The organism is Devosia faecipullorum, from assembly GCF_015158295.1.
Lineage (GTDB): Bacteria > Pseudomonadota > Alphaproteobacteria > Rhizobiales > Devosiaceae > Devosia > Devosia faecipullorum.
The window spans coordinates 112,435-225,674 of record NZ_JACDXV010000003.1; the positions used below are offsets into that span (position 1 = coordinate 112,435).

Genomic DNA, 113,240 nt, shown 5'->3' on the forward strand with positions numbered 1-113,240 from the left:
GCAGGTCGAGGCGGGCGGTGTGATCCATGATCGGGCTCCAAAATGATGGGGAGCTCAGTCTGGGACCGCGGCAAAGGGCGGGGATAAGCGGAAGAAATCAGGAGCTTTCCGGCAGTTTTGCTGCTTTCGGGCGTGGAGAAAGCCCGTGCATGAACAATTGCTCGAGATAGAGCGCAGCGTCGTCGAACCGCCCCTCGCCGTTGCGATTGCCACCGAGGACGGCGCGGACCTGCACGTCGAAATCGGCGTAATGCTGGGTGGTGGCCCAGATGGAAAAGATCAGGTGATAGGGATCGGCGCGGGCCAGCTTGCCCTGGTCCATCCAGAGCAGCAGGATCTTGGCCTTTTCATCGACGAGGTTTTTCAGATCGACCTCGATCATGTCGATGACATGCTCGGCCCCGCGCAGCATTTCATTGGCAAAGAGCCGGCTTTCGCGCGGGAAGTCGCGCGCCATTTCCAGTTTGCGGCGGATATAGGAGCGGATTTCGGAAAAGGGGTCGCCTCTTTCGTCCATCTCGCGCAGGGGGGCGAGCCAGGTATCGAGCAGCGTGCCGATGAGGCGGCGGTGAATCTCTTCCTTTTTGGGAAAATAATAGAGCAGGTTGGGTTTGCTCATCCCCGCCACTTCGGCGATCTGGTCGATGGTTGAGCCGCGAAAGCCGTGCACCGAAAACACCTCCAGCGCCGCTTCGAGAATGATGTCCTGCTTTTCCTTCTGGATACGGGTCAAGGGACGCTGGCGCGCCGCCGCTTTTGCGGGGGTGACGGATTTCACTTTTCTCGGTGCCATTTTCGCCTTGCGGGAATGTGTAGGGATGCTAACATTTTTCCAACTGGTCAAAATTTCTTGGGTTCGCGTTCCAACGTCAAGACCCAAAACAGAATCCAGTCCTTTTCATCGGGAGCGAGAGTTTCGTGTCCACTTCATCCAACGTTGCGCCGAACGACCTCAGCGCGTTCTGGATGCCCTTTACGGCAAACCGGCAATTCAAGAAATCCCCGCGCATGTTCGTGGCGGCCAAGGACATGCATTACACGACCAGCGATGGGCGGCAGGTGCTGGACGGCACGGCGGGCCTGTGGTGCGTCAATGCCGGCCATGCGCGGCCCAAAATCGTCGAGGCCATTGCCAGCCAGGCGGCTGAACTCGACTATGCCCCCGCTTTCCAGATGGGCCATCCCAAGGCGTTCGAGCTGGCCAACCGGCTGGTGGACCTCGCCCCCGAAGGGCTCGACCACGTGCTGTTCACCAATTCGGGCTCCGAATCGGTGGATACGGCGCTCAAGGTGGCGCTGGCCTATCACCGCGCCAAGGGCGACGGCAGCCGTTTCCGCCTGATCGGGCGCGAGCGCGGCTATCACGGGGTCAATTTCGGCGGCATTTCGGTCGGCGGCATCGTGCCCAACCGCAAGATGTTCGGCACGCTGCTCACCGGCGTCGATCACCTGCCCCATACCCATAACCTCGCCAAGAACGCCTTTTCGCGCGGCGAGCCGGAACATGGCGCCGATCTGGCCGATGAACTCGAACGCATTGTGGGCCTGCACGACGCCTCGACCATCGCGGCGGTCATCGTCGAGCCGGTCGCCGGTTCGACCGGCGTGCTGATCCCGCCCCCGGGCTATCTGCAGCGCCTGCGCGATATCACCAAGAAGCACGGCATCCTGCTGATCTTCGACGAAGTGATCACCGGTTATGGGCGTCTGGGCACCCCGTTCGGCGCCGATTATTTCGGGGTCGTGCCGGACATCATGATCACCGCCAAGGGCCTGACCAATGGCGTCATTCCCATGGGCGCGGTCTTCGTCTCCAAGGACATTCACGACGCCTTCATGACCGGGCCGGAACATCTGATCGAGTTCTTCCACGGCTATACCTATTCGGGCAATCCGATAGCCTCGGCGGCGGGCCTCGCCACGCTGGAGACCTATAAGGAAGAAGGACTGCTCACCCGCGGCGCGGAACTGGCCAAGGTGTGGGAAGACGGGCTGCATTCCCTCAAGGGGCTGCCCCATGTCATCGATATCCGCAATATCGGGCTGGTCGGGGCCATCGAGCTCAAGCCCATCGATGGCGCGCCGACCAAGCGCGCTTTCGCCGCCTTCCTCAAGGCCTATGACCAGGGCCTGTTGATCCGCACCACCGGCGACATCATCGCCCTGTCGCCGCCGCTGATCGTGACGGAAAGCCAGATCGATCAGATCATTACGACACTTTCGGGCATCCTCAAGACGCTTGAGTAAAATGGAACGAACATTCTATAGATTGGAATATGGAATTTTCGTTCCCGAAAAGGAGGGGATCATCTGATGCAGATCATCGAGAATGCCGTCGCCGGCAAGCGTTACGTTTCATCATCGACGCGGCGCGTGCCCGTGTTCAATCCGGCCACCGGCGAGCAGAGCGCCGAATTGCCGCTCTCGACCCTTTCCGAACTCGACGCGGCGGTGGCGTCGGCGGTCAAGGCGCAGGTGGCCTGGGGCAGCACCCCGCCCATGAAGCGGGCGCGCATCATGTTCAAGTTCAAGGCCCTGCTCGACCAATATGCCGACGACCTGGCGCGCGAGATTTCCAAGGAACATGGCAAGGTCCATGACGATGCACTGGGCGAAGTGGCGCGGGGCATCGATTGCGTGGATTTCGCCTGCGGCATTCCCCAGCTGCTGAAGGGCGAATTCTCCCGCAATGTGGGGCCCAATATCGACACCTATTCGGACCGCCAGCCCCTGGGCGTGGTGGCCGGGATCACCCCGTTCAACTTCCCGGCCATGGTGCCGATGTGGATGTATCCGGCGGCCATTGCCTGCGGCAATGCCTTCATCCTCAAGCCTTCCGAGCGCGATCCCTCCGCCCCGATGCTGGCCTGGAACCTGTTCATGGAAGCAGGGCTCCCCGAAGGCATCCTCAATATCGTGCATGGTGACAAGGAAATGGTTGATGCCATTCTCGACCATGACGACATCAAGGCGGTCTCCTTTGTCGGCTCCACCCCGATCGCCGAATATGTCTATCAGCGCGGCACCAAGGCCGGTAAGCGCGTCCAGGCGCTGGGCGGCGCCAAGAACCACATGATCATCATGCCGGACGCCGATCTCGATCAGGCGGCAGACGCGCTGATGGGGGCCGGCTATGGCTCGGCGGGCGAACGCTGCATGGCCATTTCCGTGGCCGTTCCCGTCGGCAAGGAAACCGCCGACGCGCTTGTTGCAAAGCTCAAGCCGCGCGTCGAGAGCCTCAAGATCGGCCCCTCGACCGACAAGGACGCCGAAATGGGTCCGGTGGTCACCAAGATGCACCGCGACAAGATCGTCTCCTATATCGACAAGGGCGAGGAACAGGGCGCCAAGCTGGTGGTCGATGGCCGCGGCTTTTCGCTCCAGGGCTATGAAAACGGCTATTATGTCGGCGGCACCCTGTTCGACGATGTCGAGCCGCATATGGACATCTATAAGGACGAAATCTTCGGGCCGGTGCTTGCCGTGGTGCGCCGCGACAGCTTCAAGGACGCGGTCGATCTGATTCATGGCCACGAATATGCCAATGGTACGGCGATCTTCACCCGCGACGGCGACGCCGCCCGCGAATTTGCCGACAAGATCGAAGTGGGCATGGTGGGCATCAACGTGCCGATCCCGGTGCCGGTGGCCTATCACTCCTTCGGCGGCTGGAAGCGGAGCCTTTTCGGCGACCATTCCATCTATGGGCCCGAAGGCATCCACTTCTATACCCGCCTCAAGACCGTCACCACCCGCTGGCCCGCAGGCATCAAGGGCGGGGCGGAATTTTCCTTCCCCAGCGTGAAGTAGGGACGAGATGGTGAGCGCTCGCACCAGCACCGCCCCCCTCACCCCAGCCCTCTCCCCGGAGGGGCGAGGGGGCGCTGGGGGCAGTGCTGGTGACGAAGCCGATGCAAATGTTTCGGCTCTCAACTCGCCTCGCTCCGTCAAGACAAGAGGCCGCAAGGCACAGCCCGGGCAGGTCACGCGGGCGCGGATCCTGCGGACCAACATGACGGACGCGGAAAGCCGGCTCTGGCATTGCCTGCGCGACCGCCGACTGCTCGGCTTCAAATTCGTGCGCCAATATCCGATCGCTCCCTATTATGCCGACTTCGCCTGTCGCGAGGCCATGCTGGTCGTCGAAGCCGATGGCGGACAGCATGACCTGGCGTGGGATGCGGTTCGGGACAGGATCATCGGCTCGGCGGGCTACAAAATCCTGCGTTTCTGGAACAATGGCATCCTGAGCAATACCCAAGCGGTGCTGCAGGTCATCCACAATACCCTCGCTTCCTGCGTCCCCTCGCCCCTCCGGGGAGAGGGCCAGGGTGAGGGGTCTATCCAAACCACCCAAACCAACGAGTATGTTCCATGACCTCTCCCGGCGAAAACCTTCGGATCAATGGTGACAGGCTCTGGGAGAGCCTGATGGACATGGCCAAGGTCGGGCCGGGCATTGCCGGGGGCAATAATCGCCAGACGCTGACCGATGCGGACAAGGAAGGGCGCGCGCTGTTCCAATCCTGGTGCGAAGACGCGGGGCTCTCCATGGGCGTCGACAAGATGGGCACCATGTTCATGACGCGCCCGGGCACCGATCCCGAGGCGCTGCCGGTCTATATCGGCTCCCATCTCGACACCCAGCCGACCGGCGGCAAATATGACGGGGTGCTCGGGGTGTTGGCGGGGCTCGAAGTGGTGCGCTCGATGAACGATCTGGGCATCAGGACCAAGCATCCCATCGTCGTCACCAATTGGACCAATGAAGAGGGCGCGCGCTTTGCCCCGGCCATGCTGGCCTCGGGCGTTTTCGCCGGCGCCATCCCCATGGACCATGCCTATGCGCGCCAGGATCCAGACGGCAAGAGCTTCGGGGAAGAACTCGAACGCATCGGCTGGGTGGGCGAGGAAGAGGTGGGCGCGCGCAAAATGCATGCCTATTTCGAATATCACATCGAGCAGGGCCCGATCCTCGAAGCCGAGGACAGGCAGATCGGCGTCGTCACCCATTGCCAGGGATTGTGGTGGCTCGAATTCACCCTCACCGGCAAGGAGGCCCATACCGGCTCGACGCCGATGAATATGCGCGTCAATGCCGGGCTCGCCATGGCGCGGATCATCGAGATGGTGCAGGAGGTGGCCATGGCGGCCCAGCCCGGCGCCGTGGGCGGGGTGGGGCAGGTAAAATTCGCGCCCAATTCGCGCAATGTGCTGCCCGCCAAGGCGGTGTTCACCGTCGATATCCGCTCCCCCGATCAGCAGAAGCTCGATGGCATGCGCGCCGAGATCGAAAAGCGCGCCGCCGCGATCTGCGCCGAAATCGGGGTCGGCTGCGCGGTGGAGGCTATCGGCCATTTCGATCCGGTGACCTTCGATCCGGTGCTGGTGGGGCGGGTGCGGAGCGCAGCGGAAAAGCTGGGCTATTCTCACATGAACATCATTTCGGGCGCCGGGCACGATGCCTGCTGGGCGGCCAAGGTGGCCCCGGCGACGATGATCATGTGCCCGTGCGTGGATGGACTATCGCATAACGAGGCCGAGGATATTTCGCTCGAATGGGCGGCTTCCGGGTGCGATGTGCTGTTCCATGCGGTGCTGGAGACGGCTGGGATCGTGGATTAAGGCAAAACGACCCCGTCCGGCGCTCAGGAGAAAGGCGCGGGACGGGCAGACTGAAAGACAGGGAACGAAAATGAGCAAAGTCATCAAGGGCGGCACCGTGGTCACCGCCGATCTCAGCTACGAAGCCGATGTGAAGATCGAAGGCGACGTAATCGTCGAGATCGGGCAGAACCTGGACGGCGACGAGGTGCTGGACGCCAAGGGCTGCTATGTCATGCCGGGCGGGATCGATCCTCATACCCATCTCGAAATGCCGTTCATGGGCACCTATTCGGCCGACGATTTCGAGAGCGGCACACGGGCGGGCCTTGCCGGCGGCACGACCATGGTGGTGGATTTCTGCCTGCCCAACCCCGAGCAGAGCCTGCTCGAAGCGCTCAAGATGTGGGACAACAAGACCGGAAAGGCCTCGGCCGATTATTCCTTCCACATGGCCATTACCTGGTGGGGCGAGCAGGTCTTCAACGAAATGGCCGAAGTGGTGGATCGCGGCATTACCAGCTTCAAGCATTTCATGGCCTATAAGGGCTCGCTGATGGTCAATGACGACGAGATGTTCGCGTCATTCCAGCGCTGCGCGGCGCTGGGCGCCCTGCCCCTGGTCCATGCCGAAAACGGCGACGTGGTGGCGGCGATGACGGCCAAACTGCTGGCCGAAGGCAATAATGGCCCGGAAGGCCATGCCTATTCCCGGCCACCGGAAGTGGAGGGAGAGGCCACCAACCGCGCCATCATGATCGCCGACATGGCGGGCGTGCCGCTCTATGTGGTGCACACAAGCTGCGAGCAGGCGCATGAGGCCATCCGCCGGGCGCGGCAGAAGGGTATGCGGGTCTATGGCGAGCCGCTGATCCAGCATCTGACACTGGACGAGGGTGAATATTTCAACGCTGACTGGGACCATGCAGCGCGGCGGGTGATGTCGCCGCCCTTCCGCAACAAGAGCCATCAGGATTCGCTCTGGGCCGGGCTGCAATCGGGCTCGCTCTCCTGCGTCGCCACTGACCATTGCGCCTTTACCTCCGCGCAGAAGCGCACCGGGATCGGCAATTTCGCCAAGATCCCCAATGGCACGGGCGGGCTTGAAGATCGGCTGCCGGTGCTGTGGACCGCCGGGGTCAATACCGGTCGCCTCACGCCCAATGAATTTGTCGCCGTGACCTCGACCAATATCGCCAAGATCCTCAACATGTATCCCAAAAAAGGTGCGGTCATGGTGGGGGCGGATGCCGACCTCGTGGTCTGGGATCCCAAGCGCAAGAAGACGATTTCGGCCAAGAACCAGCAATCGGTGATCGATTACAACGTCTTTGAAGGCTTCGAGGTGACCGGTCTGCCGCGCTTCGTGTTGAGCCGAGGCAAGGTCTCCATCGTCGAAAACGAGGTCAAGGCCGAGCCGGGCCATGGCAAGTTCGTGGCGCGCGAAGCGAAGAATCCTGTGAACCGGGCGCTGAGCCAGTGGAAGGAAATCGTCGCGCCGCGCAAGGTCGAACGCAGCGGCATTCCGGCAAGCGGGGTCTAGTCTGGCGGCACGCTGCTGAAAAAGAAGGCACAGGCCGAAGGGAGCGGAATGGCAGGGAGCAAAAAATCCCGCTTTTCCGGGATCGGCATGGGTCTTGCAATCACTCTTGCCGCAGGCAAGCGCAACCGGCAGGGCCGTCCATGTGACGGCCTGAGCCGGCCGAAGAAGAACACCTAGAGGGGCTGAACTTTTGTCCGAAACGTCGTCCAATCATGCAGCGGGAGGCTCGGCCGGGCCGGGCATTGCCGTTGTCCGCGCCGAACATCTTGGCCTCACCTTCCCCTCGGGCGACGGCGACATCGTCGCGCTGAGCGATGTGAACCTCACCATCGAAAAGGGCGACTTCGTCTCCTTTATCGGCCCTTCCGGCTGCGGCAAGACCACGTTCCTGCGCACTATTGCCGATCTTGAAAAGCCGACATCAGGAACGCTGAGCGTCAATGGCATGAGCGCCGAAGCGGCCCGCAAGGCCCGGGCCTATGGCTATGTGTTCCAGGCCGCCGCGCTCTATCCCTGGCGGACGATCGAGAAGAACGTCGCTCTGCCGCTCGAAATCATGGGCTATGGCGCGAGCGAACAGGCCGAACGGGTGAAGCGGACGCTGGAACTGGTCAATCTGTCGGGCTTTGAGAAGAAATATCCCTGGCAGCTTTCCGGGGGCATGCAGCAGCGCGCCTCCATCGCCCGCGCCCTCTCCTTCGACGCCGACCTGCTGCTGATGGACGAGCCGTTCGGCGCGCTGGACGAGATCGTGCGCGACCATCTCAATTCCGAATTGCTCAAGCTCTGGGAACGCACGCAGAAAACCATCTGCTTCGTCACCCATTCGATCCCCGAAGCGGTCTATCTCTCGACCAAGATCGTGGTGATGTCGCCGCGCCCCGGCCGGGTGACGGACATCATCGAAAGCACCCTGCCGCGCGAAAGACCGCTCGACATCCGCGAAAGTCCCGAATTCCTCGCCATCGCGGCGCGGGTGCGCGACGGCCTCAGGGCCGGGCATTCCTATGACGAGGAGCATGTGTGATGGGGAGGGGCTTTAGGCCAATGCCTCTGGTGGAGGTGGTGATTTCATGACCCGCATCATCCCCGTCCTCACCATTCTTCTGGCCATTATCCTGTTCTGGTATGCCATGGCCATTCACATGAACGCGCCCTGGCAGAACACGCTGAACAATCGCGCCGGGCTCACCGACGTGCCCTTCGTCACCTTTGCGCAACAGACCTGGGCGCAGGACAAGCCGGTGCTGCCGGCTCCCCATCAGGTGGTCACCGAAATCTGGAACGCCACCATCGCGCTGGAGATCACCTCGCGCCGCTCGCTGGCCTATCACGGCTGGATCACGCTCTCGACGACCCTGCTCGGCTTCGTGTTCGGCACGGCGCTGGGGGTGCTGCTGGCCGTGGCCATCATCCATAACGATGCCTCGGACCGCTCGCTCATGCCCTGGATCATCGCCAGCCAGACCATTCCGATCCTCGCCGTGGCACCCATGGTGGTGGTGGGGCTGGGCGCGGTGGGGCTGACCGGACTGGTCCCCAAATCGCTGATCTCGATGTATCTGTCGTTTTTTCCGGTCGTGGTCGGCATGGTCAAGGGCCTGCGCTCGCCCGAATCCATCCAGCTCGACCTGATGCGCACCTATGACGCCAGTGGCTGGCAGGTGTTCTGGAAGCTGCGCTGGCCCGCCGCCATGCCGTTCCTGTTCGCCTCGATGAAGGTGGGCATCGCCATTTCACTGATCGGGGCGGTGGTGGCCGAACTCTCCAACGCTTCGGGCGGCGGGCTGGGCGTGCGCCTGCTCACCGGCTCCTATAATGGCCAGACCATCCAGATCTGGGCAGCCTTGTTCATCGCCGCCGGGCTCGCCGCCCTGCTCGTCGCCATTGTGGGGAGCGCCGAAAAATGGGTGAATGGCCGGATGGGAGCACGCGCATGAAAACGCTCACCCTGTTGCAGCAGACCCTCGCCTGGATCGGCGGCCTTGCTGCCCTCGCTGGGCTGGCCTTCAGCCTCCCCAATCTCGGCGCAGCGCCGCTATTGGCGCTGTTCTTCGCCCTGGCCGGGGCGACGCTTTTGCGGCACTTTTTCCCCGTCAGCCTCTGGGTCGATGGGGCGCTGACCCTGTTCGGCGCGGCGGCGCTGATCGTGGCGCTGCCCGAAGGCGGCATGCCGGGCCATTACTGGCTGGCGCTGGTGTCGGCCTGGGCCTTTGCCTGGCTCTTCGTCGAGCGGCTCTCGGCGGCGATCCGCGCCGGCACCCTGCCCGAAAGCGGCATCGGCCTCGTCATTCCCATCATGTTCGGGTTGGCGCTCTTGGCGGTATGGGAAGTGGTGACGCGCGGGGCCAATGTGCCGCCGGTGCTGTTGCCGCCGCCCTCGTCCATCGCCGCGCGCTTCATGGCGGAAACCGGCATTCTCTGGGCCGATTTCGTCCAGACCTTCATCAAGTCGGTGCTGCCCGGCTATGCCATCGGGTGCCTCGCAGGTCTCCTCGTCGCCATCGCGGTGGACCGCTCGCCCTTCCTCAAGGCGGGCTTGTTGCCGATCGGCAATTTCATGTCGGCGCTGCCCATTATCGGCATCGCCCCGATCATGGTGATGTGGTTCGGCTTCGACTGGCAGAGCAAGGCGGCCGTCGTCGTCGCCATGACCTTCTTTCCCATGCTGGTCAACACCGTCGCCGGGCTCAATGCCGCTTCCGCCATGGAACGCGACCTGATGAGCACCTATGCCGCCTCCTATTGGCAGACGCTAATGAAGCTCAGGCTGCCCGCCGCTGGCCCCTTCATCTTCAACGCCCTCAAGATCAACTCGACTCTGGCCTTGATCGGCGCAATCGTAGCAGAATTCTTCGGGACGCCCGTTGTGGGAATGGGCTTCCGGATATCGACCGGGGTGGGGCGTCTCGCCATCGACCTGGTCTGGGCGGAGATCGCTGTTGCGGCGGTCGCGGGGTCCGCCTTCTACGGAGTGATCGCCCTCATAGAAAGGGGCGTCACTTTCTGGCATCCGTCTGTCCGTGGTGGACGGGCGTAAAAGGGAAAAGGGAAACACAATGAAAAAACTGATCACGGGATTGATGGCGGGCACGCTGCTGCTGAGCGGCGCCGCGGGGGCGCTGGCGGCCGATGCCCTGACCTTGCAGCTCAAATGGGTGACGCAGGCCCAGTTCGCCGGCTACCTCGTCGCCGAGGCCAAGGGTTTTTATGACGAGGAAAACCTCGATCTCACCATCCTGCCCGGCGGCCCCAATATCGCCCCCGAACAGGTGATCGCCGGCGGCGGCGCCGACATCATCGTCACCTGGATGGCAGCCGGCATGGCGGCGCGCGAAAGCGGGGTGCCGCTGGTCAATATCGCCCAGCCCTACAAGCGTTCGGGCCTGATGATGATCTGCCCCACCGAAACCGGCATCACCTCGGAAGCCGATTTCCCCGGCCATACGCTGGGCGTGTGGTTCTTCGGCAATGAATATCCGTTCTTTGCCTGGATGAACAAGCTGGGCCTGGCCACCGACGGCTCGGAAGGCGGGGTGACGGTCCTGCAGCAGAGCTTCGACATTCAGCCGATGATCCAGGGCCAGGCCGACTGCATCTCGGTCATGACCTATAACGAGTTCGGTCAGGCGCTCCAGGCCGGTTATGGCCCCGACAATCTCACCATCTTCAACTATACCGAAATGGGCAATGACCTGCTCGAAGACGGCCTCTATGTCATGGAAGACAGCCTCGACGATCCGGCCAAGGTGGACGCCTATACCCGCTTCGTGAAGGCCTCGATGAAGGGCTGGCAATATGCCATGGACCATCCCGATGAGGCTGCCCAGATCGTGGTGGATGCCGACGAGACTGGCGGCGCCGAATATGACCTGCAATTCTATATGGTCGGCGAAGTCTCCAAGCTGGTCGATGCGTTCGACCCGGCGCTGGACATGACCACCTATGAGCGCACGGTCAAGGCGCTGCTCGACCAGGGCATCATCAAGGCCGAGCCGACCGGCGCCTATACGAGCGTGGTCACCGACGGCCTCAAGTAAGCGGCGCGATATGCAGTAAAAGCGGGCGGGGAGCGATCCCCGCCCGTTTGCTTTGGCGCCGCGTGCGCCCGGGGGCGGGGCGTCAGAAGCTGCCGATGAGAATGCCGGCGGCAAAGACCAGCCCGCCGCCCAGCACCACCTGCAGGACCGCGCGCCAGAACGGGGTCTGCATATAGCGCTTCTGGATCCAGGCAATGGCCCAGAGTTCGATCACCACGACGATGGCCGCGACGCTGGTGGCCAGCCAGAAATCGGGGATGAGATATGGCAGAGCGTGGCCCAGCCCGCCAATGGCGGTCATGATGCCGGCGGCAAGGCCGCGCTTCAGCGGCGAGCCGCGCCCGGTGAGCTTGCCATCGTCGGAAGCCGCCTCGGTAAAGCCCATGGAAATGCCGGCGCCCACGGCCGCAGCCAGCCCGACCAGAAAGGTCTGGTGGGTGTCGCCGGTGGCGAAGGCGGCAGCAAAGACCGGGGCCAGAGTGGAGACCGAGCCGTCCATCAGCCCGGCAAGACCGGGCTGCACATAGGTGAGGACGAATTGGCGATGAGACTGCGCCGCCTCCTCCTCCCGGCCTTCGGGGCCCAGAACCTCGGCATCGATCTGATCGGCGCGTCGTGCATGGCCCTTTTCGGCGGCGGCCAGATCGCCCAGGAGCTTGCGGATGCCGGCATCGCTCACCTGGTCGGCGGCGGCGAGGTAGAAGCGATAGGCCCCCTCCTCCATTTCCCAGACCTGCTGGCGCGCCTGATCCAGTGTCAGGCTCTTTTGCAGCCAGAGCGGCTTGTGCTCGAGAAAGCCGCGCACATGCTCACGGCGAATGGGCACCAGGCGCTGGCCGAAGCGGGCGACATACAGATCGAGCAGGCGGCGGCGATGCTCGTCCTCCTCGGCGGCCATGCCCTCGAACAGGGCGGCGCTGCCCGGATAAAGCTCGCCCAGACGCGTCGCATATTCGGAATAGATGCGCCCATCCTCCTCCTCGGCGGCAATGGCCAGGGAGAGGATTTCGCGCTCGGACAGGGTGGAGAAATCGCGGCGATTATCAGGCCAGAAACGGAACATGACGCCCTCATAGATTAGAACCATTCCAAATTATCGCTAAAACCATTTCTGGCTTGAAGCAATGGCTTTCTTGCGCTGCGACAATATGGGGACCGCGCGAGACGGGCATGATGGCTTGAGAACAGGCCAGTGGCAGGCTATGCCAGCAAGGCGAGGACGATGATGGCTCAGAACCAGCAGAGATTAATGCGCGAAACCGGCGCGGCTTTGGCCGTGCTCGCGCTTTACCTGCTGACGCTGCTCCTGCCGCTGCATCAGGCGTCCGGCCTGCAACGCGACCTCAATGCCATCGGCTATTCGACGCTCAGCGCCTGGTCCCTGTGCGGCGACATGAGTGAAAATGGCGAGGACGAGCCGCTTCCGGCAGCGCTGACATGCCCGGCCATGTCCATCGCCAAGCAATCGCTGATCCCGGCCTTGCCGCCGGCCCTGCGCATCGCGCCGCCGATCCGGTCCGGCGTGTTCCGTCCGGCGTTCGATTTCCACACAGCCGGTCCCGGCCTGCCGCCGCATATCGGACAATCGCGCGCACCACCCGTCACGGCCTGAACTCATCAATGGCGGCCTGCCGCCCGATCAGACCTTTTGACTGGAGATCATCACATGATCCGTTCTGTTACCGGTGCGGCGCTGACCGCGACCCTGCTTGCCGCCTTGTCGGCCCCCGCAATGGCCCATTCGAGCTTTTTGGTGCAGGAGGCCGAAATCGGCGCGTCCTTCCGGGCGGCACTGCGCGTGCCCCATGGCTGCGGCGCGGAGGCCACCCACACGATCCGCATCCAGATTCCCGAAGGGTTCTATGCGGTCAAGCCGATGCCCAAGGCCGGCTGGACGCTCGAGACCCTGACCGGCCCCTATCAGCATATTTATCGCAATCATGGCGAAGAGGTGAGCCAGGGCGTCACCGAAATCATCTGGTCGGGCGGCGATCTGGCCAGCGATTTCTACGATGAATTCGTCTTTGTCGGCACCTTTGCCGATCGGCTGGAGCCGGGCGACATGTATTTCCCGGCCATCCAGGAATGCGCCAATGGCCAGGAGGCCTGGACCGATATCGGCGGCAATGGCGAGATGCCGGCGCCGAAAGTGCGGCTGGTCGCGGGCGCACAACACGCTCATGATGACCATCACCAAGACGCGCCCACGAACGCCGTCACCGTCGGCGACATCGCCATTTCCGGGGCCTTCACCCGCGCCACCCTGCCCAATGCGCCGGTGGCCGGCGGCTTCCTGACACTGACCAATAATGGCAGCGCGGACGACGTGCTGGTCTCGGCCAGTTCGGACGTGGCCAAGGAGACCCAGATCCATGAAATGGCCATGGACGGCAATGTGATGAAGATGCGCCAGCTGACGGACGGGGTAGTATTGCCAGCGGGCGAAAGCGTCACGCTCAAGCCGGGCGGCTTCCACATCATGTTCATGGGCCTCAAGGCGCCGCTGGTGGAGGGCGAGAGCGTCGAGGTGACGCTCAACTTCGCCAAGGCCGGGCCCGTCGCGGTCAGCCTGGCCGTGGGCAGCGCAGCCGCCGCCGCGCCGGCCGAGGATCATTCCGGCCATATGATGAAGTGAGCCCAACGCTCCCTGTATGAACCGACCTTTCCCGGCCTGATCCGGGAAAGGCCCTTCTCCCGTGCCGGGGATCGGCATGGAGGATTGCCGGGACAAGCCCGGCAATGGCGCAGGCGGGAGCCGAGTTTGGGCCTCAGGCGCCCATGAACCGGCCCATGCGGAAGGGTTTCACATCGATGGCGGTGGCTTCGCCCGTCATCATCTGCGCCAGCAATTCGCCGGTTGCAGGGCCCAGGGTAAAGCCGTGATGGGCGTGGCCGATGCCGACATAAAGACCCTCATGCCGGGGTGCGGCAGAAATGATCGGCATCATGTCGGGCGTGCAGGGCCGCGCGCCCTTCCAGGGCTGCGGATCGAGCCGCTCGCCCAGCGGGAACAATTCGCGCGCCGCCTTTTCGGCCTTGCCGAGCTGGATCGGCGTCGGTTTGGCGTCGCGCATGGCAAATTCCGCGCCGGTGGTGATGCGGATGCCGGCCGCCATCGGCGCCATGGCGTAGCCCACTTCGGGATCGAGCAGGAGGTGATTGAGCACCACGCCCTCTGGCGCGCGATAATGCATGTGATAGCCGCGCTTGACGAAGAGCGGCAGGCGATAGCCCAGGGGCTCCAGCATGTCGGGGGCCCAGGGGCCGAGCGCGATCACCGCCTGATGGGCCCGCAGCATCTGGCCATCGACCGTGACGCTCCAGCCCTTGTCCTGCTGGCCGAGGGCGCTGGCGGCGCCGCGCACGAATGATCCGCCCAGTTTCTCGAACAGGTCGAAATAGGCGCTGACCAGCGCGCCGGGATCGCGCACCGTCCAGGGATCGGTCCAGTGAATGGCGCCGGCCAGGCCACCGATGAGATTCGGTTCGACCGCCTTGAGGCTATCCCAATCCAGCAGTTTGAAGCCGATGCCGAACTGGACATGGTCGGCCTCGGCCTTGACCACTTCCTGGTCCAGCTTGGCCGCGCTGCGGAAAGCGAGATGCCAGCCATAGCGGGAAATCAGCTTTTCAGCCTCGGGGCCGGAAGCCTTGATCAAATCGTCATGGGTAAGGATCGAACGCCCGATCAGGGGCGCGTAGGATTGGACCACTTTGCGGTAGTGGTCGGGGGAGGATTCCCACCAATAGCGCAAGAGCGGCGGCGCCAGCTTGGGCAGGGCCAGCGGCTCATAGCGCGCCGCGGTGGAGAGATGCAGCCCGACCTGCAGCAGTGTCTGCAGATCGCGCGGGAAGGCATGGGGCCGCACCCCTTCGCGCTGGATGATGCCGGCATTGCCAAAGGAGGTTTCGCGGCCCGGCGCATTCTTGTCCACCAGCGTCACGCTGCGGCCGCGCCGCAACAGGTGAATGCCGGTGGCAATGCCGACAATGCCCGCGCCCAGAATAATCACGTCGTCCATGAACACCCCCCGAAAACGCAATGATGCTAGCAGAGCATAGACAGAAAGTTGCGTCTATCGCGCAGAACATGCCCCGATAGGCGCAATGATTGAAGCGCCGTTTACGCAAATTGCGCAATTTCCTCCCGCTGTCACGTCACCCCCTATTCGCAGATCCGCGCTGTGCAGGCCTGGCCATGGCAAGCCAGATCGAGATGGAAATGATCGGAATGGTCCGCATTGGCGTCTGGGCCCAGCACGGTGGTAAAGCGCGCGCAGGCCGCACCATGGGCCTGGCGCAGCAAAAGAGCTTCCGGCGTCGCGGCGGGCAACCAATCGTTTTCGACGGCAATGGTCTGTCCATTGTCGAGCGTGAAGCCGCTGAGGTCCAGTGCATTGGCGAAACCGTGTTCGGACATGAAGCCGTTGCCCTCGCCAACGCGGTTGCGGCACATCGTCGAGGTGCCGGCTTCGAGCCGGAGAAGGGCATGGTCGAGCCGAGCCCCGGCATAGGCATCGACCTCACCCACCCAATCGGCGAGCGCCCCGGCCATGGCGCAATTGGTGGTGATGGGCGAAGAGAGGGCAATTTCCCGGCCATTCGCCCTGATGGCGGTGAGCAGCAAAGGCGAGCGTTCGCCGCAGCGCCCCTCGACCAGAGGCGGCAGCATCTCGCCGATCACCGCCCCGCTCAACAGCGCCGGACAGGCGGTTTGGTAGAGGCGGTCGGGCGGGGCGGCAGCGGCGGCCTGATCGGGGCCGGCTTTTTCCGGCAGCGGCGCGCTGACGGGCGCAGCGGGTTCCCGCTCGGTGCTCTCGTTACTTGCCTCGGGGCGGGGGCGGGGCAAAGGCGGCATTGCGACGCCCGTCCGGGGTGCGGCCTGCTCTCCGTCCCGCACCATCGGCCTTTGGTCGGGTGGCGTGGGATCGGAGGGGCGGATGGGTGGCGGCGCTGGCTGGGGCGCGCTGCGCCCCGGCGCCAGATCTTCGACCAATTGCTGTAGCGGGCCCAAAATATCCTGGGCGGCCAGCGGCGCGGCGGCAAGCAAGGGGACAGCAAAAGCGAGGCGGAGGAGGCGCATGAGGGAGGCAACGCGCGATCATGCGACCGCGTTGCAAAGGCAGTATCAGGCTCGGGCGCTCGCTGACCGGCTGCGATCAGGTCCGGCCGACAAGAGGCGCCAAGGGTTGACAAATGTCCGCTCCTGCTATGGGTCACATTCCATCCCGACCTGCCGCGATCTTTTCATGCATAATGTTTTCAGCGCCCTGCTCCTCCTTGCCCTGATCGCCGGCATCGTGCCGCCGGGCGCCGCCGCCTATTCAGGCGCCTATGTTTCCATGGGCATTGCGGCGATCGGTCTGGTCGCACTGGGCAGGCCGGACCGTGCGGTGCTGCACCATCCCATGGCCCTCGCCATTCTCGGCGCCATTGTCCTGCTCGGCGCGACCATTCCCTTCGTCTATCGGGGCGAAGCCGACCTCATGGCCCCGGTCTTCGTGCTGCCCATGCTGACGGCAATCGGGCTCGGCATGATCGGAAAACGCGCCGGGTATGTTCCGGGGCCGGTCCTATTCGCCCTTATCTGCCTCATCGCCGTGTCCATCGCATTGGCCGGCGGCGCCTATGAAGCCTTCGTGCTGCAAATGGGCCGGGTGGGGCTGGGCAATAATCCCATCCATTATGGGTCGCTGGCGGCGATGGTGGGAGGCCTGTCGGTAATCGGTGTCGTCGCCACGACCTCGCCCTGGCGCTATATTTTCGTCATCGGTCCGATCCTCGGCGTCGCTGCAACGGCGCTATCGGGATCGAGGGGGCCCCTGGCCGGCGCGCTCGCCATGGCCGGGATCGCAATGCTTTATCTCTTGATCGGAGGCTGGCGGGATCGGGTGCTGCGCTTTTCGATCCTCGGTGCCTTGCTCGCCGGCGCCGTTGTCTTGCTCGTCGTCATGTCGGAAGGCAGCGACCGGGTCAGCGGCTTGCTGAACGCCATGGATATTTTCCGCTTCACCGGCGGCTCGGACGACATTCGCGCCGCACTGTTCGCCTCCGCGCTCCATGCATTGAAAAGCTCCCCGGTTTTCGGGCTCGGCTTTGGGCAATTGATGGATACGGCCCGGGCCTTGTATCCGGATTTTGCCCAAGTGCATCAATTGGAAAACCTCCACGCCGACTGGGCCAATTTTGCCGCCATGGCCGGGGGCATCGGCCTCTTCGCCTGGCTGTTATTGCTGCTGGCGCCGCTCACCCTGCTGCTCGACGAAACAGCGCGCGCCGACCAGCCTATCGCCCTGGGGGCACTGATCCTCGTCACCGGGCAGGCGACGCTCGGGGTCAGCAATGCAATGTTCGGGGTCGTGCCGCAGACTATGCTCTATGCGGTGGCGCTGGGCTATCTGTTCGCGCGGGCGCGGCGGCTCAGCGACAGGGCGGCGACCCGCTAGACCATCCCCGCGCGGGCCCGCCAGACTATCTGACATTCTTTTGTTGCAAATGATTGTCAATAGCACTAACACTCCAATCTTCCCATTGGAGCTTTTCATGCGCCGCCGCTTCGTTTCCGCCCTGCTTCTCTCCGTCGCCTTGTGCGCCACCCTACCCGTCATGGCAGCGGAGCGGATCAAGGCGGTGACCTCCTTCACCATTCTGGCGGATATGGCGCGCAATGTGGCGGGCGACGCCGCCGAGGTGGTCTCCATCACCAAGCCCGATGCCGAAATTCACAATTACCAGCCGACGCCGGGCGATCTGCTGGCGGCGCAGGACGCTGATCTCATCTTGTGGAACGGACTCAATCTCGAACAATGGTTCGGCCAATTCCTCGACAGCCTGCCCGATGTGCCCGACGCTGTGCTCACAACGGGCATCACGCCCATCGGCATCGGTGAGGGGCCCTATGAGGGCAAACCCAATCCCCATGCCTGGATGTCGCCCAGCGACGCCCTCACCTATGTCGACAATATCCGCGCCGCCTTTGCCGCTATCGATCCAGCCAATGCCGAAATCTACGCCGCCAATGCCGCCGCCTATTCGGCCGAGATCGCCGCGACCGTCGCTCCGATCCACGCGGCGCTGGCCGCCATTCCCGAAGATCGGCGCTGGCTGGTGACCTCGGAGGGGGCCTTTTCCTACCTGGCCCGCGATTTCGGGCTCAAGGAACTTTATCTCTGGCCGATCAATGCCGACCAGCAGGGCACGCCGCGCCAGGTGCGACAGGTGATCGACGCGGTGCGCGAGCACAGGATCGGGGTGATCTTTTCCGAATCCACCATTTCCCCCAAGCCGGCCGAACAGGTGGCCCGCGAAACCGGCATCAATTATGGCGGCGTTCTCTATGTGGATTCGCTGTCCGGCCCCGAAGGGCCGGTGCCGAGCTATCTCGACCTGCTCCGGGTTACCACCAGCACCATTGTCGCAGGATTGACCGAGTGAACCAGCTCCGCCCCGGCATCGAGGTCAACGACATTACCGTGGCCTATCGCAATGGCACCACGGCGCTCAAAAAGGCCAGCTTTTCTTCCCCACGCGGCTCGATCACCGCGCTGGTCGGCGTCAATGGCGCCGGCAAATCCACCCTTTTCAAAGCCATTATGGGCTTCGTGCCGCTGGTCTCGGGCGCGATTTCCATTCTCGGGCAGGAGGGCAAAAAGGCGCAAAGGCGGAACCTCGTCGCCTATGTGCCGCAAGCGGAGGAAGTGGATTGGAATTTCCCCGTCCTCGTCGAGGACGTGGTGATGATGGGCCGGTTCGGGCATATGAACATGCTGCGCATGCCCCGCCCCATCGACCGGGAAAAGGTCGCGGCGGCGCTGGCGCGGGTCAGCATGAGCGAATTTGCCCGCCGCCAGATCGGGGAATTGTCCGGTGGCCAGCGCAAGCGCGTCTTCCTGGCCCGGGCGCTGGCGCAGGAGGGCGAAGTGATCCTCCTCGACGAGCCCTTTACCGGCGTCGACGTCAAGACCGAGGAGGCCATCATCGCCCTGCTGCGCGCGCTGCGCGACGAGGGCAAGGTCATTTTGGTCTCCACCCACAATCTGGGCTCGGTGCCCGAATTCTGCGACCGCACCGTTCTGGTCAAGGGCACGGTGCTGGCCCAGGGCCCGACCGATCAGGTGTTTACCCGCGACCGGCTGGAAGAGGCCTTTGGCGGGACATTGCGCCATTTCGTGCTCTCCGGCTCCGGCCTGCACGACGATGACGATCCTCGTCGCCTGTCGGTCTTGAGCGACGACGAGCGCCCGCTGGTGCTCTATGGCGAAAAAGGCCGACAGATTCACCAGCAATCGGGCGAAGACACATGATCGCGCTGCTGCTCGAGCCCTTTTCCTATACCTATATGATCAATGCCATCTGGGTGTCGGCGCTGGTGGGCGGGGTCTGCGCTTTTCTCTCGGCCTATCTCATGCTCAAGGGCTGGTCGCTGATCGGGGACGCGCTTTCCCATGCCATCGTGCCCGGCGTGGCCGGCGCCTATATGCTGGGCCTGCCCTTTTCGCTCGGCGCCTTTCTCTCGGGCGGACTGGCGGCCGGGGCCATGCTGTTCCTCTCCCAGCGCACCAGATTGCGCGAAGATGCGGTGATCGGGCTGATTTTCACCAGCTTTTTCGGGCTGGGCCTGTTCATGGTGTCGCTGTCGCCCGTGCCGATCAATGTCCAGACCATCGTTCTGGGCAATATCCTGGCCATCGCCCCCGAGGACATCGTGCAATTGGTGCTGATCTCGGTGGTGACGCTGGGCATCATGCTGGTGATCTGGAAAGATCTGATGGTCACCTTCTTCGATGAGAGCCATGCCCGCTCCATCGGCATTCGCACCACAGCCCTCAGGATCGTGTTTTTCACCCTGCTCGCCGCCGCCACCGTCGCCGCCATGCAGACCGTAGGCGCTTTTCTCGTCATCGCCATGGTGGTGACGCCGGGCGCTACGGCCTATCTTTTGACCGACCGCTTCCCGCGCCTCATCCTCATCGCCATCGCGCTGGGCGTTCTTTGCTCGGCCATTGGCGCCTATCTCAGCTTTTTCCTCGACGGGGCCACCGGCGGCGTCATCGTCGTGCTGCAAACGCTGGTATTTCTCGCCGCCTTCTGCTTTGCCCCGCGCCATGGCTGGCTCGCCGCCCGCCGCCGCATCGCCGAGGAGACGCGCTGATGGCCTGGTATGACATGGCGCTCTGGCCCTTCCAATTGCCCTTCATGGTGCAGGCGATGTGGATCGCGATATTGGTGGCGGTGCCGACGGCCCTATTGTCCTGCTTTCTCGTCCTCAAGGGCTGGTCGCTGATGGGTGACGCCATTTCCCATGCCATCCTGCCCGGCGTGGTACTGGCCTATATCGTCGGCCTGCCGCTCGGGATCGGGGCCTTCGGCGCCGGCATGGCCTGCGCGCTCTCGGTGGGCTTTCTCAAGGAAAACAGCCGGGTCAAGGAAGACACGATCATGGGCGTGGTCTTTTCCGGCCTCTTTGGCCTGGGCATCGTGCTCTATACCGCGATCCGCACGGACGTGCATCTCGACCATATCCTGTTTGGCAATATGCTGGGAACCGGGCGGGACGATCTTTTGACATCCTCCATCATTGCCCTGATCGTCGCCCTGATCATCGCCGCCAAATGGCGCGACTTCATGCTCTTCATCTTCGATCCGCAACAGGCGCGGGTCATGGGCCTGCCGGTGCGGCTCCTGCATTACGGGCTCCTGGCGCTGATTTCGCTCACCATTGTCGGGGCCTTGCAGGCGGTGGGGATCGTCCTGGTCATTGCCCTGCTGATCGCTCCGGGCGCCATCGCCTTCCTGCTCAGCCGCCGCTTCGGCGTCATGCTGGTTCTGGCCATGGCCATTTCGGTGAGTTGTGGCCTGCTCGGCGTCTATCTGAGCTTCTTCCTCGACAGCGCCCCCGCGCCCACCATCGTGCTGTTGCTGAGCGCCGCGTTCATTGCCGCCTTCCTCCGGGCGCAGCGCCGGAACGTGGCGGCCGCCTAGCCAGCGAGAATCGCCGCGCCGAGGCGGCGGAACAAAAACGCCCTTTCTGCCGTTGCCTTGCCACCAGCGTCACAAACAAGAGGGCTTTTCATGAACAGCATCATCTACCTCGTCGGTCTGGTCGTCATCGTCATGGCCATTCTGTCCTTTATCGGCCTCGCCTGAGCGCCCGGACAGAAAGGACAAAGCCATGACCATAGAGACAAGTTCGGGCATTGCCGTGGTGGAAAAAGTCGCCACGGGTCGCGACGAAACCAGCTATGTCGACTGGCCGGCCATTTTCGCCGGCATCGTCTTTGCATCGGCCGTTTCGCTGGTGCTGATCAGCTTCGGCTCGGCCATCGGGCTCAATTTCGTCGGCTTCGAGGCCCGCGAAGGCGCACCGGCCTTTCTGGTCGCCATCGGCGCGGCAAGCTGGTTCCTCTGGGTGCAGATTTCCAGCTTCATGGCCGGCGGCTACCTCACCGGACGCCTGCGCCGGCGCCATTTCGACGCCAGTGAAGATGAAAGCGACATGCGCGACGGCGCCCATGGCCTGCTGGTCTGGGGCGGCGCGCTGGTCATCGGCGCAATCTTGGCGCTCAGCGGCGTCGGCGCGCTCGCCAATGCCACGGGCCAGGCCATATCCACCGCCACGATTGCCGCATCCAACATGGCTGAGGACAGCGTGTCGGCAACCGATCCAAACGCCTATTTCATCGACACCCTGTTCCGCGCCAATACACCCGTCGATCCGGGTATTGCCCGCGACGAAGCGGGCCGGATTTTCGCACAGGCCGCCTTTACCGACGGCACGATTTCGAGCGAAGACCGGACCTATCTCGCCAATGTCGTCGCCGCCAATACCGGCCTCACGCCAGAGGAGGCGCAGGCCCGGGTCAATATGGTGGAAGCCAATGTCGAGGCGGCCCGTCAGGACGCCATCGAGGCGGCGCGCATTGCCCGCAACACGGCCATCATCGCGGCCTTCCTGATCGCCGCGTCCTCGCTGGTTTCGGCCATCGGCGCCTATTGGGCCGCGCAGAAGGGCGGCAATCACCGCGATCGCAACACGGCGTTTGCCGACGTGTTCCGCCGTTTCTAAACCAGCAGAAAGAGGAGAAAACCCATGTTCAAAGGTCTGGCACTCTGGCTGCTCGGCGTTCCGATCTGGCTGATCATCATCTTCTTCCTGGTCACCTGAGCGGAACAAGGGCGGGGCGCAAGTCCCGCCTTTTTCGTTGCGCTGCCGGCCGAGACCGGCCATTTTCCTCCATCGCCCCTTCCCATAAATGCCCTTCCGCCCCGGCTGGCCTCGCGCTAGGCTGACGCACGTACATCCGGAGGGGAGCACATGACTGGCAAGCGGCTCAATATCGGCGTCATCGGCACCGGCAATATTTCGTCGGCCTATCTCAAGGCCATACTGGGCAAGGACGGCCTGCCGGGCTTCCCCATGCTCGACATCAAGGCACTCTCGGATATGCGCCCCGACGCGGCGGCGGCACGGGCCGAAGAATTCGGACTCAAGGCGCAGAGCATCGAGGCGATGCTGGCCGATCCCGGGATCGATCTCGTGATCAATCTCACCATTCCGCGCGCCCATGTCGAGGTCGGGCTCAAATGCCTGGCGGCGGGCAAGCATGTCTATTCGGAAAAACCACTGGGCATCACTGTCGCCGAGGGCCGGCAATTGCTCGGTGCCGCCAAGGCGGCCGGACGGCGCGTGGGCTCGGCCCCCGATACTTTCCTGGGCGGCGCGCACCAGCAGGCGCGGGCCATAATCGATAGCGGCGTGCTCGGCCCCATCGTCGGCGGCACCGCCTTCTTCCAGTGCCCCGGCCATGAAAGCTGGCACCCCGACCCCGCCTTCTATTACGATCGCGGTGGCGGGCCGATGCTCGATATGGGGCCCTATTACATCACCGACCTCGTCAACCTGCTGGGGCCGGTGACCCGGGTGTCGGCCATGTCGTCGCGGCTCCGCCAGGAGCGGGTGATCACCTCCGAGCCGAAAAAAGGCGAGACCATGAAAGTGAGCATCGACACCCACGTCACCGGCTCGATCGGTTTTGCCAATGGCGCCATCGTCCAGATCGGCATGAGTTTCGACGTGGCTGCCCACAAGCATGTGCCGCTCGAAATCTATGGCACCGAGCAGAGCCTGATCGTTCCCGATCCCAATTTCTTTGGTGGCGAGATCGAGATGCGGCGGCGCGGCCGCGACGAGCAATGGGTCGGCGTCGAGGTCGAAGCGCCCTATGCTTCGGGCAATTACCGCTCGCTGGGCGTCGCCGACATGGCGCTGGCCATTCTCGAAAACCGGCCGCATCGGGCCAGCGGCGCGCTGGCCCTGCATGTGCTCGAAGTCATGGAAGCGTTTGAACAGGCCGCCCGCGAGGGCCGGACCATCGCCATCACATCCATGGTGGAGCGCCCGGCGCCGCTGGCCGAGAGCCTCAGGAACGGTGTTCTGGCGTAGGCCGCGTGCCCGGCGCGTCCCTCGGAACCGCGAGGGACGCCTGGCCGCTTCCTACCAATACCAGCCGAGATTTTCGGCCGTCTCCGCGTCGAAATGCAGCGTCACTTCCGCATCCTGTTCCGGGGCATGGACGCCGTCGCGGAACTGGCGCTGCAACAGCGTGATCGTCTGGGCGGCCTCGTCGTGGCCGCGATAAAGATAATCGAAGCAAGCGCCGCCTTTTTCCGCCGGGAGCAGTTCGGCGATGGCCTTGCGCATGCTGGCCAGTTCGCGCCCCTCGAGCGCCACGCCATCGTCGCGGGAATAGGCGCGGATCGAGCGAACCCAATCATTATCGGTTTCGCAGAAATAGCGGTCCTCGCGGAATTCGCCGCGATCGACCAGGGCAATGTCCACCTTTTCGTTCCAGGCATGGGACATCTCATATTCGGCGCCTTCGGCATCGGCGGAGAGATAGATGTCCGACCAGCCGCATTCATCGTCCCGCTGATTGTAGCACCAGCGCTCCGCTCCCATCATCAGCCCGGCAAGCTCGGTGGCCGTCACCAGCTTGCCGGCCTTGAGGCGATCGATGACGGCCTGACCGGCGGCGTCATAGCCGAGTGCCGGCGCAAGGCTCAGCATAAGCACGAGGATTGCGGAGACGAAGTGGCGCATGCGGAAATCCTCCCATTGTCCGGCCTCGTCCTGGCCGAGCCGAACCCTATTCGAAACAGGCCGGGCCATGGCCGGCTGTTCTCGGCTTTCTTCTAGCGCAGCCAGCCCTGGGGGCGGGGATGCAATTCCATCTGCCCATCCCGGGTCGCTGCGTCGATGGCGGCGATTTCCGCCTCGGAGAGCGCGAGATTGTTGAGCACGCCGAGATTGTCCCTGAGCTGTTCGAGATTGCGCACCCCGATCAGCGCCGAGGTCATTTCCTCGCGCCGCAACACCCAGGCCAGCGCCAGTTGCACCATGGTCTGGCCGCGGCTGCGGGCGATTTCGCCCACCTTGGCCACCGCATCGAGCACACGCGGCTCGATATGGCTGGCGCGCAGCGAACCATTGGGGTTTTCCCCGCGCGTGCCGATGGTCGGGCCGGCATTGTACTTGCCTGACAGCACGCCCTGCGCCAATGGCGAAAAGGCGATGACGCCGATCCCCAATTCGCCACAGGCATCGATGGTGCGGTCATTCTCGATCCAGCGATTGATCATCGAATAGGAGGGCTGGTGAATGGTCGTCGCGACGCCCATCTCCTGCAAGATCCGATGCGCCTCGCGGGTCTGCTGTTCGGGATAGGAGGAAATCCCCACATAGAGCGCCTTGCCCGATTTTACCGCATGGGCCAGCGCGCCCATGGTTTCCTCGAGCGGGGTATCGGGGTCGTAGCGATGCGAATAGAAAATATCCACATAATCGAGGCCGAGACGGCGGAGCGATTGATCAAGGCTGGCGAGGAGATATTTCCGGCTGCCCCATTCGCCATAGGGGCCCGGCCACATATTGTAGCCCGCCTTGGTGGAAATGATCATCTCGTCGCGATAGGGGCGAAAATCGCGGGCCATCACCGTGCCGAACAATTCTTCCGAGGAGCCCGCAGGCGGCCCGTAATTATTGGCGAGGTCGAAATGGGTAATGCCCTGGTCAAAGGCATAGCCGAGGATTTCCATGGCCGAGGGATAATCGCGGGTGCCGCCGAAATTCTGCCACAGGCCAAGGCTGATCGCCGGCAGTTTCAGCCCGGAGGCGCCCGAGCGGCGATATTGCATGCTGTCATAGCGCGCCGTGTCGGCCCGATAGGTCATGGACATCCTCCCGATATTCTGCTTGCGACCGCCCGTGACGCGGGAACCGGTCTTTGCTATGAGCGAGCCACATGAACGCGCAAAGCTCATTATCCATGTCCAATTTGCCCCAGGACCAGCACCCATACAAGGTGATGGCGCTGTATAAATTCGCCAGCCTGCCCGATGTTGAGGCGCTCAAGGGCCCGCTGGCCGAATTCTGCTGCGCCAGGGGGATCAAGGGCACGCTGATCCTGGCGCCCGAGGGCATCAATGGCACGGTGGCCGGCGCGCCCGACGCCATCGCCGCGCTGACTGAATATCTGTTTGCCAGCGGCCCGTTCGGCACCCGGCTCGCCGGCGCCGAGGTCAAATATTCCTTTGCCGAAAGCGCGCCCTTCCTGCGCATGAAGGTGCGGCTCAAGCCTGAAATCGTCACCCTGCGCGCGCCGCAGGCCGATCCGAACCGGCAGGTGGGCACCTATGTCGAGCCGGAGGACTGGAACGGGCTGATCGAGCGCAATGACGTGGTGCTGCTCGATACCCGCAATGATTACGAAGTGGGGCTCGGCACGTTCCAGCGGGCGCTCGACCCCAACACCCAGAGCTTCGTCGCCTTCAAGGATTATGTGGCGAAAAATCTCGATCCCAGCCGCGACAAGAAAATCGCCATGTTCTGCACCGGCGGCATTCGCTGCGAGAAGGCGTCGAGCTACATGCTGAGCCAGGGTTTTGAGGAAGTGTTCCACCTCAAGGGCGGCATTCTCAAATATCTCGAAGTGATGCCGGAAGCGGAAAGCCGCTTTCAGGGCGAATGCTTCGTCTTTGACGAGCGTGTCTCGGTGGGCCATGGGCTGGTGCAGGGCAAGGCCAGCCTGTGCCGCGCCTGCCGCCATCCGCTGACCGAAGCGGACAGGCTCCACCCCGATTATGCCGAAAATGTCTCCTGCCCCCATTGCGTCGGCGAGGCCGAAAAGCATCGCGCCGCCGCCGAGCGGCAAAGGCAGATGGAGCTGGCGAAAGGGCGGGGCGCGGCGCATCTGGGCGATGGCGCGGCGGCGGCCGCAGCGCGGCGCAAGGCGGCCAAGCAGGCCCGGGCCGAGCAATCGAGACTGGCCAATAAAGGTTGACCTGAGCCGGTCCGCATATAGATCATGGCTATGATCGACGCTAGGAATTGGCGTCCACTGCCCGTTCAGATAAGATTTCCCTATGGATCTCGACCAGCTCCGCACGTTTGACCGCATCGTTCGCGACCAGTCCTTCACCAAGGCCGCCGCCTATCTCCATATCACCCAGGCCACCGCCTCCATGCGCATCCGGGCGCTTGAGCAATTGCTGGGCGTCAGCCTCTTCGCGCGGGGCCGCACGGTGACGCTGACCGATCAGGGCATGACCTTCCTGCCCTATGCGCGCCGCATGATCGGCGCAGCGCAGGAGGGGCGCGAGGCGCTGCGGCGGGTGGAAAGGGGGCGGGTCTCCATCGCCTCGCTGCGCACGCTGGTTTCTCCCCTGATCACCGAGAGCCTGTTGCGGTTTCAGGCAAAATACCCGTCCGTCGATGTGGTGGTACGCGAGGGACGGCAGGCGCAGATCGCCGCCATGCTGCATGAGCGCGAAGTGGAAATGGGCATATTGTGCTGGCCCAATATTGACCCGCTGGTGGTCGATCTCGAGCCGCTCGTGGTGATGCGCGAACGGGTGCCGCTGGTGGTGTCGCCGGAAATTGCGGCGCAATTGTCCAATACGCCGAGCATCGAGGAGGTGCTGGCGCTGGTGCCGCGGGTCATTTCCCTGCGCTGGTGGCAGGCCGATCCGGAAATTGCCGCCGCCCTGGTGCGGCTGGCGCGCACCAGTGTCGAATTGCCCACCGGCCCGGCGCGGCGGCTCGCGATCAAGGGCGAGGGGCTGGGCTTTTTCGTCAATTCCGCCATTGCCGAGGATGTGAGGGCCGGGCGGCTGGTGGAAATTTCTCCGCTCGATTTCGCGCCGCTCTATCGAGACACCGCCCTCGTGGTGCGTAATCTGGCGGCGCTGGAGCGGCCGATGCTGGCCGATTTCGTGCGCGAGATCGCCCGCGAATGTACTTTATTGGGCGACATCATCGACAATCGGCTGGAGCCGGCGCCGGGCGCCGTCTAGCGATCGGGTCCTGTGCCGTCCCTGGCGTTGTTCAGCCACACAAACCAGTGCGTTGCGCAGAACCGGCTTTGTGGACCGCATCGGAGACCATAATTAGGTTCTATCCGCATTCTGCGGCCGGAACCTGCGAGGCATAGAACATGAAAAAGATCGGCTTTCTCTCCTTCGGGCACTGGAACCCCTCGCCGCAATCGGGAACCCGGTCGGCGGGCGATGCGCTGTTGCAATCGATCGATCTGGCGGTGGCCGCCGAGGAATTGGGCGCCGATGGCGCCTATTTCCGCGTGCATCATTTTGCCCGCCAGCTGGCTTCGCCCTTCCCGCTTCTGGCCGCCGTGGGCGCGAGGACCAAAAATATCGAGATCGGCACCGCCGTCATCGATATGCGCTACGAGAACCCGCTCTATATGGCCGAGGATGCCGGCGCCGCCGATCTCATCGCCGGCGGACGGCTGCAATTGGGCATCAGCCGGGGCTCGCCCGAACAGGTGATCGATGGCTGGCGCTATTTCGGCTTCGCCCCCGAAGAGGGCCAGAATGATGCCGACATGGCCCGCAAGCATGCCGAAGTCTTCCTCGAAATCCTCAAGGGCAAGGGTTTTGCCCAGCCCAATCCGCGCCCCATGTTCCCAAATCCGCCGGGCCTGTTGCGGCTCGAGCCGCATTCTGAAGGGTTGCGCGAGCGCATCTGGTGGGGCGCGGCGACGATTGCGACGGCGGAATGGGCGGCGCGGCTGGGCATGAACCTGCAATCGTCCACGCTGGTGTTCGATGAAAGCGGCAAGCCGTTCCATGTGCAGCAGGCCGAGCAGATCCGCGCTTACAAGGCCGCCTGGAAGGCGGCGGGACATGAAGGCGCGCCGCGTGTTTCGGTCAGCCGCTCGATCTTCGCCCTGGTCAATGACCAGGACCGGATGTTCTTCGGGCAGGGCCGGCCGGAACAGGACCAGTTCGGCTATATCGAGCCGGAAGTGCGCGCCGTGTTTGGCCGCGGCTATACCGGAGCGCCGGAGCAATTGATCAAGGATCTGGCCGCCGACGAAGCCATTGCCGAAGCCGATACGCTGCTCCTGACCGTGCCCAATCAATTGGGCGTCGACTACAATGCCCATGTGATCGAAACCATCCTCACCCAGGTGGCGCCGGGCCTGGGCTGGCGCTGATCAGGGCAGGGAAAAGCCCGAACCGGCGCAATCATTGGCCCGCCAATAGCGCTCAACCGGGGTGAAGGCGCCGAAAGCAAGCTGCTCGACGCGCGCCGCGAAGGCCATGGCCCGGCATTCGTCCGGGCCGGCCACGACATGGACCATTTCATGCAGCACGGTCAGACGCCGCAAGGCCTCGGTGCCGGGCGTGGAAAAGACCGGGCAGATGGCGAGAGCGATCCTGCCGTCGCGCGGCGGCAGGCCGACAAAGGCCGCGTAGCTCTTGCAGCCCTGGTCCGCACTTTGTCCCGTCACCCAGTCCAGAACGATGCCGCCGCCCCAATAGGGGGAATGGAACCGGCCCAGAACCAAGCCGTCCCGATAGGCCCCGAGGTCGACTCCGAACGGGGAATTTCCAAGACGCGGTGCGGCCTTTTCGAAGGCGGCGATGGCGTCGCCCAGCGCCTGATCGACCACATTGCTGGCGCGGGCCTCGGCCAGCGGCAACAGCGTGAACAAGATGACGAGCAGGCGGATCATGCCCGATTCTATCGGATATCGCGGCAGGCCCCGTCAATGCACCAGCCTGTGTCGGCCCCGCAACAGCGGCGGAAAAAGCCGCAAAAGCCCACATAAACCGGCCACAATTGCCCAGCACAAGCACGGGGACGCCGCTGCTGGACGCTGTGGCCCGGGTGTGAGCACCCGCTTGACGCCGCATGTTCCGTTAACTGCTCGCTTACCATTGGTTTCCCTCAGGCGACGAACAGGATAGAAGCGGCAGGAAACACATCTTTTTCAGGTTTGCCCGATGGATTTTCGCATTTCGGCCGATGACCGCGTTGGCGCCCCCGCTGGGCGGCAGAACAAGCCGCAGGCGCGGCCCGCCGCCAAGGGCCAGCGCGTCGAGCCGACCCTGGGCAAAGCCGGCGCGGCTCCCGCATTGGGGCAATCGATGGGCTTTTCGGTCGATGGCGAGCGGCCCGGCGGCGCTGGCGGCGGCGGCGGCAAGCCGCCAAAATCCAAAGCCAAGCCACCGCGCAAAGGCAGGGCGGAACCGGCAAAACCGAAAAAGAAGCGCCGCTCCGGCGGCTTTCTCATGGGCCTGTTGTGGTGGAGCTTCGTCGCGTGCCTCTGGGGCGGTCTCGCGGTGATCGGCGTCATCGTCTATTACGGCGCGCAATTGCCCGCTTCCAATACCTGGGCCATTCCCGAGCGTCCGCCCAATATCCGTATTCTCGCCGCCGACGGCACGCTGATCTCCAATCGCGGCCAGACGGGGGGCGAAGCCGTCACCTTCCGCGAATTGCCCCAATATGTTCCCGCCGCCTTCATCGCTTCGGAAGACCGGCGCTTCATGACCCATTTCGGCGTCGATCCGGTCGGCCTTCTGGCCGTGGCGGTGGAATCGGTGCAGGCGCGCGGCATTACCCGTGGCGCGTCCACCCTCACCCAGCAGGTGGCCAAGAACCTTTTCCTCACCCCCGACCAGACGCTGGGCCGCAAGGTGCAGGAAGCCATCCTCGCCGTCTGGCTGGAGCAGAATTACACCAAGGAAGAAATCCTCGAACTCTATATGAACCGGGTGTTCTTCGGTCAGGGCGCCACGGGGATCGAAGCGGCGGCACAGACCTATTTCGGCGTTTCGGCGCGCAATCTGTCGCTGGGACAGGCCGCCATGCTGGTGGGCATCCTGCCCGCGCCTTCGGTCTATAATCCCAAGACCAATCCCGACCGCGCCCGCGAGCGGCAGCGACTCGTGCTCAATCTGATGGCGCAGGAAGGCTATATCACCCGCGAGGAGGCCGATGCGGCGCGCATCGACCCCGACCAGCAGGTGCGTACCGTGGTGGCGGGCTCCGAATCCTATGTCGCCGACTGGGTGGAAAGCCTGATGACCGCCTATATCGGGGAAATTTCCAGTGACGTGATCGTGCAGACCACCATCGACTACAAGATGCAGCGCGACGCCGAATTCATCGTCAAGGAGGCCGTTGCCAATGAGGGGCCGAAGCGCGGCTTCACCCAGGGCGCGCTGGTCTCGATGGATGTCGATGGCAAGGTGCGCGCCATGGTCGGCGGGGTGGACTACCAGGCCAGCCAGTATAATCGCGCGGTCACCGCCAAGCGCCAGCCGGGCTCGGCCTTCAAGCCCTTCGTCTATCTCGCCGCCATGGAGAAGGGCTATACGCCCGACACTTTGGCCGAGGACGCCCAATTCGACTATAATGGCTGGAGCCCGCGCAATGCGACCGGCAATTATGCCGGCACGGTGACGCTGCGGCAGGGCCTGGCCTATTCGCTCAACACCATTGCCGGGCGGCTGGCCATCGACGTCACCCCCGAAAAGGTGATCGAAGTGGCGATGCGCATGGGTATCTCCTCCAATCTCACCGCCGTGCCCTCCATTGCGCTGGGCACGCAGGAAGTGAACCTGCTCGAACTCACCAGCGCCTATGCGCCCTTCGCCAATGGCGGCTATGGCGTCATTCCCAATGTCATCACCAAGATCGCCGATGTCGAAGGCAATGTGCTCTACGAAGCCTCCGATGCCGGGCCGGGCCGGGTCATCGACCCCAATGTGCTGGCGGAGATGAACGACATGCTGGAAACGGCGGTGGAAGTGGGCACCGGCCGCGGCGCCAATCTGGGGGGCTGGCAATATGGCGGCAAGACCGGCACGTCCCAGGAATCGCGCGACGCGCTGTTTGTCGGCTATACTTCGGCCATGGTCACCGGCGTCTGGCTGGGCAATGACGACAACAAGGGCACCAAGCTGTCCGGCGGCAATGTGCCAGCCTCGATCTGGTCGCAATTCATGACCAAGTCGCATGCCGGCCGCTCGCCCCAGCCCATTCCCGGCGGCTCCTATGCCGGCCAGCTCATCGCCCAGCAGGTGATCGATCCCAATACCGGCATGCCGATGATCGATCCGGCGACCGGCCAGCCGCAGGTGCAATATGTCGATGGCGGCTCCGGCCAGCCGATGCAGACCATGACCGATCCGGCTACGGGACAGGTCTATGCCATCGACCCGGCGACGGGCCAGCCCATGCAGGGCCTTGAGCCGATCCTGGGCCAGTCGGCCAATCCGCCGATCCAGACCGGCATCGTCACCGACCCGGCGACCGGCGTGCAATATGACGCCAATACCGGCCAGATGGTCAGCAACGGCGACGCGAACTGGGGTCAGTTCGACCAGAACCAGAGCGTCACCTATGACGGTTTCGGCCAGGCCATCGACCCGGTCACCGGCTATCCCCTGCAGGGCCAGGGCAATGGTTTCGACAACAGCGCCCCCATCGATCCCGATACGGGCCTGCCGATGATGCTGATCGTCGATCCGGCCACCGGCCAGCAGGTCTGGGTGCCCAGCGCTCCGGCAACGCAGAACCAGCAGGTGATCCAGCCCGGCCAGTTCGCGCCCCCCGCCGATATGGGCCAGCAGCCGAGCTATCAGCAGCAGGGCTCGCAGCGCACCCTGATGGACCTGATCTTCGGCAACTAGCCCGGCAGAGGCCGGCCGGCCCGCGCGGCTTTACCGCAAAAAAGAGCCCCGGACTGGCCGGGGCTCCTGGGATGGTCAGATCACCACGATAGGGGCGCCGTTCGGCACCCTGTCATGCAGGTCGATAATGTCCTGGAACAAGAGCCGCACGCAGCCGCTGGACACCGCCTTGCCGATGGTGACGACATCCATAGTGCCGTGCACCCGGTATAGCGTGTCGCGATTGCCCTGGTGGATATAGAGCGCGCGCGCACCCAGGGCATTGAGCAGGCCGGGCGGCTGGCCATGGCGATAGATTTCCAGTTCCGGCTGGCGCACGATCATCTCGGCGGGCGGCGTCCAGACTGGCCATTTGCGCTTATAGGCGATGTGACCCTTGCCGCTCCATTCAAAGCCGGCGCGACCAAGCCCGACGCCGTAGCGCATGGCGCGGCCATTGGGCATGGTGAAATAGAGGAAGTAATTGGCCGTATCCACCACGACCGAGCCTTCGCGCTCGCCGGTAATATTGTCCACTTCCTGGCGCCAATAAACCGGATTGAGCATGGAAATATCGGCAGCGGGAACCGGATAGTCCTCCTCGGGCCGGGCCGCATACATGGCCAGCACATCGGGGGGTATCGTGGGGCGGAGGGGCTCTGCGGGCGCTGCGAGGCGGGTGGCGCCGGTGGTGGAGCAACCGGCAAGAGCAAGAGCACCGAAACCGGCAAGGCCGGCCAGAACGGCGCGGCGCGACGCGGTCGCGTCGAGAACAGAAGACATCAAACAATCCTTGGCCCAGAGGGCCGCAAGTCAACGAAAACGGGGGGCGAAATTTCGTTTCAGGCGGTCTTGGGCGGCCGTTGCGGCACCGGCGCGGGCCAGTCGGTCGCGGCGGCATTGCATGATGGCTTGGGCAGGATGCGTCGGGGGGCCGGCGGGATTGTGGGCAGGGTCACCGCAATGGCCTGATAGGATCCGCAGGGCATGATGATGCCCGCGCCCAGATCAATGTCGCCCCGCTGCACCTGCACGATCACCGGGATGGAGACATTGTTGCCATCCACATGGTTGAGCACCACGATGGGCATGCTGACATAGCGATGCGCATGCGCCGTCGTCGTCCCGGCAAGGGCGGCAAAGGCGAAGATCAAAGCTATGATGGCCACAAAGCGCTGCATGGCCTTCTGATAGAGGAGCGATTGCGGCAGGAACAGGGCACAGCCCGCCCCTAGCCCCCGCTGCCGGGGGCCTGCCAGGCCATTAGTGCCCGACCGTGTGCTTTTAGCCACGATCTGCCCCGCTCCATATCCGGCAGGGTACGGGTAACGGTCGCCCAGAAGGCGGGCGAATGGTTCATTTCAACCAGATGGGCCACCTCATGGGCGGCGACATAATCGAGCACGAAGGGCGGCGCCAGCACCAGCCGCCAATTATAGCTGATATTGCCGGCCGACGAGCATGAACCCCATCGGCTCGCCTGGCTGCGCAGCCGCACCTGACGGACCTCGACCGCGAGCCGCTCAGCGTGGATGGCGGTGCGAGTTTCGAGGTCGGACAGCGCTTCGGCCCGCAGCCAGTCATAGAGCCGACGCGGCTGGTGTTCGGCAGCGCCCGGGACGCGCAGGATGGCCGCGTCGGCCTCCTTCCCGATCTCGACCCGCCCCCGCACTGTCCCCGCCGCCACGATCAGGTGCGGGGCGCCCCGCAGCGGCATGGTGGCGCCGACGCGCAGCATCTGGGCCTGGGCGTTGCGCGGCAGGCGCGCCGCCAGCCAATGGCGATGCCGCTCGAGAAAGGCCTGGGCGTCGGCCCAGCGCGCCCCCTCGGGCACGGTCAGCAAGGGTCCGTTCACCGGCAGCGACAGCCGGAACGAGCGGGCTCTCTTGCTGGTCTTGACCGCCACTGAAGTCCGCACCCCGTCGAGATCGATATGGGTGACGGATGGTGGCTGGGGGCTCTGGCGCAGAAAGGAGAACATGGCGGCAGGACAATAGGAATCACTGGGGCCAGTCTATCGCCACGCCATCCTTCATGCCCATAATAATGGCGCCCCTTGCGGGGCGCCAAAATGGTCGTCGGGAATAACGACGTCAGGAAGCCGGCTCGTCCGGGCCGATGAGGCTCAGGCCTGGCCCGGATTGCCCCAATTGTCGGACGTGTTGCGGTCAGTGTCGCCATAGCCCTGGCGCGAGCCGCGACGCTCATTCATGAAGCGGTCGAATTCCTCGCGATCCTTGGCCTTGTTCAGATTGGCCATATATTCGTGGAAGGCTTCAATCTCGGCATCGAGCCGGGCGCGTTCTTCCTCGAGGCGACGAAGCTGTTCGGTGCGATATTCGTCAAAGGCGGCATTGCCCGAGGAGCCCTGGGCAGTGCGGCCGAAGCCGGCATTCCTGGTATTGTTGCGCATATAGCTGCATCCCTTGTTCCAATAGGCCTGTGCCTTCTCGGCGGAGCCGCCGAATTTCTCGCCCCACAGGATATAGCCGAGCATGGCCAGGCCCAGCGGCCAGAACAGGATAAAGCCGATAACCATGAGGGCGATGGTCAGCGGGGACCATTGTGGTTTGATGATTGCGGTGTTCATGTCATTCGATCTCCCAGTCACGATTTTTCTTAAGTGGTCCCGGCACGGACAGGATCAAGAATGTGCCTGTCGTTTTTTTGCCCTTGAAATGGACCTCGCCCTTACTATGCGGGGAAAAATCAGCTTTCCCGGCGCTGCCGATGCGCTAAAACTGCACCATGAGCGATCCAAATCCCATGCCCGCCTTGCCAGAGGCCAGCTGGCGGCCGCTGCGCCTGCAAACCCTGCTGTTGCTGCGCTGGCTGGCCGTGGCCGGCCAGATCGTGGGGGTGCTCTTTGTCTATCTCGGCCTCGGCTTTCCGTTGCCACTTTGGGAATGCCTGGGCCTGATCGCGCTCTCCGCCGCGCTCAATATCGGGCTGGTCTGGCGCTTCGGCACCAATCAGCGGCTCTCGCCCCGGATCGCGGCGCTGCAATTGACCTTCGATCTGTGCCAATTGGCCGGGCTTCTGGCGCTGACGGGCGGGTTGCAGAACCCCTTCGCGCTGCTGCTGCTGGCCCCGGTCGCGGTTTCGGCCACGACCCTGCCGCAGCGCCAGACCCTGGTCGTGGCGCTGATCGCGTGCCTGCTGGCCTCGCTGATCTCGCTGGTGCACCTGCCCCTGCCCTGGGACCCGGCGGCGCCCATCGCCTTTCATCGCGTCTATATCATCGGCACCTGGGTCTCGATCATCTGCGGCGTGGTGTTCACCGCCGCCTATACCAATCGGGTCGCCCACGATGCCCGCCAGATCGCCGATGCGCTGTCGGCCACCGAACTGGCCCTGTCGCGCCGCGAGCAATTGTCGGCGCTCGATGGCCTCGCTGCGGCGGCGGCGCATGAATTGGGCACCCCCTTGTCCACCATTGCCCTGGCCGCCAAGGAAATGCGCGCCGAAGTCGAGGCCGGCAGCCCATTGGCCGAAGATGTCGAACTTATCATCGAGCAATCCGCGCGCTGCCGGGCCATTCTCGCCAAGCTGCGCAATCTGGGCAGCGAGCCGGCCGATCTGTTCGCCGCCGCGCCGCTCACCGATATTCTCGACGAAGTGGCCGGACCCCATGAGGGGCGGGGCAAGGTCATCCTGTTCGACGCCGAGAACGCCATCGGGCCCGCGCCCATTTTTCCGCGCTCGGTGGGCCTGCTCTACGGGCTCGGCAACCTGATCGAAAACGCCACCGATTTCGCCCGGCAGAGCGTGCGGATCGAAAGCGCCTGGGACCGGAATGCCATCATCGTCTCGATCACCGATGACGGGGCGGGTTTTGCGCCCGAACTGATCGCGCGGCTGGGCGAGCCCTATCTCACCAGCCGGCCCCGCGATCCCGCCGGCGGCGATGCACACCAGCCGGGCGGGCTGGGGCTGGGCATCTTCATCGCCAAGACCCTTCTGGAGCGAACCGGGGCGAAACTGCGTTTCGACAATGCCGATCCCGCCGGGCATGCGCGGGTGACAATCAGCTGGGAACGCCGCGATCTCGACCGGCGCGGCGCCGGATGAGCTTTTGACGGATGGACCTCAAGAGATTATGGAAAAGGCCATGAACACGATCGAAGATCTCCTCGCCGCCGATCCGAGCCTGCTCCTGGTGGATGACGACGCTGCCTTTCTCGGACGCCTCGAGCGCGCCATGGCGCGGCGCGGTTTTGAGGTGCGCATTGCCGGCAGCGTCGCCGAAGGCCTCGCCGCCGTCGCCGAACGCCCTCCCGCCTATGCCGTGGTCGATCTGCGCCTCGAGGACGGCAACGGGCTCGACGTGGTCTCGGCCCTGCACCAGAAGCGCGCCGAGGCCCGTGCCATCGTGCTGACCGGCTATGGCAATATCGCCACCGCCGTGACCGCAGTCAAACTGGGGGCCATGGATTATCTCTCCAAGCCCGCCGATGCCGACGACGTGATCAATGCCCTGCTCGCCACCGGCGAGGACCGGCCCGAACCGCCGGAAAATCCGATGTCGGCCGATCGAGTGCGCTGGGAGCATATTCAGCGCGTCTATGAATTGTGCGATCGCAACGTCTCGGAAACCGCCCGGCGGCTCAATATGCACAGGCGCACCCTGCAGCGCATCCTGGCCAAGCGCGCCCCAAAATAGGCCGTTCTGCAATGCGGTTGCCCCGATGACGGCAGCCGGTTTGTCCTTATGGGAGCCAGGCGCGGCGCTTCGGGGCCCAAACGACCCCCTGGCGGATCAAAAAAGGCCGGAACCACACGCTTAAGCTTACGGAAACCATCTTTCTTGGTTCGGCCGCTTCTGCTATCAGCGCGCCATGACAACGCCGCTCAAGAATATCCGCAACTTTTCCATTGTCGCCCATATCGACCATGGCAAATCCACGCTCGCCGACCGCCTGATCCAGCTGACCGGCGGGCTCGACCTGCGCGAGATGAAGGAACAGGTTCTCGACTCGATGGATATCGAGCGCGAGCGGGGCATTACCATCAAGGCCCAGACCGTGCGCCTCACCTATCGCGCGGCGGATGGCGAGGATTATGTCCTCAATCTCATCGACACGCCCGGCCACGTCGACTTCGCCTATGAAGTCAGCCGCTCGATGGCCGCCGTGGAAGGCTCGCTGCTGGTGGTCGATGCCAGCCAGGGCGTCGAGGCGCAGACCCTGGCCAATGTCTATCACGCGCTCGACGCCAATCACGAAATCGTGCCGGTGCTCAACAAGGTCGATCTGCCCGCCGCCGATGTCGAGCGGGTCAAGACCCAGATCGAGGACGTGATCGGCATCGACGCTTCCGAAGCGGTGGAGATCTCGGCCAAGACCGGCATGGGCATCGACAAGGTGCTCGAAGCCATCGTCACCCGCCTACCGGCGCCCAAGGGCGATGTCAGCGCCCCGCTCAAGGCGCTGCTGGTCGATTCCTGGTACGATACCTATCTGGGCGTCGTGGTTCTGGTGCGCATCATTGACGGAGTGATGAAGAAGAACCAGCGCATCCGCATGATGGCCTCAGGCGCCGTTTACGAGCTGGACCGGGTCGGCGTGTTCACGCCCAAGCTCATCGAAGTGCCCGAACTGGGTCCAGGCGAATTGGGCATGTTCACCGCCTCGATCAAGGAAGTGGCCGATACCAATGTCGGCGACACCATTACCGACGACAAGAAGCCCACCGCCGAGCCCCTGCCCGACTTCCGCCCGGCCCAGCCGGTGGTGTTCTGCGGCCTGTTCCCGGTCGATGCGTCCGATTTCGACGAATTGCGCGCCGCCATGGGCAAGCTCCGGCTCAACGATGCCAGCTTTTCGTTCGAGATGGAGACCTCGGCGGCGCTCGGCTTCGGCTTCCGCTGCGGCTTTCTGGGTCTGCTGCACCTCGAAATCATTCAGGAACGGCTGAGCCGGGAATTCAATCTCGATCTCATCGCTACCGCGCCCAGCGTGGTCTATGAGGTCGAGATGACCAATGGCGAGACCATGAATCTGCACAATCCGGCCGATTTGCCGGATGTGATGAAGATCGAGGAAATCCGCGAGCCCTGGATCAAGGCCACCATCCTGACGCCCGACGAATATCTCGGCGCCATCCTCAAGCTGTGCCAGGACCGGCGCGGCATCCAGAACAACCTCTCCTATGTCGGCTCGCGCGCCATGGTCGAATATGACCTGCCGCTCAACGAAGTGGTGTTCGATTTCTACGACCGGCTGAAGTCGATTTCCAAGGGCTATGCCAGCTTCGACTACAAGCTCGACACTCACCGCACCGGCGATCTGGTCAAGCTCACCGTGCTGGTCAATGCCGAGCCCGTCGATGCCCTGGCCATGCTGGTGCATAGAAGCGTCGCAGAATCGCGCGGCCGCCAGATGTGCGAAAAGCTCAAGGAGCTGATCCCGCCGCACCTGTTCGTGATCCCGATCCAGGCCGCCATTGGCGGCAAGGTCATTGCCCGCGAAACCGTGCGCGCCATGCGCAAGGACGTGACCGCCAAATGCTATGGCGGCGACGCGACGCGCAAGCGCAAGCTGCTCGACAAGCAGAAGAAGGGCAAGGCCAAGATGCGCCAATACGGCAATGTCAACATCCCGCAGGAAGCCTTCATCAAGGCGCTGAAGATGGGCGACGACTGACCGGCATCATAGGTCGGCCTCACGCATGCGAACCGTCGCAATATCGAACCGCAAAAGTGTCACCCACTTTTGCGGTTCTTGCTTTTAGATCATTTCAGCGTTTTGTAGAAACGTTGAAATGATCTAAGTGTTTGTTTTATCGCGTTTCCGAACCGGAAAACCGGTATCCACTTTTCCTGGAAACGCTCTAGTTGATCACCGTGACCCGGGCACCGACGGGGACGCGGGCATAAAGATCGATGATGTCCTGGTTCATCAGGCGGATACAGCCCGACGACACATTGGTGCCGATCGTATAGGGCTCGGTGGTGCCATGAATACGGAACAGGGTGTCGGCGCCGTTCTTGTAGAGATAGAGCGCGCGGGGCCCCAGCGGGTTTTCTGGGCCGGGCTGCATGCCGCCGGCATAGGGGCCGTAGCGGTCCGGTTCGCGCTGGATCATCGAGCGGGTCGGGGTCCAGCGCGGCCATTGCGCCTTGCGGCCGATCGTGGCTTCGCCACGGAAGACCAACGCCTCGTCCTTGCCGACACCGATGCCGTAGCGCAGCGCGCGGTTATTCTCGAGCACCAGATAGAGATAATGGGCCGGGGTATCGACCACGATGGTGCCGGGGCGCTCGGAGGTGAAATAGGGCACTTCCTGGCGCCACCATTTGGGATCGACGCGGCGCAGATCCATGGCAGCGACCATATGGGGTTCGCCGGCCACGGGGCCATACATGCGCAGGTAATAGGGATCGATGACCGGCTCCTGCACCACGGGTTGCCGCGTGGTGGAACAGGCCGATAGGGCGGTGGCGGAAATGCCGAGCAGGAACAGGCGGCGGGAAATCAACGGAGGAACCTCGGGGGCAGGCAGGACGGAATTGCGGAGCCGAAACGGCGTGCATATGCGCAGAGCAATACGCTTGTTATCCTTAACGTGGCGCGAATGGGGCAGTTCCCTCGCCACAATGTGATGACCCGCTCCCCTGTTGCCGGAACGCCACAAATACCGCTCCGCCCAGCAAAAAAGGGCCGGTCGAGGACCGGCCCTTTTTCATGAATGTGTCGGAAATCGCGCCTTATTCGGCCGATTCTTCCTTGACGATTTCCTTGCCGCTCTCCTGGTCGACGACCTTCATGGAGAGGCGGACCTTGCCGCGCTCGTCGAAGCCGAGAAGCTTGACCCAGACCTTGTCGCCTTCCTTGACCACGTCGGTGGTCTTGGCAACGCGCTGGTCGGCCAGCTGGGAGATGTGCACGAGGCCATCCTTGGCGCCGAAGAAGTTCACGAAGGCGCCGAAATCGGCGGTCTTGACGACGGTGCCCTGATAGACGGCGCCCACTTCGGCTTCGTCGGTGATCGACTTGATCCACTTGATGGCGGCATCGATCTGGCTGCCGTCCGAAGAGGAAACCTTCACCGTGCCGTCGTCTTCGATATTGATCTTGGCGCCGGTCTTTTCGACGATCTCGCGGATCACCTTGCCGCCGGTGCCGATCACTTCGCGGATCTTGTCGGTCGGGATCTTGAGCGTTTCGATGCGGGGAGCGAATTCGCCCACTTCGCCACGCGAGGCCGAAAGGGCCTTGGCCATTTCGCCCAGAATGTGGACGCGGCCGTCCTTGGCCTGGGCCAGGGCGATCTTCATGATCTCTTCGGTGATACCAGCGATCTTGATGTCCATCTGCAGCGAGGTGACGCCGTCTTCGGTGCCCGCGACCTTGAAGTCCATGTCGCCCAGGTGATCTTCGTCGCCGAGAATGTCGGAGAGAACGGCGAATTTCTGGCCTTCCAGGATCAGGCCCATGGCAATGCCGGCCACCGGCTTCTTCATCGGCACGCCGGCATCCATCAATGCCAGCGAGGTGCCGCAGACGGTCGCCATCGAGGACGAACCGTTGGATTCGGTGATCTCGGAGACGATGCGGATCGTATAGGGGAATTCCTCGATCGAGGGGCGGATCGGGTTGATGGCGCGCCAGGCGAGCTTGCCATGACCGATTTCGCGGCGGCCGGGCGAACCCATGCGGCCAGCTTCACCCACCGAATAGGGGGGGAAGTTATAATGCAGGAGGAAGTTCTCCTTGCGGGTGCCTTCGAGCGAGTCGATATATTGCTCGTCTTCGCCGGTGCCCAGGGTGGCCACGACCAAAGCCTGGGTTTCGCCACGGGTGAAGACGGCCGAACCATGGGTGCGCGGCAGGACGCCGACTTCGGCCAGGATCGGCCGCACGGTCTTCAGATCACGACCATCGATACGGCTGCCGGTGTCCAGAATGTTCCAGCGCACGATCTTGGCCTGGAGATTGTGGACGACTTCGCCCAGTGCTTCCTTGGTGATCTCGCCGGCTTCGATCTTGGCGGCGAATGCCTCCTTGACCTTGGCATTGGCGGCGTCAACGGCGGCGTAGCGCGAGGCCTTTTCGGTGATCTGGTAGGCGGCGCGCAGATCGGCTTCGGCAATCGCCAGAACTTCGGCTTCGAGGGCCGAGAAATCGGGCGGGGTGAAGTCGCGCGGTTCCTTGGCGGCCAGTTCGGCCAGCTGGATGATCGCCTCAATCACCTGGGCAGAAGCCTTGTGGCCGAACATGACGGCGCCGAGCATGACGTCCTCGGAAAGCTCCTGGGCTTCCGATTCCACCATCAGCACGGCGTCCTGAGTGCCGGCCATGACCAGGTCGAGCTTGCTGTCGGAACGGCGGTCAACCGGCAGGTTGAGCACATATTCGCCGTCCACATAGCCGACGCGGGCGGCGCCGATCGGGCCCATGAAGGGCACGCCGGAAATGGTCAGCGCGGCAGAGGCGGCGACCATGGCCAAAACGTCGGGATTGTTTTCCATATCGTGCTGGAGAACGGTGATGACCACCTGGGTCTCGTTCTTGTAGCCATCGGGGAAAAGCGGGCGGATCGGGCGGTCGATGAGGCGCGAAACCAGGGTTTCGTTCTCGCTGGGACGGCCTTCGCGCTTGAAATAGCCGCCCGGAATCTTGCCGGCAGCGAAGTATTTTTCCTGGTAATTGACGGTCAGCGGGAAGAAGTCCTGGCCCGGCTTGGCCGACTTGGCGCTGACGACGGTGGCCAGCAGCACGGTCTCGCCCAGGGTGGCGAGCACGGCGCCATCGGCCTGGCGGGCGATCTTGCCGGTTTCGAGCGTCAGCGGCTGGCCGCCCCAATTGAGCTCGACCTTATGGTGATCAAACTTGATCGACATGAATTTCGTCTTTCCATTCTGCCGGATGCGCGGGAACGCGAGGCTTAGGCGAATGCCCCACGAACGTCTCCGGTGTGCCCGCACTGGCCCGCGCACCCCATGTGCGCACCAGCTCAAAATCAGGCACGTGTTGCTGTCTGGCAGGGACAGAACATGGGCAAGACAATGAGACTCTCCAGCACGAGGAGAGCCCGATAATCCTGCCATGCTCCGGCACTGCCGGCCTAAAGCGTTCCTGCCATGAGGAACGGCCGGCGCGGAAGCCAGGCTCCCGCGCCGGAAACGTCTTCGCCTAGCGGCGCAGGCCGAGCTTTTCGATCAGCGTCTTGTAGCGGGCATCGTCCACCTTCTTGAGGTAGTCGAGCAGGCTGCGACGGGTCGAAACCAGCTTGAGCAGACCACGACGGGAATGGTTATCCTTGCCGTGACCCTTGAAGTGCTCGGTGAGATTGGCAATACGCTCGGAGAGGATGGCAACCTGGACTTCCGGCGAGCCGGTATCGTTGGCCGAAGTTGCATATTCCTTGATGAGGGCAGTCTTGCGCTCTGCAGTAATCGACATCGGGCATATCCTTTCGAAAATGAGGATGTTGGCCGCCCCAGCCGGGATGTCGTCCAGGTGGGGCCGTTCTCGCCGGCGGCATAAGGAAAGTCCCGCTGCGCCGGCTGGCGCTCTATAGGGCAAAGTGGACGGAAAAGCCAGACCTATCGGTTTTCGGCCTCCTCGTCGGGCCGGGGGGCGGCAAAGGCCGGATCGAGCGCCGAAAGCGGCACCTCGAAGATCCATTCCACACCGTCTTCATGGGCGATGCGCTCGACCTGCGCGCCCAGCGCGCCGCCCACCATGGTGCGCAGCACGATGGTGCCGAAGCCGGAATGGTCGCTGTCCACCAGCTTGCCGCTCAGGATTTCGCGCCAGCAGATGCGCAGATTGTCCTGGTCGAGCGTCCAGGTCAGCGCCAGCCGCCCTTCGGGATCGGCAAAGGCGCCGAAGCGGGTGGCATTGGTGGCCAGCTCATGCAGGGCCATGCCGAGGATCTGCGCGCCCTGCGGATTGATGCGCAGGGGTGGACCCGCAATGGTGTCCCGCGCGTCGCAGGGGCGGAAGGGCACCAATTGCTCGGCAATCAGATCGCTGAGCATGACGCCGGCGCGGCCATGGGCCAAGAGCAGGTCGGTCGAGCGCGCCAATCCCATGATGCGGCGCTCCAGCGCCTGCACATAGGTGGGCAGGTCATTGGCGCCGCGCGCCGTCTGCTTGGCCATGGCGGCGATCACCGCCATCTGGTTCTTGGAGCGATGCGCCAGCTCGCGCATAAGGAAGCGGATATCGCGTTCGGCGATCTGCCTTTGCTCGGAGGCGTCGGCCAGGGCCTTGGAGACCTCGGCGATCTCGGTGACGGGGTAGGAGCGGGGATAGACCGCCTCGCCGCGTCCCATGCGCGCAGCGTCGAGGCGCAGCCCCTTGACCGACTGGCCGATGCGCCGGGCGATGAGAAAGGCGACCGCCGCGGCCGCAACGGCGATGGTCAGGCCCCAGGCCGCCAATTGCAGCAGCGTTTCCTCCAGCGGGCGCCGCACCTGGTCTGTCGGCGCCCAGGCGACGATGCGCCAGCCGGTCAGGCTCGACCGCCATTCGGCGGTGACCACGTCCTCCCCGTCCAGACGCTCTTCCACCCATTCGCCGCCCGCATCGACAGCCCCGCGACGCAGCGGCAGCAGGGAGGCGATTTCAAGCCCGGCATCGGCAGTGGCAGCAATGATGGTATTGTCGGCGTCGATCAGGGCGGCATTCCAGCCAGCGGGCAATTGGCGCGATTGCAGGGCGGGCACCAGATTGCGGGCATTTTGGGTCAAGGCTATGGCCACGACCGGTTCGGCGCCTGATATTGGCAGCCATACATTGAAGGCGGGACTCTGCGCCGTCTGCCCGAAAAACAGGCCGGAAATGGTGACGAGGCCACGCTCCTTGGCTAGCCTGGCCGTTTCGGGGTCGGACGTGAGGCCCAGGCTCGTGCCGTAATCGACCCTGGTATTGAGCAATTGGTCCATCTCACCATCCACGGCCAACAGATAGGCGCCACTTCCGGCCAGTGCCTGGACGGCGCGACCGTGAAATTCAGCCAGGTTGCCGCTGCGCAGGAAACCCGAAGTGGACAGGACGCGCAATGTCGTCGCCATGCCGGCGATCTCGCGGTCGATCGAATGGCCCATGGCCTGCACCGTGGCATTGGTGAGGGCGTGCAACACCTCCTGCTGGGCGTCGTCAGTCCGGTTGAGGAGCACCAGCGTCACCGCGAAGGCGGGCACCAGGATCGCCAGCACCAGCGCAATGAGATAAAATGCCACCGGTCGCGAGCGCGGGCTCGCGTGGCTCACGCCCAGCTGCCGCATCGTGTCCTCCGCCATGCCCTGAATCCCTTCACATTCCGGCCTTGCGACCAATCAGAACCTGGCACTGGCGCTGGTCGCGGGAAACTTTCGTTCACCGGCTCGTCAATGTCACCCCATTTTTTGTCGAAATCGGCCATTCTGGCCCGCCATGGCCGGCCTCGGTGCTCCTGCGCGGCGGCCCGGCGCTGAATCAGCCTGGCCTGTCTCGTCCGTCAATCAAATTCGTCAGTCGTGTTCAGCAGTCGGGCAAATCCGGCCCATATTCTTAAACCCCCAAGAAGGAGTGTGGTTGCAGCCCATGGCATCACGGCTTTTCGTCTGGTAGAGAACGCGCCATGACCGAGATGGACAAAGCCCCCCAGACCGCGCCAAGGCGCGTCTTCATCAAGACCTATGGCTGTCAGATGAACGTCTATGACAGCGATCGCATGGTCGATGCCCTGGCCCCGCACGGCTATGTGCCGACCCAGGAGCCGGGTGACGCCGATCTGGTGCTGCTCAATACCTGCCATATCCGCGAAAAGGCCTCCGAGAAGGTGTTTTCCGAACTCGGGCGGCTCAAGGAATTGCAGGGCGAGAGACGGGCCGCGGGCGGGGACATGATGATCGGGGTCGCCGGTTGCGTGGCGCAGGCCGAGGGCGAGGAAATTGCCCGCCGCGCGCCCATGGTCGATCTGGTCTTCGGCCCGCAGGCCTATCACCGCCTGCCCGACATGCTGGCGCAGGCCGAGGGGCAACGCCACCTGCATCCGAGCCTCAAGAAGGCGGTGATCGATACCGATTTTCCCGAAGAGGACAAGTTCGCCCACCTGCCGGCCGCCAAGAAGGAAGTCACCATCAAGCGCGGCCTCACCGCCTTTCTGACCGTGCAGGAAGGGTGCGATAAATTCTGCTCCTTCTGCGTGGTGCCCTATACGCGCGGCGCCGAAGTCAGCCGCCCGGTGGCGCAGGTTCTGGCCGAGGCGAGGGGCCTGATCGAGGCCGGGGTCAAGGAGATCACCCTGCTCGGCCAGAACGTCAATGCCTATCACGGCCTCGATGCCGGGGGGCGCGATGTCGGTCTGGGCGAACTGGCCTATCTTCTCGCCGAAATTCCCGGCCTCGAGCGGTTGCGCTATACGACCAGCCATCCGCGCGACATGGATGAGGCGCTGATTGCGGCGCATCGCGACCTGCCGCTGCTGATGCCCTATCTGCACCTGCCGGTGCAGTCGGGTTCCGACCGCATCCTCAAGGCCATGAACCGCAGGCATACCAGCGCCGAATATCTGGCGCTGATCGAGCGCATCAAGCAGGCGCGCCCCGACATGGCGCTTTCCGGCGATTTCATCGTCGGCTTTCCCGGCGAGACCGACCAGGATTTCGAGGATACGCTCACCATCATCCGCCAGACCGGCTATGCCTCGGCCTATTCGTTCAAATATTCGACCCGCCCCGGCACGCCCGGCGCTACGCTCACCGAGCAGGTGGATGAAGCAGTCAAGACCGAGCGCCTCCATCGCCTGCAGGAGCTGGTCAATCAGCAGACCACCGACTTCCACGCTTCCTGCGTCGGCAAGACCATGCCGGTGCTGATCGAGCGGGTCGGGCGCATGCCCGGCCAGGTCGGCGGCCGTTCGCCCTATCTGCAAGCCGTGCATCTTGAAGGCAGCACCGATCTCATCGGCGCCATCCATGAGGTGGAGATCATCGGGACGAGCACGAACTCGCTGGTCGGACGGCTCAAGCAGGCAGCGGCGGCTTAGGTCCGCCCGCCATTCGGGCATCGCCCTCTCGACCTCCGAACCAAAAAACGCCCCGACGGGGCGTTTTTGCCCTTCGGGCCGGTGCGGAGTGTCACAAAATATCTACAGACATTGAACGCAAATCGTCCTAGCCTCGTTCTGCATTGGGCGACGCAGTCCCGCGGCGCCCCCCTTGGAGCCGAGAAAGCTTGAGCAGGCACTTGCCACCGACCGCCGATAACGCCCTCGCATCGCAACTCGAACTCGCCTTTGAAGACAATCGCCTGGCCGCCCAGCTCTATGGCGATTTCGACCAGAATCTCGCCCTTATCGAACAGCGCCTGGCCGTCACCGCCACGCCGCGCGGGAATCACGTCCTGCTCAAGGGCGCGTCCAGCCGCGTGGATCAGGCGCGAAGGGTGCTGGAATCGCTCTATGGTGGGCTTGAGGAAGGCCGCGCCGCCGACATCGCCGATGTCGATGCGATGATCCGCATGATCGAGACCGAGGACAGCCAGCTGACCCTGCCGACGCTGGAGCGCAAGGGCAAGGTGCGCATGGCTCAGATCGCCACCCGCAAGTCCACCATTCTCGCCCGCACCCCGGCGCAGGACGCCTATATGCGCGCCATGGAGCGGAGCGAACTGGTCTTCGGCATCGGCCCGGCGGGCACCGGCAAGACCTATCTGGCCGTCGCCCATGCCGCCTCGCTGCTCGAGCGTGGCGACATCAATCGCATCATCCTGTCGCGTCCGGCGGTGGAAGCGGGCGAGCGCCTGGGCTTTCTGCCCGGCGACATGAAGGAAAAGGTCGATCCCTATCTGCGCCCGCTCTATGACGCGCTCTATGACATGATGAAGCCGGAAAATGTCGAGCGTTGCATCACGTCGGGCATTATCGAGGTCGCCCCGCTCGCCTTCATGCGCGGCCGGACCCTTTCCAATGCCGTGGTGATCTTGGACGAAGCGCAGAACACCACCTCCATGCAGATGAAGATGTTCCTGACGCGGCTGGGAGAAAATTCCAAGATGATCGTCACCGGCGACCCCACCCAGGTCGATCTGCCGCGCGGCGAACGTTCGGGCCTCGTGGAAGCGGTCAATCTGCTCGATGGCGTCGAGGGCGTGCATATTTCGCGCTTCAATGACAAGGACGTGGTGCGCCACGCGCTTGTCGGGCGCATCGTTCGGGCCTATGAGCAGGACACCGCGCGCCGCCTCGCCGAAAAAGAAGGCGACAGGGAAGGCCTGGCGCGCACATTGGGCACTTTGCCCCGGAGCTGATCGCAATAACAGCAGCGATGGCATTCCGGCGCAGGCCGGAATCCATGCGCTGGACCAGTCCCGCTCTGGATAAAGCGGCAAGTCACGGATATGGGTCCCGGCCTGCGCCGGGATGACACCGTGGAAATTGAAGAGCCGATGCAAAAATCTGCACCACCCATCGAAATCGCCGTCATCCGCAACGCGGATGGCTGGCCCGACCATTTCGACGCGCTGGCCGAAAAGGCGGTGCGGGCTGCCCTGGCGAGCGCCAAGGTCAGGGTCAAGGGCGCAGCCGAGATTTCCATCCTGCTCACCGACGACGCCGAACAGCGCGAACTCAATGCCCAATGGCGGGGCAAGGATGCCCCCACCAATGTGCTGAGCTTTCCCCAGATCGAGCCTTTTGGGCCGGTTCGGGGCATTCTCGGCGACATTACCCTCGCCCGCGAAACGCTCGAACGCGAGGCGACCGAGCTGGGCAAGAGCCTCGAAGAGCATTTCACCCATCTGATTGTGCATGGATTTCTGCATATTCTGGGTTATGATCACCTCGAGGAAGACGAGGCCCTTCAAATGGAGGGACTCGAAACCCAGATATTGGCGGGGCTGGGGATCGCCGATCCCTATGCCGATTGATACCACAGCCACGGCCCCCTGACGATCGGGGGGCAATCCGTCCCCAGGACACCAAGAGCCGCCTTTGGCGGCACCAGATGATGACCGACAGCGACAGTAACATGGCCTCGCGGGTGGCCGAAAACCCAGAACCTCCTTCTAGTCCCGCCCCCGCGCAATTGCGGGGGCCGAACCTGTGGAACCGGATCAAGGGCTTGATGCCCCTGAAGACGGTGTCGCTGCGCGACGACCTTCAGGTTGCGCTGGAGGAAAAGGGCAGCGCCGACACTGCGGATTTCTCCGAGAGCGAGCGCGTCATCCTGCAAAATGTGCTGAAACTCTCCAAGGTGTCGGTGGACGACGTCATGGTGGAGCGTTCCGACATTCATGCCGTGGCCGCCGACATCAATCTGGGCACGCTTCTCGCCAAGTTCCGCCAGGTGGGCCATTCGCGCCTGCCTGTCTATGAGGAAGGGCTCGACGACATCAAGGGCTTCATCCATATCAAGGATGCGCTGGCCCGGATCACCGAGCCGGTCAACGACCCGGAAAAAGACGTTCCGGTCAAGCTGCTCTCGGCCACACTGCGCCAGAAGATCGGCAGGCTGGGCATTGCCCGGCCGGCTATGTTCGTTCCTACCTTCATGCCGGCAGCGGACCTGCTGCAATCCATGCGCGCCAGCCGCACCCATATGGCCATCGTGGTCGACGAATATGGCGGCACTGACGGCCTCGTCACCATCGAAGACCTGCTCGAAGCGGTGGTTGGCGAGATCGAGGACGAGCACGACGTCGCCGAGGCCGCGCTGATCCGCAAGGTCGGCGACGACCTGTTCATCGCCAATGCCCGCGCCGAACTCGACGATGTCCGCGCCCTGATCGGGCCGGATTTCGATCCCGGCGAATATGGCGAGGATGTCGATACAATCGGCGGACTGGTCTTCGACCTTGCTGGGCACGTGCCCAAGCGCGGCGAAAGGGTCAATGGTCTGGATGGCTTCGAATTCGAAGTCCTTGCCGCCGACAGCCGCCGCATCAAGCGGCTGCGCATCCGCCGCAAACGCGGCGACGACGCGCCCGCCCCGCTGGCCATCACCGACCAGCGCAGCGAACAGGAAAAACACGCAGCCGAATAGCGGATTGGCCCCTCTCCCGCGCGGGCGAGGGGCTCGCCTAGTCCTCGCGCATTTCCATTTCGGCAATGGCGCTGGCGCGCTGCCGGGCGAGCCGGACGTCTTTCTTCTGGCGTGGGCAGCAATCGCAATAGGTGCCGGGCATGGCGAGGTAATCGAGGCAACAGCCCTTGCATGCCATGATCGCAAAAGCCCTTCCATCGGGCAGGTCGATCACTTCAAGCCCGCCAGCATTCTCCAGGCCCATCGCCGCCTGCCAGAGCACGCAGCAGCGCTGCTGTTCCTCGACGCAGATATCGGGCTGATAATGGCGCAGGCGCTTCATCAGGCCGAGCAGATGATCGCCCAGCATGCGCAGGGCCGGCACGCGCTTGAGCTTGGTGACGGCATTGATGTCCTTGAGCACCGCGTCGGCGTAATGGCGCAGATCGGCCCCGGCCCTTGCGATCATCGCGTCCAGAGCGCCGCGAAATTGCGGCGCCGCGGGCAGGCGATAGCCATCGACATGGATATTGCGCATGGCCTGGGACAGGGTGCCAAGCTCCGGTACCCCGCCATGCAGATGTGCGCCGATCACCGCCAGATAACAGGGTTGCCAGATGAGATTGGTCCAGAGCCGCATGGCGTAAAAAGGCTGACCGGCCTCGGGATAGGTGGCTTCGATCTTTTGGTAGAGGCTGGTGAGGAAGGCGCCATTATTCTCGCCCGGGCGATACCAGCCCGGCAGCGCCGCGCCCGGCGCACCCTTCATGAAGCCGGTCGCCGTCGCGGCCGTGGCGATCAGCCGGGTAAGGGCGGCGTCATTGTCGGTCTGGGCAAAGAGATAATTGTGGCTGGTCACACGAAACCCCGGGAATTGCCCTTCCCTAACAAGACGCGCGCCGCTGGGGAAGCGGGCCGGATAACCCCAACGGGAAAAACCCGCTTCGCGCCCCGCATTATTACCGAGCCGGGCCTTCACCCCGCCGGCAGGAGGGCGGGGGCAGGATCGGCTGGAGCAAACCGGCTAGGAGGCTGGCATGGTTCCGCGCCCCAGGGATTGGGCCGGCGATACACGCGGCGCCGCCCTTATCGAATTTGCCATTCTCACCCCGGTCTTTCTGCTCATGGTGATGGGCATGCTGGCCTATGGCATCTATTTCGGCGCCGCCCATGCGCTGCAGCAATTGGCGGCCGATGCTGCGCGCACCGCCATTGCCGGCATCAGTGCCAGCGAGGGCCGCGGGCTGGTCGAAAGCTATCTGGCCCGCAATGCCGGCGCCTATATGCTGATCGATCCGCAAAGGCTGAGCTTTCGGGTCGAAGTGGCGGCAAGCAATCCCGACCAATATCTGGTCGAATTGCGCTATGACGCCAGCGACCTGCCGATCTGGAACCTCTATCCGCCGCTGCCGCTGCCGGAAAAGCAGATCGCGCGCGGGGCGACGATCCGCCGGGGCGGGATATGAAAAGGCCCAGCTTCTGGGGCGATGAGCGGGGCAATATGGCCATGCTCTTCGCCTTCAGCCTCACCCTCTCGGCCATCGTCTCCGCCCTGGCGGTGGATGCCGCCGCGCTTTACCACGAGCGGCGGCAGATGCAGGCCGGGGTCGACCTGGCAGCGATTACGGCGGCGTCGGACCCCGCCCGTGCTGCCGAGATCGCCCAGTCCGTGCTGGCCGAGGCCCGGCTCCTCGCCCCGGCCAGCACGGAGGGGCTGATCGTGCGGACCGGCCACTACGATCCCACCATCGCCGATATCGATCAGCGCTTCCGCCCCGGCGCCACGCCGCATAATGCCGTCGAGGTGCAGCTGGAACGGCGGGGCGATCTGCATTTCGCCACAATCTTTTCCGCCCCGCCCCTGATCGCCGCCAGAGGCGTGGCGGCGGTGACCCCGCAGGTTTCCTTTTCCATCGGCTCGCGCCTCGCCAGCCTCAATGGCGGGCTGGTCAATACGCTGCTCTCCTCGCTTCTGGGCACGACGGTCACGCTCAACGCCCTCGACTATCGGGCGCTGGCCGAGGCGCAGGTCGATGCCTTTTCCTTCCTCGATGCGCTGGCGACGCGCTTCGGAATAACAGCGGGGCATTATGACGACCTGCTGGCCATGCGCGCAGGAACCGGCGCCATTGCCGGCGCTCTGGCCGGTCTCACCAATGGCACCGCCCGAGCGGTGCTGAGCCGGCTGGCCGGGTCCGGCCAGGGCCATATGGTCGCAATTGGGGAATTGCTGTCCCTGGGCGCGGCGGGCCGCCACCAGATCGGCGCGGCCGGCTCGGGCGGGCTGGGCATCGGGTTTTCGGCTCTGGACCTGCTGACCGGAGCCGCCGCCCTCGCCGATGGCCCCAGCCAGATCTCCCTGACGCTCACGGCCAATGTACCGAGCCTGGCCAAGCTCGATCTGTCGCTGGGGGTCGGCGAGCCGCCCCAGGGCGGGGGCTGGTTCGCCATCGGACCCAAGGGCACGATCCTGCGCACCGCCCAAACGCGTCTGCGCCTGCGGGCCGAATTGCTGGGCGGCGCGCTGCTGGGCGGCGTCAAGCTGCCGCTCTGGCTCGACCTCGCCCATGCCGAAGCAATGGTGGCGGCGGCGACCTGTCCCAGTCCCGCCGCGCCGCGCGGAACCGCCAGCATCGCCGTGCGGCCCGGCGCACTACGGCTGGCCGTGGGAGAGATGAGCGATCCGGCCCTGTCCGATTTCGGCATTGCACCGTCGCTCGCTCCGGTGCGCGCCGTCGATGTGATCGGGGTCTTGCGCGTCCATCTGTCGGGGCTGGTAGAGGTCGCGCAGTCCAAGCCGATACGGCTCGATTTCAGCTCCGCCGACATTGCCGGCAAGGTGATGCGCACCGCCAGAACCCAGACCATCCCGTCCTCGCTGGTCGGCTCGCTGTTCAAATCGCTGACGGCGACACCGGAAATTTTGGGCAATCTGCTCGGCCTCAACCTGATTTCGCCCGCCGGGGTGACCGCCGAATTGCTCAGCCTGCTTTCGCCGCTGGCCGCGACGCTCGATCTCACCATTGATGGGGCTCTTGCCAGTCTGGGCCTGGGTCTGGGCGAGGTCGATATCAAGGTCCATGCGGTGCGTTGCACCAATGCGGTCCTTGTCGGCTGATCCGCGCGCTGCAGGCGCTTGACAGACCGTAATGGTGTGATAGAGATATAGCACACTATATAGGCATCACACATGGATGATTTTCACGCCAGCCAGCCGATCTTCGTGCAGATCCGGCAAAGGCTGATCGAGATGATCCTGCGCAAACGGGTGGGGGAGGGCGAGGCCCTGCCATCGGTCCGCCAGATTGCCGGGGAACTCTCGGTCAATCCTTTGACGATCACCAAGGCTTTCGAAGCCCTGGTCGAGATCGGCGTGGTCGAAAAACGAAGGGGCCTGGGCATGTTCGTCACCGAGGGCGCGCGCGAAAAACTGCTTGCGCATGAACGCGAAAAATTCCTCACGGACGATTGGCCCCGTATCGCGGCCCAGATCCGGGCGCTGGAGCTGGACCTGCCCAGCCTGCTGACGCCAGAACCGAGACACCAGGACACGCAAAAATGACCGAGCTTTCCGTTACCGACCCCATTGTCTCCGCCCGCAGCCTCAAGAAAAGCTTCGGCCGCAAGCAGATCCTGCATGGGCTCGATTTCGACATTCCGGCCGGCCGCATCTATGGGCTGATCGGCCATAACGGCGCCGGCAAGACCACGACGCTCAACGCCATGCTGGGCCTGACCAGCTATGAGGGCACGATAAGGGTTCTGGGCGAAGACCCCTTTGCCCAGCGCGCCCGGCTGATGGAGAATGTCGCCTTCATCTCCGACGTCGCCAGCCTGCCCCGCTTTCTCAGGGTGCGCGAGCTCTTCGCGCTGCTGACCAATATCCATCCCAATTTCAGCCGCGACAAGGCGCAGACCTTCCTCGAAGGCACCGACATCAGGCCGGAGATGAAAATCCGCACCCTTTCCAAGGGCATGATGGCGCAATTGCACTTGGCCGTGGTCATGGCCATCGACGCCAAGCTTCTGGTGCTGGACGAGCCGACGCTGGGACTCGACATCACCTATCGCAAGCGCTTCTACCGGCGGCTGCTCGAAGATTATATGACCGAGGAACGCACATTGATCATCACCACTCATCAGGTGGACGAGATCGAGTTCATGCTCTCCGACATCATGTTCATCCGCGACGGCGATCTGATCCTGCATATGCAGATGGAAACGGTGAGCGAGAAATTCTCCCAGCTCGTCACCAATGAGGCCCATGAGCAGGACCAGGCAAGGGCGCTCAATCCGGTTTACGAAGAAACCCGTTTCGGCCAGACCGTCTTCATTTTCGAGGGTGTGGACCGCACCCGGCTCGAGCCTTTGGGCCGGGTCTCGACCCCCAATATGTCCGACCTCTTCGTCGCGCTCATGCAGCGACCCACCGCCAATCCGGAGAAGACCCGATGAAGGCGTTCTTCGCTCTCATGCACCGCGAATATATCGAGCATCGCGGCGCCTTCTTCCTGGCCCCGCTGGTTCTGGTGGCGCTGGTCTTCGCGCTGACCCTGCTGGCCTTCAGCGTCGATCGGCTCGACACCCGCATGACCGGCCAATTGTCCTTCGTCACCTATCGCTGGGTGTTCGAAGCCGGCTTTGCCGGCCTCGCTGCCGCCTGGCTGGCCTATCTCGGTTTCGTGCTGTTCTTTTATTGCGCCGATGGCTTTGCCGCCGACAAGCGCAACAATGCCATGCTGTTCTGGAAATCCATGCCGGTCTCCGATCTCAAGGTGCTGCTGAGCAAACTGACCGCTGCTTTGACCATCCTGCCCGGTTCGGTCTTCGTCATCGGCCTGCTCTCCATCCTTTTGATGTTCGGGGTTGCCTATGTCACCATCATGATCGCCGGGCTGGGCAGCGCCAATCTCCTGGGCAATATCACAATTATCTATCTGCAGATGGCCATGGTGTTTCTGGTGCTCATGGTGTGTGGCCTGCTCTGGTATCTGCCCTATATGGCGCTGGTCGGAGCCATGGGCAGCGCCGTGGGCCGCTGGGCCATCCCCCTGGCGCTGCTCCTGCCCACGCTGGTCTCGGCGCTGGAATGGGTGACGTTGGGTGGGGCCCATCCCTTTGCCACCCATACCTATGCCTATCTCGAATATCGCAGCCAGATGCCGGTGGCCGTGGACCATCTCGACCGCGTCTTCGAGGGACAGGAGCCGTTCGACGCCATGCTCTTTGTCACCGGCCTATTGCAGAAATTCGATTGGCTGCAGGTCGGCATCGGCGCGCTCTTTGCCGTGGTCGTGATCTATCTGGCCTCCGAATATCGGCGCCGGTCGGCGGCGAACTGAGCCTGCCAGTCTCAGGGATTGTCAGATCCTGCAGGGGCGGCTTCGGTCGCCCCTGAAACGCTCTAAGGCAGCGCCACGAGAACCGCGCCGGCGGCGATCAACGCCACCCCCATCCAATTGTGGCCCGCCAGACGCTCCCCCAGAAAGATCGCGCCGAACAGCGCCACCATGACCACGCTGAGCTTGTCGACCGGGGCAACCTGGGAGGCCGGCCCCAGCTTGAGGGCGCGGAAATAGCACAGCCATGACGCGCCGGTGGCCAGGCCCGAAAGAATGAGGAACAACCAGGTTTTTTGCGGGATGGAATCGAGGCTCTGCCATTGACCGAAGCCGAGCACGATGCCCAGCGCCATGACCAGGATGATGGCGGTGCGGATCAAGGTCGCCATGTCGGAATTGGTGCTCTGGATGCCGACTTTGGCGAAGATCGCCGTCAGGGCGGCGAAGCCGGCGGCCAGAAGAGCCCAGAATTGCCAGGATTGCGTCAAAGCCGACCGCTCTACAATGTTGAGTTGTTTTGCCAGATATAATGCCGGCATCCGCAGGGGAGCAAGACGGTGCCGTCCTTCCGGAGCGACATTGCGCAAAAAGGGGACGCGGCTGGTGCCGCGTCCCCTTGAAAATTGACCTGAAACAGAAGCTTAGAGCGTGCGCTGCACTGTCTCGACACGGAAGCATTCGATGACGTCATTGGCGCGGATATCTTCGTAATTCTCGAAGGCCATGCCGCATTCCTGACCCATCTGCACTTCCTTGACCTCGTCCTTGAAGCGCTTGAGCGTCTTGAGCTTGCCTTCGTGGATGACGACGTTGTCGCGCAGCAGGCGCACCCCGGCGCCGCGTTCCACGATGCCTTCGGTGACCCGGCAGCCAGCGACCTTGCCGACCTTGGTGATCTGGAAGACTTCGAGGATTTCGGCGTAACCGATGAAGGTTTCGCGCCGCTCGGGGGCCAGAAGCCCGCTCATGGCATTCTTCACGTCCTCGATGAGGTCGTAAATGATGTTGTAGTAGCGGATTTCGATGCCGTCGCGGCCGGCCAGTTCATTGGCCTGCTTGTTGGCGCGCACGTTGAAGCCGATGACGATGGCATTGGAGGCCGCTGCCAGGGTGACGTCGGATTCGGTGATGCCGCCCACGCCCGAGAACAGGATCTGGGCCGAGACTTCGTCGGTCGAGAGCTTGTTGAGGCTGGCCACGATGGCTTCCACCGAGCCCTGGACGTCGCCCTTGATCACCAGCGGGAACTTGGAAATCCCGGCGATCTTGAGCTGATTCATCATCTGCTCGAGGCTGGTCGCGCCGCCACCGGCGGTCTTTTCGCGGATGGCGCGGGTGCGGTATTCGGTGACTTCGCGAGCCCTTGCATCGGATTCGACCACCGAGAAGCGGTCGCCGGCGCTGGGCACGCCATTGAAACCGAGCACTTCCACCGGCACGGACGGGCCGGCTTCCTTGACCTGCTCGCCCTTGTCGTTGATCAGGGCGCGGACGCGGGCAAACTCGGTGCCGGCGACAACGATGTCGCCGATCTTGAGCGTGCCGCGCTGCACCAGCACCGTCGCCACCGCACCGCGGCCGCGATCGAGCTTGGCTTCGATGACCAGACCCTCGGCGCGCCCGTCGCGGGCCACCTTGAGTTCGAGCACTTCGGCCTGCAGCAGGATGGTTTCGAGCAGCTTGTCGAGCCCGGCGCCGGTCTTGGCCGACACTTCGACATCGAGCACTTCACCGCCCATGGATTCCACGAACACTTCGTGCTGGAGCAGTTCGGTGCGCACCTTGAGCGGGTCGGCGGCCGGCTTGTCCATCTTGGTGATGGCGACAATGATCGGAACGCCCGCCGCCTTGGCGTGCTTGATGGATTCGATGGTCTGGGGCATGACGCTGTCGTCGGAGGCCACCACCAGAACCGCGATATCGGTCGCCTGGGCGCCGCGGGCACGCATGGCGGTGAACGCCTCGTGGCCCGGAGTATCGAGGAAGGTGATCTTCTGGCCGTTCTTGTCGACCTGATAGGCACCGATATGCTGGGTGATGCCGCCGGCTTCCCCGCTCACCACATTGGCTTCGCGGATGGCGTCGAGCAGGCTGGTCTTGCCGTGGTCGACGTGACCCATAATGGTCACCACCGGGGCGCGATCGGTCAGATCCTCGGCCTTGTCGTCGGCGGGGATGTCGAACAGGCCCTCTTCCACGTCCGCTTCGCTGACGCGCTTGACCGTGTGGCCCAGCTCGGTGGCGATGAGTTCGGCAGTGTCGGCGTCGATCACATCGGTGATCTTGGCCATCTGGCCCTGCTGCATCAGCATCTTGATGACAGTGACCGAACGCTCGGCCATGCGGTTGGCCAATTCGCCCACCGTAATGACTTCGGGAATGATCACTTCACGGCTGAGCTTGGGCGCATCCTGCTGGTTGCGGCCCATCTTCTTGTCGCGGCGACGGCGCATGGCGGCGAGCGAGGGACCGCGATCGCGATCATTCTCGGTCGTGGCGCTGGACACTGTCAGACGGCCGCGCGAGGCGCCGTCATCGCCACGGCGCGAGGGGCGCTCAGGCTGGGCACGGGCGGCGCGGCGGGCATTTTCCAGTTCCGCTTCGCTGGTCGGGCGCTGCTGGGGCGCACCGGTGCGGGTACGACGGCCATCGGCCTCGCTGGGCGGGGCGGGCGGCATATTGCCGATCGGCGCCATGCCGCCACCAGCCGGACGGCGATCACCGGCCGGACGGCCCGCGCTACCCGCGGGGCGGCGCTCGCCGGCGGGACGGGCCCCGGCAGCGGGACGCTCGCCCTCGCCGGGACGACCGGCAGGACGTTCATTGGGAGAGCGCTGCGGACGCTGGCTCTGGCCGGGACGGCCGGAAACGGTGCGCACGCTGGAGGGGCCGGGATTGCGCTGGCTGGCCGGCACGATTTCCTCGCGCGGCGCTTCCGGCGCGGGCTGGGGCGCGGCTTCTTCCTCGGCGCGACGTGCCTCCTCGGCCCGGCGGCGGTCTTCTTCCTGGCGCGCAGCTTCCTCGCGCACCTGGCGGCGGCGATTATCGTCTTCGATGCGCCGCGCTTCCTCGGCGGCGAAACGCTGGCTGTCCTCGGCCTGGCGAGCGCCGGCAAGGGCCAGCGCCTGACGCCGGGCCTCGGCCTCGGCGGCGCTCAGGCCCAGAGGGGCGCGGTTCTGCTGCTGCATGGGCCGACCCTGCGGGCGGCCCTGGCCGGCGCCCTGCTGGGGCCGTCCGCCACCCGCGCCGGAGCCCGCATTGGGCTTGGGCACGATGCGGGTGCGCTTTTCCACGACCACCGTCGAGCGCGACGGCCCGCGCGACATCCCGCCGGGGCGATTGCCCAGGCCGGCGCCGCCCTTGAGGGTCAGCGTCTTCTTGGCGCCGGTGTCGTCGGTGCGCTTGTCGTCGTTATCAGCCATACTTCCTATCGTCTTTCGTCCTGATCCACGGGCAAAAGCGCACCTGACGCCGCGTTGCGGTCGGTGTTCTCTTCCAGCGGTTGGGCTGTGTATCGGGCCAGTCGCCTGGCCTTGTCCACTGCCGATTGGGCTGCCGCCCCGGTCATGAGGGCAGCATGTATCACATTTTCCAGTCCAAGTGCCAAATCCATTTCAGCACTTTGAAGCAATTCGAAATGCGGCACGTCGGGGCCGTTGAGACCGGCCTCGCGCCGCGCATGATTGAGGGCCCTGAGTGTGCCCCGCATCTTGTTGCGCCCGTCCTCGGCCGCGTCGGTCGCGGTCAAAAGAGCGATGGCGTCGCCGCTTTCCAGCGCGCTTTTCACCTTCATGGCGCCGGTGGTGAGCTGACCGGCCTTGCGGGCCATGCCCAGCGCCGAGAGCAGGCGCTGCTTGAGCCGCAATTCGGTAAGCGCGGCCAGATCACCGGCCACCTCTACCTGGCTCTTGAGCGAGCGGGCAAAGGCCTTCTTCTTCACCGCCTCTTCCACGCAGGCGCGGCTGAGCGTGATCCAGACGCCCCGTCCCTCGGCCCGCGCCTCGACATCGGGCACCAGCACCTCGTCGGGGCCGACCACGAAACGCACCAGCGCCTCGACCGGCAATTCCGTCCGGGTCAAGGCACAGGTTCTAACCATGTCCGCGCGCCGGGCCAATGCCGGGTGCTCCCAGAAGGCGGTCCTTAGACCGCCTCCTCCTCGGCATAGCCCTCTTCGCCGTCATCGGCGCCGGGCAGGTCGGCTTCGGCGATCCAGCCGGCCTTGATACGGGCCTGCATGATCATGTCTTCGGCTTCCTCGCGGCTGACGGGGAAATCCTTGAACGTGCCGTCATAGCGTTTGGTTTCGCCATCCTTGCGTTCGGTCCAGCCCACCAGATCGTCGGCGGCGCAGCCGGCGAAATCTTCCACGGACTTGATGTCTTCCTTGCCCAGGGCCGCCAGCATGGCGGCGTTGAGCCCGGCAATTTCATAAAGATCGTCGGAGACGCCGAGCGCCAGGCGCTCCTCGTCGAACTTGCGATCGATCTCGGCCAGATATTCGGCGGCACGGTTCTGGATTTCGCCGGCCGTCTCTTCATCGAAGCCTTCGATGGAGGCGATTTCGCCCGGTTCGATATAGGCCAGTTCCTCGACCGAGGAGAAGCCTTCCGAAGCCAATAGCTGGGCAACCATCTCGTCCACGTCAAGGGCGTGCATGAACAGGCTGGAGCGTTCGGTGAATTCCTTCTGGCGGCGCTCGCTCTCTTCCTGCTCGGTGAGGATGTCGATATCCCAGCCGATGAGCTGGCTGGCGAGGCGCACATTCTGGCCCCTGCGGCCGATGGCGAGCGAGAGCTGCTCGTCGGGCACCACAACCTCGATGCGCTCGGCCTGCTCGTCCAGCACCACCTTGGCGACATCGGCCGGCTGCAGCGCGGACACCACGAGGTCGGCGATAGTGTCGGTCCAGGGAATGATGTCGATCTTTTCGCCCTGCAATTCGGCGACCACCGCCTGAACGCGGGAGCCGCGCATGCCGACGCAGGCGCCGACCGGATCGATGGAGGAATCGTTGCTGGTCACCGCGATCTTGGCGCGGCTGCCCGGATCGCGGGCAATCGAGCGGATGGTGATGACGCCATCGTAGATTTCCGGCACTTCCTGCATGAACAGCTTGGCCATGAATTGCGGATGGGTGCGCGACAGGAAGATCTGCGGACCGCGCTGCTCGCGGCGCACATCATAGATATAGGCGCGCACGCGGTCGCCATAGCGGAACATTTCGCGCGGGATCAATTCGTCGCGACGGATAATGGCTTCGCCCCGGCCCAGATCGACGATGACATTGCCATATTCGACGCGCTTGACCGAGCCGTTGACGATCTCGCCGATGCGGCCCTGATATTCCTCATACATGCGGTCGCGCTCGGCATCGCGCACTTTCTGCACGATGACCTGCTTGGCGGACTGGGCGGCGATGCGGCCGAATTCCATGGGCGGCAGCGGCTCGGTGAGGAAATCGCCGACCTTGGCGGTCGGGTTCTTGACCTGGGCGAGCTTGAGATTGACCTGGCGGGAAGGCTCCTCAACCTGGTCGACGATCTCGAGCAGGCGCCACATGCGGGTTTCGCCGGAGCGCGGATTGATCTCGACCTTGATTTCGGTCTCGGCGCCATAGCGGCCCTTGGCCGCTTTTTCCATGGCATCCTGCATCGCCTCGATCACCACCATGCGGTCGATGGACTTTTCACGGGCGACAGCGTCGGCGATCTGCAGCAGCTCAAGGCGGTTCGCGCTAACGGCCATTTCAGTTCTTCTCCTCGGAGACGTCTTCGTTATCGGCGTACTCGACCGTTTCGGTCTCGTCGTCATCGATGGGGTGCAGCTCCTGGTCGGCGCGGGCCATGTCCATGAGCTTGTCGGTCATCACCAGTTTGGCTTCGGCAATATTGACGAAGGCCAGCTTGTGGTCGGGATCGGTGCCGCCCGGCGCATCGGGGAGGCGGATGGTAACGCCGTCGCCATCGACGGCCTGGATATCGCCGCGGAAGCGCTTACGGCCATTGATCATGTCGGCCAGTTCCACCTTGGCCTCATGGCCAAGGAAGCGCTCGAAGTCGCGTTGGCGCACCAGCGGGCGGTCGATGCCGGGCGAGGACACTTCCAGGTGATATTCGCGGTCGATCGGGTCTTCCACGTCGAGCACCGGCGAGAGGTCTTTGCTCAGCGTCTCGCAATCGGTGATGGTGAAGCGCCCATGGGCGTCCTCGGCCATGATCTGGAGCGTGCAGCCGTTTTCAGGGGTGACTTTCACCCGCACCAGCGCAAAGCCGAGATCATTGGCCACCGGCTCGACAATGCGGGCGATCCGGGCTTCGAGGCCCGTTTCCTTGATGTAGCGCTTTTCGGCGAGATCGAAAGCCAATTGAGGTTCCAGATAACAAAAAGAGCGGGGGCCGGTCAGGGCACCCACTCTCGATTGAGAGCAATGATGTTGGCTTCCTATAGACCGGAGTGAGGGCAAAAGCAAGCGCACCAGCGCCCGCCGCCCCTTGAGAACCTTGCCGGGAGGCGCGTCCCGGCCGGCCCGCCCATGGCGCAAAAGCGCCGGCGCAAGGTTTCCTCAAAGAAACCGGGTTTCCTCCAAAGCGCTTGATGTCGTTCAGAAAACTTTCGGCATCGCGCGCGAGATTTCAAGCCGGATAAAACTTTTTTGGCGACTTGCCGGCGCTGATGGCCATGCGCATTTCCCAATCGTTGAAAGCAGAAAGGATGCTCGAAATGATCAAGAACAGCGTCATCGCCCTCGTTTCCGCCGCCGCTCTCGCCGGCATCGCCATGCCGGCAATGGCCGTGCCGCCCCCTGCCCCGGTGCCGGGCAGCGCCGATAGCGGGCCGGCTTCCAGCTTCGACGCCGATTATGTGCAATACCAGCTTCAGGCCAAGGGCGTGAACGCCATATCGGTTGAGCCATGGGGCTCTTATGTCCGCGCCTATGTCAGCGGCGCCGATGGACGGGTGACCATGCAATTCTTCCACGAGGACACGCTGGCTCCCGCCAATCTCTAGGCCGCTCCGGCCCGATATCCCGGCGCCGCCCCCAGGCGGCGCCCGAATCAGTTCCTGCCGGTGGCGGCATCGGCGCCGGCCCGGTCGAACCTTTCCCTGGCGCTGCGCACGGCATGCCGGTTGCGCAAAGCGAATTGATGCAGCGCGTCGGCAACGTCGAGCAATTCCCGCCCCAATTCGGTCAGATCATATTCGACCCGCGGCGGGATCGTGGCATAGGCCCGGCGGGTGATGAAGCCATCCCGCTCCAATTCCCGCAGAGCGGCACTCAGCGATTTCTGCGGCACATCGCCCATATCGCGGCGCAATTCATTGAACCGCATCGTGCCCTCGCGCAGATGCACGATCACCACCAGCGTCCATTTACCCGGCCGGACCACCAGCAGATCGTCGAGGGAATGGGGGGTGAGGCTGGGCATGGCGATCTCCGGCGTGAGCCCCCGATATGGGGTGCGCTGGCGCAAGGTCCAGAGATGGAGCGGCAAAAGCGGCGCGTTTGCGGCAGGCCGCCGCTCAGCGCCGGGTAAAATCGAAATAGAAACTGATCATGCGGCCTTCGCGCCGGGCCTTCTGTTCATAGCGGGTCGGCTGCCAGCCCGGATAGGGTTCGTGCCAGCTGCCCGGCGCCGCAGGCGCGAAGGCAAATTGGGGCGCCCGCAGGATATGGGCCAAGGTCCAGTTGGCATAATCCTCGATATCGGTGGCAAAGTAGAAATGCCCGCCCGGGCAGATCACCCGCGCCAATTCCCTGAGCGTCACCGGGGAGACGAAGCGGCGCTTGTGATGACGCGTCTTGGGCCAGGGATCGGGATAGAGCAGATAGACCGCGTCGATCGAGGCGTCGGGCAGCGCCATCAGCAGCTTGAGCGCATCGTCGGTGAAAAGGCGGACATTGGCGATATCGCGCGCGGCAATGGCCTGCACCATCTTGCCGATGCCGCCGGTAAAGACTTCGCAGCCGAAAAAACCGGTTTGCGGCTCTTCCTCCGCCTTGCGGGCCAGATGCTCGCCCCCGCCATAGCCGATTTCGATGACGCGGCGCTGCGCCTCGGGGAAAAGGCTTTTCGGATCGAGCGCATTATCGAGCCGGATTTCGAGAAGCGGCAGGATATCGGCCACCTGCGCCTTTTGGCCCCCATGCAGCGTCTTTCCGGAGCGGCGGCCGAAAAAGGCGCGCGGTTCACCAGAACGGGTCTTGGGAAGGTCGTGATCGTTCATCGGATCAAATGCTCTTGAAGGGCCATGCCTGGCGCCGCCCACCGCTCGCCACTCCCGGGCCTGTCCCGGGCATGTTTTGAAGAGGCCCATAAAAACCAGGAACCCTCGGGTCAAGCCCGAGGGTGACAATCATGGAAGGGCGCATTGGTGCCTCACGACGCGATCGAGGCGGCCCTGACTATTGCACGGCCTGCCGGAGCGCCTTGACCAGATCGGTTTTCTCCCAGGAGAACGAGCCGTCGCGGCCCGCCTTGCGGCCGAAATGGCCATAGGCGGCGGTCTTGGCATAGATGGGCTTGTTGAGGTCGAGATGGGTGCGGATGCCGCGCGGCGTCAGGTCCATCACTTCGCTCAGCGCCGTTTCAAGCCTGGCCTCGTCCACATTGCCGGTGCCATGCAGATCGACATAGATCGAGAGCGGCTTGGCGACGCCGATGGCGTAGGACAGCTGGATCGTAGCCCGGTCGGCGAGGCCGGCGGCCACCACATTCTTGGCCAGATAGCGCGCCGCATAGGCAGCCGAGCGGTCCACCTTGGTGGGATCCTTGCCCGAAAAGGCACCGCCGCCATGGGGGGCCGCGCCACCATAGGTATCGACGATGATCTTGCGGCCGGTAAGGCCCGCATCACCGTCGGGACCGCCAACGACGAATTTCCCGGTCGGATTGACATGCCAGACCGTGTCGTCGCCGATCCAGCCTTCGGGCAGGGCGGCGCGAATATAGGGCTCGACGATCCCGCGCACATCCTCGGAGGTCAGCGTCTCGTCCAGATGCTGGGTGGAGAGCACGATCTGGGTGACGCCCACCGGCTTGCCGTTCTCGTATTTCACCGTCACCTGGCTCTTGGCGTCGGGGCCGAGCACGGCGGCGGGACCGGTGCCGGCCTTGCGCGCTTCGGTCAAGGTTTCGAGGATCTTGTGGGCGTAATAGATCGGCGCGGGCAGCAATTCGGGGGTTTCGCGGCTGGCATAGCCGAACATGATGCCCTGGTCGCCAGCGCCCACATCCTTGTTGCCGGTCTCATCGACGCCCTGGGCAATGTCGGCCGATTGACCATGCAGCAGCACATCGATCCGCGCATTCTTCCAGTGGAAGCCGGATTGCTCATAGCCGATGGCGCGGATGGCCTTGCGCGCGGCGGACCTGAACTTGGAGGGATTGATCACCGGAGCGCCGGACGCATCCAGCACGACCTGACCGTCCTTGCCCTTCTTGAGCAGCGATTGAGGCACGCGCACTTCGCCGGCAATGATGACGCGATTGGTGGTGGCCAGGGTTTCGCAGGCAATGCGCACCTGGGCGGGGTCCATGCCCGCCTTTTTGGCTTCCTTGAACACCAGATCGACGATTTCGTCGGAAATCCGGTCGCAGACCTTGTCGGGATGGCCCTCGGAAACGGATTCCGAGGTGAAAAGATAAGTAGAACGGGCCACGTTAAACCTCTTTGCGAGTGGCGAGGGCGCACGCGGGAGTGCGCGTATGAGGACACATTCCCCATACTTTCAACTCTGCTTTTCGCAATTTCACCGGGAGAAGGCAATAGGCACATAAAGAAAGCTTTATATTAACCCTGTCGCACGCCGCCTTTCCTTGGCCCAAGCTCTGTGCCAAGGAAGAACCAAACCACAAACCGGACCTTCATCATGGCCATCAGAGTGCATCGCGGCGATCTGCCCAATCTTTCCAATTATGGCCGCGAAGTCGCCATCGATACCGAGACCATGGGCCTCAATCCCCATCGTGACCGGCTGTGCGTGGTGCAATTGTCGCCCGGCGATGGTAGCGCCGACGTGGTGCAGATTCCCCAGGACGCGAGTGAGGCGCCCAATCTGGTCAAACTGCTCTCCGATCCGGCCGTCACCAAGATCTTCCATTATGCCAGGTTCGATGTCGCCGTGCTTCAGCACCGATTCGGCGTCGTGACCGGCCCGGTCTATTGCACCAAGATCGCATCCAAGCTGGTCCGCACCTATACCGACCGGCACGGGCTCAAGGAATTGGTGCGTGAACTGCTCAATGTCGATCTGTCCAAGCAGCAGCAGAGTTCGGACTGGGGCGGGGACAAGCTCAGCGAGGCCCAGCTCGACTATGCCGCCTCGGACGTGCTCTACCTGCACGATCTCAAGCGCCATCTCGACCGCATGCTGGCCCGCGAAGGCCGGACCGAGCTGGCGCGTTCCTGCTTCGATTTCCTCAAGACCCGTTGCGCACTCGACCTGATGGGCTGGGAGGAAACCGACATCTTCGCCCATAGCTGACCGATCATGGCGGGCGCGACGGCGGATTTACGCGTCTATCGGCGGCTGGAGCGCCGCAATCGCCTGATCGGCGTGCTGCGCCTGCTCGTCCCCGCCATGGGGGCGCTGGTGCTGGCCGGGCTGGTATTGCAGCTCTATCTCTCCAGCCTGACCGGCCGGTTCGCGGTGGGACGCATCGAGGTGACGCCCGACGCAATCATCGTCGACGCGCCCGAATATGCCGGCATGCTGGAAGACGGCTCCTCCTATCGGGTCTGGGCCGAAGCGGCGCGGGCCGCGCTCGAGCGCACCGAAAGCATCGATCTCGGCGGCGCGCATCTTTTGGTGCAGCGGCCGGACGGCGTCCAGATCGAAGTGGACGCGGCCGAAGCGCAACTGGATACGGCAGGGCAATTGACCCTCGTGCCCGGCCTTGCCGACTTTGCCGATACGACCGGCACCACCGGCACGATCCACGATTCGGTGTTCGACTGGCAGGCGCAGCGATTGACCAGCCGGGGCGCGGTGGCCATCGACTATGCCGATGGCTCCAGCGTGCGGGCCGAGGGCCTCGATTATGACGCGGCCAGCAAAGTCTGGACATTTTCGCGGGCCATCGTCACCCTGCCCTCAACTCCGGGCGAGATACCCGGCTCGGGAGACTAGAATGATGCGCCAGCCCCGATTGCTTTTCGCGCTTGCCGCGCTGCTGCTGGCCTTGCCGCCGGCGCTGGCCCAGAGCCGGGTGGAAATCACCTCCGACCTCTTCGTCATGAACGAGGCCGAACAAAAGGCCGTGTTCAGCGGCAATGTCGTGGTCACCCATCCCAATGTCACCGTCTGGGCCCCCGAAGTGGTGGCCACCTATGGGGCGGGCGGCACCAGCGATATCCGCACCTTCGAAGCCTCGGGCGGCAATGTCCGGCTCAAGACCAGGGATCAGGATGCCACGGGAAACCGCGCCGTCTTCACCCCCGGCGATCAATTGCTGCGCCTCACCGGCAATGTGAAAGTCAAAAATGCCAGCGGCGTTGTCGATGCCAGCGAATTGGTGGTGAACCTTGAGACCAATGTCTCCACCTTCACCTCCGCCGGCGGCGGGCGGGTCACCGGGATTTTCACCTCCCAATGAGCGCCGAACCTGCCCGTCCCCGCATCGATCAGAGCGGCTGGCTGGTCGCCCATGGCCTGGCCAAGAGCTTCGGCAAGCGCGTCGTGGTGCGCGACGTATCGCTGGCGGTGCGGCGGGGCGAGGCGGTCGGCCTGCTCGGGCCCAATGGCGCCGGCAAGACCACGGTCTTCACCATGATCATGGGCCTGGTCAAACCCGATGCCGGCAAGATCCTGCTCGACGGACAGGCCATCACCCATCTGCCACTGTTCCAGCGCGGGCAATTGGGCATTGGCTATCTGCCGCAGGAGCCGTCGATTTTTCGCGGCCTCACCGTTACCGGCAATATCATGGCGGTGCTGGAAAACACCCTTGCCGGGCGAGCCGAGCGCAAGGCGCGGCTCAAAGCGCTCTTGGAAGAATTTTCCATCCAACACCTGGCCAAATCCAATGCGCTGGCGCTTTCGGGCGGAGAGCGGAGGCGGGTCGAGATCGCACGGGCCCTGGCGGCCGATCCGGGCTTCATGCTGCTCGACGAACCCTTTGCCGGGGTCGATCCCATCGCCGTGGCCGAGGTCAAGGGCCTCGTCCACCAATTGACCCGGCGCGGCATCGGCGTGCTGATCACCGACCATGCGGTGCGCGAAACGCTGGGGCTGGTGGATCGCGCCTATCTGATCCATGGCGGCAAGGTGATGATCCAGGGCCGGCCCGAGACCATCTCCGCCGATCCGGAGGCCCGCAGGGTCTATCTGGGCGAGGGTTTTTCCATCTGAGCTGAGCGCGCGGCGCCAATGCAACGGCATTTGGCACGGAACTTGCTGCGCTTGCCTTGCTGCACGCGGCGAACTGGGTCATGGTGCCCGCGGAAGCCGGCCGCAAAGGCCGGCACTGGCACGACGAGATCGAGAACGATGGCGCTTTCGCCAAGGCTGGAATTCCGCCAGTCGCAAAGCCTGACATTGACGCCGCAGCTGATGCAGTCGATCCGGCTGCTGGCGCTCAGCCATCTCGAACTCAATACCTTTGTCGAGGCCGAATTGCTGCGCAACCCGCTGCTCGAGCGCGAGGAAGGCGGCGGCGACGAGGGCGAACAGGCCGAGGCGCCCGAGCGTCCGAGCGAAATGAGCGCCTATGAGGACACGGTGACCTCGGGCGAGCGGGTCAAGGATGCCGGCGAGATTGCCGAGGGTTATGACACGGCGGTCGAAAACGTCTTTCCCGACGCCGTGCCGCAGGACATCGGTTACACATCGGGGCCCGACCGCAATGGCTCCTTCGAGGGCGGGGATGCGCCCGATCTCGATCAATATGTCGCCGCAAGGCCGCGCCTCTCCGATCATCTCGAAGCGCAGGCGCAGATGCTGCTGCGCACGCAGGCCGACCGGCTGATCGCCCGCCACCTGATCGACGGGCTCAACGAGGCCGGCTATCTCACTATCGAATTATCCGCCGTGGCCGAACTGCTCGGCGCCGAGATCGAGGATGTCGAGGCGGTATTGGCGGCGCTCCAGACCTGCGACCCGCTCGGCATCTTCGCCCGCTCGGTGGGGGAATGCCTCGCCATCCAATTGCGCGAGCGTGATCGGCTCGATCCGATCATGGCCAGGCTGATCGACAATCTCGAGCTGTTGGCCGAGCACAATATTGCGGCCCTGCTCAAGGCTTTGGGCTGCGACCGCGAGGATCTGGCCGACATGCTGGCCGAATTGCGCCAGCTCGACCCCCGGCCGGGTTTCGCCTTCGACAGCGCCCCGGTGGAGACAGTGGTGCCCGATGTCTTCGTGCGGCCCGGCCCCGCCGGCACCTGGCAGGTGGAGCTCAATTCCGAGGTGCTGCCACGCGTCCTCGTCAACCGCCTCTATTATACCAGCGTCAGCAGGAAGGCGCGCGATCCGGCAGAAAAGGCGTTTCTCTCCGAGAGTCTGGCCAATGCCAATTGGCTGACCAGAAGTCTTGACCAGCGCGCCCAGACCATGACCAGGGTCGCCGCCGAAATCGTGCGCCAGCAGGACGGTTTCCTCACCCATGGCGTGGCCCATTTGCGGCCCATGACCCTCAAAATGGTGGCCGAGGCCATCGACATGCACGAATCGACCGTCTCCCGCGTCACCTCGAACAAATACATGGCGACGCCGCGCGGGCTCTATGAGATGAAATATTTCTTCACCACCGCCATCGCCTCTTCCGATGGCGGCGGCGATCATTCGGCCGAAGCGGTGCGCCATCGCATCCGGCAATTGATCGAGGCCGAGCCGGCCAGTGCCATTCTTTCCGACGACGTTATTGCCGAGCTTTTGCGCAAGGAGCAGGGGATCGATCTGGCCCGGCGCACCGTCGCCAAATATCGCGAGGGCATGAACATTCCCTCCTCGGTGATCAGGCGGCGGCAGAAAAAAGACCTGGCGCGCATCGGGTGATCATGGCCGGCAGCTCGACCAGGCAAGATGAAAGCCCCTTGCTTTTCGTCGCCAAAAGTCTATTTTAGAAGCATTCTAATCGTAAAGACGTTAGCGACACCCCATGTTCATCCAGACTGAAGCCACGCCCAATCCGGCCACGCTGAAATTCCTGCCGGGCCGCGACGTTCTCGACGGCGAGCCGCGCGATTTCCGCTCTCCCGAAGCCGCCGATATTTCGCCGCTGGCCACGGGCCTGTTCGGCATTTCGGGGGTGACCGGGGTGTTTCTCGGTTCCGATTTCATCTCGGTGACCAAGGACGAGACCAATTGGGCCCATATCAAGCCGGCCATTCTCGGCGTGATCATGGACCATTTCCTCTCCGGCAAGCCGGTCATCATCGAGGGCGCGCCGGACGCGACCAATCTCGATGAGGTCGAGGAATTCTTCGAAGAAGAAGACAAGGAAATGGTGGAAGTCATCAAGGAATTGCTGGCCACCCGCGTCCGCCCGGCCGTCGCCATGGATGGCGGCGACATCATCTTCAAGGGCTTCAAGGAAGGCACGGTCTTCCTCCATATGCAGGGCGCCTGCTCGGGTTGCCCCTCCTCCACCGCCACGCTCAAGAGCGGCATCGAGAACCTGCTCCGCCATTTCGTGCCGGGCGTGGAATCGGTGCAGCAGGTTTGAGCGCCTGGCGCGCCCGATAAAGTTACGCAGCAAGCCAGAGGCCCGATGAGCAATCATCGGGCTTCGGTCTTTTGAGCCATTGGCGCGGGCCTCCAAACCCGCTATCTGCCTTTTTCCGCCAGCCCCCGGACCCAATATGCCCGTCACCACCACGATCGAAAGCCTCGGCCACAAGGGCGAGGGCATTGCCCTTGTCGAGGGAAAGCGGGTCTTCGTGCCCTTCGCCCTGCCTGGCGAACAGGTGAGGATCGAGATCGAGGGGGATCGCGGCACGCTGGTGGAAGTGCTGTCTGCCGCGCCCGAGCGCGTCGCGCCGTTCTGCCCCCATTTCAGCCGTTGTGGCGGGTGCCAGGTGCAGCATCTGGACGAAGCCAGCTATGTCGCCTTCAAGACCGGCCTCGTCGAGACGCCGCTGCGCCAGGCCGGGATCGAGGCGAAAGTCTCCCGCTTCATCCGCGCCCATGGCGCCGGCCGCCGTCGCGCCACCCTGCATGCCCGCCGCGATGGCGCCGGCTATATGCGCAGCAGAAGCCATGAGCTTCTCGATCTCGATGCCTGTCCGATCCTTGTGCCAGCTCTGGCCCGCGCCCCCGAGATCGCCCGGGCGCTGGGCGCCGCCATCGGGGAATGCGACCTGGCCTTTACCGCCAGCAATGGCGGGATCGACGTCGCCATCCGCAAGGCGCCCAAGCATGTGCGCGTCGAAAAACTGGTGCCACTGGCCAATGATCTGGGTCTTGCCCGGCTGGCGCTGGACCGGGAAATGGTCCTGTTGCGTCAGCAGCCGACCATTTCCATGGGCCGCTCGGAAGTGGACCTGCCCATCGGCTCGTTCCTGCAAGCCACCGCCGAGGCCGAACAGGTCCTGGCCGAATATGTCATCGCCGCCATGAACAAGCCCAAGACCATTGCCGACCTGTTTTGCGGCATCGGGCCTTTCGCCCTGCGGCTGGCGGAACTGTCGCCCGTCTATGCCGCCGACAGCGACAAGCCGGCGGTACAGGCGCTGGACAAGGCAGCGCGCCACACCCGGGGGCTCAAGGCGATCACCACCAGGGCGCGCGATCTGTTCCGCGATCCGCTCACCCGGTTCGAACTGGCCTTCGACAGCGTCGTGCTCGACCCGCCCCGCGCCGGGGCCGAGGCGCAGGTGAAAGAGATCGCCGCCTCAAAGCTGGCCCATGTGGTCATGGTGGCCTGCGACCCGCGCAGCTTTGCCCGCGACGCGGCGCTGCTGGTTCAGGCTGGGTTCATCTTGAGCGACCTAATAGCGGTGGATCAGTTCGCATTTTCGACCCATGTCGAATTGGCCGCGACGTTCCGGCGCTGACCCGCGCCGGATCACAAATACCAAAAGGGCCGCAAAGGCCCCGCAACCCTGCCGCATTCACTGCGTTATATGCGGCATCAAGCAAAGTTCGAACAGATGTGGTGGCGAGCGGGAGGGCGCGATCACCAGACGGAGATCTATTGTGACCAAGACAAAAACCTTTCTCATCGCCGGCGCGTTGCTCAGCGCCATGGCGCTTCCCACCTTCGCCCAGGAGGCCAATATCAACGGCACTTGGATCGATGCCGAAGGCACCAGCTTCACCTTCAAGCTCTGTGGCGACGGCACCGATCTCTGCGGCGTACTCAACGACATCCAGGGCGCTTCGCGCACGGCGGAAAATCTGACTTTCGTCGATCAGGAAGTGGTGAAGGCCGAGCAGACCGCGCCGGGCCGCTGGGAAGGCACGATCAATTATGGCGGCCGTCAGGCCGGCGCCAAGGTGACCCTGGTCGCCCAGGACGCCATCAAGATCACCGGCTGCCAATTGGGAATCCTGTGCCAGTCGATCACCTTCTACAAGGCGAGCTGAACGCCCAAGAAAGGCAAAAGCCCCGGTTGGGCCGGGGCTTTTTCATTGCAGCCTGTCGGCCTGTCGACCGGCTCCTCCCCTCCATCGTTATGGCCCGGCTCGTCCGGGCAATCCATCTTGCCGGGACATGGGCCAATCCGACAAGCGGATGGTGACGACATGGGGAAATCCTGCGGGCGACGTTTTCAGCAGACGCTGGCCACGCGCTCCTTGATCACCGCCAGCACCTCGTCGCCGTCGCGCTGCCACCAATTGTCCCGGGAGAAGATTTCCACCTCCTGGGGGCCAAAAAAGCCGGCATCCTCGATCATCTTGCGAATGCCTTTGAGATCGATCACCCCGTCGCCCATCATGCCGCGATCGAGCAGCATGTCCTTGGTCGGCACCAGCCAGTCGCAGATGTGATGGGCGAAGATGCGCTTCATCCGCCCGGCGCGGGCAATGGCGCCAGCGAGATTGGGATCCCACCAGACATGATAGACGTCGATGGCGACGCCCACCGTCTCGCCCAGCATTTCGCAGATATCGAGCGCCTGATCTATAGTGTTCACGCAGGCGCGGTCGGCGGCATACATGGGATGGAGCGGCTCGATGGCGATCTTGACGCCCGAGGCCCTTGCATGGGGCAGCATGGCGGCGATGCCGTCGGCCACCATCTGGCGCGCGCCGCCAATGTCGCGGCTGTCCTCGGGCAGGCCGCCGACCACGAGCACGAGACAATCGGCATTGAGCGCGGCGGCTTCGTCGATGGCGCGCAGATTGTCGTCGATATTGGCCTGCCGCCCCTGCGCTGTCGCGGCCGGGAACATGCCGCCCCGGCAGACGCCGGTGACCTGCAAGCGGTTCTCGCGCACGATGCGCGCCGCCTCATCGAGGCCGATGGCGGCGATCTGGTCGCGCCAGGGCGAGATGGCAGTAATGCCGGCGCGCAGGCACCCATCCACCGCCTCGGCAAACCCCCATTGCTGGCGGGTGGTGGCCAGGTTAAGCGATATCTTGCGTTCGGTCATGCCGACACTCCATGCACGGCCAGAACTGCCTTCATCCTCTGGATCGCCAGATCGGGGTCGGCCAGCACCCGCGCCTTGTCGGCGAGCCGGAACAATTCGGCCAGATGCTGGAGCGAGCGGGTCGATTCCTGGCCGCCGACCATGGTGAAATGGTCCTGCAATCCGTTGAGATAGGCGAGAAAGACCACGCCGGTCTTGTAGAAGCGTGTCGGGGCCGCAAAGATATGGCGCGAGAGCGGCACGGTGGGCTCGAGAATATCGAAGAATTCCTTGTTGTCGCCCCGCCCCAAAGCCGCCAGCCCCGCCGAGGCCGCCGGAGCGATGGCGTCGAAAATGCCCAACAGGGCGTGCGAATAGCCCTTTTCGTCCCCTGCGATCAGTTCGGCATAATTGAAATCGTCGCCGGTATACATTTTCACGCCCGCCGGCAGACGGCGGCGCATGGCGATTTCCTTTTCCGCCGAGAGCAGGGAAATCTTGATGCCATCCACCTTGTCGGCATGGGCGGCGATGACATCGAGACAGGTATCCATGGCCCGGTCATGGTCGATATTGCCCCAATAGCCCTGGAGGGCCGGGTCGAACATTTCCCCCAGCCAATGCAGGATCACCGGCTGCGCCACATTGGCGAGCACGTGGCCATAGACGCGGGCATAATCGTCGGGCGATCTGGCGGCGGCGGCCAGGGCGCGGCTGGCCATGAGGATGACACGACCGCCTTCGCCTTCCACGAATCCCACCTGTTCGTCATAGGCGCGCAAGATGTCGTCGATGGTGACATCGGGCCCGGGCGCGAGATGATCGGTGCCGGCGCCATAGGCGATCAACGCGTCCTCGCGTCCCCGCGCTTCGGCCTGGGAGCGGCGGATCAATTCCCTGGCTTCGGCCCAGCCCAGACCCATGCCGCGCTGCGCCGTATCCATGGCTTCGGCCACGCCCAGCCCCAGATCCCAGAGCCGGTGCCGGAATGCCAGGGTCCGGTCCCAGTCGATGGCGGGCGTCAGCCAGGGATCGTTGCCGGCCAGCGGATCGGCCACCACATGGGCGGCGGCAAAGGCGATGCGCGGGAAATCGCTGGCCTTGAACTTGACGAAAGGTATGGGGTCGCCGCTCACCCGATAGGGGCTGATGGAGCGGTCGGGATTGGGCAGGTTGATCGTCGGCATGGGGGCGTGTCCTTGAAATCTCAACATCTGCGGTGTCATCCCGGCGCCGGCCGGGATCCATGTCCTTGCTCCGCCGCGCCATCAGGCTTGGGGGATGATCGTCCGCATGGATTCCGGCCTGTGCCAGAATGACACCCGTGAAGGGAGGGGCTCCGCGCCCTCAGAATTCCAGCTTGGGAACATCGAGCCAGCGCCGTTCCTGCCAGCTTTTCAGGCCCAGTTCGGCCAATTGCACGCCCTTGGCGCCGGCTTCCAGCCCATAGGGCCAGGGCGCGTCCTCGGCGACATGGCGCAGGAACATTTCCCATTGCGCCTTGAAGCCGTTATCGGCCGGCCAATTGTCGGGAACTTCCTCCCAGTCGTTGAAGAAGTTCATCGTCTGCGGCTGGTCGGGATTCCACACCGGCTTGGGGGTGTTGACGCGATGCTGGGTCCAGCATTTGTGCAGGCCCGCCACCGCTGATCCATGCGTGCCATCGACATGGAAGGTCACCAGATCGTCGCGGCGCACGCGGGTGGTCCAGCTCGAATTGATCTGGGCGATGATGCCACCTTCAAGCTCGAACGTGGCATAGGCGGCATCGTCCGTGTCGCAATCGAAAACCTTGCCGTTTTCATCGACGCGCTGCGGGATATGGGTGGCGCCCAGGCAGGACACGGCCTGCACTTCGCCGAAGAGATTATCCATCACATAGCGCCAGTGACACAGCATATCGAGGATGATGCCGCCGCCGTCATTCTTGCGGTAATTCCAGCTCGGGCGCTGCGCCTTCTGCCAATCGCCCTCAAAGACCCAATAGCCGAACTCGCCGCGCACCGACAGGATCTTGCCGAAAAAGCCGCTGTCGCGCAGCATTTTGAGCTTTTGCAGGCCCGGCAGGAACAGCTTGTCCTGCACGACGCCATGCTTGAGACCGGAGGCGCGGGCGGTCTTGGCCAGGTTCACCGCAATGTCGAGATCATCGGATGTCGGCTTTTCGCAATAGACATGCTTGCCGGCGGCAAGGGCGCGTTCCAGCAGCCCGGCGCGCATCAGCGTCGTGCCCGCGTCGAAAAAGATCGTGTCGTCGGGATTGGCCAGGGCCGCATCGAGATCGGTGCCCCAGCGGACGATATTGTGCTTCTTGGCCAGGGCTTCGATCTTGTCGCGGTCGCGGCCCACAATGATGGGGTCGACGACCAGCCGGTCGCCATTGCTCAACCCGATGCCGCCCTGGTCGCGGATCGCCAGGATCGAGCGCACCAAGTGCTGGTTGTAACCCATGCGTCCGGTGACGCCATGCATGATGATGCCAATGCGCTGTTCTGCCATTCCGTTCTCCCGCGTCCCCGCTCGGTGTAACTGATTGGTTACTTACCTATAGCGGGCGCGGGACGTCGTCAAGCGGGCAGAGCTGCGACCTTGGTCGGTGGTCATCGGTGCTCAGAGACCGAGCACCATTTTGAGGCCCATGAGACCAAGAAAAATGAGGATCATCAGATCGAAGGTGCGGCGGTCGAGCCGGCCGGCCAGCGCCTGGCCCAGCGGCATGAAGACCAGTACCGGGATCATGGCGAGCAGCGCCTCAAAGACCCATGCCCCCTGCATGATTCCGCTCAGCACCAGCGATGGCAATTGCACGAGGCCCAGCACCAGGAACATGACGGAGACGGCGTAGACATGGGCGGCGCGGTCGAGACCCATGGCATGGATGAAAGTGACGCCGACCGGCGCCGAAATGCCGGTTGCCCCCTGCAAGAGACCGCTGCCAAAGCCGGCCACGGGCCCGGCGCGCCGGGCCAGGGCCTCATCGACCCGCAGATGCGGCCGGGCGACCTTGAGCAGGAAATAGGCCAGCAGCAAGAGGCCCAGCGACAGGATCAGCACCCGTTCCGGCAGGGTTCGGAGCAGCCAGGTGCCCAGCACCACGCCGACGCCGCCGGCCACGAGAAAGGCCGGCAGGAAACCCAGCCGCGTATCGGCCCGCGCCGCCCGGAACTGCCACATCTGCATGGAATTGGTCAGCGCCTGGGTGATGGCGAGGATGCCGACGGCGTGCTGGAGGCCGAAGACCGAGGCCAGGACCGGCAGCGCCACCAACGGCAAGCCCATGCCGGTGGCGCCCTTGACCACGGCGCCCGCCGCCAACGCCAGGCCCATGATCGTCATGCGTTCGAGATCGAAATCCATCACCGCCCTCAATATCGATAACGAACCGGTTCACCAGGCCCGCGCCCCAGCAAAATCTAGTGCGAAACACCCGTGAATGACAGCCGTTTAGGCCATCAACGGAACAAATGATAGCTCACCGTCTGGTTACTTAACGCTTGACAGGCCATTCCATCGCTCGCAATCTGCCGCTCGAGGGCCACAAGAAGCGGCCCCGAAACATGGGAGGACTATGACGATGAAGCAGTCTCTGCGGCGCGTCCTGGCGTCGGGCACTGCCCTTTTGACGCTGGGAACGGCCATCTCTTTCGCCACCTCGTCTTTCGCTCAGGAATGGAAGCCGGACCGGCCAATCAACCTGATCGTGCCCTGGGGCGCCGGCGGCTCGACCGACCAGGTCACCCGCGTCACCGCCCCTATTCTGGCCGAAGCGCTGGGCGTGGATGTCGTGGTGGTCAACCAGCCCGGCGCCTCGGGCGCCATCGGCACCCAGGAAGTGCTGAACGCGGCGCGCGACGGCTATACCTGGACCGCCAATGCCATCGCCAACAATGCCACCTATGCGGTGACGGGCCTGCTCGAAAACACCAATATCGACGATTGGCACATCTATCTCTCGGTCGCCAACGTGCCGGTCGTGTCGGTGCCCGCCGATAGCCAGTTCACCGATTTCGGCGCATTGCTGGCCGCCTTCCAGTCCGATATGGGCCGAGGCATCAGCGTCGCCACCGCCGGCATCACCTCTTCGGGCGGCACCGCCATCGCGGCCCTTTCCGGTGCGGCGGATAATTTTGAATATAACATGATCACCTATGACGGCGGCGGGCCGGCAGCCATTGCGACGGCGGCAGGTGAAGCCATGGTCACCACGCAATTGGCGGTGGAACAGACCGAATTGATCCGTGGCGGCCGTCTCAAGGCGCTGGCGGTGCTGTCCGACCAGCCGCTGGTGCTCGACGGCGTCGAGCCGATCCCGCCGATCACCAATTGGCTGCCCGACATGGAGCTGGCCCCCGATTATTTCGGCATTTTCGTGCCGGCCGGGGTGCCCGAGGAGGTCGTCGCCACGCTGGACAAGATCTGGGCCGAGAAAGTCTCCAATGCGGATTCGCTCAAGACCTATGCCGAGACCTTCGGCGCGGTCTTTGCGCCCTCCCATGGCGCCGAAGCCCGGGCCCTGGCCATGCCGGTGGTGATCCTCGAAGCCTGTGATGCGGTCCTGCGCGGCGAAGCGGTCAAGGATCCGTCCACGATCGGCATCGATTGCGCCACCCGCACCGAAATCGGCGCGCAATAAAACCAGCGGGGGCCGCACGGCATGGCGCCGGCGGCCCCCGCGCTTCTCTCATCCACCGCCAAAGCCGGGCCCGTCCCGGTGGCTCATGCCCTTCGCGCGGGCCGGACAATGACGGTGAATATGCCAGCATGCTCAAGCGCCCTTTTCAGGCCCGGACAGAATGACAATCCAGACCGATCCCATGCCCAATGACGACGATCGCGACCCGGCCCGGCTGCGCGCCGATCTCATCACCGCCATCGTGCTGATCGGCCTGGGGCTGGTGGTCACCTATTTCTCCTGGACCATGGACAGGCTGGAAGTGCGCCGCATCCATCCGGCCACCATTCCTGGCCTCGTGCCGTTCATTCTGGGCCTGGCGCTGACCCTGTGCGGCGGGCTATTGGCCGCGCGCTCCGCCCGGCTCGACAGCAAAGGCGGCGGCGCGGCGCTCGTCCGCGTGCTCCTCTCCTGGCAGGCATTGCGCGTGCTCACCGTCCTTGTTCTGGCGCTGGTCTATACGCTGGGTCTGGTCGGCCGCATGCCGTTCTGGCTGGCCTCCGCGCTCTTCATCTTCAGTTTCATCATCCTGTTCGAGACCGTGCTGTCCGACCGGCCGAGATCGCTGCCGCGCACTCTGATCTGGGCGGGCGTCGTTGCCCTCGCCGCCGGGCTGGGCGTCCATTACATCTTCGGACAGATCTTCCTCGTGCGTCTGCCCTAGGGAAAGAGCTTTATGTTCGACGGTCTCATTCTTCTCGGGCAGGGCGTTGCCCATTTCCTCACCCCTGCGGGCCTGTTCAATGTTGCCTGGGCGACCCTGCTCGGCCTTGCCGTCGGCATCCTGCCGGGGCTCACCGCCACGATGGGCGTCGCGCTGCTGGTGACGCTCACCTACAAGATGGCCCCCGACCAGGCGATCCTGACGCTGATGTGCGTCTATCTGGGCGCCATTTATGGCGGCAGCCGCACCGCCATCCTGCTCAATATTCCCGGCACCCCCGCCAATGCCGCGGCCACGCTCGACGGCCATCCGCTGGCCATGCAGGGCAAGGCCGGCCTGGCCATGGGCCTGGCCACCACGTCCTCGACGCTGGGCACGCTGGTGGGCATTTTCTTTCTCGCCATCATCGCGCCGCTGCTGGCCGAGGCGGCGCTCAAGTTCGGCTCCTACGAATTCTTCTGGCTCGCCCTGTTCGGCGTGGTCATTTCCGGGCAGATGACCGGCTCGGACACCCCGCTCAAGGGCTATATTGCCGGTATTCTGGGACTGCTGGTGGCCATGGTGGGCATGGAAACCCTGCATGCCCATCAGCGGTTCACCTTCGGCATTCCGGCGCTGGGGGCGGGCGTCGATCTGATCCCGGCAATGGTCGGGGCCTTCGGGCTCGCCGAAATCCTCTCCACCATGAAGCGCACCGCCATGCCCCGCATCGCGGCGGTCAATGACCGGGTCATTCCCACGCTGCGGGAAATCTTCCAATATTGGAAGACCATCATCCGCTCGGGCATTGTCGGCACCTTTGTCGGCATCATTCCCGGCGTCGGCGAGGATGTGGGCGCCTGGTCTTCCTATGCGCTGGCCAAGAAGCGCTCGAAAAACCCCGAAGAATTCGGCAAGGGCAGCCAGGAAGGCCTGATCGCGGCAGAAACCGGCGACAATGCCGTGGTCTCGGCCGCCATGATCCCCACCTTGACGCTGGCCCTGCCCGGCTCGGCCGCCGCCGCCGTGCTCATCGCCGCCATGATGATCCACGGCATCCGGCCCGGCCCGATGCTGATGATCGAGAATGCGCCCTTCCTCTATCAGGTCGTGGCCATGCTGCTTCTGGCCACCTTCGCCAATCTGATCTTCGGGCTGTCGCTCACCAGGATTTTCATCAAGGTGCTCTCGGTGCCGCGCGAACGGCTGATGGCGGTCATCTATGTGCTGTGCGTGGTCGGCTCCTTCGCCATCACCCAGCGCATGTTCGACGTCTATGTCATGGTATTTTTCGGCATTGTCGGCTTCATCCTGCGCGAGATGAAATATCCCATGGCGCCGCTGGTGCTGGGGATCGTTCTGGGCGATCTGCTCGATCTCAACCTGCGGCGCGGGCTGGCGCTGACCAATGGCGATCCCACGCCCTTCTTTACCCGGCCGATCAGCGCTGTTATCTGCACCATCATCTTTTGCACCATCCTCATGTCCATCCCGGCGGTAAATCGACGTGTCCGAGCCCTTTTCATCCGCAATGGCGGAGGCGCCCAAGCGCAAGGCTGAGGCCAACAAGCCCGAGGCGACGACGCGCAAGCGCAATTCTGCCAAGACCAAGGCCTCCATCCTGGCGGCGGCGCGGGTGGAATTTGCCGATCGCGGCTTCGAGGGGGCGCGGGTGGACGCCATTGCCGAACGGGCCGAGGCGAACAAGCGGCTGCTCTACCATTATTTCGGCAACAAGGAAGATCTCTACCGGGCAGTGCTGCTCGACGCCTATCAGGAGATCAGGCAGGGCGAGCGGGCGCTCTCGCTCGATCAATATGACCCGGTCCAGGCCATGGACCGGCTGGTGCGCTTCACCTTCCGGCACTTCCTCGCCAATCCGTGGTTTCCGCGCCTATTGGGCACGGAAAACATCGAGAATGCCCGCTTCCTCAAGACCCTGCCCGACATCAAGGCGCTGCATTCCCCGCTGGTGGGCCAGATCGCCGCGATCATCGAGCGCGGCGCGGCCAGCGGCATTTTCCGCCGCGACGTCGATCCGGTGCAGCTCTACATTTCCGTCGCGGCGCTCGGCTTTTTCTACGTCTCCAATACGGCAACGCTGTCGGTGATCTTCGAGCGCGACCTCTCCAGCGTCGGCATGGTGCAGGAGCGCGAGGCCCATGCGGTGCAGATGGTGCTCGACTTCCTCAGGACCAAGCCGGGACTTTAGCAAGACCCACCCGGCCTTTCCCTTGAGAGGGAGGCCAGGTGGGGGGGCTCGTCACGCCCTTCTCTAAATATCCACCTCGTCATCGCCCAGCCCGTCGACTTCAGCGGCGGCGCGGCGGAGGATGTCGGCGGCGCGGCGCTGCTGCTCGTCGCTGCCCTTGCGGGCTTTCTTGAGCGCCTGTTTCAGCGCCTTGCGCGCCGCTTCCAGTTCGGGAATGGCGTCGTGCATGGGCTGGTCGCGTTCGCTCCGTTCGCCCCAATGGGGCGGCACATTGCCGTCCTCGGGCCGGCTCTCGCCCCCAAACGGAAAATCGGCCCGAACGAATTCACGAAACCGGTTCATCTGCTCGCCGGTGCGGGCGAGAAAATCCAGCGTCGAGGCCACCGCCTCGCGGTTTTCCTCGAGATGGGCGCGGCCCGCCTCGGTAATGGCATAGAGCTTCTTGTTGCCATCGGCCGAGGACGTGACATAGCCGGCTTCCTCGAGATAGGTCAGCGCCGGATAGACGATGCCGGGGCTGGGCGAATAGACGCCGTTGGAGCGCTCGTCCACCGCCTTGATCAGGTCATAGCCGTGGCGCGGCTGCTGTTCGATGAAATAGAGCGCCACCAGCCGCAGATCGCCTGAGGCCAGCATGCGCCCGACGCGGACATTGCCGCCCAAATTGCCTAGTTCGTCATCGGCCAGGCGCTGCATGCGGCCCCAGCCGCGCCGCGCCATCTGTTCCAGCCTGCGCCAGTTCGGTTCGCCGTTGTTCCAATAGCTCATGATCTATCTCCAGATATATCGTAAAAGCCCTTCCCGCAGCAAATCGGCACCATGCGGCCCGGTTTCAAGATATATCTTGGAAGATTCCGCCGTCCGCCCAGCAACAAAAAACCCCCGAACCGAGGTCCGGGGGTGCAAAGGCAGAAATTGTCTTGGTCGATCAGGCAGAAATACTGCCATGGGCCGCCGGCTTGTGGTCGCGGTCGAATTCGCCATGGCGGCGGAAGCGCCACATATAGGTGGGCAGGATGGCGTCCATGCCGGTCGGGACGATGCCGAAGGCGGCAAAGCTGCGCTTGTCCTTGATCGCTGCCTCGGAAACCACATTATCGACGCCGAGCAGGTTGATCTGGTCGGCGGTGACCAGCGGCTTGAACGGCAGGATGCCGAGCAGGGCGGCGCCGAACCTGGCAAGGCCCGCCGGGAAGGGCAGGAGCGGACGATTGCGGCCGGCCTCGCGCAGGATGCGCTGCATCAGCGCCTTGTGCGTCTCCACGTCGGGACCGCCCAGTTCATAGACGCGCCCGGTCTTGACCGCGCCTTCGCTCGCCTTGGCGAGGGCGGCGGCGACATCGCCGACAAAGACCGGCTGGAACAGGCTCTGGCCATGGACCAGAGGCATGACCGGGAAAAGCCGCGCCAGCGTGCCCATCAGGTTGAAGAAACCGTCATTCTGCCCGAACATGATCGAGGGACGGATGATCACGGCCTCGGGAAAGGCGTCCAGAACCGCCTGCTCGCCGGCCAGCTTGGAAGCGGCATAGGAACTGATGGCGGCGGCCTTGTCGACGCCCAGCGCCGAAAGATGCACCAGCGCGCCGGCGCCCTGGGCCCTGGCGGCGCGAGCGACGCGGGCGGCACCCTCGACATGGACGGCGTCGAAACGCTGCTTGCCGCGCTCGAAACCGATACCGACCAGATTGATGACGATATCGGCGCCGGCCACGGCGCGCGTCACCGAAGCGTCGTCGCGCAGATTGGCCTGCACCGGCACGACCTGGCCGACGCCGCCGAACATGCGGGTTTCCCCGGCCAGATCAGGGCGGCGCACCGCGACGCGGATGCGATAGCCCTCGCGCGCCAGCAACTGAACCAGATGGTTGCCGACAAATCCCGATCCACCGAAAATGGTGACGAGCTTGGGGATATTGCGATCCATTGACGGGGCTCCGCGACAGGCTGGATGAACTCAGCCGCTTCTAGCGCAAGCCTCTTGCTCCTGTCGAGCCTTGCCATAGCGGCATTTCGCTGCGCGGCTTGACTCGGCGTGGCATTTGTTCTTCTTTTGTTCGATCAGGGAGATCAACCATGCCACAAGCGCAGGATTATCACGGCCAATGCCATTGCGGCGCGGTCCGCTTCAGCATCCATACCGACCTTTCGGGTCTCGGCGATTGCAATTGCTCGCGCTGCCGGCGGCTGGGCTGGATCATGCAATCGGCACCCGCCGAGCAGTTCCGGCTGATCGCGGGCGCCGACAATCTCACCCTTTACCGCTTCAACAGCGAAAAGATCGAGCATCTGTTCTGCAAGACCTGCGGCATCGAGGCTTTTGCCCGCGGCATTGCCGGCGACGGCAAGGCCATGGTGATGGTCAATGTGAACTGTTTCGAGCCGGCGCCGCCCGTCGATCGCGAGAGCGTCCACCATTGGGATGGGGCAAACTTCTAACGGAGCCAAGAATGCGCATTGACAATGGGATGGGGACGCCCTAGTTACTCGCCCGTCGCCCAGATGGCGGAATTGGTAGACGCGCACGGTTCAGGTCCGTGTGCCGCAAGGTGTGAAGGTTCGAGTCCTTTTCTGGGCACCAATTTCAAGCTAAAAGCCGCGTAATCCCAACGGATTGCGCGGCTTTTGCTTTTTCGTCCACCGGCTGGTGGATTGCTGGCCTGAATTTGGCGCCTAAAAGGGCCGGCGGCGGCGGCCGCGCCGCGAGGCCACCAGCCCCACCAGCATCCCGGCCAGGACGGCGATGAGGAAGGGCCAGTGCCGCAGCTGCGCGAAGACGGTGCCCGGCAATTTCTGATGCGGACGCAGATCGAGCACGCCCATTTCACCCGGCGTCAATTGCGCGGTGATGCGGCCCAGCGGATCGGTGGCGAAGGTGAGGCCGGTATTGGCGGCGCGCACCAGGCTCATCCCCTCTTCCACCGCGCGCAGCCGCGCATGATGGGCGTGCTGGGCCGGGCCCATCGCATAGGCGTCGAACCAGGCGTCATTGGTGAGATTGAGCAGGAATTGCGCCCCGCCCGTATCGCCCAGATCGCCTAAAAAAATGATTTCGTAGCAGACCAGGATCAGCGCCGCCGGCGCATTGGGCAGGCTCATCAGCCGGCGGCGCATGTCGCCGGCCGACCAACCCTCGGCGCCGGGCACGAACTGGGTCAGTCCCAATTGCGCGAAAAACGGCGCGAAGGGCAGATATTCCCCGAACGGCACCAGATGGGCCTTGTCATAGGAGGCCACCACCTCGCCGTCGCTATTGATAGCGATGACCGAATTATAGGGCGGCTGGCCCGGCGCGACGCCATCGAGCGCCAGCGGCCGGCGCGGTACTCCGGCAATGAGACTCGCCTGTTCGGGCAGCATGCGGGCGATGCGCGCCAGCGCCTCGGGATAGGTTTCGAGGAAAAACGGCAGGCTCGATTCGGGCCAGATCAGGTGGGTGATGTCCTCGAGCCCCTGATCGGCGGGGTCCATGCGCATGTCCGAGAGCATGATCAGCCGGTCCACCAGCGCCACCGGGTCGACATTGCCGAAATCGGCATGTTCATAGACCAGGGGCTGTACCAGCCGCAAAGCCATGTCCTGCCGCTCGGTCGAGACATTGCCCGCCAGCCGGTTCCAGCCAAAGCCGAGCTGGGTGGCGATGACGAGAAAAGCGAGGAAAAGCGGGGCCAACCGGCGCGACCAATTGCGCTCATCGGCGGGCCAGACCAAAGACGGCGTCATGGCGAGGAGCGGCGCGAGAAAGCTCAGTCCATAGACGCCGATGATGGAAGCCAATTGCATCATCTCGTCGGTGCCGGTGAGGCTGTAGCCCAAAAGATCGAAGGGAAAGCCGGTAAAGAGGTGGCCGCGCGCGAATTCGGCGGCCCCGAGCCAGGCGGCCAGGGTCAGGATGCGGGTCCAGCCATGGCTCCAGAACAGATGCGCCAACGCGCTGGCCAGCCCCCAGAACAGGGCGATCAGCGCCGCAAGGCCGGCAATGGCGAAGGGCATGGCCGCCAGAACCCAGCCGCCATCGACGAAGAAGGCGGCGCCCAGCCAGTGAAAGGCGACGAGAAAATAGCCCCAGCCAAAGGCAAAACCGATGGTAAAGGCCGGCCCGAACAGGCGCCGCCAGCCGCGAAGGCGTTCCGCGCCATCCAGCGCCCAGACCCAGACCGGCATGGCGAGGAACAGGAGCGGCAGCAGGAAAAATGGCGGCGCCGAAAGACCGGCCAGCGCCCCAGCCACGAACAGCAGCAGGAAGCGGCGCCAGTTCTGGCTCAGCATGGCGGTTTCGGCCAGCCAGGTCATGGGCGGAAACGGGGCGAATCAAATAGCATGCGGGCAAGGTGGTGCCAGCCGGGTTGAGCGTCAAGGCGGTGGACTCGGGTCCGCCGCAGGATTAGGAGTGCGGCGAAGTCCTAGGAGGCCGGTCCCGGCCTTCGGCCGAACGCCATGAGCAAGAAGGCCGTGGGCGCCCTGCGCGAGCGGTACAGGATAATTGATGACCCAGCCGATCACCCTCGCTATCGACACCGCCGCGCCGCGGCTGCAATTGGCGCTGGCCCTGACCGACGGGCGCGTCGATATGCTGGTGGAAGACCTCGCCAAGGGCCACGCCGAAATTCTTTTCGAGCGCATCGCCATTCTGCTCGGGCGCAACAATATCGCCTATCCGGATCTGGAAAGGATCGCCGTCACCACCGGCCCCGGCTCCTTTACCGGCCTGCGCATCGGCCTCTCCGCGGCGCGCGGCCTGGGTCTGGCGCGACACATTCCCGTGCTCGGCATTCCCAGCCTTCTGGCCATCTCGCTGGGCGCACCGGCGGGGCCGGTCGCGGTTCTGGTCGATGCAAGGCGCGGCGAAGCCTACCTCGAAACCTTTCCCGCCCCGGGCGTAATCGGGGAGGGTCCGCGCCTCGTTCCCATCGAGAGCGCCCGCGCCGCGATTGCTGCCAATGCCCTGCTCATCCAATCCCCCTTTGCCGCCATCGGGGCGATGGCCCGTTTCGCCGCCGGGGCCGACCCTTCGGCCTTCCCACCCCATGCCGCCTATATAAGGGATGCCGATGCCAAGCCGCAGGACGCGGCGCGGATCATAAGGCGCGCGCCATGATCAAGCTCTGGATGGCCCCGGGCGGGCTGCATGTCGAGCCGGGCGAAGCCCGCGACGCCAGGGATCTCGCCCGCATCCACGCGCAGAGCTTTTATCGCGGCTGGCCGGTCGAGGAATTCGCCCGCTTTCTCGATGACAAGGCGAGCCCGGTCTATATTGCCTGCGACGCGCGGCGGCGCATTGCCGGCTTCGCGCTGATCCGCACCGTGCTGGATGAAAGCGAATTGCTCTCCATCGCCGTCGATCCGAAATGGCGCGGCAAGGGTATTGGCCGGGCGCTGCTGGACGCGGCTTTCGTCGATCTCATGCATTCGCCGGCACGGCGCATGTTTCTCGAAGTGGACGAGCAGAACCTCGCGGCGATCCGCCTCTATCGAAAACTGGGTTTTGCCACCATATCGTCGCGAAAAGGCTATTATCCGCGCCCCGATGGGTCGGCGGCCACCGCGCTTGTCATGGCGCGCGATCTTGGTTAACCCCCTCGACAACAGAATTTGCCCGGGAGGCTTGGCGTGAGCAAGAACCCGTCCGAACCCACTTTGGAAGAAGCCTGCGTCGCCCATGGCATGCGCATGACCGATCAGCGCCGCGTCATCGCCCGGGTGATCGAAGCCGCGCTCGACCATCCCGATGTCGAGGAGCTCTATCGGCGCGCCTCGGCCATCGATGCGCGCATTTCCCTCTCGACCGTCTATCGCACCGTCAATCTCTTCGAGGAGGCGGGGCTGGTCACCAAGCATGATTTCAAGGATGGCCGCGCCCGGTTCGAGCTGATCCCGGACGAGCACCACGACCACCTCATCGACATCCGCACCGGCAAGGTCATCGAATTCCGCAATGAGGAGATCGAGGCCATCCAGGAAGTGATCGCCAAAAAGCTCGGCTACCGGCTGGTCGATCACCGGCTGGAGCTTTACGCCGTGCCCATCGGCGACAAGAAAGCCTGAGAGCTTTTCCGATGATCTTCCGCGTCCTGTTCTTCGTTTTCGTCTTCCTGCCCTTCCTGTTGGTGGTGATCCCCTCGCAGGCGCTGATCGTCGCGCTGGGCCTGCCGATCTGGCCCGTCCTGCCGCGCCTGTTCCATCGCCTCGGCTGCGTATTTCTGGGCCTGCGCATCACCCTTATCGGCGCGCCGGCCACCGGGCGCTCGACGCTATTGGTCTCGAACCATATTTCCTGGACCGACATCGTCGCCATCGGCTCGGTGGCTGATGTCACCTTCGTGGCCAAGAAGGAAATCCGCGACTGGCCTTTTGTGGGCATGATGGCCAATCTGCAAAAGACCATCTATGCCGACCGCACCCGCCGCTCGGCCACCGGCAAGACCGCCGAGGCCATGGGCAATCACATGGCCGACGGCAATGCCGTATTGCTGTTCGCCGAGGGCCAGTCCGACATCGGCACCCATGTGCTGCCCTTCCGCTCGGCCCTGATCGGGGCCGCCCAGCATGCCATGATCGAAGCGGGGGCGCGCGACGTGGTCATCCAGCCCGTGACCATCGCCTATACCAAATTGCAGGGTCTGCCGGTCAGCCGCAACGAGCGTTCGCTGATCGCCTGGATCAAGTCCAAGTCGGTCCGGCAGAATATTGCCGAAATCCTCACCGGGCCGGCCAAGGACGTGGTCGTGGCCTTCGGCGAGCCGATGCCGCTCAATGCCGGCGACGACCGCAAGGCGGTGAGCAAAGCCGCCGAAAATCAGGTACGCGCCATGCTCGTCGCCCTCAATCGCGGCGGCGCCCTGCCAGCCAATGAAGGCAATCGACAGGCATAGCCATCACGCCCCGACCCGTCCGGGCAATCGCGGGTACAATTCTGCATTCCGCCGTCATTGCCGGGCTGGTCCGGGCAATCCATTTCCCCGAATTTTCTGCCCTACCACATGCCCGGCGCGGTCAGGCGGAGGGCGAGGATGACAGGCGCTGCTTGAGGCGGCCGACAATATCGGCGGCCTTGACCATCAGCGCCAGATCGATGTCCTGTTCGCTCATGGCTTGGGTCACATCGGTCCAGACCGGCACCACAAGCTCGTGCCGCACCTCCCGCCCGTCGATATTTTCGGTGAGCACGGCCCGCACCTTGCCGGTCACGCGATCCTGGAGGCGCGGATGGGCCTCTTTTTCGGCCAGGGCAATGTCGATCAATTCAAGAGTCAATTCCGGCTCCGTGGGAGCCGCCGCCGGCCAGACTGGCTTCGGACGGATCACCCGGCAAATAACGTTGCTGCGGCGATGGGGTTTCACCATCGCCTTGTTGTCGGTCCGACCTGTTGCGAAAGCGCATCACGCCCGGAGCGGGAGGTGAAGCAGGGGACGAGGCCGAAATGTCAGCGGAACCCGCTTAGTCCGATTCCACCGCTGTTAAAAGCCCTACGAAAGCGGCAAAAAACGGTCATCAGACCAAAAATACGGCTCGGTCTTAGACCTTGACCGCATATTCCACCCGCCCATCATCCCCGAAGACGCGCAGATAGCGCTCGATTTCGGCGGCATCGCCAGTGGCCTTGGCGGGATTGTCCGAGAGCTTGACCGCCGGGCGGCCATTGGCTTCAGACACTTTGGCGACGATGGAAATGGGTTTGAGTCGGGCATTGGGCGCGGGCGCGCAATCCTCGAAATCATTGGTCAGATTGGTGCCCCAGCCAAAGGCCATGCGCACCCGACCGTCAAAATGCAGATAGGCGTCCTCGATCATTTCCACGTCGAGCCCGTCGGAAAAGATCAGCAGCTTGTCCTTGGGGTCGCGACCGCGCTCCTGCCAGAACTGGATGATCCTCTCGCCCCCTTCGATGGCCGGAGCGCTGTCGGGACGGAAGCCGGTCCAGTCGGCCACCCAGTCCGGCGCGTCGCGCAGGAAGGCATCGGTGCCGAAGGCGTCGGGCAGAACGATCAGCAGATTGCCGCCATAATAGCTCTTCCAGTCCTGCAGGACCCGATAGGGGGCCTCGCGCAATTCCTGGTCGGAGCGGGCGAGCGCCGCCAGCACCATGGGCAATTCATGGGCATTGGTGCCGAGCGCTTCGAGATCGGTGTCCATGGCGAGCTTGACATTGGAGGTGCCGGTGAAGTTTTCCCCGATCCCTTCCTTGAGCGCCTCGACGCACCAGCGCTGCCAGAGGAAGGAATGGCGGCGCCTGGTGCCGAAATCGGAAATCTTGAGATCGGGCAGCTTTTGCAGCCGCTCGACCTTTTCCCACATCTTGGCCTTGGCGCGGGCATAGAGCACGTCGAGCGTGAAGGGGCCATATTGCTTCATCGCCGCGCGGGAGCGCAATTCGTTGATGATGGCGAGGGCGGGGATTTCCCACATCGTGGTCTCGAGCCAGAGGCCGGGAAATTCCAGGACGAATTGCCCGTCGCGCTTTTCGAGCCGGTATTCGGGCAGCTGGAAATTTTCCAGCCAGCGCAGGAAGCCGGGCTGGAAGATCTGCCGGCTGCCGTAAAAAGTATTACCGGCCAGCCAGATCATTTCCTTCTTGGAAAAGCGCAGGGTGCGGCAATGATCGAGCTGGGCGCGCAATTCCTCGATATCGATCTCCTCGGCCAGCCGCACCGCACGGGTGCGGTTGATCAGGCTGAACGTGGCCTCGACCCGGGGATAGAGGCCCCAGATCATCTGCAACATCAGGAGCTTGTAGAAATCGGTATCGAGCAGGCTCCGAACGATCGGATCGAGCTTGAAGGTGTGATTGTAAACCCGGCGGGCAATATCGGTATAGGTGGCCATTGTCGTCCCACTTCGCGCCCGCTTTTGTAGCGCGCCAGCCCCGGAATTGTGAAGGACGGAAGCGAGGGGATCGGTTCCGTACCTGTCCGGCTCAATAACGACCCTGCTCGCTGCCGCAGAAGGGGTCCACCGGGCTGGTGCCGGCAAAGGGCGCGCGGCCCATCAGCGCCTCGAGCACGGCCACCTGCATGTCCTCATTGCTGCCATAGGCATTGACATAGGTGGGCACGCGCGGCGCGTCATGCAGGTAATAGGGAAAGCCCAGCGACACCATGAGCGTGGGCACGTCGTGCCAATAGCGTTTCATGGCGCCGAAGACCGAGCCGGTCAGTTCCCGCCAATTGAGGAAGATGCGCTGGCGCGTCAGCAGCGTCTCCTCGGCCAGCAAATAGAGCACGAGGTCGAAGTCCCGGACATCGACCGCCATGCCGGGCGCATATTCGGTCACCTCGAACCCCTCCTCGCGCAACAGGTCGGGCAGCGAGAGCGGTAGCGGCATTGGCGCGAAAGGCTGCACCGCGCCGGTCGAGAAGATGAGGATGCGCCTGTGCCGGGCCGGTGACAGCGGCAAGAGGTTCTGCACATCCTTGACCAGGGTCGGCACGCGGGCAGTCACCGCCCTGGCCTTCTCCCGGCTCTCGGGTCGCCCGATGATCGCCTTGGCCTGATCGAGGCTCGGCTCGGCTCGCTCGGGCCGGTGCAGGCCCAGGGCTGCCTTGAGACCGAGAATGCGGGTCACCGCCTCGTCCACCCGCTCCTGGCTCAGCCTGCCATCGGCGACCGCCTTGACCAGATACATGAGGTCGGCACTGGCATCGTCGGAGAACAGGATCACGTCGCAGCCGGCAATGATGCATTGGGGGATGATGTCCTCGCGCTTCCCCCAATCGCCGAAACCGGCCATGGGCGTGGCGTCCGAGACGATAAGGCCGTTAAAGCCCAGTTTCTCGCGCAACAGATTCTGGTTGAGAACCGGGCTCAGCGTCGCCGGCCGGAAGGCCTCGGCCCCGGCCTCGGGATCGAGTTCGCGCACGAAGGCGGGAAAGGCGATATGGGCGCTCATCACGCTCATCACCCCGGCTTCGATGGCGGCGCGATAGAGCGGGCCGAAGGTTTGTTCCCATTCCGCCAGCGTCAGCGGATTGATCGTCGTCACCAGATGCTGGTCGCGGTCGTCATAGCCTTCGCCGGGCCAATGCTTGACCGTGGCGGCGACGCCCGCCTGCTGGAACGCGGCGATCTGGGCCAAAGCGTGGCGCTTGATCCGCTCGACATCGGAGCCATAGGACCTGGTGCCGACAATGGCGCTCTGCCAGGCGCTATTGATGTCGATGACCGGGGTGAAGCTCCAGTTGAGCCCCACGGCGCGGGCCTCCTCGGCCATGATGGTGGAAATCGCCGTCGTGGCCTCCACATCGTCCACCGCCGCAAGACCCAGCGGATTGGGCACTTCGGTGCCGAAGGGCAGGCTCATGCGGCTGCCTTCGAGATCGGCGCTGACCAGCAAAGGCACCGAGGCGGCACTATCGAGCTGGCGCATCAGTCCGATTTCGGCGGCGAGATCGCTCGAATAGATGCGGGTGACCCCGCCCGGCCGGAAACTGGCCAGCGACGCCAAAGCGGCCTCCGGTGCCTCGCGCGACAGCAGCACGAAAAGCTGGGCCAGCCTGTCGCGCGGCGACAGCGCCTCGCGGGTTTCATGCACCCAGGCAATGGACGCAGCATCGAGATGAAACGGCGCCGCGGCAAGATCGATATTGGCCAAAGGCGGGCTCCCCGTCCGGTTTTTCTCGCCCCTGTTTAGCAGGGCCGATGGGACAGGAACAAGGCAGGGAGCGAGCCGCAGGGGCCGGAACCATCCGCGATCCCCATGCGCATGGCGTTTGCCGATCAAGCACCCCCAAACAAAAACACCGCCGGAGCCTCCGGCGGTGTTGGTTCGTCTGCAATGGTCCGGCCAAAAGTTCGGGCCGGAAAATTCCTCAGGCGGCGTGGCCTTCGAGCCATTTGCTGAGGCCCGCCTTGGGGGTGCCGGCACCGATCTTCATGTCGGCGGCTTCCCCGTTCTTGAACAGGATCATGGTGGGGATGGAACGCACGCCATATTGGGCGGCAATGCCGGGATTTTCGTCGACATTGAGCTTGACGATCTTCACCTTGCCTTCCAGTTCGCTGGACAATTCGTCCAGAACCGGGGCGATGGCCCGGCAGGGGCCGCACCATTCGGCCCAGAAATCAACGAGCACCGGTTCGTTGGACTGGAGGACTTCCTGGCCGAAAGTGGCTTCGGAAACGGCTTTAGTCATGTTGCGTGCCTTCTTGGTAACGCGCCTCCCGCCCGCTCGGGCCGGGGAGACGCCAGAATATCGGTTCCGGGCATATCCCCCGGAAAGCCTTCGTCTTTGCTCCCAGAACTGGGAAGAGTCCAGTCCCGGTTCAACCCCCGTCCGGGCGCAGGCTGAAGCTGCCCCTTGCCGCTCCGAGCAGGTCGGAGGGCAGATTCATCAATGTTTCCCGCTCCGTCCACAAAATGGCGGCCGATACGGTCCGTCCGGGGAAAAGCTGGCCTGCAACCAGCGCATAGAGCCCCAATTGCGTGAGGTAAGCCGGCCTGACCGCTTCGGGCCGGTCCGGAACCGATGCATCGGACTTGTAATCGACCACCAGCACGCCTGAGTCGTCAACCACGAGGCAATCGATGCGCCCCTGAAGACGCACATTCTCGCCATGGCGCCGAACCGGCAGCAGGAAGGGCAGTTCGGCCCGGCTGTTGGGTCCGAACAAATGGCTCAATTCGGGGCGGGAGAGGATGGACATGGCCCTGGCCGCCAAAGGACCATGGCGATCCATATGATCGGGCAACAAGGTCTCGAGGGCCCGGGGCGCGACCTCCGGCCAGCTTTCCCGCTCGATCCGGCGCAGATGCTGGAGCAGGGCATGAAGCGCCAACCCCTCCTTGCGCGCCCCTTCGGCATCGCGCGCCTCTTCGGCGAGGCTTTGCAGGATTGTCTCCTCCCCCCCGGAGCCGGCGCGCGAGGGCGAGACCAGCGGCTCATCGGGCGGCTCGGGCACCGGATCGGCGCTGAACGCAGCCTCCGATCGGGACCGGACCGGGGTCGGCCCCAGATGGCGCGGCGCCTCGTCGGCGGGATAGATACGCGCCACCAGCAGCCCTTCGGCATCGTGTCTATCGACCAGACCGGGACCGAGCCCCTGTTCGATGGCCTGATACCAGCTGCCCTCGAGCTGGGTTTCGGGCTTGGTGCCGGCGCTGAGCGTGCCGGTCACGTAAAGTTCATCCTCGGCGCGGGTCATGGCCACATAGAGCCGGCGCCAATATTCCTCCCCCAGGGCGGCATCGGCGGCGTCCTTGATCGGCAGTGTCGCCTCGCCATGCTGGCCCCTGGCCGAGGCATGGACCAGAAGCGGTCCGGGGGCGCTGTTGAGCACATAGACCGGCTTGCCAGTCATCTGCACCGAGGGCTTGGCCGTCGCATCGGCGAGAATGACGATGGGCGCTTCCAGCCCCTTGGCGCCATGCACGGTCATCACCCGCACCCCGCCGCCGCTTTCGGCCAGTTCGCGCTTGATGGTCACCGAGCGGCGGCGCATCTCGACGGCAAAGCCCTGCAGGGAGGGCTGCCCGCCCTGTTCATGGGCCAGAGCCAGTTCGAGCAATTCGGAGAGAACTTCATCGACTTCATAGCCGAGCCGCGCGTGGAAGCGCCGCAGGCCGCCCTCGGCATAAAGCAGGAAAGCGAGGAATTCGAAGGGCCGTTCGCGGTCGAGCTGGCCGCGCCAGCGCGCGAGGCGCTCCGCCGCATCCTGTGCCGGGGCGATGTGCGAAATGGCCAGGGCCGACCAGAGGCTTTGCCCCTCGTCCCGCTTGTGCGCCAGCTCGAACAGATCGGTTTCCGAGAGATCGAAAAGCGGCGAACGCAGGACAGCCGCCAATTGCAGGTCATCGGCGGGATTGAGCAGCACGTCGATCAAAGCCAGAAGGTCGAGCACGGCGATATGGCCGGTCACCGCCAGCCGGTCGGCGCCCGGCGTCGGCAGGTGTTCGGCGCGCAGGGCGGCAATGATGTCCTGAAAAAACGGCCCGCGCTTCTGCACCAGGATCAGCACGTCATCGGCGCTGACGGCGCGGCCGCGCTGGCCCAGCACCCGTCCGGTCTCGATCCAGCCCCGGATCTGGCGGGCGATGCGCAGTGCCACCTGGCGGGTGGCGCTCTGTTCGGCCTCCACCGGCTCGCGTGGCCATTGGTCGGTGTCGCGCTGGGATTTTTCCTCCTGCACCGGCGGCCAGAGGGTGACGCTGCCCCCCTCCTGCACGCGCGCCGCCTGATGCAGCACTTTTTCCGCCGACAACAGGGCGGCGCGAATATCGTCGCGCCCGGTGACCTTGTCCACCGCGTCCAGAATGGTCCTGAGGGTGCGGAAACTGGTATGGAGCGGCACCCGGGCAAAGGGTTTTCCCGAAGCCCGCGCCCGCTGGGCCATGTCCAGTCCGGTCTCCCCGAACAGCACGGGCTGCGCCCCCTGGAAGGAATAGATCGACTGTTTCTGGTCACCCACGGCAAAGATCGAACGGGGCCTCTCGACCGCGCCCTCGCCAGTGAAGAATTCCACCGCCAGAGCCTTCACCACTCGCCATTGGCGTTCATTGGTGTCCTGGCTTTCATCGACCAGGATATGGTCGATCCCGGCATCAAGCTTATAATGCACCCAGGGGGCGATGGCCGCATCGTCGAAGAGATCGCCGAGCTTTTCGATGAGATCGTCGAAATCGAGCAGCGCATGGCGGCGCTTCTCCTCCTCGTAGCGCCCGCGGATCGCCGCCACCACGTCGAGCACCGCTTCGCTGCGCGCCACCAGCAGCGCGCCGTTCAATTGCGCCTCCCCCTCGACCAGCCGCTCCTGTTCGGCCAGCAGCAATTCGTGCAGTGCCGGATAGGTCTCCACCTCCTTCTTGAGCATCAGCCGCGCGCGGGGTTCGCCCTTGCCGGTGAAGAAGGCGGCGCGCAGGCCCTCGAGGGTCGGATAATCCGGGTCGAGCCGGGCGAGCAGGTCGGCACAGCGGGAATTGCCCGCCGGATCGCCCTTGAGACAGGCCATCAGCTGGCGCAGCGCCTCAGGTGTTAGCAATGTGTTGGCCAAGAGCCCCGAACGGATAGTTTCGAGGCTATCCTGGACATCAATCAGCTGACGCAGGCGCCGTTTTGCGGCGGAAATGTCAACCAGCAGCGGTTTCAGCCGAGCCCCTTCCGAGAGCGCCGAATTGATGGCCTTGGCGATGGCCTCGTCGCTCATCAGCCCGAACAGGGTCTCGACCGCCTCGCAATGCGCCCCGCCCCTAAGTCCTTCCGCCAGAACGCTTTCTCGCGCCGAGAGCACCATCTGGGCCTGCTGCTCGTCCTCGATGACGGCAAAGTCGAAGGGCACGCCGGCCTCGATGGGAAAACGGTGCAGCACTGCTTCGCAATAGGCGTGGATGGTGATGATCCTCAGCCCCCCCGGCGTTTCCAGCGCCCGGGCGAACAGAATACGGGCATCGGCCAGCATGGCGGGGTCGGGCGCGGAACCGATCAAGTCCCTGACATCCTTGAGCAATTCGGCATCGCTGGCGAGAGCCCATTGCGCCAGCCGCGCCCCCACGCGCTTGCGCATCTCCGCCGCCGCCGCCTTGGTATAGGTCAGGCAAAGAATCGATTGCGGCCGCGTCCCGGCCAATAAAAGCCTTAAAACACGGTGGGTTAGCACATAGGTCTTGCCCGATCCGGCATTGGCCTCCACCCAGATCGAATAATCCGGATCGCTGGCCCGACCCTGGCTGGTCCTGGTGTCGAAGGGAATTTCAAGCGCACCACGATCGCTCATGGCTCCTCCTCCCCATCGGCCGAACTCCATTCAGAGACCCGCGCCAGATGGTCGTAAGGCCCTGCAAACCTTTGGGTTTTGAGTGGCAGGAGGCGGGCCGGCAACGGGGTTTCGTGCATCAGGAAGAAGTCGATATGCCCCTGCATGCGCCGCCAGATTTCGTCGGCAGCCGCCATGATATCGAGGCCATCGGCCGTCGCAAAGGCGCTGGGCTTGAAGGCGTCGGGCCCCAGCCCGATCTTGATATAGGTCAGTGCCGAGGAGGCGGCAGGCGCGATGGCCTTCATCGCGCCCGCCTTGGCCATCAATGCCTCGACCGGCAATTGCGGCGCTTCAAACGCCTTCATGCTGGGGGGGCTCGGCGGCGATCCGGTTTTAAAATCAAGGATTTCCAGCGTGCCGTCGCGGAGTTCATCCACCCGGTCGGCAGTGCCGGTAATGCGGAAATTGCGGGCCAGGGGCAGGCTCCATTCGCCTGAAATTTCGGCGTGGCGGGCGAGCAATTGCCCCTCGCGGCCACGCTCGAATTCGAGGAACTGGGCGGCGGCGGTCTCGAAGCGGCGCAGCCAGATGTCGCGGCGTTCGCCGATCATGTCGAGTCCGGCAAATTCCTCATTGGCGATTTCCATAATCTTGCCAAGGGCTTGGTCCGCCATGACGTCGTGCCCCTCATTGACGAAACGGGCGAAGATGGCGTGGATGATAGTGCCGCGCTCCCGGGCATCGGGGTCTTCACCCAGGGCATCGAGGGGCCGAAGCCGCAGCACATGCTTGGCATAAAGATCATAGGGCGAGCGCATCAGCGTTTCGATCTCGGTGACCGAGAGCCGGTTGAGGCGCGGCACGATGGGCGGATTGGGCGCCGGGCGCGGCGCCGGACGGATCTCGGTCACGGCGTCGAGCGCCCGTGCCGCGGCGCGCCAGACCGAGCCGCGCGCCCGCAGGCTATCGGCCTGATTTTCCCCGATAAAAGCGTCGAGCCGCTGCAATAGCCGCGAGGGCAGGGCCGGGCTCGCGCCGATCCGATCGGCATAGGCGAGGATCACTTCGCCATTGCCCATGGCCTGGGCAAAGTCATGGGCAGCAAGGCCCTGCATGCGTTCAGGCGGCTCGAGGCCGGCGGCCAGCCGCATGTTCCGGCTGAGCCAAGGACCGGGATCGGCGGGGCCGGGCCATTTGTCCTCGTTGAGCGCCCCCAGGATCAGCAGGTCGGGGCTCATCAGCCGGGCTTCGAGCTGGCCCCAGATGGCGATGTCCTGCCGTCGCTCCTCGTGATTGCGCACCTCGACGCTATCCATCAGCGCGAACAGCACCTGATCGAGCCCGAAGGGGCCGAAGCGATGGCCCTGCCCGGCCAGCAGCGCCATGTCCGCCGCCCAGGCCGACAATTCCTCGCGTCCATGCAACGCCATGCCGGTGCTCAAAGCCTCGACGCTGGCCCAGAGCGCCCCGGCAAGGCTTGCCGCGTCCATGTCCGTCTGCCCGAGCAGCGCGGTCAGAGGCGCAATCGCCGCTTCCAGCCGGTCGAGCAGGCCGGAAAGGGTTGCGGCGGCTTCGGGCGTGATGGGTCTGCGCCGTGTTTTCGGATCGTCCACTTTCCGCGCGGCCAGCAGGGCTCGCAACCCGGCAAAGCCGGGCGCTGGACGCTGCCCGCGCAGCAGCAGGAGATCGAGACTATTGGCCGTTTCGGCGATGACCGCACGTCCCCCCCCGAGGCTGACGGCGCGGTTGCGCAGCAGCGCCATGAGATCGGCGGGCGCGCAGCGACTGACCGCAAGGCTCAGCGCCTGGCGCGCCAGCCGCCCGGACGGGGCGTGAAAGAGCGGGGAACCGGCGGCGTCATCGACATGGATGGCGAAGCGCTTGAGTTCGGCGGCGATGCGCCTGGCGAGATTGCGGTCGGGCGTGACGATGCCCACGCTCTTTCCCCCGGCCAGGGCCGCGCGGGCGGCCAGCGCAATGGCGCGCGCCTCCTCGTCCTCATGGCGCGCCTGGATGATGGAGACACCGGAAAAGGCGGCATCGAGCCGCGCCATATCGGGCCGCTGCCCGGCCCAGAGAGCGGTGTCCCCGGCCAGGGCCAGGGCGCGATTGACCCAGGCGGTGCGCTCATGAGGAATTGGGCACAATTCGGTGACATCCTCGATCCCAGCCCGCAAAACCGTGAGCAGGTGGGCGAGGCCATATTGGGGATGGCCATGCGGGTTCTGCTCATCCTGACGCAAGGCCGCCAGCGCTTCTGCGCCCATATCCATGTCGAGGCCCGGCAGCACCACAGCGCCGCGCTTGAGACCGGCAATGGCGGCAAGCAGGCGGGCGGTCGCCGGAATGGAACCGGTGGACCCCGCGGCGATCACCGGCCTGTCGCCATAGAGAAAGGGCGCGGCCAGAGCCTGCCGGTCGAGCCGCGCCCGCCGCAGGGCGGCGACATCACTCAAATTGAGCGCGTCGAGCCATTGCGGCCAGGCGGTGAGCGCAATATCGAGAAATTCCAGCGTCTGCTGCCAATATTCTCCCAGTTCCTGCGCCATATCGCTGCCGATGGCGCGGATGTCGGCGGCGCTGCGCTCCTCGACCAGGAGGTCGTCGATCACCTGGCCCAACGAGCCCGCCATGGAGAAGATTTCCGCCGCACTGGGCGGGCTGGAAAAGGCCTCGCGCCCGCGCACGCTGCGCGCCCATTGCGCCACCAGATGCGAGAGGGTGAGCCGCCGCATCAACCCGCCGGCCTGTCGGGGCAGAGCCGGGGCGTCGAAGGGGGGCAGGAACGGTTCCTCATCCCCCTCCTCGCCACCAAAGGTGCGGATGTCGGGGAGAAGGCCGGTAAAGCCGGGCTGGCGGGAGAAGGCCTCGGCCAGTTTTCGCCGGGCGCGCTGGGTCGGCACGATGATCGTGACATCGCTCAGCCAGAACGGCCCGGTTCGATCCCAGCCCGCCAGGAGCCGCCCATCCATCACGGCTTCGGCAAGGCAGGGCAGGAAGGGCGTCGATGGCGCGATGGAAAACAGTCTCATGACGAGAGGGCCTTTTCGGCTGCGGCCAGCCCCGCTGCATCCCCGACATGAAACCAGGGCGCATCAAGCACCACGCCCTTGAGGCGCTCGTCCTCGAGCGCCGCATCGATCAGCAGGTTGAGCGAAAACGTGCCATCGGGGGTGGTTTCGAACAATGAGCGCCCGAGCAGCGCCACGCCGCCATAAATGACCGGCGCGCCATAATCGCGGGTCACATGGCCATCGGGAGCAAGGCAGAAATCGTGGCTGCGGGCAAAGCCTGTGGCGCGATGCGGCTGGATGCAGAGCAGGGTGATGTCTCCTTCCCCGCCGTGAGCTTCGCGCATGCGCGCCAGAGGATTGTCGACGCTGGGCAGCCAGAAGGCGTCGGTATTCATGACAAGGAAGGGGTCGGAATGCAGCATGGGCAAAGCCGCCTTGACGCCGCCGCCCGTTCCCAGCAGCACCTCCTCGCGATTGACCTTCAGCAGGCCGCCGAAATGGGCGAGCAATTGGTCGGCGCGGTAATGGGCATTGGCGAGGAAGCGCGTCGCCCCTTCCGCCCGCGCATCGTCCATAACCCGCTCGATCAGCGGTCTTCCGGCAACCGGCACCAAGGGCTTAGGGAGGGCATCGGTCAGCGGCCGCAGCCTCGTGCCGAGACCCGCCGCCAGCAACATCACATCGGGGAATCGGGCGTTTTTATCCATGCGCCGGATAAGAAAGGGTGTGGCCTTTCTTGTCCAGAGTGCGTGGTCATGCCTGCGCCTGCGCGCGCGACGCGAGGGCCGTTGCGAAAGCCGCGGCAAAAAAGAACCCTCGGGTCAGGGCCCGAGGGTGAAGAATTCCGGGCAACAGGCCCCTCAAGTGGCGAGGCGCCGGAAGGCCTATTCGGCGTGGGCGGCGGCGGCGGGCGGCTCGATATCGTCGTCGCCTTCAGCGGCAAGAGCGGCGTCGCGCAGGCTGGCCTGGGCGGCGATGGCCTTGGTGCTGGTGGCGGTGATCGCCTCGTTGGGCGGCGCCTTGGTGAGAATGGCGGCGAGCGAGCCGATGGTGGAGCGCAGATTGTGGCGATGCACCACCATGTCCACCATGCCGTGCTGGTAGAGATATTCGGAACGCTGGAAGCCCTTGGGCAGTTTTTCGCGAATGGTCTGCTCGATGACGCGCTGGCCGGCAAAGCCGATCAAGGCGCCCGGCTCGGCCAGATGCACATCGCCCAGCATGGCATAGGAGGCGGTGACGCCGCCGGTGGTCGGATTGGTCAGCACCACAAAGAAAGGCAGGCCCGCCTCGCGCAGCCGCAGCACGGCGACGGTGGTGCGCGGCATCTGCATCAGCGAAAGTACGCCTTCCTGCATGCGCGCGCCGCCCGAGGAGACGAAGAGCACGAAGGGTGTCTTGAGCCGGATCGCGGTTTCGAGCCCGGTAATGATGCCCTGCCCGGCCGCCATGCCGAGCGAGCCGCCCATGAAATCGAAATCCTGTATGCCCACGGTCACGGCGCGCTCATAGAGCTTGCCAGTGGCCACGATCACCGAATCCTCATAGCCGGTCTTGGCGCGGCTTTCCTTGAGGCGGTCGGTGTAGCGCTTCTGGTCGCGGAATTTGAGCGGATCGAGCGGCACCGAAGGCACCGGGACCAGATCGTATTTCCCCTCGTCCAGAAAGGTCGCCAGCCGGTCAGCCGGCTTGATCTTCATGTGATAGCCCGAATTGGGCACGACCCATTGATTGGCCTCGAGGTCGCGATAGAACACCATTTCACCCGATTCCGGGTCTTTCACCCACAGGTTTTCCGGCGTGTCCCGCTTCGGATTGAGGATCGAGCGGATTTTGGGGCGGACGAAATTGTCGATCCAGTTCATGGCGCGGCCTTTCGCGGTGAGCTCTCTTGGCTCACCTAGTCGTCAATTGTGGCAATTCTTATCAGGCAGGGCGCAAGGCGCAAAGCCGTGACGGATAAAGGGGCTGTGGACAGTTCAGCCCCGCGCCCGCCTGACCCCACCGGCCAGGTCGGCCACGAGGTCGCGCACCGCGGCCAAGGTCTTGTCCGTCGCCTTGCCATCGACCAGCGTCCTGGCCAGTGCATCGACCAGGACCGTGCCCACCACGATGCCATCGGCATGCCTGCCGATTTCGGCGGCGTCCTCGGCGCTCTTGATGCCGAAGCCGACGGCGACGGGCAGGTCCGTATGGGCCTTGATGCGGTCCACCGCCTCACCCACGGCGCCGCGCGACTTGATCTGAGCGCCGGTGACCCCGTTCATCGAGACGTAATAGACAAAGCCCGAAGTGTTTTTCAGAACCACCGGCAGGCGCTTCTCGTCGGTGGTGGGCGTCGTGAGACGAATGAAATTGAGCCCGGCCTTGAGCGCGGGAATGCACAATTCCTCGTCTTCCTCCGCCGGCAGGTCGACCACGATGAGCCCGTCGATACCGGCCGTTTTCGCGGCAGTGACGAAGCGGTCGACGCCGAAGGAATAGATCGGGTTGTAATAGCCCATCAGCACGATGGGGGTATGGTCATCCTTGCGGCGGAATTCCTCCACCATGCCGAGCAGGCCCAGCATGGTCTGGCCCGCCGCCAGCGCCCGCTGGCCGCCGAGCTGGATGGCGACACCATCGGCCATGGGATCGGAAAAGGGCATGCCCAGTTCGATAATGTCCGCGCCGGCCTGCGGCAGGGCGTTGAGAATGGCCTGACCGGTGGCGAGGTCGGGGTCGCCACCCATGATATAGGTGACGAGCGCCGGGCGGTTCTCGGCCTTGAGTTCGGCGAAGCGTCTTTCGATACGGCTGGTCATTATTTCAGCAATCCCAGATATTTGCCGACGCTTTCCACGTCCTTGTCGCCACGACCGGAGAGGCAGAGCACGATAGACTGCTCCTTGCCCATCTTGGGGGCGAGCTTCATCACCTGCGCCAAGCCATGGGCGCTTTCCAGCGCCGGAATGATGCCTTCCAGCCGGGTGAGAAGCTGGAATGCCTCCAATGCCTCATTGTCGGTAATGGGAGCATAGGTGACGCGCTTGGTGTCGTGGAGGAAGGAATGTTCCGGGCCGACGCCGGGATAATCGAGACCGGCGGAAATGGAATGGCCTTCCAGGATCTGCCCGTCGGCGTCCTGCAGCAGATAGGTACGATTGCCGTGCAGCACGCCCGGGCGACCGCCGGTCATGGAAGCGGCATGGCCGTTTTCCACCTCGATGCCGTGCCCGCCCGCCTCGGCGCCATAAAGGGCGACGTCGCGATCATCGAGAAAGGCATGAAACGCGCCGATGGCATTGGAGCCGCCGCCGACACAGGCGACCACCGCATCGGGGAGCCCCCCCTCCTGGGCCGCGAACTGCTCCTTGATCTCCGCGCCGATGACGCTCTGGAAATCGCGCACCATTTCCGGATAGGGATGCGGGCCCGCCGCCGTGCCGATCAGGTAATAGGTGGTGTCCACATTGGTCACCCAATCGCGCAGGGCTTCGTTCATGGCGTCCTTGAGGGTGCCGGCCCCCGCGGTAACCGGGCGGACTTCGGCTCCCAGCATGCGCATGCGCAGCACATTGGGCATCTGCCGCTCAACGTCGGTCGCGCCCATGAAGATGGTGCAGGGCAGGTCGAACTTGGCACAGACCGTCGCCGTCGCCACGCCATGCTGGCCGGCGCCGGTTTCGGCGATGATCCTAGTCTTGCCCATGCGCTTGGCGAGCAGGATCTGGCCCAGGCAATTGTTGACCTTGTGGCTGCCGGTGTGATTGAGCTCCTCGCGCTTGAGGAACACCTTGGCGCCGCCCAGATGCTCGGTCAGCCGCCCGGCGAAATAAAGCGGGCTGGGCCGGCCGGTATAATAGGTGGCGAGATTCTTGAGTTCGGCCTGATAGGCCGGATCGCTCCTGGCGGCGCGATATTCCCGCTCGAGATCGAGGATCAGCGGCATCAGCGTTTCGGCGACGAAGCGCCCGCCATAAATGCCGAAACGGCCATGCTCGTCGGGGCCGTTGCGCAGGGAATTGGTGCCGTCCATGTCATCCTCTCGGCTGCCGAGAGAACCCGGCCGCTCTGGTCTATCCTGCCGCCCTTGCGTTGCGGATGAACGCTTCGATCAGCTTGCTGTTCTTGACGCCCGGCGCGGTTTCCACGCCCGAGGAGACATCCACCCCGAAGGGCTTCACCTTGCCTATGGCCTCGGCGACATTATCCGGCGTCAGGCCACCCGAAAGCATGAAGGAGAGGGCAGGGTCAAGGCTTTCGAGCAGGTTCCAGTCAAAGCTTGCACCCAGACCGCCCGGCCTGTCGGCTCCCTTGGGGGGCTTGGCGTCAAGCAGAACCCGGTCCGCCACGGCGGCGAAAGTGCCGACCTGGGCCACGTCCTCGGCCGAGCCGATGGGCAGGGCCTTGAGGATTTCCACACCGGCCTCGGCGCGGATGGCCTCAACGCGATGCGGGGTTTCGGGACCATGGAGCTGGATCCAGTCCGGCCCGAGCGCCGCCACTTCGGCCACGCAGGAATTGTCCGGATTGACCAGCACGACACAGCTTTCGATCCTGCCGCGCGCCGCCGAGATCAGCCCGCCCAGATCTTCGATCGAGACATGGCGCGGCGAGCGCTGGAAATGCATGAAGCCGACCATGTCGGCCCCCGCGGCAATGACGGTGTCGAGCAGATCATAGGTCTTGATGCCGCAGATTTTGATGATCAGAGGGTCGGCCATAGCGGGTCGGAACCTGAGAAAGGGAAGGGATTGGAGGGCGCGGAGCGCCGCGCATCACCGGATGTCGAGCGCATCGTCCACGTCACCCATGGGGGACATCGGCGCGGCGCCGGCCTGGCGGCGCCGGGCTTCGATTTCCTGACTCAATTGCTGGGCCTCGCGCCGCCAATGGCGCTCGCCGCGGCGATGGGCTCCCTGGGCGAACCAGGAAGCGACGCCCCCCAGCAGCACGCCGATGAGCAGGACCACGTAAAGCACCACGAAAAGCGGGATGCCATAACCGCCCGACCCCGCATCGGCGGGCGCGGCGAAGGGATTGAGATTGACGCTCACCAGGTGACGATTGGCCAAGGCAAAGGCGATCAGCACCCCGCAAAAGGGGACCAATATCAGCCAGCCGACGATCCTGTTGACCATAAGTTCGCCTAACTTGCCTCAGTCCCGGCTTCAGGACCGGTTGAGCCGCTCGCGGATTTCCTTGCCGGCCTTGAACTGGGGCACGTATTTTTCGCCGACATCGACCTGTTCGCCGGTGCGCGGATTGCGTCCGACCCGGGCGGGCCGGTTCTTGACAGAAAAGGCTCCGAAGCCGCGCAATTCCACCCTGTCGCCGCGCGCCATGGCATCGCCGATTTCATCGAGAATGGCATTGACGATATTCTCGATGTCGCGCTGGAACAGATGCGGGTTTTCCGCAGCGAGCTTTTCGACAAGTTCGGACTTGATCATCAAAGGCTCCGGTCTTGGCCCCACCCCATTTGCGAGGCAGCGCCAACCTGCCAAAGCCTTGGCAAAAGGTCAAGCGCTACAAGGCGTTCGCGCCTAAAGCATCGTGCAGAAAAGTGGGAACCGATTTTCTGCAGAAACGATACGAAAACAAGAAATGGAGCGCCCTAGGCGAGCGGCTTGACCATATAGCGCGCCGCATCTTCGTAGCTCTTCAGCTTTTCATTGAGGGCCGGGCGGTGAAGCGCTGCAAAACCCTGCCTTTCCCAGAAGGCAAGCGAATGATTGACCGCCACCAGACTCATGCTGGCAAAGCCCATGGCTCGGGCATGCTTGGTGAGGGCTGCGACGATTTCGCCCGCCGCGCCGACGCCCCGGACCAGCGGCAGCAGCGCCAGATCGTGGATGTAATAAGTGTCGGCCTCGGGAGGAATGGCGCCGAGCAGGGTGTCGAGCGCCGGCAGGTCGCCCAACAGCCAGGGATGGCTCAGGACATAGCCAGCGGGCTTTTTCTCGCCGATTTCGAGCAGGTAGCAGCCATTGCGGTACAGCGCGAACTTTTCGGCCAGCACCGCCTCGGCCTCGAAAAAGCCTGGATGGACCTGACCGGCAAGGTCGAAGACCGCGCCGAGATCATAGCCGGTCATGGCGCGCCAGGCGACTTGGTTGAGCAGGGACATTGCCGTCTCCAGACGTGAAACGACCCGCGCTTTTGGCGCGGGTCGAAGGTTTGGGCAAGCCGACAGGCTTACTTCTCGTCGCGACCCTTGAGGGCAGCGCCCAGGATGTCGCCGAGCGAAGCGCCCGAATCGGACGAACCGAAATTGGCGACGGCTTCGCGTTCCTCGGCAATTTCCAGCGCCTTGATCGAGAGCTGGATACGGCCGGTCTTGCGGTCATACTGGGTGACGCGGGCATCGACCTTGTCGCCCTTGGCGAAGCGCTCGGGGCGCTGGTCGTTGCGGTCGCGGCTGAGATCGGCGCGGCGGATGAAGGCGGTCACGTCGCTGTCGGCGATGCGCACTTCGATGCCGCCATCGTTGACTTCGACCACTTCGGTGGTGACCACGGCGTTCTTCTTGAGGCCGGTGCCATCGGCAGCGCCGGCATCGGCCAGGTCATCGGCAGCAAGCTGCTTGATGCCGAGGCTGATGCGTTCCTTCTCGACGTCGACGTCGAGAACCTTGGCCTGCACGATATCGCCGCGATTATAGTCCTCGAGCGCGACTTCGCCGGACTTCTGCCAGTCGAGGTCGGAGAGGTGAACCATGCCGTCCACATCGCCTTCGAGGCCGATGAACAGGCCGAATTCGGTCTTGTTCTTGACTTCGCCTTCGATGGTGGCGCCGACCGGGTGAGCCTCGGCAAAGGCTTCCCACGGATTCTGCAGGGTCTGCTTGAGGCCCAGCGAGATGCGGCGCTTGTCCGGATCGACCTCGAGCACGACCACATCGACTTCCTGGGAGGTCGAGACGATCTTGCCCGGATGGACGTTCTTCTTGGTCCAGCTCATCTCCGAAACGTGGATCAGGCCTTCGATGCCCGGCTCCAGTTCGACAAAAGCGCCGTAGTCGGTGATGTTGGTCACGCGGCCCGAGAACTTGGCATTGATCGGGTACTTGGCCTCGATGCCTTCCCACGGATCGGCCTGGAGCTGCTTCATGCCCAGGCTGATGCGGTGGCTCTCGTGGTTGATGCGCACGATCTGGACCTTGATGGTCTCGCCGATGGTGAGCACTTCGGACGGATGGTTGACGCGGCGCCAGGCAATGTCGGTGACATGGAGCAGGCCGTCGATACCGCCGAGGTCAACGAAGGCACCGTAATCGGTGATGTTCTTGACCACACCATCGACCACCTGGCCCTCTTCGAGCTGCTGGACGATTTCCGAACGCTGTTCGGCGCGCGATTCCTCGAGAATGGCGCGGCGCGACACGACGATATTGCCGCGGCGCTTGTCCATCTTCAGGATCTGGAACGGCTGCGGCACGTTCATGAGCGGAGCGATGTCGCGGATCGGGCGGATATCCACCTGCGAACGCGGCAGGAAGGCCACGGCGCCTTCCAGATCGACGGTGAAGCCACCCTTGACCTGGTTGAAGATCGTGCCTTCAACGCGCTCATTGGCGTTGTACTTCTCTTCGAGCTTGACCCAGCTCTCTTCGCGGCGGGCCTTTTCGCGGCTGAGGACGGCCTCGCCCATGGCGTTCTCGACGCGGTCGACATAGACCTCGACTTCCGAGCCCACGGTGATGGTGCCGTCGCGGCCGGCCTGGCCGAATTCCTTGAGCGCCACGCGGCCTTCGGTCTTGAGACCGACATCGATGATGGCCAGATCCTTTTCGATGGCAACGACGCGGCCCTTGACGACCGCACCCTCTAGGGGCTCGTTGTCGACAAAGGAGTCGAGAAGCATCGATTCAAAATCGTCTTTCGTCACAGTCTGCTGTGCCAAACTTTTTCTCCATGCGCCGGTCGTTGAAGGTTGCTGATCCTGTCCGAATACGGGTCCGCTTCAGCAAAAATGCCAAAGCCGGCGCACGGAGCACCGCTTCAAACAACAGGATGATTGGTTTTGTCTGGTTCCGGGCCAGCGAATGGTCCGATTGCAGGCGGGTCGGACCCAAGGAGGAAATTAGGAGGCTTCAGCCCCCTGCCTTGAGCGCCATGTCCCGATCGACAATCTCGATGGCAGCGCGGAGTGCGGCCTCTATACCGAGAAGCGTGGTATCAAGCAAGTGCGCGTCCGCCGCTTTGTAGAAGCCGCCATGCGGGTTGAGCATGTCGCGGGAATCGCGCTCCTCGATCTGATGGTAGAGCACATAGCGATCGACAATGAGCCCGCGCTCTTCCAATTGCTTGGCCCGGCGCTCCATGCGCGCCTTGCTGTCCGCCTGGATGAAGAGTTTGACATCGGCATCGGGGCAGATCTTGGTGCCGATATCGCGCCCGTCGAGCACCGCCCCGCCCGGCTGCAAGGCAAATTCGCGCTGGAAGGCAAAAAGCGCCGCGCGCACTTCGGCGATCACCGCAACCTTGGAGGCGAGCACACCGGTTTCGGCGCTGGTGAGCACCGCGAGATCGGTGAGATGGGCGGCATCGAGCGCCCGCGCCGCCGCGATGGCGGCTGCCTCGAAATCGGCACTGTCCTCGCGCCCGGCAATGGCCCGGCCCACGGCGCGGTAGAGCAGGCCGGTATCGAGATGGGGCAGGCGATAGTGCCGGGCGAGGCCGGCGGCCAGCGTGCCCTTGCCGGAGGCGGCGGGTCCATCGACGGCGATGATCATTAGGGCCTCCTGCGGCATGCAATCTGCCTCTAAGGCGATAGCGGCATCCTCCGGCATGGGCAAGGGCCCGCATTTAGCGTTTGACACGTCCCGGCTTTGCCCATAACCGGACTGACCGACTGGGCGCGAGCGGCATGACGCGCCCGCGCATTTCCATTCGACGAGGCATGAAAATGGCCAGTTCCGAGCGCGGCACCAAGCGCACCGATCCCGATACGGGCAAGAAGTTCTACGACCTCAACATGGACCCGATCGTCTCGCCCTATACGGGCAAGTCCTATCCGCGGTCCTTTTTCGAGCAATTGACCGGCAAGGCCGGCCCGGCCACGGCGCGCAAGCTCGATGACGAGGACGAGCAGGACGAAGAAGACGAGGTCGAAAATGCCGGCCCCGAAATCGTCAGCCTCGAAGAGGCCGATGCCGAGGAAGCCGGCGACGACATTCCCGATGTGGAAGATGTCGAGGTCGATGAAGACCTGGGCGATGAGGAAGACGTGTTCCTCGAAGAGGACGAAGACGAGGATGACGGCCTCGGCTTTGAAGTCAGCGACGACGAGGACCGCTGAGTCCTGCCTCCCGATGGAAGCGGATGGCGCAATGCGCTTTCCCGATATTCCAGCGTTGGATCAAGAATTTAGGGACGCGGGGCGAGCCAGGCTTGCCCCTTCGCCCCCAAGAGTTTTCCACCGGACGAGGCTTTTGCCCGGCGGAACAAATAAAGTGTCATTTGGCACTTGCATGCGGGGAAATGATCCAATAGGTTCCGCCTCGCTTCGGACGGGCAAATCCCTCCGAACCCACCAGAATGAGGCAGGGTTTTCATAACCCTGACCGGAATGGGGCCATAGCTCAGCTGGGAGAGCGCTTGCATGGCATGCAAGAGGTCAGCGGTTCGATCCCGCTTGGCTCCACCATCCATTTTTCACCGCGTTTTCCTGTTCATCCAGACCCGAATGCCGCGTCCCCGCGCGCTGTTCATTGCCCGCTCAGGCTCCTGACCTGGTTTGACACGCCTTGGCGATCTGACATCGTGCTTGTCGCCATCAGGAATCGCCCATGTCCCGCAAGATTGTCACCCTCAGCGCCGCCGAGGCCCGCGCCATCTGGCTGCGGGCGCAGAAGCTCGACAGCGCCGCCCCGTTCGGCGCCGGACCGCAGGCGGCGCATGCCGCCATCGCGCATCTGGGCTATGTGCAGATCGACACGATCAACGTGATCGAGCGCTGCCACCACCATATCCTTTATTCCCGCATTCCCGCCTATCGGCGGGGTGATCTCGAGACGCTGCAATCGCAGGAAAAATCAATCTTCGAATATTGGACCCATGCGCTGAGCTATGTCCCATTGGCGGACATGGCCTTTTTTCTCCCGGCGATGAATGCCTATCGGCAAAATCCCAATTCCTGGTTCGGTACAGTGAGCAGGGAAGAAATCAGCGCCATGCTGCGGCGCCTCAAAAGCGAGGGACCGCTCTCCATCCGCGACATCGCCGATGATGAATTGGTGGACAAGACCCATCCCTGGGCCAGCCGCAAACCGTCCAAGCGCGTGCTGCAATCGATGTTCTATCAGGGGCTGGTGGCAATTTCGGCGCGCCAGGGCATGGTCAAGACCTATGATCTGATCGGGCGACATTTCGGCTGGGCCAAGAGACCCAGGCCAGCCAGCGATCGGCAGGTGACCGCCTATCTGCTCGATCGGGCCCTGCGCAGCCAGGGCCTGGTCAGCCTCGATTCCATCTGCCACCTCAATGCCCCGGCCAAAAAGGCGGTGGCCGAGCTGATCGACGCCAGGGCAAGGCGGCGGCAATTGGTGCCTGTCGTGATCGCGGGCGCGGAACACGCACCGCATTGGGCCAGGCCCGAAGCGCTAGCGGGGGCCGCGCCCGGCGCACCACGGGTCCATGTCCTATCCCCGTTCGACCCGCTGATCATCCAGCGGAAACGGCTCAAGCTGTTCTTCGGCTATAATCATGTCTTTGAAGCCTATGTGCCGGCGGCCAGACGCCAATATGGCTATTTTGCCCTGCCGATCATCGTCGGCGACCAGATCGCGGCGACGGTGGATTTCAAGACCGACAGGGCAGCGGGCCGATTATTGGTGCAGAAATGGAGCTGGCTGACCGATCCGGGCGCCGAGGCTAAGGCCGCAATCGACGCCGAACTCGGCCGTTTCGAGAACTTTCAACTCGGCCGCTGAACCGGATGCCGCGAGCTGCAGGCATCCGGCAAAACTTTTAGTGCAGCGTGGCCAAGCCGATATTCTGGTCGCCCAGCCATTCATTGACCGCCTCGGCGCTGTCCGAGACCATGAGCGGGGTGCCGTCGGCGGACATGACCAGGTGATAGAGCGCGCCGGATTCGAAAGCGGCGTCGTGGATCATGCTGGAGAGGATGCTGCCGGTAACGGGTTTGACATAGGCGACCGCTTCCCCGCCCAGGGCGGCGAATTGGGCGGCTGTCAGGCGCTTGAGAGAATTGTCGGCTTCGACGCCGGTGTCGAAATTGCGTTTGTCCATCATCTGTCGGGCCCTTTCCTAAACTGGTTCCTCACAAGGAGCGAATGTCGATTTTGCGGGCGGTCTTGACGGCGCGCGGGCGCTCTAGAGCAATAACGAGCATGCCATGGCCCAGGGTTGCATCCCTGACTTCCATGCCCTCGGCCAGAAGGAAGCTGCGCTGGAACTGGCGGGCGGCAATGCCGCGATGCAGGAAATCCTTGCCCGCTTCGTCCTTCTGGCGGCCGCGCACCTGCAGCTGGTGGTCGTCAACCATCACGTCGAGTTCGGCTTGGGAAAAACCGGCCACGGCGATGGAGATCAGGAAGCGCTCGGCCCCGTCTTCACCCTGGCTGCGTTCGATATTGTAGGGCGGATAGCCGTCCGCCGATCGCGACAGGCGATCGATGCGCTCCTCGAAAGCATCAAAGCCGAGGAGAAAGGGCGCGGAAAACACCGAGATACGCGACATGAAAGCGTCCTTGATCGTCAAGCAACGTTGGCGTTCCGACCCAAGAGAGTGGCATCGGAAGCATGGAGCAGATATGGGTCAGTGCCGAACAGGGTTCAAGACATGCGCAAAACCGTCGCGATCATCACCCCGGCCTACAAGGCCCAGGTCACCCTGCCCGCGACAGTGCGCAGCGTGCTCGAGCAGAGCCATGGGGATTGGCAACACTGGATCATCGCCGATGACGGCGCCGATTATGCCGGCTTTCTGGCCGAGCAGGGACTTGCCGATCCGCGGCAGGTGTTTCTTTCCAGCGGCGGCATGGGGCTGGGGGCGTCCCGCGCCCGTAATGTGGCGCTGGACCGGCTCGAAACCCAATATGCCGCCATTCTCGACGCCGATGACCGCCTCAAGCCGCAAAAGCTGGAACGGGCCGTCGCGGCCCTGGCCGAATACGGCATCGTCACCACGGCGCTCGACGTCATGGACATGGATTTTTCCCATCTCCGCCATGTCGGCGCGGGCCCCGACCGGGTGCTGAGCCCGGGCGAACACAAGAGGGTGAACATCTCGATGGATTCGATGATCGCCTGGGATCGCTCGCGCGGCGATGGCCGCTATGATCCCGGGATGAGCAACATGACCGATCTGGAATTCCTGCTCCAGCTCTACCGCACCATTCCTCAAAGCTGCCATCTGGGCACGCCGCTGCACGATTACGTCAAGCGCGACGGCTCGATGAGCAATGGCAAGGATGTGGCTGCCGGCATGATCGCCTCGAAACGCGAAATTCTCCGCCGCCTCGGAAGCGGATATTACGGCCTTGCCCCGGAGGACGTGGCGGGCCTTGCCGGTTTTCTCACCATCTCGCTGGCGGCGGAAGCGACCTATGGCGCTGCCCTCGCCGCAAAGCCGGGCCTCTTGTTCGAGGACCATCTCGAGCCGATGCTGGCTTCGGGACGCGTCTGAGGCAATGGCGCTCTTGCCTTCCCGGCGCTTTGCCCCTATAGAGCCCACTTCTCCGGACCGCCCGGCCAAAAGGCATGCCGTGGCGGTCTTTGAACGCGATGGGATTTAAAAACCCGTCCAGACAATAAGGACCCGCAAAATGCCCAAGATGAAGACCAAATCCGGCGCCAAGAAGCGTTTCAGCTTCACCGCGACCGGCAAGGTGAAGGCCGGCGTCGCCGGCAAGCGCCACCGCCTGATCAGCCACAACGCCAAGTACATCCGCACCAACCGCGGCACCAAGATCCTCTCCAAGGGTGATGAGGGTCTGGTGAAGTGGTACATGCCGTACAACCGCTAAGCTGGAAGGACACACAATAAATGGCACGCGTTAAGAGAGGCGTTACCGCCCACGCTCGTCACAAGAAGGTCTTGAAGGCCGCCGAGGGCTATTATGGCCGTCGCAAGTCTACGATCCGCATCGCCAAGCAGGCAGTGGAAAAGGCCGGCCAGTACGCCTATCGCGACCGTCGCGTCAAGAAGCGCAATTTCCGGGCTCTCTGGATCCAGCGCATCAACGCCGCCGTGCGCGATCACGGCCTGACCTATGGCCGATTTATCGACGGCCTCAGCAAGGCTGAGATTGCTGTCGACCGCAAGGTGCTGTCTGATCTGGCGATCACCCAGCCCGAAGCGTTCACCGCCCTGGTCGCCAAGGCCAAGGCAGCTCTGGCCTATCTGGAAGGGGTGGAAGACACCACCCACGCCCGGGTCACCGCTTAAGCCAGCTCAGTCCGCTGAGGTCAAAATCGCGCCTTGCGCCGCCCGAGAGGGCTGGCGCGGGGCGTTTTTGTTTGCTCTAACCGCGCCACCACGTCCGAGTTGAAGAAGATCATGTCCCTAGAAGCCCAGATCGACACCATGCGCAGCGCGCTTACCGCCGCTATCGCCGCCGCCGAAAACCAAGCCGCGCTCGATGCGGTGCGAGTGGCCGCCTTGGGCAAGAAGGGCAGCGTGTCCGCGCTCCTCGCCAGTCTGGGGACGATGGCGCCGGACGAGCGCAAATCGGCCGGCCCGGCGATCAACGGCCTCAAGACCGAGATCGGCGGGCTGATCGAAGCGCGCGGCGCCGACCTCAAGGCCGCCGCGCTCGATGCCCGCCTCAAGGCCGAGACCATTGACGTCACCCTGCCCCTCCGGCCGGGCCCGGTGGCGCGCGGCCGCATCCACCCGATTTCCCAGACCATCGACGAAATCACCGCCATCTTCTCGGATATGGGCTTTTCCATCGCCGAAGGGCCGGACATCGAGACCGATTACTACAATTTCACCGCGCTCAACTTCCCCGAAGGGCACCCGGCGCGCGAAATGCACGACACCTTCTTCATGAAGCCCGGCCCCGACGGTATCAAGAAAGTGCTGCGCACCCATACCTCGCCGGTGCAGATGCGCGTCATGCAAAAGACCAATGAAAAGCCGGCGGCCTCCTATCTGACGCCGGCCATGGACCCGCCGATCCGCGTGGTCATGCCCGGCCGCACCTATCGCAATGACAGCGACCAGACCCATACCCCGATGTTCCATCAGGTCGAGGGCCTGGTCATCGACAAATCCAGCCATATCGGGCAATTGCGCTGGGTGCTGGAGGAATTCCTCAAGGCGTTTTTCGAAGTGCCCAGCGTCACTTTGCGCTTCCGCCCCAGCTTTTTCCCCTTCACCGAGCCGAGCATGGAAGTGGACGTGCAATGCGACCGCTCCGGCGCGGAAGTGAAGATCGGGGAGGGCAATGACTGGCTGGAAATCCTCGGCTGCGGCATGGTTCATCCCAATGTCATCGCCAATGCCGGTCTCGACCCCGATATCTATCAGGGCTTTGCCTGGGGCATCGGCATCGACCGCATCGCCATGCTCAAATATGGCATGCCGGACCTGCGCGCCTTTTTCGACGCCGACCAGCGCTGGATCGCCCATTACGGCTTCCGCCCGCTCGACCTGCCGACCCTGTTCGGGGGGCTTTCGAGCTAGGCGGCGATGGACGGTCAAACCCTCTTCGTGGTGACGGATATCGAGGCGGACGGCCCGACGCCGCTGCACAATTCGATGCTGAGCTTTGCTTCGGTCGCCATCGAGGCCGATGGCACGCGCCATGGGGAATTCGAGGCGGCGCTGAAGCCGAGGCCCGATCGGACGACCAACGAAACCACGATGGAATGGTGGGCGACGCAGCCGGAAGCATGGAAGGCGGCGACGGAGGGGGCAGAGGATGCCGCCATCGTCATGCCGCGTTATGCCGATTGGGTGGAAAGCCTGCCGGGCCAGAAAGTGTTTGCCGCTGCGCCGATGATGTTCGACGGATTGTGGATGGATCACTATCTCGACGATTATGCCGGGACGCGGGTTCTCTCCGGGCCGTTCAAGAGCCGCAAGATTTTCCGGGGCGGCGGCGTCTGCCTCTATACCATGGCCGGAACTCTGCGCGGCGCACCCTATCTCGACTGGGGCATGAGCAAGCTGCCGGCCGAATTTTACGGCCATATCCCCCACACCCACAAGGCCATCGACGATGCACGCGGCTTTGCCAATGTGCTGGTCGAGCTTTTCAAACTCTCCGCCGCGCTGCCCCCGATCAATGGCAGCAAGAGCGACTTCCGCTAAAGGTTCTGCGACATGAAATTCACTCTCGACTGGCTCAAGGAACATCTCGACACCAAGGCTTCGCCCGACGAGATCGGCAAGGCGCTGACCATGATCGGGCTGGAAGTGGAAGGCATCCAGTCCCAGGGCGCGCAATTGGAGAAATTCGTCGTCGCCCATGTGGTGGAGGCCAGGCCCCATCCCAATTCCGACCATCTCAATATCTGCAAGGTCGATGCCGGCACCGGCGAATTGATCGACGTGGTCTGCGGCGCGCCCAATTGCCGGACCGGACTGAAATCGGTGTTCGCGGCGCCCGGCACCTATATTCCGGGCAAGGATTTCGAATTGAAGGGGGGCGTGGTCATTCGCGGCGCGCCTTCCAATGGCATGTTGTGCTCCGCCGCCGAACTCGAGCTCAGCGATGATCATGACGGCATTATCGAATTGCCGGAAGATGCGCCGATCGGGGCCAGATATGTCGACTATGCCGGCATCAATGGTGTGGTCTTCGATATTTCCATCACCCCCAATCGCGGCGACGCCACCGGGGTCTATGGCATTGCGCGCGATCTGGCCGCTTTCGGCCTCGGCACGCTCAAAGCCACCGATTTCTCGCCGGTGCCCTCGGTCGGCAAGAGCCCGATCGCCCCATTGCCGCAGCTTTTCGCCGCAGGCGAGGACAAGGCGATCCGCAAATTTGCCGGGCGCTATATCGCCAATGTGAAGAACGGCCCGTCCCCCGACTGGCTGCAGCAGCGGCTGCGCGCCGTGGG

Annotated in this window: 109 protein-coding genes, 2 tRNA genes and 1 pseudogene (2 of these 112 only partly in view); 62 read left to right on the plus strand and 50 right to left on the minus strand. The window is 63.9% G+C overall.

Annotation, left to right across the window (positions count from 1 at the left end; all coding sequences use genetic code 11):
• Together H0482_RS09870 and H0482_RS09875 are read right to left on the minus strand one after the other, a co-directional pair.
• A protein-coding gene (locus tag H0482_RS09870; RefSeq protein WP_193729888.1) for a DUF2793 domain-containing protein crosses the window boundary here: on the minus strand, positions 1-28 show its 5' end (the start). Its footprint begins 995 nt before the window's first position; the window shows 28 of its 1,023 coding nt (coding positions 1-28); the start codon lies at positions 26-28; the stop codon falls past the left edge of the window.
• Positions 29-97: 69 nt separating this feature from the next.
• A complete protein-coding gene (locus H0482_RS09875; RefSeq protein ID WP_193729889.1) occupies positions 98-793 on the minus strand; it encodes a TetR family transcriptional regulator C-terminal domain-containing protein in 696 nt (231 codons plus the stop codon).
• A 173-nt stretch (positions 794-966) separates the two neighbouring features.
• Here H0482_RS09875 and H0482_RS09880 point away from each other — a divergent pair, with 173 nt between their 5' ends.
• The 9 genes from H0482_RS09880 to H0482_RS09920 all read left to right on the plus strand — a co-directional run bounded on the left by H0482_RS09880 (position 967) and on the right by H0482_RS09920 (position 11,187).
• A complete protein-coding gene (locus tag H0482_RS09880; protein ID WP_193730027.1) occupies positions 967-2,247 on the plus strand; it encodes an aspartate aminotransferase family protein in 1,281 nt (426 codons plus the stop codon).
• A 66-nt stretch (positions 2,248-2,313) separates the two neighbouring features.
• Positions 2,314-3,810, plus strand: a complete 1,497-nt coding sequence (locus H0482_RS09885) for a CoA-acylating methylmalonate-semialdehyde dehydrogenase (protein WP_193729890.1) — start codon at positions 2,314-2,316, stop codon at positions 3,808-3,810.
• A 187-nt stretch (positions 3,811-3,997) separates the two neighbouring features.
• On the plus strand, positions 3,998-4,378 hold the full coding sequence (locus H0482_RS09890; RefSeq protein ID WP_330998253.1) for an endonuclease domain-containing protein: 381 nt from the start codon (positions 3,998-4,000) through the stop codon (positions 4,376-4,378).
• Complete coding sequence (locus H0482_RS09895) at positions 4,375-5,625, plus strand: Zn-dependent hydrolase (protein WP_193729892.1); 1,251 nt, start codon at positions 4,375-4,377, stop codon at positions 5,623-5,625. The genes H0482_RS09890 and H0482_RS09895 overlap by 4 nt, the downstream gene beginning before the upstream one ends.
• 70 nt (positions 5,626-5,695) lie before the next feature.
• Positions 5,696-7,147, plus strand: a complete 1,452-nt coding sequence (gene hydA / locus H0482_RS09900; RefSeq protein ID WP_193729893.1) for a dihydropyrimidinase — start codon at positions 5,696-5,698, stop codon at positions 7,145-7,147.
• Positions 7,148-7,337: 190 nt separating this feature from the next.
• Entirely contained in the window at positions 7,338-8,174 is an 837-nt protein-coding gene (locus H0482_RS09905) for an ABC transporter ATP-binding protein (protein ID WP_210319143.1), read from the plus strand.
• Positions 8,175-8,220: 46 nt separating this feature from the next.
• Positions 8,221-9,087: an ABC transporter permease gene (locus H0482_RS09910; protein ID WP_193729894.1), complete on the plus strand. Its 867-nt coding sequence runs from the start codon at positions 8,221-8,223 to the stop codon at positions 9,085-9,087.
• 11 nt (positions 9,088-9,098) lie between these two features.
• Positions 9,099-10,187, plus strand: a complete 1,089-nt coding sequence (locus H0482_RS09915) for an ABC transporter permease (protein WP_407925714.1) — start codon at positions 9,099-9,101, stop codon at positions 10,185-10,187.
• A 19-nt stretch (positions 10,188-10,206) separates the two neighbouring features.
• Positions 10,207-11,187, plus strand: a complete 981-nt coding sequence (locus H0482_RS09920; RefSeq protein WP_193729896.1) for an ABC transporter substrate-binding protein — start codon at positions 10,207-10,209, stop codon at positions 11,185-11,187.
• Positions 11,188-11,269: 82 nt separating this feature from the next.
• Here the strand turns inward: H0482_RS09920 and mbfA are convergent, their stop codons facing one another.
• Positions 11,270-12,274 carry an iron exporter MbfA gene (gene mbfA, locus H0482_RS09925; protein WP_407925712.1) on the minus strand — a complete coding sequence of 335 codons (1,005 nt, stop codon included), beginning with the start codon at positions 12,272-12,274 and terminating at the stop codon, positions 11,270-11,272.
• Between the two features lie 105 nt (positions 12,275-12,379).
• On the opposite strand from mbfA, the gene H0482_RS09930 reads away from it, so the two are divergent.
• Both H0482_RS09930 and H0482_RS09935 read left to right on the plus strand, forming a co-directional pair.
• On the plus strand, positions 12,380-12,799 hold the full coding sequence (locus H0482_RS09930; protein ID WP_193729897.1) for a hypothetical protein: 420 nt from the start codon (positions 12,380-12,382) through the stop codon (positions 12,797-12,799).
• 54 nt (positions 12,800-12,853) lie between these two features.
• Positions 12,854-13,822 carry a copper chaperone PCu(A)C gene (locus H0482_RS09935; RefSeq protein ID WP_193729898.1) on the plus strand — a complete coding sequence of 323 codons (969 nt, stop codon included), beginning with the start codon at positions 12,854-12,856 and terminating at the stop codon, positions 13,820-13,822.
• A gap of 133 nt (positions 13,823-13,955) precedes the next feature.
• Here H0482_RS09935 and H0482_RS09940 read toward each other — a convergent pair whose 3' ends face one another.
• Complete coding sequence (locus H0482_RS09940; RefSeq protein WP_193729899.1) at positions 13,956-15,209, minus strand: NAD(P)/FAD-dependent oxidoreductase; 1,254 nt, start codon at positions 15,207-15,209, stop codon at positions 13,956-13,958.
• A 143-nt stretch (positions 15,210-15,352) separates the two neighbouring features.
• Positions 15,353-16,270, minus strand: a complete 918-nt coding sequence (locus H0482_RS09945; protein ID WP_193729900.1) for an extensin-like domain-containing protein — start codon at positions 16,268-16,270, stop codon at positions 15,353-15,355.
• Positions 16,271-16,436: 166 nt separating this feature from the next.
• Here H0482_RS09945 and H0482_RS09950 point away from each other — a divergent pair, with 166 nt between their 5' ends.
• From H0482_RS09950 to H0482_RS09980, 7 genes are all read left to right on the plus strand, one after another.
• Positions 16,437-17,633, plus strand: a complete 1,197-nt coding sequence (locus tag H0482_RS09950) for an O-antigen ligase family protein (protein ID WP_193729901.1) — start codon at positions 16,437-16,439, stop codon at positions 17,631-17,633.
• Between the two features lie 97 nt (positions 17,634-17,730).
• The gene (locus H0482_RS16580; protein WP_193729902.1) at positions 17,731-18,621 is read left to right on the plus strand and encodes a metal ABC transporter substrate-binding protein; all 891 of its coding nucleotides are present in this window, start codon (positions 17,731-17,733) and stop codon (positions 18,619-18,621) included.
• Complete coding sequence (locus tag H0482_RS09960; RefSeq protein WP_193729903.1) at positions 18,618-19,490, plus strand: manganese/iron ABC transporter ATP-binding protein; 873 nt, start codon at positions 18,618-18,620, stop codon at positions 19,488-19,490. The genes H0482_RS16580 and H0482_RS09960 overlap by 4 nt, the downstream gene beginning before the upstream one ends.
• Positions 19,487-20,338, plus strand: a complete 852-nt coding sequence (locus H0482_RS09965; RefSeq protein WP_193729904.1) for a metal ABC transporter permease — start codon at positions 19,487-19,489, stop codon at positions 20,336-20,338. Before H0482_RS09960 ends, H0482_RS09965 begins: the two co-directional genes overlap by 4 nt.
• The gene (locus H0482_RS09970; RefSeq protein WP_230989562.1) at positions 20,338-21,168 is read left to right on the plus strand and encodes a metal ABC transporter permease; all 831 of its coding nucleotides are present in this window, start codon (positions 20,338-20,340) and stop codon (positions 21,166-21,168) included. Before H0482_RS09965 ends, H0482_RS09970 begins: the two co-directional genes overlap by 1 nt.
• 190 nt (positions 21,169-21,358) lie before the next feature.
• The gene (locus H0482_RS09975) at positions 21,359-22,252 is read left to right on the plus strand and encodes a hypothetical protein (protein WP_193729905.1); all 894 of its coding nucleotides are present in this window, start codon (positions 21,359-21,361) and stop codon (positions 22,250-22,252) included.
• A 249-nt stretch (positions 22,253-22,501) separates the two neighbouring features.
• Positions 22,502-23,629: a Gfo/Idh/MocA family protein gene (locus H0482_RS09980; RefSeq protein WP_193729906.1), complete on the plus strand. Its 1,128-nt coding sequence runs from the start codon at positions 22,502-22,504 to the stop codon at positions 23,627-23,629.
• Positions 23,630-23,680: 51 nt separating this feature from the next.
• On the opposite strand, the gene H0482_RS09985 is transcribed toward H0482_RS09980, so the two are convergent.
• Positions 23,681-24,355: a hypothetical protein gene (locus H0482_RS09985; RefSeq protein WP_193729907.1), complete on the minus strand. Its 675-nt coding sequence runs from the start codon at positions 24,353-24,355 to the stop codon at positions 23,681-23,683.
• Positions 24,356-24,378: 23 nt separating this feature from the next.
• Positions 24,379-25,416, minus strand: coding sequence for an aldo/keto reductase (locus H0482_RS09990; protein ID WP_193729908.1), 1,038 nt, complete (start codon positions 25,414-25,416; stop codon positions 24,379-24,381).
• 95 nt (positions 25,417-25,511) lie between these two features.
• On the opposite strand from H0482_RS09990, the gene trhO reads away from it, so the two are divergent.
• From trhO to H0482_RS10005, 3 genes are all read left to right on the plus strand, one after another.
• Positions 25,512-26,525 carry an oxygen-dependent tRNA uridine(34) hydroxylase TrhO gene (trhO, locus tag H0482_RS09995; protein ID WP_193729909.1) on the plus strand — a complete coding sequence of 338 codons (1,014 nt, stop codon included), beginning with the start codon at positions 25,512-25,514 and terminating at the stop codon, positions 26,523-26,525.
• Positions 26,526-26,607: 82 nt separating this feature from the next.
• Positions 26,608-27,537: a LysR family transcriptional regulator gene (locus tag H0482_RS10000; protein ID WP_193729910.1), complete on the plus strand. Its 930-nt coding sequence runs from the start codon at positions 26,608-26,610 to the stop codon at positions 27,535-27,537.
• A 140-nt stretch (positions 27,538-27,677) separates the two neighbouring features.
• A complete protein-coding gene (locus H0482_RS10005) occupies positions 27,678-28,700 on the plus strand; it encodes an LLM class flavin-dependent oxidoreductase (protein WP_193729911.1) in 1,023 nt (340 codons plus the stop codon).
• On the opposite strand, the gene H0482_RS10010 is transcribed toward H0482_RS10005, so the two are convergent.
• Entirely contained in the window at positions 28,701-29,222 is a 522-nt protein-coding gene (locus H0482_RS10010; protein WP_193729912.1) for a hypothetical protein, read from the minus strand.
• A gap of 271 nt (positions 29,223-29,493) precedes the next feature.
• On the opposite strand from H0482_RS10010, the gene H0482_RS10015 reads away from it, so the two are divergent.
• Positions 29,494-32,190: a PBP1A family penicillin-binding protein gene (locus tag H0482_RS10015; protein WP_193729913.1), complete on the plus strand. Its 2,697-nt coding sequence runs from the start codon at positions 29,494-29,496 to the stop codon at positions 32,188-32,190.
• A 75-nt stretch (positions 32,191-32,265) separates the two neighbouring features.
• Here H0482_RS10015 and H0482_RS10020 read toward each other — a convergent pair whose 3' ends face one another.
• The 4 genes from H0482_RS10020 to H0482_RS10035 all read right to left on the minus strand — a co-directional run bounded on the left by H0482_RS10020 (position 32,266) and on the right by H0482_RS10035 (position 34,759).
• Entirely contained in the window at positions 32,266-32,952 is a 687-nt protein-coding gene (locus H0482_RS10020) for a L,D-transpeptidase (RefSeq protein ID WP_210319144.1), read from the minus strand.
• A 59-nt stretch (positions 32,953-33,011) separates the two neighbouring features.
• The gene (locus H0482_RS10025) at positions 33,012-33,350 is read right to left on the minus strand and encodes a hypothetical protein (protein WP_193729914.1); all 339 of its coding nucleotides are present in this window, start codon (positions 33,348-33,350) and stop codon (positions 33,012-33,014) included.
• 50 nt (positions 33,351-33,400) lie between these two features.
• Positions 33,401-34,150, minus strand: coding sequence for a M48 family metallopeptidase (locus H0482_RS10030; protein WP_193729915.1), 750 nt, complete (start codon positions 34,148-34,150; stop codon positions 33,401-33,403).
• Positions 34,151-34,294: 144 nt separating this feature from the next.
• Positions 34,295-34,759 (minus strand): DUF2852 domain-containing protein, encoded by a 465-nt coding sequence (locus tag H0482_RS10035; protein ID WP_193729916.1) that lies wholly within the window; start codon positions 34,757-34,759, stop codon positions 34,295-34,297.
• A 158-nt stretch (positions 34,760-34,917) separates the two neighbouring features.
• Between H0482_RS10035 and H0482_RS10040 the strand changes: the two genes are divergently transcribed.
• The 3 genes from H0482_RS10040 (at position 34,918) to lepA (ending at position 38,813) form a co-directional block, all read left to right on the plus strand.
• Complete coding sequence (locus tag H0482_RS10040) at positions 34,918-36,240, plus strand: ActS/PrrB/RegB family redox-sensitive histidine kinase (protein WP_230989563.1); 1,323 nt, start codon at positions 34,918-34,920, stop codon at positions 36,238-36,240.
• Positions 36,241-36,280: 40 nt separating this feature from the next.
• Positions 36,281-36,832: an ActR/PrrA/RegA family redox response regulator transcription factor gene (locus tag H0482_RS10045; RefSeq protein ID WP_193729917.1), complete on the plus strand. Its 552-nt coding sequence runs from the start codon at positions 36,281-36,283 to the stop codon at positions 36,830-36,832.
• 175 nt (positions 36,833-37,007) lie between these two features.
• Positions 37,008-38,813, plus strand: a complete 1,806-nt coding sequence (gene lepA / locus H0482_RS10050; RefSeq protein ID WP_193729918.1) for a translation elongation factor 4 — start codon at positions 37,008-37,010, stop codon at positions 38,811-38,813.
• A gap of 187 nt (positions 38,814-39,000) precedes the next feature.
• Here the strand turns inward: lepA and H0482_RS10055 are convergent, their stop codons facing one another.
• From H0482_RS10055 to H0482_RS10070, 4 genes are all read right to left on the minus strand, one after another.
• Positions 39,001-39,648: a L,D-transpeptidase gene (locus H0482_RS10055; protein WP_193729919.1), complete on the minus strand. Its 648-nt coding sequence runs from the start codon at positions 39,646-39,648 to the stop codon at positions 39,001-39,003.
• Positions 39,649-39,877: 229 nt separating this feature from the next.
• Entirely contained in the window at positions 39,878-42,013 is a 2,136-nt protein-coding gene (gene pnp, locus H0482_RS10060; RefSeq protein WP_193729920.1) for a polyribonucleotide nucleotidyltransferase, read from the minus strand.
• A gap of 292 nt (positions 42,014-42,305) precedes the next feature.
• Entirely contained in the window at positions 42,306-42,575 is a 270-nt protein-coding gene (rpsO, locus tag H0482_RS10065; RefSeq protein WP_193729921.1) for a 30S ribosomal protein S15, read from the minus strand.
• Positions 42,576-42,718: 143 nt separating this feature from the next.
• Positions 42,719-44,407, minus strand: coding sequence for a sensor histidine kinase (locus H0482_RS10070; protein ID WP_193729922.1), 1,689 nt, complete (start codon positions 44,405-44,407; stop codon positions 42,719-42,721).
• A gap of 335 nt (positions 44,408-44,742) precedes the next feature.
• Here H0482_RS10070 and miaB point away from each other — a divergent pair, with 335 nt between their 5' ends.
• From miaB to H0482_RS10090, 4 genes are all read left to right on the plus strand, one after another.
• Complete coding sequence (miaB, locus tag H0482_RS10075) at positions 44,743-46,152, plus strand: tRNA (N6-isopentenyl adenosine(37)-C2)-methylthiotransferase MiaB (protein ID WP_193729923.1); 1,410 nt, start codon at positions 44,743-44,745, stop codon at positions 46,150-46,152.
• 188 nt (positions 46,153-46,340) lie between these two features.
• Positions 46,341-47,414: a PhoH family protein gene (locus H0482_RS10080; RefSeq protein WP_193729924.1), complete on the plus strand. Its 1,074-nt coding sequence runs from the start codon at positions 46,341-46,343 to the stop codon at positions 47,412-47,414.
• A 138-nt stretch (positions 47,415-47,552) separates the two neighbouring features.
• Positions 47,553-48,032 (plus strand): rRNA maturation RNase YbeY, encoded by a 480-nt coding sequence (ybeY, locus tag H0482_RS10085; RefSeq protein WP_193729925.1) that lies wholly within the window; start codon positions 47,553-47,555, stop codon positions 48,030-48,032.
• Between the two features lie 197 nt (positions 48,033-48,229).
• Positions 48,230-49,147, plus strand: coding sequence for a hemolysin family protein (locus H0482_RS10090; protein WP_193729926.1), 918 nt, complete (start codon positions 48,230-48,232; stop codon positions 49,145-49,147).
• A gap of 37 nt (positions 49,148-49,184) precedes the next feature.
• On the opposite strand, the gene H0482_RS10095 is transcribed toward H0482_RS10090, so the two are convergent.
• On the minus strand, positions 49,185-49,985 hold the full coding sequence (locus tag H0482_RS10095; RefSeq protein ID WP_193729927.1) for a siderophore ferric iron reductase: 801 nt from the start codon (positions 49,983-49,985) through the stop codon (positions 49,185-49,187).
• Between the two features lie 178 nt (positions 49,986-50,163).
• Between H0482_RS10095 and H0482_RS10100 the strand changes: the two genes are divergently transcribed.
• From H0482_RS10100 to H0482_RS10120, 5 genes are all read left to right on the plus strand, one after another.
• Positions 50,164-50,592 (plus strand): TadE/TadG family type IV pilus assembly protein, encoded by a 429-nt coding sequence (locus H0482_RS10100; RefSeq protein ID WP_193729928.1) that lies wholly within the window; start codon positions 50,164-50,166, stop codon positions 50,590-50,592.
• Positions 50,589-52,244 (plus strand): TadG family pilus assembly protein, encoded by a 1,656-nt coding sequence (locus H0482_RS10105; RefSeq protein WP_193729929.1) that lies wholly within the window; start codon positions 50,589-50,591, stop codon positions 52,242-52,244. Before H0482_RS10100 ends, H0482_RS10105 begins: the two co-directional genes overlap by 4 nt.
• A gap of 72 nt (positions 52,245-52,316) precedes the next feature.
• Complete coding sequence (locus tag H0482_RS10110; protein ID WP_193729930.1) at positions 52,317-52,688, plus strand: GntR family transcriptional regulator; 372 nt, start codon at positions 52,317-52,319, stop codon at positions 52,686-52,688.
• The gene (locus tag H0482_RS10115; RefSeq protein ID WP_193729931.1) at positions 52,685-53,581 is read left to right on the plus strand and encodes an ABC transporter ATP-binding protein; all 897 of its coding nucleotides are present in this window, start codon (positions 52,685-52,687) and stop codon (positions 53,579-53,581) included. The genes H0482_RS10110 and H0482_RS10115 overlap by 4 nt, the downstream gene beginning before the upstream one ends.
• The gene (locus H0482_RS10120) at positions 53,578-54,468 is read left to right on the plus strand and encodes a hypothetical protein (RefSeq protein ID WP_193729932.1); all 891 of its coding nucleotides are present in this window, start codon (positions 53,578-53,580) and stop codon (positions 54,466-54,468) included. Before H0482_RS10115 ends, H0482_RS10120 begins: the two co-directional genes overlap by 4 nt.
• A 62-nt stretch (positions 54,469-54,530) precedes the next feature.
• Here H0482_RS10120 and H0482_RS10125 read toward each other — a convergent pair whose 3' ends face one another.
• From H0482_RS10125 to rimP, 5 genes and pseudogenes are all read right to left on the minus strand, one after another.
• Entirely contained in the window at positions 54,531-54,956 is a 426-nt protein-coding gene (locus H0482_RS10125; RefSeq protein ID WP_230989564.1) for an EamA family transporter, read from the minus strand.
• A 153-nt stretch (positions 54,957-55,109) separates the two neighbouring features.
• Positions 55,110-57,727, minus strand: a pseudogene (infB, locus tag H0482_RS10130) (translation initiation factor IF-2).
• A 168-nt stretch (positions 57,728-57,895) separates the two neighbouring features.
• Positions 57,896-58,567 (minus strand): RNA-binding protein, encoded by a 672-nt coding sequence (locus H0482_RS10135; RefSeq protein ID WP_269144680.1) that lies wholly within the window; start codon positions 58,565-58,567, stop codon positions 57,896-57,898.
• A 44-nt stretch (positions 58,568-58,611) separates the two neighbouring features.
• The gene (nusA, locus tag H0482_RS10140) at positions 58,612-60,216 is read right to left on the minus strand and encodes a transcription termination factor NusA (RefSeq protein ID WP_193729936.1); all 1,605 of its coding nucleotides are present in this window, start codon (positions 60,214-60,216) and stop codon (positions 58,612-58,614) included.
• Between the two features lies 1 nt (position 60,217).
• Complete coding sequence (rimP, locus tag H0482_RS10145; RefSeq protein ID WP_230989565.1) at positions 60,218-60,835, minus strand: ribosome maturation factor RimP; 618 nt, start codon at positions 60,833-60,835, stop codon at positions 60,218-60,220.
• A 356-nt stretch (positions 60,836-61,191) separates the two neighbouring features.
• Here rimP and H0482_RS10150 point away from each other — a divergent pair, with 356 nt between their 5' ends.
• Positions 61,192-61,479: a hypothetical protein gene (locus H0482_RS10150; RefSeq protein WP_193729937.1), complete on the plus strand. Its 288-nt coding sequence runs from the start codon at positions 61,192-61,194 to the stop codon at positions 61,477-61,479.
• 47 nt (positions 61,480-61,526) lie between these two features.
• Here the strand turns inward: H0482_RS10150 and H0482_RS10155 are convergent, their stop codons facing one another.
• The 3 genes from H0482_RS10155 to metK all read right to left on the minus strand — a co-directional run bounded on the left by H0482_RS10155 (position 61,527) and on the right by metK (position 64,132).
• Entirely contained in the window at positions 61,527-61,898 is a 372-nt protein-coding gene (locus H0482_RS10155; RefSeq protein WP_193729938.1) for a winged helix-turn-helix transcriptional regulator, read from the minus strand.
• A gap of 94 nt (positions 61,899-61,992) precedes the next feature.
• Positions 61,993-62,697, minus strand: coding sequence for a tRNA (guanosine(46)-N7)-methyltransferase TrmB (gene trmB / locus H0482_RS10160; protein WP_193729939.1), 705 nt, complete (start codon positions 62,695-62,697; stop codon positions 61,993-61,995).
• Between the two features lie 178 nt (positions 62,698-62,875).
• Complete coding sequence (metK, locus tag H0482_RS10165; protein WP_193729940.1) at positions 62,876-64,132, minus strand: methionine adenosyltransferase; 1,257 nt, start codon at positions 64,130-64,132, stop codon at positions 62,876-62,878.
• Between the two features lie 210 nt (positions 64,133-64,342).
• Between metK and H0482_RS10170 the strand changes: the two genes are divergently transcribed.
• The 8 genes from H0482_RS10170 to H0482_RS10205 all read left to right on the plus strand — a co-directional run bounded on the left by H0482_RS10170 (position 64,343) and on the right by H0482_RS10205 (position 70,999).
• Positions 64,343-64,957, plus strand: a complete 615-nt coding sequence (locus H0482_RS10170) for a ribonuclease D (RefSeq protein WP_193729941.1) — start codon at positions 64,343-64,345, stop codon at positions 64,955-64,957.
• A 6-nt stretch (positions 64,958-64,963) separates the two neighbouring features.
• Positions 64,964-65,602 (plus strand): hypothetical protein, encoded by a 639-nt coding sequence (locus H0482_RS10175; protein WP_193729942.1) that lies wholly within the window; start codon positions 64,964-64,966, stop codon positions 65,600-65,602.
• A gap of 1 nt (position 65,603) precedes the next feature.
• Positions 65,604-66,068 (plus strand): LptA/OstA family protein, encoded by a 465-nt coding sequence (locus H0482_RS10180; RefSeq protein ID WP_193729943.1) that lies wholly within the window; start codon positions 65,604-65,606, stop codon positions 66,066-66,068.
• Complete coding sequence (gene lptB, locus H0482_RS10185; RefSeq protein ID WP_193729944.1) at positions 66,065-66,823, plus strand: LPS export ABC transporter ATP-binding protein; 759 nt, start codon at positions 66,065-66,067, stop codon at positions 66,821-66,823. The genes H0482_RS10180 and lptB overlap by 4 nt, the downstream gene beginning before the upstream one ends.
• 138 nt (positions 66,824-66,961) lie before the next feature.
• Positions 66,962-68,467 (plus strand): RNA polymerase factor sigma-54, encoded by a 1,506-nt coding sequence (gene rpoN, locus H0482_RS10190; RefSeq protein WP_193729945.1) that lies wholly within the window; start codon positions 66,962-66,964, stop codon positions 68,465-68,467.
• 103 nt (positions 68,468-68,570) lie between these two features.
• A complete protein-coding gene (locus H0482_RS10195; RefSeq protein WP_193729946.1) occupies positions 68,571-69,137 on the plus strand; it encodes a NifU family protein in 567 nt (188 codons plus the stop codon).
• Positions 69,138-69,273: 136 nt separating this feature from the next.
• The gene (locus tag H0482_RS10200; RefSeq protein WP_193729947.1) at positions 69,274-70,467 is read left to right on the plus strand and encodes a class I SAM-dependent RNA methyltransferase; all 1,194 of its coding nucleotides are present in this window, start codon (positions 69,274-69,276) and stop codon (positions 70,465-70,467) included.
• Positions 70,468-70,609: 142 nt separating this feature from the next.
• On the plus strand, positions 70,610-70,999 hold the full coding sequence (locus tag H0482_RS10205) for a hypothetical protein (RefSeq protein ID WP_193729948.1): 390 nt from the start codon (positions 70,610-70,612) through the stop codon (positions 70,997-70,999).
• A 185-nt stretch (positions 71,000-71,184) separates the two neighbouring features.
• Here H0482_RS10205 and H0482_RS10210 read toward each other — a convergent pair whose 3' ends face one another.
• The 4 genes from H0482_RS10210 to H0482_RS10225 all read right to left on the minus strand — a co-directional run bounded on the left by H0482_RS10210 (position 71,185) and on the right by H0482_RS10225 (position 75,345).
• Positions 71,185-72,009: a sugar phosphate isomerase/epimerase family protein gene (locus H0482_RS10210; RefSeq protein WP_193729949.1), complete on the minus strand. Its 825-nt coding sequence runs from the start codon at positions 72,007-72,009 to the stop codon at positions 71,185-71,187.
• Positions 72,006-73,175, minus strand: a complete 1,170-nt coding sequence (locus H0482_RS10215; RefSeq protein WP_193729950.1) for a dihydrodipicolinate synthase family protein — start codon at positions 73,173-73,175, stop codon at positions 72,006-72,008. The genes H0482_RS10210 and H0482_RS10215 overlap by 4 nt, the downstream gene beginning before the upstream one ends.
• A gap of 160 nt (positions 73,176-73,335) precedes the next feature.
• The gene (locus H0482_RS10220) at positions 73,336-74,487 is read right to left on the minus strand and encodes a Gfo/Idh/MocA family protein (protein ID WP_193729951.1); all 1,152 of its coding nucleotides are present in this window, start codon (positions 74,485-74,487) and stop codon (positions 73,336-73,338) included.
• Positions 74,488-74,598: 111 nt separating this feature from the next.
• Positions 74,599-75,345 carry a sulfite exporter TauE/SafE family protein gene (locus H0482_RS10225; RefSeq protein WP_193729952.1) on the minus strand — a complete coding sequence of 249 codons (747 nt, stop codon included), beginning with the start codon at positions 75,343-75,345 and terminating at the stop codon, positions 74,599-74,601.
• Positions 75,346-75,562: 217 nt separating this feature from the next.
• On the opposite strand from H0482_RS10225, the gene H0482_RS10230 reads away from it, so the two are divergent.
• The 4 genes from H0482_RS10230 to H0482_RS10245 all read left to right on the plus strand — a co-directional run bounded on the left by H0482_RS10230 (position 75,563) and on the right by H0482_RS10245 (position 79,515).
• Positions 75,563-76,621, plus strand: a complete 1,059-nt coding sequence (locus H0482_RS10230; protein WP_193729953.1) for a Bug family tripartite tricarboxylate transporter substrate binding protein — start codon at positions 75,563-75,565, stop codon at positions 76,619-76,621.
• A 160-nt stretch (positions 76,622-76,781) separates the two neighbouring features.
• Positions 76,782-77,324, plus strand: coding sequence for a tripartite tricarboxylate transporter TctB family protein (locus H0482_RS10235; RefSeq protein WP_193729954.1), 543 nt, complete (start codon positions 76,782-76,784; stop codon positions 77,322-77,324).
• A gap of 12 nt (positions 77,325-77,336) precedes the next feature.
• The gene (locus tag H0482_RS10240; RefSeq protein WP_193729955.1) at positions 77,337-78,863 is read left to right on the plus strand and encodes a tripartite tricarboxylate transporter permease; all 1,527 of its coding nucleotides are present in this window, start codon (positions 77,337-77,339) and stop codon (positions 78,861-78,863) included.
• On the plus strand, positions 78,811-79,515 hold the full coding sequence (locus H0482_RS10245; RefSeq protein WP_193729956.1) for a TetR/AcrR family transcriptional regulator: 705 nt from the start codon (positions 78,811-78,813) through the stop codon (positions 79,513-79,515). The genes H0482_RS10240 and H0482_RS10245 overlap by 53 nt, the downstream gene beginning before the upstream one ends.
• A 63-nt stretch (positions 79,516-79,578) precedes the next feature.
• On the opposite strand, the gene H0482_RS10250 is transcribed toward H0482_RS10245, so the two are convergent.
• The gene (locus tag H0482_RS10250; RefSeq protein WP_193729957.1) at positions 79,579-80,283 is read right to left on the minus strand and encodes a PadR family transcriptional regulator; all 705 of its coding nucleotides are present in this window, start codon (positions 80,281-80,283) and stop codon (positions 79,579-79,581) included.
• Between the two features lie 160 nt (positions 80,284-80,443).
• A complete protein-coding gene (locus tag H0482_RS10255) occupies positions 80,444-81,442 on the minus strand; it encodes a complex I NDUFA9 subunit family protein (protein ID WP_193729958.1) in 999 nt (332 codons plus the stop codon).
• 149 nt (positions 81,443-81,591) lie between these two features.
• Between H0482_RS10255 and H0482_RS10260 the strand changes: the two genes are divergently transcribed.
• Positions 81,592-81,954, plus strand: coding sequence for a GFA family protein (locus H0482_RS10260; protein WP_193729959.1), 363 nt, complete (start codon positions 81,592-81,594; stop codon positions 81,952-81,954).
• 57 nt (positions 81,955-82,011) lie between these two features.
• Positions 82,012-82,096 (plus strand) — tRNA-Leu (locus tag H0482_RS10265).
• A gap of 92 nt (positions 82,097-82,188) precedes the next feature.
• On the opposite strand, the gene lnt is transcribed toward H0482_RS10265, so the two are convergent.
• Positions 82,189-83,808: an apolipoprotein N-acyltransferase gene (gene lnt, locus H0482_RS10270; protein ID WP_193729960.1), complete on the minus strand. Its 1,620-nt coding sequence runs from the start codon at positions 83,806-83,808 to the stop codon at positions 82,189-82,191.
• Positions 83,809-84,001: 193 nt separating this feature from the next.
• On the opposite strand from lnt, the gene tsaB reads away from it, so the two are divergent.
• The 4 genes from tsaB to H0482_RS10290 all read left to right on the plus strand — a co-directional run bounded on the left by tsaB (position 84,002) and on the right by H0482_RS10290 (position 86,387).
• On the plus strand, positions 84,002-84,613 hold the full coding sequence (gene tsaB / locus H0482_RS10275; protein ID WP_193729961.1) for a tRNA (adenosine(37)-N6)-threonylcarbamoyltransferase complex dimerization subunit type 1 TsaB: 612 nt from the start codon (positions 84,002-84,004) through the stop codon (positions 84,611-84,613).
• Entirely contained in the window at positions 84,610-85,089 is a 480-nt protein-coding gene (gene rimI, locus H0482_RS10280) for a ribosomal protein S18-alanine N-acetyltransferase (protein WP_193729962.1), read from the plus strand. Before tsaB ends, rimI begins: the two co-directional genes overlap by 4 nt.
• A 90-nt stretch (positions 85,090-85,179) precedes the next feature.
• Positions 85,180-85,560: a Fur family transcriptional regulator gene (locus tag H0482_RS10285; protein WP_193730034.1), complete on the plus strand. Its 381-nt coding sequence runs from the start codon at positions 85,180-85,182 to the stop codon at positions 85,558-85,560.
• Between the two features lie 11 nt (positions 85,561-85,571).
• Complete coding sequence (locus H0482_RS10290) at positions 85,572-86,387, plus strand: lysophospholipid acyltransferase family protein (protein WP_193729963.1); 816 nt, start codon at positions 85,572-85,574, stop codon at positions 86,385-86,387.
• A gap of 121 nt (positions 86,388-86,508) precedes the next feature.
• Here H0482_RS10290 and H0482_RS10295 read toward each other — a convergent pair whose 3' ends face one another.
• From H0482_RS10295 to H0482_RS10370, 16 genes are all read right to left on the minus strand, one after another.
• On the minus strand, positions 86,509-86,769 hold the full coding sequence (locus H0482_RS10295) for a hypothetical protein (protein WP_193729964.1): 261 nt from the start codon (positions 86,767-86,769) through the stop codon (positions 86,509-86,511).
• A 262-nt stretch (positions 86,770-87,031) separates the two neighbouring features.
• Entirely contained in the window at positions 87,032-88,339 is a 1,308-nt protein-coding gene (gene pncB, locus H0482_RS10300) for a nicotinate phosphoribosyltransferase (RefSeq protein ID WP_193729965.1), read from the minus strand.
• A 91-nt stretch (positions 88,340-88,430) separates the two neighbouring features.
• Positions 88,431-90,104: a glycoside hydrolase family 3 protein gene (locus H0482_RS10305; RefSeq protein WP_193729966.1), complete on the minus strand. Its 1,674-nt coding sequence runs from the start codon at positions 90,102-90,104 to the stop codon at positions 88,431-88,433.
• 217 nt (positions 90,105-90,321) lie between these two features.
• Positions 90,322-90,645: a thioredoxin gene (gene trxA / locus H0482_RS10310; RefSeq protein WP_193729967.1), complete on the minus strand. Its 324-nt coding sequence runs from the start codon at positions 90,643-90,645 to the stop codon at positions 90,322-90,324.
• A gap of 130 nt (positions 90,646-90,775) precedes the next feature.
• Entirely contained in the window at positions 90,776-94,219 is a 3,444-nt protein-coding gene (gene addA, locus H0482_RS10315) for a double-strand break repair helicase AddA (RefSeq protein WP_193729968.1), read from the minus strand.
• Complete coding sequence (gene addB, locus H0482_RS10320) at positions 94,216-97,233, minus strand: double-strand break repair protein AddB (protein WP_193729969.1); 3,018 nt, start codon at positions 97,231-97,233, stop codon at positions 94,216-94,218. Before addB ends, addA begins: the two co-directional genes overlap by 4 nt.
• Positions 97,230-97,922 (minus strand): nucleotidyltransferase family protein, encoded by a 693-nt coding sequence (locus tag H0482_RS10325; protein ID WP_193729970.1) that lies wholly within the window; start codon positions 97,920-97,922, stop codon positions 97,230-97,232. Before H0482_RS10325 ends, addB begins: the two co-directional genes overlap by 4 nt.
• Positions 97,923-98,099: 177 nt before the next feature.
• Positions 98,100-99,080 (minus strand): acetyl-CoA carboxylase, carboxyltransferase subunit beta, encoded by a 981-nt coding sequence (gene accD, locus H0482_RS10330; RefSeq protein WP_193729971.1) that lies wholly within the window; start codon positions 99,078-99,080, stop codon positions 98,100-98,102.
• Between the two features lie 114 nt (positions 99,081-99,194).
• Complete coding sequence (gene trpA / locus H0482_RS10335) at positions 99,195-100,019, minus strand: tryptophan synthase subunit alpha (protein WP_193729972.1); 825 nt, start codon at positions 100,017-100,019, stop codon at positions 99,195-99,197.
• On the minus strand, positions 100,019-101,233 hold the full coding sequence (gene trpB, locus H0482_RS10340) for a tryptophan synthase subunit beta (RefSeq protein WP_193729973.1): 1,215 nt from the start codon (positions 101,231-101,233) through the stop codon (positions 100,019-100,021). The genes trpA and trpB overlap by 1 nt, the downstream gene beginning before the upstream one ends.
• Positions 101,234-101,273: 40 nt before the next feature.
• A complete protein-coding gene (locus tag H0482_RS10345) occupies positions 101,274-101,921 on the minus strand; it encodes a phosphoribosylanthranilate isomerase (protein WP_193729974.1) in 648 nt (215 codons plus the stop codon).
• Positions 101,922-101,975: 54 nt separating this feature from the next.
• Positions 101,976-102,338, minus strand: coding sequence for a lipopolysaccharide assembly protein LapA domain-containing protein (locus H0482_RS10350; RefSeq protein WP_193729975.1), 363 nt, complete (start codon positions 102,336-102,338; stop codon positions 101,976-101,978).
• Between the two features lie 30 nt (positions 102,339-102,368).
• The gene (locus H0482_RS10355; RefSeq protein ID WP_035099264.1) at positions 102,369-102,650 is read right to left on the minus strand and encodes an integration host factor subunit beta; all 282 of its coding nucleotides are present in this window, start codon (positions 102,648-102,650) and stop codon (positions 102,369-102,371) included.
• 164 nt (positions 102,651-102,814) lie between these two features.
• Positions 102,815-103,327 (minus strand): GNAT family N-acetyltransferase, encoded by a 513-nt coding sequence (locus H0482_RS10360; RefSeq protein ID WP_193729976.1) that lies wholly within the window; start codon positions 103,325-103,327, stop codon positions 102,815-102,817.
• 68 nt (positions 103,328-103,395) lie between these two features.
• Positions 103,396-105,102 (minus strand): 30S ribosomal protein S1, encoded by a 1,707-nt coding sequence (rpsA, locus tag H0482_RS10365; protein ID WP_193729977.1) that lies wholly within the window; start codon positions 105,100-105,102, stop codon positions 103,396-103,398.
• Positions 105,103-105,292: 190 nt separating this feature from the next.
• Entirely contained in the window at positions 105,293-105,934 is a 642-nt protein-coding gene (locus H0482_RS10370; protein WP_193729978.1) for a (d)CMP kinase, read from the minus strand.
• Positions 105,935-106,107: 173 nt separating this feature from the next.
• Here H0482_RS10370 and H0482_RS10375 point away from each other — a divergent pair, with 173 nt between their 5' ends.
• The 3 genes from H0482_RS10375 to H0482_RS10385 all read left to right on the plus strand — a co-directional run bounded on the left by H0482_RS10375 (position 106,108) and on the right by H0482_RS10385 (position 108,133).
• Positions 106,108-106,500, plus strand: a complete 393-nt coding sequence (locus tag H0482_RS10375) for a TIGR02300 family protein (RefSeq protein WP_193729979.1) — start codon at positions 106,108-106,110, stop codon at positions 106,498-106,500.
• A gap of 272 nt (positions 106,501-106,772) precedes the next feature.
• Positions 106,773-106,848 (plus strand) — tRNA-Ala (locus tag H0482_RS10380).
• A gap of 142 nt (positions 106,849-106,990) precedes the next feature.
• A complete protein-coding gene (locus H0482_RS10385) occupies positions 106,991-108,133 on the plus strand; it encodes a winged helix-turn-helix domain-containing protein (RefSeq protein WP_193729980.1) in 1,143 nt (380 codons plus the stop codon).
• A gap of 37 nt (positions 108,134-108,170) precedes the next feature.
• On the opposite strand, the gene H0482_RS10390 is transcribed toward H0482_RS10385, so the two are convergent.
• Entirely contained in the window at positions 108,171-108,455 is a 285-nt protein-coding gene (locus H0482_RS10390; protein ID WP_193729981.1) for a DUF1150 family protein, read from the minus strand.
• A 28-nt stretch (positions 108,456-108,483) separates the two neighbouring features.
• Positions 108,484-108,903, minus strand: coding sequence for an Hsp20 family protein (locus tag H0482_RS10395; RefSeq protein WP_193729982.1), 420 nt, complete (start codon positions 108,901-108,903; stop codon positions 108,484-108,486).
• A 102-nt stretch (positions 108,904-109,005) separates the two neighbouring features.
• On the opposite strand from H0482_RS10395, the gene H0482_RS10400 reads away from it, so the two are divergent.
• The 6 genes from H0482_RS10400 to pheT form a co-directional block, all read left to right on the plus strand.
• Entirely contained in the window at positions 109,006-109,851 is an 846-nt protein-coding gene (locus H0482_RS10400) for a glycosyltransferase family 2 protein (protein WP_193729983.1), read from the plus strand.
• A 139-nt stretch (positions 109,852-109,990) separates the two neighbouring features.
• Entirely contained in the window at positions 109,991-110,191 is a 201-nt protein-coding gene (gene rpmI / locus H0482_RS10405; RefSeq protein WP_046105910.1) for a 50S ribosomal protein L35, read from the plus strand.
• A 20-nt stretch (positions 110,192-110,211) separates the two neighbouring features.
• Complete coding sequence (gene rplT / locus H0482_RS10410; RefSeq protein ID WP_193729984.1) at positions 110,212-110,613, plus strand: 50S ribosomal protein L20; 402 nt, start codon at positions 110,212-110,214, stop codon at positions 110,611-110,613.
• 111 nt (positions 110,614-110,724) lie between these two features.
• On the plus strand, positions 110,725-111,855 hold the full coding sequence (pheS, locus tag H0482_RS10415) for a phenylalanine--tRNA ligase subunit alpha (protein WP_193729985.1): 1,131 nt from the start codon (positions 110,725-110,727) through the stop codon (positions 111,853-111,855).
• Positions 111,856-111,861: 6 nt separating this feature from the next.
• Positions 111,862-112,485: a 3'-5' exoribonuclease gene (locus H0482_RS10420; RefSeq protein WP_193729986.1), complete on the plus strand. Its 624-nt coding sequence runs from the start codon at positions 111,862-111,864 to the stop codon at positions 112,483-112,485.
• A gap of 12 nt (positions 112,486-112,497) precedes the next feature.
• Positions 112,498-113,240 carry the start of a phenylalanine--tRNA ligase subunit beta gene (pheT, locus tag H0482_RS10425; RefSeq protein WP_193729987.1) on the plus strand. It continues 1,681 nt past the right edge of the window, so the window shows 743 of its 2,424 coding nt (coding positions 1-743); the start codon lies at positions 112,498-112,500; its stop codon lies off the right edge, out of view.

What these genes read in the sequence shown, in the direction of transcription:
- H0482_RS09875 (WP_193729889.1), bottom strand. Translation starts at nt 793, where the DNA reads ATGGCACCGAGAAAAGTGAAATCCGTCACCCCCGCAAAAGCGGCGGCG.
- H0482_RS09880 (WP_193730027.1), top strand. Translation starts at nt 967, where the DNA reads ATGCCCTTTACGGCAAACCGGCAATTCAAGAAATCCCCGCGCATGTTC.
- H0482_RS09885 (WP_193729890.1), top strand. Translation starts at nt 2,314, where the DNA reads ATGCAGATCATCGAGAATGCCGTCGCCGGCAAGCGTTACGTTTCATCA.
- H0482_RS09895 (WP_193729892.1), top strand. Translation starts at nt 4,375, where the DNA reads ATGACCTCTCCCGGCGAAAACCTTCGGATCAATGGTGACAGGCTCTGG.
- hydA (WP_193729893.1), top strand. Translation starts at nt 5,696, where the DNA reads ATGAGCAAAGTCATCAAGGGCGGCACCGTGGTCACCGCCGATCTCAGC.
- H0482_RS09910 (WP_193729894.1), top strand. Translation starts at nt 8,221, where the DNA reads ATGACCCGCATCATCCCCGTCCTCACCATTCTTCTGGCCATTATCCTG.
- H0482_RS09920 (WP_193729896.1), top strand. Translation starts at nt 10,207, where the DNA reads ATGAAAAAACTGATCACGGGATTGATGGCGGGCACGCTGCTGCTGAGC.
- mbfA (WP_407925712.1), bottom strand. Translation starts at nt 12,274, where the DNA reads ATGGTTCTAATCTATGAGGGCGTCATGTTCCGTTTCTGGCCTGATAAT.
- H0482_RS09935 (WP_193729898.1), top strand. Translation starts at nt 12,854, where the DNA reads ATGATCCGTTCTGTTACCGGTGCGGCGCTGACCGCGACCCTGCTTGCC.
- H0482_RS09940 (WP_193729899.1), bottom strand. Translation starts at nt 15,209, where the DNA reads ATGGACGACGTGATTATTCTGGGCGCGGGCATTGTCGGCATTGCCACC.
- H0482_RS09945 (WP_193729900.1), bottom strand. Translation starts at nt 16,270, where the DNA reads ATGCGCCTCCTCCGCCTCGCTTTTGCTGTCCCCTTGCTTGCCGCCGCG.
- H0482_RS09950 (WP_193729901.1), top strand. Translation starts at nt 16,437, where the DNA reads ATGCATAATGTTTTCAGCGCCCTGCTCCTCCTTGCCCTGATCGCCGGC.
- H0482_RS16580 (WP_193729902.1), top strand. Translation starts at nt 17,731, where the DNA reads ATGCGCCGCCGCTTCGTTTCCGCCCTGCTTCTCTCCGTCGCCTTGTGC.
- H0482_RS09965 (WP_193729904.1), top strand. Translation starts at nt 19,487, where the DNA reads ATGATCGCGCTGCTGCTCGAGCCCTTTTCCTATACCTATATGATCAAT.
- H0482_RS09970 (WP_230989562.1), top strand. Translation starts at nt 20,338, where the DNA reads ATGGCCTGGTATGACATGGCGCTCTGGCCCTTCCAATTGCCCTTCATG.
- H0482_RS09975 (WP_193729905.1), top strand. Translation starts at nt 21,359, where the DNA reads ATGACCATAGAGACAAGTTCGGGCATTGCCGTGGTGGAAAAAGTCGCC.
- H0482_RS09980 (WP_193729906.1), top strand. Translation starts at nt 22,502, where the DNA reads ATGACTGGCAAGCGGCTCAATATCGGCGTCATCGGCACCGGCAATATT.
- H0482_RS09985 (WP_193729907.1), bottom strand. Translation starts at nt 24,355, where the DNA reads ATGGCCCGGCCTGTTTCGAATAGGGTTCGGCTCGGCCAGGACGAGGCC.
- H0482_RS09990 (WP_193729908.1), bottom strand. Translation starts at nt 25,416, where the DNA reads ATGACCTATCGGGCCGACACGGCGCGCTATGACAGCATGCAATATCGC.
- trhO (WP_193729909.1), top strand. Translation starts at nt 25,512, where the DNA reads ATGTCCAATTTGCCCCAGGACCAGCACCCATACAAGGTGATGGCGCTG.
- H0482_RS10000 (WP_193729910.1), top strand. Translation starts at nt 26,608, where the DNA reads ATGGATCTCGACCAGCTCCGCACGTTTGACCGCATCGTTCGCGACCAG.
- H0482_RS10005 (WP_193729911.1), top strand. Translation starts at nt 27,678, where the DNA reads ATGAAAAAGATCGGCTTTCTCTCCTTCGGGCACTGGAACCCCTCGCCG.
- H0482_RS10010 (WP_193729912.1), bottom strand. Translation starts at nt 29,222, where the DNA reads ATGATCCGCCTGCTCGTCATCTTGTTCACGCTGTTGCCGCTGGCCGAG.
- H0482_RS10015 (WP_193729913.1), top strand. Translation starts at nt 29,494, where the DNA reads ATGGATTTTCGCATTTCGGCCGATGACCGCGTTGGCGCCCCCGCTGGG.
- H0482_RS10020 (WP_210319144.1), bottom strand. Translation starts at nt 32,952, where the DNA reads ATGTCTTCTGTTCTCGACGCGACCGCGTCGCGCCGCGCCGTTCTGGCC.
- H0482_RS10025 (WP_193729914.1), bottom strand. Translation starts at nt 33,350, where the DNA reads ATGCAGCGCTTTGTGGCCATCATAGCTTTGATCTTCGCCTTTGCCGCC.
- H0482_RS10030 (WP_193729915.1), bottom strand. Translation starts at nt 34,150, where the DNA reads ATGTTCTCCTTTCTGCGCCAGAGCCCCCAGCCACCATCCGTCACCCAT.
- H0482_RS10035 (WP_193729916.1), bottom strand. Translation starts at nt 34,759, where the DNA reads ATGAACACCGCAATCATCAAACCACAATGGTCCCCGCTGACCATCGCC.
- H0482_RS10040 (WP_230989563.1), top strand. Translation starts at nt 34,918, where the DNA reads ATGAGCGATCCAAATCCCATGCCCGCCTTGCCAGAGGCCAGCTGGCGG.
- H0482_RS10045 (WP_193729917.1), top strand. Translation starts at nt 36,281, where the DNA reads ATGAACACGATCGAAGATCTCCTCGCCGCCGATCCGAGCCTGCTCCTG.
- lepA (WP_193729918.1), top strand. Translation starts at nt 37,008, where the DNA reads ATGACAACGCCGCTCAAGAATATCCGCAACTTTTCCATTGTCGCCCAT.
- pnp (WP_193729920.1), bottom strand. Translation starts at nt 42,013, where the DNA reads ATGTCGATCAAGTTTGATCACCATAAGGTCGAGCTCAATTGGGGCGGC.
- rpsO (WP_193729921.1), bottom strand. Translation starts at nt 42,575, where the DNA reads ATGTCGATTACTGCAGAGCGCAAGACTGCCCTCATCAAGGAATATGCA.
- H0482_RS10070 (WP_193729922.1), bottom strand. Translation starts at nt 44,407, where the DNA reads ATGCGGCAGCTGGGCGTGAGCCACGCGAGCCCGCGCTCGCGACCGGTG.
- miaB (WP_193729923.1), top strand. Translation starts at nt 44,743, where the DNA reads ATGACCGAGATGGACAAAGCCCCCCAGACCGCGCCAAGGCGCGTCTTC.
- ybeY (WP_193729925.1), top strand. Translation starts at nt 47,553, where the DNA reads ATGCAAAAATCTGCACCACCCATCGAAATCGCCGTCATCCGCAACGCG.
- H0482_RS10090 (WP_193729926.1), top strand. Translation starts at nt 48,230, where the DNA reads ATGCCCCTGAAGACGGTGTCGCTGCGCGACGACCTTCAGGTTGCGCTG.
- H0482_RS10100 (WP_193729928.1), top strand. Translation starts at nt 50,164, where the DNA reads ATGGTTCCGCGCCCCAGGGATTGGGCCGGCGATACACGCGGCGCCGCC.
- H0482_RS10105 (WP_193729929.1), top strand. Translation starts at nt 50,589, where the DNA reads ATGAAAAGGCCCAGCTTCTGGGGCGATGAGCGGGGCAATATGGCCATG.
- H0482_RS10110 (WP_193729930.1), top strand. Translation starts at nt 52,317, where the DNA reads ATGGATGATTTTCACGCCAGCCAGCCGATCTTCGTGCAGATCCGGCAA.
- H0482_RS10115 (WP_193729931.1), top strand. Translation starts at nt 52,685, where the DNA reads ATGACCGAGCTTTCCGTTACCGACCCCATTGTCTCCGCCCGCAGCCTC.
- H0482_RS10120 (WP_193729932.1), top strand. Translation starts at nt 53,578, where the DNA reads ATGAAGGCGTTCTTCGCTCTCATGCACCGCGAATATATCGAGCATCGC.
- H0482_RS10135 (WP_269144680.1), bottom strand. Translation starts at nt 58,567, where the DNA reads ATGGTTAGAACCTGTGCCTTGACCCGGACGGAATTGCCGGTCGAGGCG.
- nusA (WP_193729936.1), bottom strand. Translation starts at nt 60,216, where the DNA reads ATGGCCGTTAGCGCGAACCGCCTTGAGCTGCTGCAGATCGCCGACGCT.
- H0482_RS10150 (WP_193729937.1), top strand. Translation starts at nt 61,192, where the DNA reads ATGATCAAGAACAGCGTCATCGCCCTCGTTTCCGCCGCCGCTCTCGCC.
- H0482_RS10155 (WP_193729938.1), bottom strand. Translation starts at nt 61,898, where the DNA reads ATGCCCAGCCTCACCCCCCATTCCCTCGACGATCTGCTGGTGGTCCGG.
- trmB (WP_193729939.1), bottom strand. Translation starts at nt 62,697, where the DNA reads ATGAACGATCACGACCTTCCCAAGACCCGTTCTGGTGAACCGCGCGCC.
- H0482_RS10170 (WP_193729941.1), top strand. Translation starts at nt 64,343, where the DNA reads ATGGCCATCAGAGTGCATCGCGGCGATCTGCCCAATCTTTCCAATTAT.
- H0482_RS10175 (WP_193729942.1), top strand. Translation starts at nt 64,964, where the DNA reads ATGGCGGGCGCGACGGCGGATTTACGCGTCTATCGGCGGCTGGAGCGC.
- H0482_RS10180 (WP_193729943.1), top strand. Translation starts at nt 65,604, where the DNA reads ATGATGCGCCAGCCCCGATTGCTTTTCGCGCTTGCCGCGCTGCTGCTG.
- lptB (WP_193729944.1), top strand. Translation starts at nt 66,065, where the DNA reads ATGAGCGCCGAACCTGCCCGTCCCCGCATCGATCAGAGCGGCTGGCTG.
- rpoN (WP_193729945.1), top strand. Translation starts at nt 66,962, where the DNA reads ATGGCGCTTTCGCCAAGGCTGGAATTCCGCCAGTCGCAAAGCCTGACA.
- H0482_RS10195 (WP_193729946.1), top strand. Translation starts at nt 68,571, where the DNA reads ATGTTCATCCAGACTGAAGCCACGCCCAATCCGGCCACGCTGAAATTC.
- H0482_RS10200 (WP_193729947.1), top strand. Translation starts at nt 69,274, where the DNA reads ATGCCCGTCACCACCACGATCGAAAGCCTCGGCCACAAGGGCGAGGGC.
- H0482_RS10210 (WP_193729949.1), bottom strand. Translation starts at nt 72,009, where the DNA reads ATGACCGAACGCAAGATATCGCTTAACCTGGCCACCACCCGCCAGCAA.
- H0482_RS10215 (WP_193729950.1), bottom strand. Translation starts at nt 73,175, where the DNA reads ATGCCGACGATCAACCTGCCCAATCCCGACCGCTCCATCAGCCCCTAT.
- H0482_RS10220 (WP_193729951.1), bottom strand. Translation starts at nt 74,487, where the DNA reads ATGGCAGAACAGCGCATTGGCATCATCATGCATGGCGTCACCGGACGC.
- H0482_RS10225 (WP_193729952.1), bottom strand. Translation starts at nt 75,345, where the DNA reads ATGGATTTCGATCTCGAACGCATGACGATCATGGGCCTGGCGTTGGCG.
- H0482_RS10230 (WP_193729953.1), top strand. Translation starts at nt 75,563, where the DNA reads ATGAAGCAGTCTCTGCGGCGCGTCCTGGCGTCGGGCACTGCCCTTTTG.
- H0482_RS10235 (WP_193729954.1), top strand. Translation starts at nt 76,782, where the DNA reads ATGACAATCCAGACCGATCCCATGCCCAATGACGACGATCGCGACCCG.
- H0482_RS10240 (WP_193729955.1), top strand. Translation starts at nt 77,337, where the DNA reads ATGTTCGACGGTCTCATTCTTCTCGGGCAGGGCGTTGCCCATTTCCTC.
- H0482_RS10250 (WP_193729957.1), bottom strand. Translation starts at nt 80,283, where the DNA reads ATGAGCTATTGGAACAACGGCGAACCGAACTGGCGCAGGCTGGAACAG.
- H0482_RS10255 (WP_193729958.1), bottom strand. Translation starts at nt 81,442, where the DNA reads ATGGATCGCAATATCCCCAAGCTCGTCACCATTTTCGGTGGATCGGGA.
- H0482_RS10260 (WP_193729959.1), top strand. Translation starts at nt 81,592, where the DNA reads ATGCCACAAGCGCAGGATTATCACGGCCAATGCCATTGCGGCGCGGTC.
- lnt (WP_193729960.1), bottom strand. Translation starts at nt 83,808, where the DNA reads ATGACCTGGCTGGCCGAAACCGCCATGCTGAGCCAGAACTGGCGCCGC.
- tsaB (WP_193729961.1), top strand. Translation starts at nt 84,002, where the DNA reads ATGACCCAGCCGATCACCCTCGCTATCGACACCGCCGCGCCGCGGCTG.
- rimI (WP_193729962.1), top strand. Translation starts at nt 84,610, where the DNA reads ATGATCAAGCTCTGGATGGCCCCGGGCGGGCTGCATGTCGAGCCGGGC.
- H0482_RS10285 (WP_193730034.1), top strand. Translation starts at nt 85,180, where the DNA reads ATGCGCATGACCGATCAGCGCCGCGTCATCGCCCGGGTGATCGAAGCC.
- H0482_RS10290 (WP_193729963.1), top strand. Translation starts at nt 85,572, where the DNA reads ATGATCTTCCGCGTCCTGTTCTTCGTTTTCGTCTTCCTGCCCTTCCTG.
- pncB (WP_193729965.1), bottom strand. Translation starts at nt 88,339, where the DNA reads ATGGCCACCTATACCGATATTGCCCGCCGGGTTTACAATCACACCTTC.
- trxA (WP_193729967.1), bottom strand. Translation starts at nt 90,645, where the DNA reads ATGACTAAAGCCGTTTCCGAAGCCACTTTCGGCCAGGAAGTCCTCCAG.
- addA (WP_193729968.1), bottom strand. Translation starts at nt 94,219, where the DNA reads ATGAGCGATCGTGGTGCGCTTGAAATTCCCTTCGACACCAGGACCAGC.
- addB (WP_193729969.1), bottom strand. Translation starts at nt 97,233, where the DNA reads ATGAGACTGTTTTCCATCGCGCCATCGACGCCCTTCCTGCCCTGCCTT.
- H0482_RS10325 (WP_193729970.1), bottom strand. Translation starts at nt 97,922, where the DNA reads ATGGATAAAAACGCCCGATTCCCCGATGTGATGTTGCTGGCGGCGGGT.
- accD (WP_193729971.1), bottom strand. Translation starts at nt 99,080, where the DNA reads ATGAACTGGATCGACAATTTCGTCCGCCCCAAAATCCGCTCGATCCTC.
- trpA (WP_193729972.1), bottom strand. Translation starts at nt 100,019, where the DNA reads ATGACCAGCCGTATCGAAAGACGCTTCGCCGAACTCAAGGCCGAGAAC.
- trpB (WP_193729973.1), bottom strand. Translation starts at nt 101,233, where the DNA reads ATGGACGGCACCAATTCCCTGCGCAACGGCCCCGACGAGCATGGCCGT.
- H0482_RS10345 (WP_193729974.1), bottom strand. Translation starts at nt 101,921, where the DNA reads ATGGCCGACCCTCTGATCATCAAAATCTGCGGCATCAAGACCTATGAT.
- H0482_RS10350 (WP_193729975.1), bottom strand. Translation starts at nt 102,338, where the DNA reads ATGGTCAACAGGATCGTCGGCTGGCTGATATTGGTCCCCTTTTGCGGG.
- H0482_RS10355 (WP_035099264.1), bottom strand. Translation starts at nt 102,650, where the DNA reads ATGATCAAGTCCGAACTTGTCGAAAAGCTCGCTGCGGAAAACCCGCAT.
- H0482_RS10360 (WP_193729976.1), bottom strand. Translation starts at nt 103,327, where the DNA reads ATGTCCCTGCTCAACCAAGTCGCCTGGCGCGCCATGACCGGCTATGAT.
- H0482_RS10370 (WP_193729978.1), bottom strand. Translation starts at nt 105,934, where the DNA reads ATGATCATCGCCGTCGATGGACCCGCCGCCTCCGGCAAGGGCACGCTG.
- H0482_RS10375 (WP_193729979.1), top strand. Translation starts at nt 106,108, where the DNA reads ATGGCCAGTTCCGAGCGCGGCACCAAGCGCACCGATCCCGATACGGGC.
- H0482_RS10385 (WP_193729980.1), top strand. Translation starts at nt 106,991, where the DNA reads ATGTCCCGCAAGATTGTCACCCTCAGCGCCGCCGAGGCCCGCGCCATC.
- H0482_RS10390 (WP_193729981.1), bottom strand. Translation starts at nt 108,455, where the DNA reads ATGATGGACAAACGCAATTTCGACACCGGCGTCGAAGCCGACAATTCT.
- H0482_RS10395 (WP_193729982.1), bottom strand. Translation starts at nt 108,903, where the DNA reads ATGTCGCGTATCTCGGTGTTTTCCGCGCCCTTTCTCCTCGGCTTTGAT.
- H0482_RS10400 (WP_193729983.1), top strand. Translation starts at nt 109,006, where the DNA reads ATGCGCAAAACCGTCGCGATCATCACCCCGGCCTACAAGGCCCAGGTC.
- rpmI (WP_046105910.1), top strand. Translation starts at nt 109,991, where the DNA reads ATGCCCAAGATGAAGACCAAATCCGGCGCCAAGAAGCGTTTCAGCTTC.
- rplT (WP_193729984.1), top strand. Translation starts at nt 110,212, where the DNA reads ATGGCACGCGTTAAGAGAGGCGTTACCGCCCACGCTCGTCACAAGAAG.
- pheS (WP_193729985.1), top strand. Translation starts at nt 110,725, where the DNA reads ATGTCCCTAGAAGCCCAGATCGACACCATGCGCAGCGCGCTTACCGCC.
- H0482_RS10420 (WP_193729986.1), top strand. Translation starts at nt 111,862, where the DNA reads ATGGACGGTCAAACCCTCTTCGTGGTGACGGATATCGAGGCGGACGGC.